The organism is Streptomyces tyrfis, from assembly GCF_037034285.1.
Lineage (GTDB): Bacteria > Actinomycetota > Actinomycetes > Streptomycetales > Streptomycetaceae > Streptomyces.
In genome coordinates this window covers 1-83,949 of sequence record NZ_JBAGJZ010000035.1, presented here as the reverse complement: position 1 = coordinate 83,949, position 83,949 = coordinate 1, and the positions used below count along the sequence as shown (strand labels likewise).

The window sequence follows — 83,949 nt, the reverse complement described above, 5'->3', positions numbered from 1 at the left end:
AGGTCCGAATTTCTGAATTCCGGCGGCCGCTGGAGGGCCTTTGCCTTTCGGCGCGATCCGACTTTATCAGAAGCACTCGGCCGTTCCGGACGACTGCTCGGTCTGAATAAGAGAATCAAAGATCCTGCGGAAATTTGGCTTCCCGCAGCGATGCGGCGTCGACACTAACCGCCAGGCCCAGACCTGTCCAGTCCGTGGCAACCGTTAGAATCTACCTCCCTGGTTGGGTCGTGTCAACAACCCTCTGGGGAGATGTGCAGACTAGCAGGTCAGCGGGGCCGTACGCACATCAGACGGCTACCGGCAGCTCGGCGCTGCGCTCCGTCGCGTCGAGGTCTCCGCGTTCTCCCGCGCGGGCCGCTCGGCCGCCCAGGACGTAGACGTAGGCGAGGAAGGCCGTCTCGGCCGCGATCCCGATCGCGATGCGGGCCCAGGTGGGCAGGCCGGACGGGGTGACGAAGCCTTCGATCACGCCCGAGACGAACAGGACCAGGGCGAGGCCGACGGCCATGCCGACCGCGGCTCGGCCGCGCCGGGCCAAGGCCGCGCGGCGGCTGTACGGGCCCGGGTCGATGACCGTCCAGCCGAGTCGGAGCCCCGTGCCCGCCGCGACGAAGACGGCGGTGAGTTCCAGCAGCCCGTGCGGGAGGATCAGCCCCAGGAAGGTGTCGAGGCGGCCGGCCGACGACATCAGCCCGATGCCGACCCCGAGGTTGAGCACGTTGACGAAGAGCACCCAGATCACCGGGATGCCGAGGAACGCGCCCAGAACCAGGCACATGGCCGCGGCCCTGGCGTTGTTCGTCCACACCTGGGCCGCGAAGGACGTGGCGGGATGGCTGGAGTAGTAGGTCTCGTACTCCCCGCCGGGGCTGGTCAGGCGGCGGAGCTCGTCGGGGGCGGCGATGGCGGACTGGACTTCCGGGTGGCCGCCGATCCACCAGCCGATGGCCGCGGCCAGCAGGGTCGACAGGACGGCCGTCGGTATCCACCAGTGCCTGGACCGGTAGACCGCGGCGGGGAAGCCCGCGGTCAGGAAGCGCGTGACGTCGCGCCACGAGGCCCGGCGGGTGCCCGTCACCGTGGACCGGGCGCGGGCCACGAGCTGGGTGAGGCGCGCGACGAGCGCGGCGTCCGGGGCGCTGGACTGGATGAGGGAGAGATGGGTGGCCGTGCGCTGGTAGAGCTCGACGAGTTCGTCGGCTTCCTCGCCGGTGAGCCGGCGTCCGCGACGCAGCAGACGGTCCAGGCGGTCCCACTCGGCTCGGTGGGCGTTGACGAAGACATCGAGGTCCATGGTCGGCTGCTGCTCCAGGCAAGGGGACGTATGAGTGCGTACCGCGGCGGCGCGTCGCGGGCCAGCTTGGCAGACTGAGGGCCCGAGGCGCAGGGCGTACCGGCGAGGGATGGGGCGGGCCGATGAATGAGCTGGTGACCGGGGACGCGGTTGTGCTGGGGCTGCGGCCGGCGAAGCTGCCGAGCCGGGCGCTGGCGTTCGCCATCGATGTGTTCGTGGTGGGCGCGGCGTTCGTGCTGGTGTCGATCGTGCTGGCCGTCTCGGCGGCGACGCTGGACGAGGCGGCGCTCGCGGCGATCTCCGTCGCGTCCTTCCTGTTGGTGCTGGTCGGCGGGCCGATCGCGGTGGAGACGCTGAGCCGCGGCAGGTCGCTGGGGAAGCTGGCGTGCGGGCTGCGGGTGGTGCGGGACGACGGAGGACCGATTCGGTTCCGGCACGCGCTGATGCGCGGGGCCATGGGCTTCGTCGAGCTCCTGCTGACGCTCGGGGTCGTGGCCTGCGTCGCCTCCCTGGTCTCGGAACGGGGGCGGCGTCTGGGCGACGTGTTCGCGGGGACGCTGGTGGTACGGGAACGGGTTCCGGCGGGTCATTCGGCCGCGGTGCCCCCTCCCCCGCCGTGGTTGGTCGGGCGGTTCGCGGGACTGGATCTGTCGGCGGTGCCGGACGGGCTGTGGCTGGCGATACGGCAGTACCTGACGCGGATGCACCAGCTCGACCCGCAGGTCGGCTGGGCGATGGCGGAGCGGCTCGCCGGGGAGCTGGTGGCGCGGACCGGGGTTCCGGTGCCCCCGGGGGTGCCCGCCGGGGCGTATCTGTCGGCGGTGGTGAACGAACGGCAGGCACGGGACGCGCGCCGGGTGGCCGTCGCCGCGCAGGGCGCGGCCGTGTCCGGGGCGGCCGGTCGGTCGGGGCAGCCGGTCGGCAAGGCGGGGCGGCCGATCGCTGCCGGGGATCAGCCGGCCGTTGCAGGGGGGCAGCCGGCGCCTGTGGAAGAGGCGGCGGCTGCGGGGCCGAAGGACGGGACCGCTCCGCCGGTGAGGGCTGGGGCGGTGCCGCCCGCGGCGGGGGCGGGCGCTTCCCAGGCCCCGGGGACGGAAGGGGTCGTCGCGACGCGCGCCGCGACGGGGTTCGCGCCGCCCGCGTAAAACCCTCTCGTGCGCGTCGCTCGCCTCGTGCGCGTCGCTCCCTCGCGTGCGCCGTTCCTTCGTGCGTCGCCCTCCTCGGTCGGTCAGTCCTGACGTGGTGAGGGCCGGGGCGAGGGCGGGGAGTCCAGGTCTTCGAGCTCGATGCCGGGGGCCCCGAGGACCACGTCACCGGCGATGTGAACGGTGTGCCGCTCGCCCGTGTCCAGGGCGCTGACCTGGTATTCGTCCACGATCAGGGGGCCGTTGTCAGTGGCGTGCGCTTCACTGTTCACCAGGGCCCAGGACTGGTCGACGGTACGGGGGGCGAGGACCGGGTCCGTGAACGCGACCAGGCGGACGCGGGCCGCGGGGGAATCGGGGGTGAGACGCAGCAGCCGTGAGGTGGCGACGAGGAAGGCCGGGGACGTGCCGGTGAAGGCGTGGGCGCCCACATTGCCTTCGGTGGCATGAACGCCGGTCGGGTCGGTACGGACCCAGGTGACGCCGTCCAGGGCGGCGCCTCGGACCCGCCAGCTCGCGGCGTGGAGTTCGAGACGGATCGGGCGGCCGAGGTCGTCCAGGGTGAGGTCGACGGAGCCGAGGTGGTCGCCGGAGGGGGCGGTGGTACGGGAGAGGTAGCGCCAGCCGGAGGGGCCGGGGGCGCACTGGAAGTTTTCTTCGCCGAGGAAGGTGTGATCGTGAGGATCATGGAGCGAATACCGACCGCGGGGCATGGGGTCCTTCGGGGTTCCTCGGGCTGAGCGGCCGCGGTACGGCGCGAGGCCCCCGCCACGGGGGTGCGGGGGCCTGCGCTCGTCACTGCCGCTGTGGCTGTTCCGTCCGTCGGCGGCCGGTCGTCACCGGCCGGTGGTCTCGCGAACCGTCATGGTGCGGTTGCCCATGGTGTCGCGAGTCATCGGTGGTGGGACGCGCGGTCGCCGACGGGCCGGATCGGTCGGATCAGTAGCGGTAGTGGTCGGGCTTGTACGGGCCCTCGACCTGGACGCCGATGTAGGCGGCCTGCTCGGGGCGGAGCGTCGTCAGCTTGACGCCGAGCGCGTCGAGGTGGAGACGGGCGACCTTCTCGTCCAGGTGCTTGGGCAGCACGTAGACGTCGGTCGGGTACTCCTCGGGCTTGGTGAACAGCTCGATCTGGGCCAGGGTCTGGTCCGCGAACGAGTTGGACATCACGAACGACGGGTGGCCGGTGGCGTTGCCCAGGTTGAGCAGACGGCCCTCGGACAGCACGATGAGGACCTTGCCGTCGGGGAACGTCCAGGTGTGGACCTGCGGCTTGACCTCGTCCTTGACGACGCCCGGGATCTTCGCGAGGCCGGCCATGTCGATCTCGTTGTCGAAGTGGCCGATGTTCCCGACGATGGCCTGGTGCTTCATCTTGGCCATGTCGGAGGCCATGATGATGTCCTTGTTGCCCGTGGTGGTGACGAAGATGTCGGCCTTGTCGACGACCTCGTCGAGCGTGGTGACCTGGTAGCCGTCCATCGCCGCCTGCAGCGCGCAGATCGGGTCGACCTCGGTGACGATCACGCGGGCGCCCTGGCCGCGCAGCGACTCCGCGCAGCCCTTGCCGACGTCGCCGTAGCCGCAGACGACCGCGGTCTTGCCGCCGATGAGGACGTCCGTGGCGCGGTTGATGCCGTCGACCAGGGAGTGGCGGCAGCCGTACTTGTTGTCGAACTTGGACTTGGTGACGGCGTCGTTGACGTTGATCGCCGGGAAGAGGAGGGTGCCGTCGCGGTGCATCTCGTAGAGCCGGTGCACACCGGTCGTGGTCTCCTCGGTGACGCCGCGGATCTCGGACGCCAGCTGGGTCCACTTCTGCGGGGACTCGCCGAGGGTGCGGGTCAGCAGGGCGAGGATGTAGCCGTACTCCTCGCTGTCCGCGGTCGACGGGTCCGGGACGGCGCCGGCCTTCTCGAACTCGACGCCCTTGTGGACGAGGAGGGTGGCGTCACCACCGTCGTCGAGGATCATGTTCGGGCCGCCGGTGGGGGTGTTCGGCCAGGTCAGGGCCTGCTCCGTGCACCACCAGTACTCCTCCAGCGTCTCGCCCTTCCAGGCGAAGACCGGGACGCCCTGGGGGTTGTCCGGGGTGCCGTTCGGGCCGACGGCGATCGCGGCGGCGGCGTGGTCCTGGGTGGAGAAGATGTTGCAGGAGGCCCAGCGGACCTCGGCGCCGAGGGCGACCAGGGTCTCGATCAGCACGGCGGTCTGCACGGTCATGTGCAGCGAGCCGGTGATGCGGGCGCCGGCCAGCGGCTGGGCGGCGGCGTACTCCTTGCGGATCGACATCAGGCCGGGCATCTCGTGCTCGGCGAGGGTGATCTCCTTGCGGCCGAACGCCGCGAGGGAGAGGTCGGCGACCTTGAAGTCCTGCTGGTTGGCGACCGTCGTCATAACGGGCTGCTCCTCGTGATGGGTGTCGAGGTGGGCGGCTGGCTCTGCGGCTGTGGGCATACGAATGCCCGGGCGCTCGCAGCGCAGTCCGTCGGAGGCCCTCTCTCCCTCGGCCGGTCCACGTGCGTGCGGACCGATCGACCGCCATCAGCAGCGACGTCTGACACTGCCGTCGAATCTACACCGATCGCCCCGGGCTCTCCCAGCCCGCCCGGGGCCGACGGGCGGCCGTCCCCGGGCGAACGTGGCCGGGCGTGGCCGGGCATGGCCGGGATTCGCCGGGGCCGGGCGGGCGGTGACCGGCGGCCCCGGAGCGGATCAGTGCCCGGAGTCCTTCGAGGCACCAGAGGCGCCGGAGGCGCCAGGAGCACCGGGGGCGTCCGGGGTGCCGGGGGCGTCCGGGGCGGCGCCGGGGCCGTGGGCCGGCGCTCCGCCCGGGGCCTTGGCCGGGTTGATGCCGGCCGCGGCGGCCGCCTCGCTGTAGATGTCCGGTTCCAGGTAGATGACGCGGGCGATCGGGACGGCCTCGCGGATCCGGGCCTCGGCGGCGTCGATGGCGCGGGCGACCTCGGTCGCGGTGTCGTCGTGCTGCACCGCGACCTTGGCGGCGACCAGCAGTTCCTCCGGGCCGAGGTGGAGCGTGCGCATGTGGATGACGCGGGTGACCGTGTCGCCGTCGACGGCCGCCGCCCTGATCTTCTCGACCTGGTCGGCTCCGGCGGCCTCGCCCAGCAGCAGAGACTTCGTCTCGGCGGCGAGCACGATCGCGATGCCGATCAGCAGGACGCCGATGCAGAGGGTGCCGATGCCGTCCCAGACGCCGTCGCCGGTCGCGAGGGCCAGACCGACACCGGCCAGGGCGAGCACCAGACCGATCAGCGCGCCGAAGTCCTCCAGCAGCACCACGGGGAGCTCGGGGGCCTTCGCCCGGCGGATGAACTCCCTCCAGGAGAGCGAGCCGCGGGTCTCGTTGGACTCCTTGACGGCCGTGCGGAAGGACAGGCCCTCGGCGACGACCGCGAAGACCAGCACGCCCACCGGCCAGTACCAGGACTCGACGGGGTGCGGGTGCTGGATCTTCTCGTAGCCCTCGTACACCGCGAACATGCCGCCGACGGAGAAGAGCACGATGGAGACGAGGAAGGCGTAGATGTAGCGCTCACGGCCGTAGCCGAAGGGGTGCTGGGGGGTGGCCTCGCGCTGGGCCTTCTTGCCGCCGAGCAGCAGCAGTCCCTGGTTCCCCGAGTCCGCGACCGAGTGGACGCTCTCCGCGAGCATCGACGACGAGCCGCTGAACAGGAACGCGACGAACTTGGCCACGGCGATCGCGAGGTTGGCGCCGAGCGCCGCCACGATCGCCTTGGTTCCGCCTGACGCACTCATGGGTGCCTGTGTCCCTTCTCCGGTTCTTCGGTGCCGCCGCTCCGGTGCCGCGGTACGGCGGGACATTCTCGCAGCCGTGGGCGGGGGCGGTTCGTCAGGCCACCACGGTGGCCCGGAACAGGGTTCCCGCACCGGACGCCTCGGTCCTCTCCCCGGCGGGCACGAAGACCGAGGCGCCGGGCGTGAGACCGAGGTCGCCCGCCCGGGGCGCGCCCTCGGTGCACAGCAGGATCTGCGGGGCGTCCCTGGTCAGGTCGACGGGGTCGGCGCCGGGCGACAGGACGAAGCGGGAGAGCCGGAACTCGTCCACGGGCGTCTCGTACAGCTCCTCGCCGGTCGGGGACGCCTCGGGGCGCAGGATGCCGGGTTCGGCCGCCTCGAAGCGGACGACGCCCAGGAGCTGGGCCACGTCGACGTGCTTGGGCGTGAGTCCGCAGCGCAGCACGTTGTCGGAGTTCGCCATGATCTCCACGCCGAGGCCGTCGAGGTAGGCGTGCGGGACGCCGGCGCCGAGGAACAGGGCCTCGCCGGGCTGGAGTTCCACGTAGTTGAGCAGCATCGCGGCGAGCACGCCGGGGTCGCCGGGGAAGTGGTGGGCGATCCGGGCGTACGGGGCGTGGGCGCCGCCGAGGCGTTCGGCGGCGGCGGCCGCCTGGTGCACGGTCGCGGCGGTCCTCGCCGGGTCGGCGCCGAGGATCGCGGTGAGGACCTCGCGGAGGGCCGCCTCCTCGGGGTGGGCGCCCAGGAGGTCGACGTACGGCTTGAGCGAGTCGACGTCGAGGGCGGCCATCGCGGCGGCGGCCTCGGCGGGCCTGCGGAAGCCGCATAGTCCGGCGAAGGGGGTGAGCGCGCAGATCAGTTCGGGCTTGTGGTTGGCGTCCTTGTAGGTGCGGTGGGGGGCGTCGATCGGGACGCCCCTGCGCTCCTCGTCCTCGTAGCCGCGCCGGGCCTGCGCGAGGTCGGGGTGGACCTGGAGGGAGAGCGGGGCGCCCGCGGCCAGGAGCTTGAGGAGGAACGGCAGGCGGGGGCCGAACTTCTCGACGGTGGCCCGGCCCAGTTCGCGTTCCGGGTCGGCGGCGATGACCTCGGTGAGGGTCCGCTCGGGGCCGGGCTCGCCGGTCGCGGTGGCACGGGTCAGACGGGAGGGGGCGCCGGGGTGGGCGCCCATCCACATCTCGGCCTGCGGTTCGCCGGTGGGAGCGACGCCGAGCAGCTCCGGGATGGCGGTCGTGGAGCCCCAGGCGTACGGGCAGACGGTGTTGGAGAGCCGGTCCATGGTTCGTCCTCGTGAGATGCGTGGATCGGGGTGTCCGGGGCAGTGTGGTGCGCGGTGCGGCTCGCGTGGTGTCGTCGTGGTGGCCGGGCGGTGGCCGGATGCCGTCCGGGGGGTGGTCAGGCTCGGGCGGACGACGCCAGCGCCAGGTAGACGGCGGCGAAGTCGGTGACCGCGAGGAGTTCGGCGAGGGCTTCGAGCCCGGTGCCCTCCTCCGGTTCGAGTTCGCTGATCGCCGTGTCGTGGCCCAGGGCCAGTTCGCGGGCGGCGGGGGCGGCGCTGAGGCCGTCGGCGGGCCGGTCGCGGAGCAGGACGACGCGGGTGTGCAGGGGCTCCGGCTCCTCGACCCGGTCGCGGAAGAAGTCGTCGGGGTCGGCCCCGGCGGCGAAGGCCCCGGCCAGCAGCGCGCCGTGGGCGGGGAGGGCCTCGGGGAGTTCGGCGGCCAGGGCGGGGCGGCCGGACAGTTCGGCGAGGACCGCGGCGAACCGGCGGCCGACCGGGCCCGCCGTCTCGCCCTCGGTCCAGACGAGCGGGAGGCTGCCGGCCAGTTCGGCGGCGAGGGTCTTCGCCGGGTTGCCGTAGGTGGCGATGGCCGGACCGCAGCGTTCCGCGGTGCGGTCGAGGCGGTCGGCGACGCCCTGCAGGTCCTCCGGGGGCGCGGTGACCAGGCCGACCCGGTCGAGCAGCGCGAGCAGCGGGGTGAACAGGGCCCAGAGGGTGCCGGGCCCGGCCGCCGACGTCTCCGCGTCGTACTCGCCGTACGGGGCGGTGGCCATCGGTACGACGAGGCCGTGCGCGCGGTCGACCGCCGCGCCCAGCGGCGACTGCCGGGGGGCGACGGCGACGACGCTGCACCCGCGCCGGTACGCCTGCTCGACGAGGAGCGAGAGGCCCGGCTCGGTACCGTCGGCGGTGACGACCAGCAGCAGGTCGACGGAGCCGGCCCAGCCGGGCAGCGTCCAGCGCAGGGCGCCCGCGGCGGCGGCGACCCCGGTGGGGTGGACGCGGGTGACGGGCGCGGAGGCGCCCGCCAGGGCGGCGATCAGGTCGGAGACGCCCGCGGCGGCGGTGCCGGCGCCCGCGACGAGCACGGAGCGGGGGCGGCCCTCCGGGTTCAGTCCGGCGATCCCGGCCTCGGCCGCGTGCCGGGCGGCGGTGCGGACCCGGGCCCCGGCCTCGGCGGCGCCGCGGAGCAGGCCGCGGCGGTCGGCCCGGGCCAGGGCGTCCGGGGCGTCGAGCAGCGACTCGTCGAGCATGGGGACGGTCCTCCGATCACCTGCTGATCAGCGTGTCACCGTGCGGTCTCGGGCACGGATGCCGTTACGCGGCCTCGGGCACGGGCGCCCGGGTCACTCGGGGCGGCGGGCCTCGTCGACGAGGAGGACGGGGATGCCGTCCCGCACCGGGTAGGCCAGGCCGCAGCTCTCACCGGTGCACACCAGCTCGGGCGTGTCGGCGGCCGTCCGGTCGTCGAGCGGGGAGTGACAGGCCGGGCAGGCGAGGATCTCCAGAAGGCCGGCTTCGAGCGGCATGGGCGGGGTCCCTTCAGGCATCTTCGGGCGTCGGGCGTCTTCGGGCATTCGGACAGACGGTCCGCCCGCACGCGGGTCAGGCGACGTCAGCCTACCGCCGGGGTGCGCGGCACGCGGTCCGGGCCACGAGGGGCTTCCCGCCCGGGGCCGCGCGCCGTACGGCCCGTCGGGCGGCGCGCCGTACGGCGGTGTCTCAGGCGCCGGCGGGGGCGGCGTCCCGGACGATGGCCAGCACCTCGTCCCGCACCTGGGCCATGGTCCGCTCGTCACGCGCCTCGACGTTCAGGCGCAGCAGCGGTTCGGTGTTGGAGGCGCGCAGGTTGAACCACCAGTCCGGGCCGGTGACCGTCAGGCCGTCCAGCTCGTCGGTGGTGACCCCGTCCCGGTGCGCGAAGGACGCGCGTACCGCGGCGGTGCGGCCCGGCTGGTCGGCCACCGTGGAGTTGATCTCGCCGGAGCCGGTGTAGCGGTCGTACTGGGCGACCAGTTCCGACAGCGGCCCCGGCCGGCTTCCCAGCGCGGCCAGGACGTGCAGCGCGGCGAGCATGCCGGTGTCGGCGTTCCAGAAGTCGCGGAAGTAGTAGTGCGCGGAGTGCTCGCCGCCGAAGATCGCGCCGTGCGCGGCCATCTCCGCCTTGATGAAGGAGTGGCCGACGCGGGTGCGGACGGGGGTCCCGCCGTGTTCGCGGATCACCTCGGGGACGGAGAGGGAGGTGATCAGGTTGTGGATGACGGCGCCCTCGCCGCCGTTGCGGTCGAGCTCCCGGGCCGCGACCAGGGCGGTGATGGCGGACGGGGAGACGCCGGCGCCGCGCTCGTCGACGACGAAGCAGCGGTCGGCGTCGCCGTCGAAGGCGAGGCCCAGGTCGGCGCCCTCGGCCACGACGCGGGCCTGGAGATCGACGAGGTTCTTCGGGTCGAGCGGGTTGGCCTCGTGGTTGGGGAACGTGCCGTCGAGCTCGAAGTACATCGGCACGAGGTCGACGGGAAGGCGTCCGAAGACGGTGGGGACGGTGTGGCCGCCCATGCCGTTGCCCGCGTCGACGACGACCTTCAGCGGGCGCATCGAAGCGAGGTCGACCAGGGACAGCAGATGGTCTGCGTAGTCGGTGAGCGTCTCGCGTTCGGTGACGGCGCCGGGGGCGGCGACCGGCTCCGGCGCGCCGGTCTCGGACCAGCGCTCGGCCAGGGCGCGGATCTCGGCGAGGCCGGTGTCCTGGCCCACGGGCGCGGCGCCGGCCCGGCAGAGCTTGATGCCGTTGTACCGGGCCGGGTTGTGCGAGGCGGTGAACATCGCACCGGGCAGGCCGAGGCTGCCGGAGGCGAAGTAGAGCTGGTCGGTCGAGCAGAGGCCGATCAGCGTGACGTCCGCGCCGCGTGCGGTCGCGCCCCGGGCGAAGGCCGCGGAGAGGCCGGGCGACGAGGGCCGCATGTCGTGGCCGATCACGATCGCCTCCGCGCCGGTGACCTCGACGAACGCCGCCCCGAAGTGTTCGGCCAGCGATGCGTCCCACTGGTCGGGCACCACTCCGCGCACGTCGTACGCCTTCACGATCTGCGACAGATCAGCAGCCACGGGCCGGTCCTCCTGAATTCTCCGCGGACCGCCCAAACTACCCGGCGGGTGGTCCCGGCGGACGCGGGGCCCGGGGCCGTCCGCCCTCCGGCGGTGACTCCGTACGGCGCAAGCGGTGTCCCCGTTTGGCGGGAAAAGGGGGTGTCGTGGGGCCGGGGAGGGCCGGGGCCGCGTGGTGCTGAGGCCGGGTCAGGAGTCCGGTGAGCGGAGGACCCTCAGATGGCCGCGGCGGGCAACCTCCATCGGATCGGCGGTCTGCGGGCCGCCGTTCCTGCCGTCGCCGCCGCGCTCCTGCGGCCGTGCCGCTTCGCGCACGGCGTTGGCGAGCGCTTCGAGGTCGTCACCGCTGGGGCGGGTGGGTGCGGAGGGATCGGAGAGCCGGACGACCTCCCAGCCCCGGGGGGCGGTCAGCCGCTCACTGTGCTCGGCGCAGAGGTCGTAGCAGTGGGGCTCGGCGTAGGTGGCGAGCGGGCCGAGGACCGCAGTCGAGTCGGCATAGACGTACGTCAGTGTCGCGACGGCAGGGCGGCCGCACGCGGTGCGCGAACAGCGACGTACAGGGCTCACGATGTTGGACGGTACCGCACTCTTGAGCGGGCTGCGACGACTCTCCCCCAGGTCACCCCACCGTGTCGCCCTGTGATCTCCGGCACAACCACCTTTCGGACAACCTCCTGACCTGCGAGGAAACAGAGACGCGCAGGTCACGGGGGCAAAGATTCCGGTCGACACTCGGCACAAAAGCTGTCATTCAGCAGGAGAACACTGGTCGGGAGCCGGGCTTGAAACGGCCTGCTGTTTGGCCGGATTGTTCATGATTGGACAGGCCGACGCTCCGTCAGACAGCGGCGGTCCACCCGCGCCCCCGGGGGATACGCTGCGTCGGGTGATGGAGAGTCCTGTGCCGCCCCACCCGCCCGAGCCCCGCCCGCGCCGGCGGGACCGTCATGGCCGCGGCATGCGCGGGCCGGTGGCCCCGCCGCAGGTGCCGCTGTCGGTGAGCAGGGCGGAGAGCTTCCGCGATCTGGTGGGTGACTCCGTGGAGCGGCTGGAGCGGCGCTGGCCGCAACTGGCCGATGTCGACTTCATGGTGCTGGACGTGCCCGTGGCCGACGCGCCGGAGACGCGGGAGGAGACCGTTCCGCTGGGGCGCGCGGTCTCCGCGGAGAAGAACCGGCCCGCCCAGATCGTCATCTACCGGCGGCCCGTCGAGATCCGGGCCAAGAACCGTGACGAGCGCGCCCTGTTGGTGCACGAGGTCGTGGTGGAACAGGTCGCGGACCTGCTGGGGCTCGCGCCGGAGTCGGTGGATCCGCGGTACGGCCAGGAGTAGCGCGTACGGTCCCGCCGAGCTCCGGCGCCGCCCTGCCTCGCTATGCCTCGCCTCGCCTTGCCTTGCTCTGCCTTGACCTGCCGTGCTCTGCCTTGCCTTGACCTGCCCTGAACCGACCTGCCCCGGTGAGCGTTTCGGACCGTTCCGGATCGCCCCTCGGCCGGCCCGGGACCCGGGCCGGCCGCCTCAGACGTCCGAGACGCCCCGGCCGCCCCGGTCGCCTCGGTCGCCCCGGCCGTCTCAGTCGTCCATGACGGACAGGTCCTGGACCGCCCTGGGCACCGCCACCGTTCCGCCGTCATCCGACAGCGTCTGCACGGTGAACATCTGGACGCCGTCCTGCGGGAGGCTGAGCGTGCGGGCGGCGTGGACGGGCCCGCCCGACTCCGTACGGACCGTCAGCGCGTAGCCGCCCTTGAGCCCCGAGGGCACGGGCGGGGTCACCGCGAGCGTGGTGCCGCCCTTGACCGTGTACGTCTTGACGACCTGTTCGCCGCCCTCGCTGCCCGCGGAGGCGATGACCTGCACGGTGGCGGTGGCGGTGGGCGCGGTGAGCGAGAGGGTCGAGCCCTTGGCCCGGTTGTCGGCCACGGTCGCCTGCGCCCCCACCGGCGCGGTCGCCGGGATGTAGCCGACCTCCTGGCCGTCGCCCTTGCCGCGGACCACGCGCAGTGCGGCCACCACGGGGGCGCCCTTGCCGCCCTTCGCCGGGGTCAGCAGCAGCGAACCGGCCTCGCCCTTGGTGATGTCCTTCAGGTCGACGCTCGCGGTCATCCTCGACTTGACATGCAGGTCCTCGTGTCCGACCGGTGCGAACGTGCCGGTCGGGCCGAGCAGCCGGACCTTCAGATCGGCGTCGCCGTCGCCGGGTGCGAAGGCGACCAGCCGGACCGAGGTGGCGTCCGCCGGGATGCCCGGGAGCACCAGGGTGCCGGCCGGGGAGACGGAGGCGGCCAGCCAGTCGCTGCCGGTGCTCTCGTCGGCGGTCCGGACGGCGGCGCCGACGCGTCCGGCGCGGGTGGTGACGTGGACGGTCACGTCCTCGACCGCCTCGCTGGTCAGCGTCGAGATCAGGACCCGGACGCCCGAGCGGGCGGGCACCGTGACGCCCTCGCCTCCGTCCGACTTGAGGACGCCGTCCGGGCCGTACAGCTCGATGTCGGCGACGACCGCGCCGTCGTCGGGGTTGGTGAGGTGGACGTAGTCCTCGCGGGACTTCGAGGTGCTCGCGGCCGGGAACCAGAAGTCGGTGCCGGGCGCGGAGCAGCTGACGCCGAGCAGGCCGCGGGCGCCCGCCTCGACCAGGGTGGTCTGCTGGGCGGCCCAGCCGGGCGCGAGTCGTCCGGTGGCGGTGCCGACCAGCGCGGGGGCGTCGGCCCCGGAGACCTCGGCGGTGGCCGGTTTGCCGGGTTCCCGCAGGGAGACGACGGGCTTCGAGGGGTCCGCCTTCTTCGCGTTCTTGTCGTTCTTCTTGTCGTCCTTGCCGTCCTTCTTGTCGTCCTTCTTGCTGTTCTCGTCCTTCCCGTCCGCGGTACCGGCGCCGGTGTCGTCGGCGGCCTTGCCCGTGGACGGCATCAGCTCGGCGGTGCCGGCCTCGCCGCCTCCACCGCCGTCCGCCGCCGGGGTGAAGGACGTGTACGTCGTCTCCGCCAGGTCCGAGCGGCCGGGCGACGGGCAGAGCAGGCTGGACCGTTCGACCGGCTGCCGGGGGGCCGCCTTCGGCTCGGCCGGGCCCGGGTCACCGGGCGCGGTGAGCGCGGCGAACCCGGTGACGGCGGCGAGGGCTACGGTGCCCGCGATCAGGGACAGGCTGCTGGACTTCACTCGGACTCGCCTCGCGATGCGTTACCGGCCGGCCACGGGTTCTGGCCCGGGACGGGGTTCTCGTCGGGATTCCGCGGCTCGTACCCGCCCTGCCCGCCGTAGCCGGCCTGGGGGTCGTACGCGGCCGCCTGCGCGTCGTACTGCGCGGCCTGCGGGTCGTACTGCTGGTGCTGCTGGGGCTGCTGCCCGTCCTGGTGCTGCTGGGGCTGCTGGGCGTAGCCGTACGGGTCGTAGGCGTTCGGGGCGTAGGAATTCGGGTCGTAGGCGGTCTGGCCGTAGGTGTTCGGGTCGTAGGCGTTCGGGTCGTAGGCGTTCTGCGGGTACGCGTCGGCGGGGTGCTGGTGCTCCTGCCGCGTGCCGTATCCGGCGTCCTGGTACGGGGCGTCCGGATACGGCTGGTGGCCCGCGTCCTGGTACTGCTGCGCGTCCCAGGCGCCGTACTGCTGCTGCGGCACCGCGTACGGGGCGCCGTCGGCGCCCGGCGCGAAGGCGTCCTGGCCCTCCGCGTGGGGCGCGAACGCGTCCTGGCCGTCCGGCTGCTGCGGGGCGAAGCCCTCCGGGCCTTCCGGGTGCGGGTCGAACGCGTCCTGGCCGTCGGACCGTTGGGGATCGTGCCCGGGCGCGGCCCCCGGCTCGGCGCTCTGCCGGGCCGGGATGTGCTCCCCGCTCGCGTCCGCGCCCTCCTCGGCCTCGTCCCGGGCCGCCGCGGCCTCCGCCTGGGCGGCGGCGCGGAGCCTGCGGGCCCGGCGGCCCTCGCCCTCGACGGGCTCCGCGGCGGCGGTCATGCCCTCCTCGGGCAGGTCGTCGTCGATCTCCCGGCGGCGGCCCGGCAGGGCCATGATCACCAGCACCACGGCCAGCGCGGCCTGGGTCCAGATCCAGGCGGTGTGGGCGAACGGGGTGTCGTAGGTCAGGTCCAGCGTGCCGCCCTCGGCGGGGAGCTCGAAGCCCTGGGCCCAGCCGTCGACGGTCTTCGGGGTCAGGGCGCGTCCGTCCAGCGTGGCGCGCCAGTTGGGGTCGGCGGCTTCGGCGATCCGCAGCACCCGGCCGGAGCCGCCCGCCGGGATCTTCGTGTGCGCCTCGACCGGGCGGGAGCCCACCGGCAGCGGCTCGGCGCCCGCGCCGGGCGGGACGATCATGATGCGCGCGACCTGCCGGTCGACCCGCCAGAGCGCGCTGCCGTCCAGCTGGCTCAGCCGGCTGAGGCCCGGAGTCGCGTCGAGGGTCCGGCTCATCTCCTTGGGCGCGCCGTCGCGCACCAGGACGTAACGGATCGCGAACCCGCTGAGCTGGCTGCCCTGGTCGGCGCCGGAGCCCGCGACGAGATTGGCGACGACCTTGTCGAGGTGGCTGTTGCCGCCGCCCGCCTCGGTCAGTTCGGCGTCGCCGAGCCGCGCGCCGGAGCCGCGTACCAGGGTGTACGAGACGGTGGCGGGCGAGGCGCCGCCGAGGACGAGGGTGCGCGGCTGGTCGCGGGTGGTGCTCTCCTCCGCGACGAACGCGGGCACCTGCACCGGGTCGCGGCGCTCCAGCGGGCCGGTGGCGCCGCCGATCATCCAGCCGATGGCGGCCAGCGCCGGGCCCAGGCCCGCGGCGAGCGCGATCAGCACGGCGACGGGCTGGCGCCAGCCGAAGCTGAGTTCGGCGACGCGCACCCGGGCCCCGTCCGCGCCGACCAGCGCGGCGGCGAGCAGCGCGATGCCGTAGACGAGGGTGGCCGGGCCGGCCCAGCCGGAGCCGTTGGCGAGCGCGGCGAAGAACAGCGCCACGAGCGCCGTGGTCCACGCGGCGCGCACCGCGAACTGCCGGTCCGCGCGCAGCAGCGCGGCCAGCGCGGCGCACACGATGCCGAGCAGCAGCACCCCGCCCGCCGCCTTGGGGCCGCCGGGGCTGACGCCGAGCAGGTCGAGCGCGGAGGCCGTGCCCGTGCCGAGGTCCAGGCCCGCCTCCTTCAGGAAGCCGGACGGGCTGGTGAGGAGCGAGAGCGACCACGGCGCGAGGACCAGCAGCGGTGTGCCGATCGCGGCGAGGAAGCGCAGGCCGTACGCGGCGATGTCGCGGCGGCGCAGCGCGAGCACCCCGAGGCCGAGGACCACGGCCATCGGCCACACGATGGGGGTGAACGCCATCGTGACGGTGAGGAGCAGGGTGTACGTCCAGGTGGCGCGCCAGCTGCCGCGGGCGTCGCCGTCCGCGCGCATGCCGTGCGCGGAGACCGCGGCGCGGGCGATCAGCGGCAGCAGGATCGCGAGCACGGCGGTGCCGAGGCGGCCGGTCGCGAGGGCGCCGGTCGCGGCGGGCAGGAACGCGTACGCGACGCTGGCCCAGGCCCGCAGCAGCCGTGATTCGAGCAGCGGGCGGGAGGCGAAGTACGCGGTGAGCCCGGCGAGCGGCACCGAGCAGACCAGCAGCAGGGTGAGCGCGAAGCCGGTCGAGCCGAGGAACAGCGCGGACAGGACGGAGAGCACGGCGAGGTAGGGCGGCGCGGTCTGGGTGCCGCCGGTGCCGATGGTGTGCCAGCCGTCCGCGTAACGCCCCCACAGGTCGGAGACGTCGGCGGGGGCGGGCAGCAGGGCCCCGCCCGCGAGCGCGCCGCCGCCGAGCAGGCCGCGGCAGGCGACGAGCGAGACGAGGAGGAGGACGGCGAAGAGCACCGGGCCGGGCTTGCGCCCGATCCGCTTCAGCCGCGCGAACTGCTCGATCTCCAGGAAGTCGGCGTCGTCGCCGCCGGGGCCGGATTCCACGGCGCCGTGCCGGGAGCCGCCCGTGTCGGCGTCGGACCGGTTGCCGAAGTTCCCGGCGACCTGTTCGGCGGTGGCCCGGATGGTGGCGCCGGGCGGCGGGAAGAGGCTGCGCAGTTCGGCCTGGTCGACGACGCCTCCGCCGCGCGCGCGGCGGGCGGCGAGGATCCGTCCGGGGCGCAGCAGGGTGCCGAAGAGTCCGGCGATCTCGTCGAGCGCCTGGCCGGGCGCCTTGCCGACGAGGTAGGCGACGGCACGCAGCAGGGAGCCGACGACGAGCCGCAGCAGCACCCAGGGCAGCGCCTTGGCGCGGGCGTTGGCGAGCATCGTGTAGACGGCGCCGGCCTTGTCGACGCGGTGCGGGGAGGCCCCGCGCGACGAGCGTCCCACGCAGTCGACGGGGCGTCGCTCGCGGGCGGACGCCTCGGCGTGCCGGAGGACGGCGTCGGGGGCGACCAGCACCCGGTGTCCGGCGACGTGCGCCCGCCAGCACAGGTCGACGTCGTCGCGCATCAGCGGGAGCGCGCGGTCGAACCCGCCGAGCTCCTCCCAGATGTCACGGCGGATCAGCATCCCGGCGGTGGAGACGGAGAGCACGGTACGGACCTGGTCGTGCTGGCCCTGGTCCTGTTCGCGCCGGTCGAGCCCGGTCCAGCGGCGGCCGCTGTTGGCGATGGAGACGCCGACCTCCAGCAGCTGCTTGCGGTCGTACCAGCCGCGGAGCTTGGGGCCGGCGATCGCGGCGTGCGGGTCGTTGTCGACGACCCGCAGCAGCTCGGTGAGCGCGTCGGGCGCGGGCGCGCAGTCGTCGTGGAGCAGCCAGAGCCACTGCACGGGTTCGCCGTGCGGCAGTTCGGGGAGCTCGTGGACGTCGTCGCGCCAGGTCTTGGTGACGGGGTCCCAGTTGCCGGGCCGCTTCAGGTACGGCAGGTCGTCGGGGGTGAGCACGCCGGCCGTGCGGACCGCCTCCTCGACGGCGGAGCCGAAGCTCGTGCGCCGCGCGAGATGCAGGACGCGATCGGCGCCGAGCGCCTCGGTGACCAGCCGCGCGGAGTCGTCGGCGCTGCCGGTGTCGGCGGCGACGGCGTTCTGTACGGGGCGTTCCTGCCCGAGCAGTCCGGCGAGCGCGTCGGGCAGCCAGCGCGCGCCGTCGTGGGAGACGAGCACGGCGGTGACGACATGCCGGGGGAACTCGGGGGCGACGGCAGCCGCGTACGGCGCCGTCGTTTGACTGTGCACGGACATCGAGGTACGGGCCCTCCGGCCGGGTCCGGGGGGCGTGACCCCCGGGGGCTGCATCGGTGTACGCGCGCGCTCCGTCGGGGCGTTGGCGCGTCTCGGACGGGCCCCCACACTAACGGTACGGAAAACCCCGGCGGCGCGGAGCGCTGGAACGGGAGCCTCGACGGGCGGCCCCGGACGGCGCGGGAGGGTGCGGTGCGGCGCGATGCGGCACGGCACGACGCCGGACACGGCGGCGGGGCGCCGGCGCGATGCGGCACGGCGGGGCGCCGGCGGGACGACGCGGGGACGGCGACCGTACGGGCGCGGGACGGCCACGGCGTACGGAGGCGAGACCGCGTCGGCCTACGGGGAGCGGGACGGCGACGGCCCGTCGTCCGCCGACGGCGGCGGACGACGGGCCGGGGATGCGGCGGCGGGCCGGGGGCCTCGCGGGTCCTACGGCTCAGGGCCTCACCGGTCCTGCGGCGCAGGGCCTCACGATTCTCCCGACTTCTCGCGGTTCACGGCTCTCGCGGCTCGCGGCTTCGCGGGGGCCCGTGCCGCGCGGCTCACGGCCCCGCGCCGCGCGGCCGACGACCTCGCGCCTTTCGCGGCCTCTCGCGATGCGTGGCCGTCGGCGGCCGGCCGGGACGACGTGCGGGCCTTGCGGTGCGCGGGCTGCGGGTCTCGCGGCGCGCGGGCCGCGGGTCTGACGGCGCGTGGGCCGCGGGCCTTGCGGCGCGCGGGCCGCGGGTCTGACGGCGCGTGACCGGCGATGAAGCGCCGGTCGTGCGCGGCGTGCGACCGGCGCGCGGTCGGGACGGCGCTCGGTTCCGCGCGGTTCGCGGTGCGCGGTGGGGTGCCGGCGGCGGCCGGAAGCCGTCGCTCCGCACCCCTCGGCCGATGGCCGACGCGCCGTCAGACGGCGGCCTTCTTCAGGCGACGCCGCTCGCGCTCCGAGAGACCGCCCCAGATGCCGAAGCGCTCGTCGTTGGAGAGTGCGTACTCAAGGCATTCGGACCGCACTTCACAGGCGAGACAGACCTTCTTGGCCTCGCGGGTGGATCCGCCCTTCTCGGGAAAGAAGGACTCGGGATCGGTCTGGGCGCACAGTGCGCGCTCCTGCCAGCCGAGTTCCTCGTCCGCGTCCTCGACCAGCAGTTGCTGGAACAGCTCGGTCATGTGCGCCCCTCGTCTGTCTCTTGCGTCCCCGTGATGCAGCCGTTGCTGATTACGGCCGAACGACACGAGTGAAATTACAAGTGTGTATCTCCAGGCCAGTCAAGCGAGGATCTGCTATTGGCCCCGGTATTCACTCTGCGGAACCAAGGGTATGCGGAAAGTGTTCAAATCACCAAAAATCTGACATAGATCGTTGATCACCTCACACCCGCTCATCAAGAGAGACGAGCGGGGCGACCTCCACGTTTCGGCCCGACCGTCGAAGCGATCAAGATCACAAGTGGGTCACGAGATCCCAACGAGGTTTACCGGCGTGATTTCTGGTGCGACTGATGCGGCACTTCTCCGCCATGATGGCTGAATAAACCTTTCTGCACCCCGGGTAACTCGGATGGAGTGAAACATCACCTACCAAATCCGCTCAAAATAGACATCAAGTTGACAGCGGCGGATCGAACCGGTCTCCTTGACCTCATGCCAGCGACCGCAGCGACGTACGCCACCCACGTCTGTGGGCTCCGCACGGCTGTCCAGGCCCGCTGCCGCTGTTCCAGCTGTCACAGCTGTTGATGCCGTAGGGCTCCGGCTCCGAATCCCGCTCCTCTTCTCCGCGGGGCTCCGCCGCAGAACGTCTTCCCAGAACGCCTCCGCAGAGCGCCTCTCCGGGACTCTCTTCCCCGTCCCGGCCGTCTCCCGGCTCTCTCTCCCCGGCCCTGGTACAGCCTTCTCCGGTCCCTCTCCGCGCCGCCCGCACTGCACTCCCTGCCGAGGAACCACCGCTTCCATGAACAGCGACAGCGACCTTCAGATCGCCGGCGACCTCCTTGAGGTCCAGCACCTCCTCCAGCCGGCCCGCGAGCACCCGGCCACCGTGGCCGAGTTCGCCGGACTCGCCCGCGGCATCGCCGCCGACCGCGCGCGGTGGGCGCCGCTGGTCCGGTACGACGCCACCACCCGCTGGTACCACCGGCTGCACACCGGCCCCGGTTACGAGGTCTGGCTGCTGAGCTGGCTGCCGGGCCAGGGCAGCGGACGCCACGACCACGGTCCGTCCTCCGGGCTGCTGACCGTCCTGGAGGGCCGGCTGACCGAGCACACCGCACGCGCCTCGCGCGCGCTGGACCCGGGGGCGCAGCGGGTCTTCGCGCCGGGCTATGTGCACGAAGTGCTCAACGACTCCCTCGAACCGGCCGTCAGCCTGCACGTCTACTACCCGGGCCTGACCGAGATGCCGATGCACACGGCGCGCTGCGCCGCGGCCGCCCCCGTGGACGTGGACGCGGACGCCATACCGGCCTGACGCCCGACAGTCCCACCCGTCACCCGCCACCACCCCACCAACGACAGGCTCCGCCCGACAGTCCCACCCGTCACCCGCCACCACCCCACCGCCGACAGGCTCCGCCTGACAGACTGTGGGCATGCGCATTGTGGTTCTGGCCGGCGGTATCGGTGGTGCTCGTTTTCTGCGTGGCCTCAAACGGGCCGCGCCCGACGCGGACATCACGGTGATCGGCAACACCGGTGACGACATCCATCTGTTCGGTCTGAAGGTCTGCCCCGACCTCGACACCGTGATGTACACCCTCGGCGCGGGCATCGACGAGGAGCAGGGCTGGGGCCGCGCCGACGAGAGTTTCCACGTCAAGGAGGAGCTCGCGGCGTACGGCGTGGGGCCCGAGTGGTTCGGCCTCGGCGACCGCGACTTCGCGACGCACATCGTCCGTACGCAGATGCTGGGCGCCGGCTACCCGCTGAGCGCCGTCACCGAGGCGCTCTGCGCCCGGTGGAAGCCGGGCGTCCGGCTGCTGCCGATGTCCGACGACCGCGTCGAGACGCATGTCGCCGTCGATCTGGACGGCGAGCGCCGGGCGATCCACTTCCAGGAGTACTGGGTCAGGCTGCGCGCCTCGGTCGAGGCACAGGCGATCGTGCCGGTCGGCGCCGAGCAGGCCAAGCCCGCCCCGGGGGTGCTGGAGGCCATCGCGGAGGCCGACGTCGTCCTCTTCCCGCCGTCCAACCCGGTGGTGTCGGTAGGGACGATCCTGGCCGTGCCCGGCATCCGGGAGGCGATCGCGGAGGCCGGGGTCCCGGTCGTGGGCCTCTCCCCCATCGTCGGGGACGCGCCGGTGCGCGGGATGGCGGACAAGGTGCTCGCCGCGGTGGGCGTCGAGTCGACGGCGGCCGCCGTGGCCACGCACTACGGTTCCGGGCTGCTCGACGGCTGGCTGGTCGACACGGTGGACGCCGGGGCGGTCGACGAGGTGGAGGCGGCGGGCATCCGCTGCCGCTCCGTGCCGCTGATGATGACGGACGTGGACGCCGCGGCGGAGATGGCCCGGCAGGCCCTGGCCCTGGCCGAGGAGGTACGGGCATGAGCGACGCCCGTGCCGAGGACGCCTCCCCGGCCCCCGCCTACCGGGTCTGGGCCCTGCCCGGCATGCCCGAGGTGCGGCCCGGCGACGACCTGGCGAAGCTGATCGCGTCCACCGGGCCGGGACTGGCCGACGGCGACGTCCTGCTGGTCACGTCGAAGATCGTGTCCAAGGCGGAGGGCCGGATCGTCGAGGCCGCCGACCGGGAGGCGGCGATCGACGCCGAGACGGTACGGGTGGTGGCGCGGCGCGGCCTGCTGCGGATCGTCGAGAACCGGCAGGGCCTCGTCATGGCCGCGGCCGGCGTCGACGCCTCGAACACCCCCGCCGGGACGGTGCTGTTGCTGCCCGAGGACCCGGACGCCTCGGCGCGCGCGATCAGGGACGGGCTGCGGGACACCCTGGGCGTCGAGGTCGGGGTCGTCGTCACGGACACCTTCGGGCGTCCCTGGCGCAGTGGACTCACTGATGTCGCGATCGGGGCGGCCGGCGTCCGGGTGCTGGACGATCTGCGGGGCGGGACGGACGCGTACGGCAATCCGCTCGGCGCGACCGTGGTCGCCACCGCCGACGAACTGGCCGCCGCCGGCGACCTGGTCAAGGGCAAGGCGTCGGGGCTGCCGGTCGCGGTGGTGCGGGGGCTCGGCCATGTCGTGGACCCGGCGGACTCGCCGGACTCGGCGGGCGGGGCCCGGGCGCTGGTGCGCGGCGCCGCCGACGACATGTTCCGGCTCGGCACCTCGGAGGCGGTGCGGGAGGCGGTCGCCCTGCGGCGCACGGTGCGCGAGTTCACCGACGAGCCGGTGGACCCGGGCGCGGTGCGGCGGGCCGTGGCGGCGGCGGTGACGGCGCCCGCGCCGCATCACACGACGCCGTGGCGGTTCGTCCTGCTGGAGTCGGAGGAGTCGCGGACCCGGCTGCTCGACGCGATGCGGGACGCGTGGATCGCGGACCTGCGCCGGGACGGGAAGAGCGAGGAGTCGATCGCGAAGCGGGTGCGGCGGGGCGATGTGCTGCGCCGGGCGCCGTATCTGGCGGTGCCGTGCCTGGTGATGGACGGCTCCCACACGTACGGGGACGAGCGGCGGGACACCGCGGAGCGCGAGATGTTCGTGGTCGCGGCGGGGGCCGGGATCCAGAACTTCCTGGTGGCGCTGGCGGGCGAACAGCTCGGCTCGGCGTGGGTGTCGTCGACGATGTTCTGCCGTGAGGTGGTGCGCGAGGTGCTGGAGCTGCCGGATTCCTGGGACCCGCTGGGCGCGATCGCGATGGGCCGGGCGGCGGCCGCGCCGGCGGCACGGGCCGCGCGCGACCCGGAGGAATTCCTGACGGTGCGCTGAGACGGGGTGCGCCGAGGCGGGCGTGCGGGCGCGGGCAGTGCGGGCGGGGGCCAGGGGCGTACGCGGGACGGACGCGGCGGGGCCGCGTGCGCCGGAGCGGCGCCGGGGCGTGGGCAGGTTCGCCGCACTCCAGAGCGTGCGCCGGGCCGCGTGCGCCGGGCCGGGGCCCGGGCGTGCGCAGGTTCGCCGCGCTCCGGGGCCTGTGCCGGGTCGCGCCCCCGCGTGCGCCGGAGCGGCGCGGGGTCACAGGCGGGCGATGTCGCCCGGGGTCATGCGCGGGGCCCGGCGGGGCGGGACGCGGCCGGAGAGCAGGATGAGCCGGGTGGCCCGGTGGCGCTGGCCCTCGTAGGGGGCGAGGAGGGCCAGCATCTCCTCGTCGTCGGCGTGCCGGTTGTCCGCCAGGGCGTGGCCGACGATGGCCGGGAGGTGGAAGTCGCCGACCGTGACCGCGTCCGCCGCGCCGTTCGATCGCTGGAGGGTCTCGGCGGCGGTCCAGGGCCCGATGCCCGGCACGAGTCGCAGCCGGGCCATGGCCTGCGGAAGGTCCATGCCGGCCGCCTCCTCCAGGCGGCGGGCCACCCGCACCGCGCGCAGGACGGTGGCCGAGCGCTTCGCGTCGACGCCCGCGCGGTGCCATTCCCAGGACGGGATCAGCGACCAGGTGCGGGCGTCCGGCATGACGTACAGGCCGAGGGCGGCGAACGCGGCGTCGTCCGCCGGGCCGGGCGCCGGGGTGCCGTGCGCGCGGACCAGTCGGCGCCAGGCCCGGTACGCCTCGTCCGTGGTGACCTTCTGTTCCAGCACCGACGGAATCAGCGACTCCATGACCAGGCCGGTACGCACCAGGCGCAGCCCGGGACGCCGGTGCCGGGTGATCGCGAGCAGCCGGTGGCGGGGACGGAAGGCGTCCGGGTCGTCCTCGGCGCCGAGCAGGGACGGGAGGCGGTCCAGCAGCCAGGACGCGCCGGTTCCCCAGGCCACCGCCTCGATCCGGCCGCCCCGGGCCGCGATGCGAAGGGTGCCGGGGCCCTCGGGGGTGCGGCTGGTCCGCCAGGCCGCGCCGTCCGGGGTGAACCGGAAGGTGGGGTCGGCGGGGCCCCGGCGCAGCGGGCCGAGGACCAGGCGCGGGTCGAGCGGGCCGGGCGGGGTCCAGTCGCGGGTCAGCGCGCTCTTCGCCGCGGATGTCGAGGCCGCCGTTCCCGTCGTTCCCGCCGGGGCCGTCGTTCGCACCGGAACCGCCGGGCCCGTCATTCCCGCCGGGCGCGGGACGGCCGCCCGCGCCGGTTCGGCGCGGTGGGGGGCGAAGCGTCCTGCCACGGGTGAGGTCCTCGTCGTCGGGGGTGCCTGACGAGGATAAGCACGAAAAGCGGCCCGGAAGGACAGCGGCCCCGCCCAAAGACCCTGGCGCCCCGCCCCGGGGACCCGGCGCCCGCCCGTCCCGGGATCCCGGCGTCGCGGCCGCGGGCCCCGGGCGCGTGGTCATTCGTCGGACGAGAAGCGCACCGCCGCGTCCGGCAGGACCGCCCCGCACCAGATCCGCACGCCGCCCAGCAGTTCGTTGTCGGCGCCGACCCGCGCCCCGTCCCCGATGACCGCGTCCTCGACCACCGTACGGCTGCCGATCCTGGCCCTGGCCCCGACCAGCGAGTCCGTGATCACGGCCCCGGGTTCGACCACCGCGCCGGCCAGCACCGCGGACCCCTCTATCCGGGCCCCCGCGCCGATCAGCGCACCCTCGCCGACGACCGTGCCGCCGGTGAGTTTGGCGTCGGCGGCGACGGTGGCGCCGGCCAGGACGAGCTGCTCGCCGCACCGCCCGGGGACGGCCGGCGACGGGGCGCGGCCGAGGACCAGGTCGGCGGAGCCGCGTACGAAGGCCCGCGGGGTGCCGAGGTCCAGCCAGTAGGTGGAGTCGACCATGCCCTGGAGATGGGCGCCGGAGGCGAGCAGTCCGGGGAAGGTCTCGCGTTCCACGGAGACCGGGCGGCCGGCCGGGATGGTGTCGATGACCGAGCGGCGGAAGATGTACGCCCCGGCGTTGATCTGGTCGGTGACGATCTGTTCGGGCGTCTCGGGCTTCTCCAGGAACGCGGTGACCCGGCCGGTGTCGTCCGTCGGCACGAGGCCGAAGGCGCGCGGGTCCTCGACGCGGCTGAGGTGGAGGGAGACGTCCGCCCCGGAGGCGGTGTGCGTGGTGACCAGGGCCCGGATGTCGAGCCCGGTCAGGATGTCGCCGTTGAAGACGAGCACGGGGTCGTCGGCCCCGGCGGTGAGCCGGGACGCGACGTTGCGTATCGCCCCGCCGGTTCCCAGCGGTTCGCGCTCGGTGACGTACTCGATGTGCAGACCGAGCTTCGAGCCGTCCCCGAAGTACGGTTCGAAGACCTCCGCAAGGTACGAGGTCGCGAGCACGATGTGCTCGACGCCGGCGGCGCGGGCGCGCGCCAGCTGGTGCGTCAGGAAGGGGACGCCTGCCGCCGGGACCATGGGCTTGGGCGTGTGCACGGTGAGCGGGCGCAGCCGGGTGCCCCTGCCGCCCACCAGGAGGATCGCTTCTCTTGCCTGTGTCACAGCGCTGACTCTGCTTCCTGGTGGGGCCCGGCCTCGTTCGGCTGGCCAGTGTATGCAGACCGGTTCGGCCGCATCCGCTTCGGTGTGTCCGGCGCCGGCCGCGACCGGTCCCGCCGGTCGTGCCGGGCCCGGCCGGTTCGCGGCGGTCCGGTGCGACCGGCGGCGGTACGCGACGCGCCGCCGCCGGTCCGAGCGGCTTCCCTCAGCGCCCCTGCAGTCGGGCGGAGCTGGTGCGGGCCGAGCCGAGCTTCTGGTAAAGACGCGCTCCGGGGCATTCGGTTGCGAAGCCGTCCCGATGGCCCGAGATGACGTTGAGTCTGACCTTGGACCCCTTCTTGAACTTGTTCCCACCGCCCGAGACGAGCGTGGTCCGCCCGCGCGGGTCGGCGCCGAACAGGCCGAGCTTCCACGCGGTGAGCCTGGCGACGGCGTCCACCGCGGCGGCGGAGGGGTTGGTGTCGCTGAAGGTGCCGAGCACCGCGATGCCCATGCTGTCGGTGTTGAAGCCGAGCGTGTGCGCTCCCAGAACAGGTTTCGTCACGCCTCCCGCCCGCCCTTCGTAGATGTTGCCGCACTTGTCGACGGCGAAGTTGTAGCCGAAGTCGCGCCAGCCGCTGCTCTTGACGTGATAGCGGTAGATGCTGCGGAGCACCGCGGGCGCTTCGGCGCAGGTGTAGTTGTTGCCGGTGGCGCTGTGGTGGATGAAGGCGGCCTTGACGGTCTTGGTGTAGACGAAGGCGCGCTCCCTGAGGCTCTCGTCGGCCCCCCAGCCCTTGCGGGTGATGATGCGCGGCCGGGGGCCGATGTACGGCTGGGCGCCGGGCGCGCGTCCGCTCTCCGCCTCGCTGCGCGCCTCGGTCTCCGCCTTACCGAGGGCGGGGAGCACCCCGGACACGTCCCACGGACCCCGGCCGACGAGGGCGTCCGCCATGGCCCCGACGGCTCCGACGGCGTTCATGACACCGCTCGGGGAGCCCGCGGCCCCCACGGCGTCGGCGAGATCCGGGACCCGCGGGGGCTGCGGGGCCTGCGGGGTCTGCGGGGGCTCCGGGACCCGCGGGGTCTGCGGAGTCTGCAGGGGCGCCGGGGCGGCCTCTCCGGGGGCCTTGCCCGGGTCGACGAGTTCAAGGCGCAGGCCGGTGGGAAGCGGTGCGGCGGGGGCCGTCCGGTCGTGCGGGTCGGTGGCCCCGGGGCGTACCCGTACCGCGACGCCGTCCGAGCCGCCGACCCAGAGCGGGGCGGTCGAGCCATGGACACCGGCCGACTCGCGCTCGGTGGTCCCGGGGTCGGCGGCGTGCTCGGCGTTGTGCGTCTCCAGGTCCTGCCAGTCGGACCAGCGGCCGGTGCCGAGGGCGCGGGTACGGACCTGCACGGTCCCGTGGAGTTCGGCGTCCGGGTCGTTCCATACGACGCCGACCAGGGAGAACGGCCGGACCGCGCGTTCGGTCAGCCCCTGTTCGGCCCCGCCCGCGGTCCTGGCCGGGTCGCCGGTGGCCGGGCCGGAGGGGTCCGCCAGCGGCCCCATCGGCAGGGACTGCGTCGAACCGGACACCCCGGCGGACCCGGCCGACGCATTGGACTTGGCGGCATCGGCGGCTCCGGAGGCCCCGTCCGCCCCGGAGGACTCGGAGGGCCCAGTGGAATCCGCCGTCTCAGCAGATCCAGCGGACCCGGCAGACTCGTCTGACTCGTCTGACTCATCAGACCCGGCGGACCCGGCGGACCCGGCAGGCCCGGCAGGCCCGGCAGGCCCGGCAGGCCCGGCAGGCCCGGCGGGCCCGGCAGGCCCGGCGGGCCCGGCGGGCCCGGCGGGCCCGGCCGTCACCGCCGAGTCATTGGCCGGATCGTCGGTCGGGCCCGTGGCGGCCCCGAAAGCAGGAGCGACCCGGGAAGAAGGAGCGGAAGCCGGAGCGGCCCCGGAAGCAGGAGCAGCCCCGGAAACAGAAGCGGCCCCGGAAACAGAAGCGGCCCCGGAAGCAGGAGCGGGAGCAGGCGTACGGGCGGCGGGGGCGGAGGACGCGGACGCGGACGCGGCACCCGCCGGCCCGGCCGACGGCAGCGCGAGCACCGCCGCGCAGGCGACGCCGATCGAGGAAGCAAGGAAGGCACGCATGCGAATAATCCTGGGCATAATCTGACAACTCCGGCTACCGGTGTCCCGCCGGACAACTGACGGCCCGTCTGCCGAACCGGTGTAAGCCGCCTCCGGCCCACCTCCCCGACACGCCGTCGCCGCGTACGCTTGCGCGGATGAACGCCACCGACCGCACCCCCGCCGACCTGCTGCGTTCCGCGCTCGCCGCGGACCCGGCCCGCCCCTTGATCACTTTCTACGACGACGCCACCGGAGAGCGCGTGGAACTGTCGGTGGCCACCTTCGCCAATTGGGTGGCCAAGACCGCCAATCTGCTCCAGGGCGACCTCGCCGCCCAGCCCGGCGACCGGCTCGCCCTGCTGCTGCCCGCGCACTGGCAGTCGGCGGTGTGGCTGCTCGCCTGCTCCTCGGTCGGCGTGCTCGCGGACGTCCAGGGTGACCCGGCCGACGCCGATCTCGTCGTCAGCGGCCCGGACACCCTGGACGCCGCCCGCGCCTGCACCGGCGAGCGGATCGCGCTGGCACTGCGCCCGCTGGGCGGCCGGTTCCCGCAGCCGCCCGAGGGCTTCGCGGACTACGCGGTCGAGGCGCCGGGCCAGGGCGACCGGTTCGCCCCGTTCGTCCCCGTGGACCCGGACGCGCCCGCGCTGGCGGTGGGCGGAGTCGAACTGACGGGGGCGCAGCTGGTGGCGCGGGCCCGCGAGGACGCGGACCGGCTCGGGCCGGCCGCCGCCGGGCCGCGGGTGCTGACCGGGTGCGGGTACGACAGCTGGGAGGGCCTGAGCGCGGGGCTGTTCGCACCGCTGGCCGCCGGCGGGTCCGTGGTCCTCTGCCGTCACCTGGAGCGCTTGGACGAGAGCGGGCTGGCGAAGCGCGTCGAAACCGAACGGGTCACCAACACCGTGGTATGACAAGAGCTCTGATAGTCACTCATCCGGCCCATACCGGGTCGAGTCCCCAGGACTGCTCGTCAACTCCGGTACATGATCGGCGGTACGGCCCACCCGGGACACAACCAAGCGTGAGGTTCAGCCGTCTACTTCTGCGACCGGCGGCCCAGCGCGCCGCCGAACGTGAAGGATGGACCAGACGTGAGCGAAAGCGCCGGCCCGCCGGGTGACTCCGACGACCCGGGCACGTCCCCGGGCGCGTCGGGCGCCGGGGACGCCTCCGGCCGCGGTCCCGGGAACGCCCCCGGGGCCGCGGCGGCGCCCGCCGGGCACCGGCGGCACTGGCTGCGCTGGACCGCGCTCGGCGCCTCGCTCGTCGTGCTGACCGCCGCCGGCGTCGGCTGCTGGCTGTACCGGAAGCTCGACGCCAACATCAGGACGGACACCTCGGCCGCCGCCGAGCTGCGGACGTACGAGCGGGAGCGGCCCCGCACGGTGGTGCACGACGCGGAGAACATCCTGCTCATCGGCTCCGACAGCCGGGCCGGGGACAACCGCGAGTACGGTCGCGACGACGGCGGCAGCCAGCGTTCGGACACCACGATCCTGCTGCACCTGGCCGCGAACCGGGAGAGCGTCACCGCCATGTCGCTGCCGCGCGACCTGATGGTGGAGATCCCGGTCTGCCACCGACCGGACGGCACGGCCACGAAGAAGCAGCTGGCCCAGTTCAACTGGGCCTACCAGTTCGGCGGCACCGCCTGCACGATCCGCACGGTCGAGAAGCTGACCGGCATCCGGATCGACCACCAGATGGTCGTCGACTTCCACGGGTTCAAGGACATGGTCGACGCCGTCGGCGGGGTCGAGGTCTGCCTCCGGAAACCGGTCGACGACCCCGACGCCAGGCTGAAGCTGCCCGCCGGACGCCAGAAGCTCGACGGCGAGCAGGCGCTGGGGTACGTACGGGCCCGCAAGTCCATCGGCGACGGCAGCGACACCGAGCGGATGGACCGCCAGCAGCAGTTCCTGGGCGCGCTGGTGAACAAGGTGCAGAGCAACGGGGTCCTGCTCAACCCGGCGCGCCTGTACCCGGTGCTGGACGCGGCCACCAAGTCGCTGACCACGGACCCGGGGCTGGACAACCTGGAGGACCTGTACGACCTGGTGCGCGGGCTGCGCGACGTGCCGACCGACCGGGTGCAGTTCCTGACCGTGCCCCGGAAGCCGTACGCCCTCGACCCCAACCGGGACGAACTGGTCCAGCCCGACGCCGCCCGGCTCTTCGGCCGGCTGCGGGCGGACACCCCGGTCGCGGTGGTGCCGGCGGACCGGCTCGGGAGTGAAGACGGGAAGAACAACGGGAAAAACAATGCCTCTGCCGATACACCGGGCGCCGCCGGACCGAACCCCACCCCCACCTATTCGGGCAACAACGCGGCGACGGATCCATGCCGGCAGTAAAGCAATTCTCAAGCAGAAGCCGGTGATCGGCGTGTAATGACCAGAATGACCAGGTGTAAGGACCGTGGAATTTGTCACGCGCGTCGCTCGACGCCGAACTGGGCCGATAGTGTGACGCGATCCGGTGCTCCCGGCCATCCGGCCGCGCACTTCCGGAGCGAAAGATCGGGCGCCTGACCGGGGCAGGCGCCCCGCGTGGCACCGACGGAGGACTCAAACAACCGTGGATGCGCAAAGCCGTGGGCGGGCGGAAGAATTCGACCCCGCAGACCAGTGGGTTCTCAACCCGGAAACCGGTGATTACGAACTGCGACTGAATCATTCCGGAGGGGATTCGTCGGCCACCGCTCCCCCGGTCTCGGATCCGCGCGTTCCCCGGAGCAGAGAGGCCTCGCACGGCGAGGACGGCGCCGGCCTCGAGGCGGGCGGCTCGCGCCGGGGGCCGTCCGGCGAGGGGCAGGGGCACGGTTCCGAACCGCGCCGCGAGGTGCCGGGGCAGCGCGGCCGCCGTTCCGCGGGCGGCCCGCGCGGCAGGGACGCCGCCTCCGCCGCCGAGGCGGGGGGCCGGCGCGGCCGCAAGGCGTCCAAGGCCTCCAACAAGGCGCGCCGCAAGAAGGTCCTGCTGTGGACGGGCGGCTCGATGGCCTTCGTGCTGGTCGGCCTGTCGATCGGCGGGTACGCGCTGTACCAGCACTTCAACGGCAACCTGAACACGATCGACGTGGGCTCGGCCGGCAACAAGAACGTCTTCGACAACGACGCCCCGGTCAATATCCTGATCATCGGGACCGACAAGCGCACCGGCAAGGGCAACGAGGGCTACGGCGACAAGGGCAGCGTGGGCCACGCCGACACCAACATCCTCTTCCACGTCTCCAAGGACCGCACCAACGCGACGGCGCTGAGCATCCCGCGCGACATGATCGTCGACATCCCGGAGTGCAGGACCAAGCAGCCGGACGGCTCGGAGAAGGCCATCCAGGGGACGTCGAACGTCCGCTTCAACGAGAGCCTCGGCCAGGAGGACCGCGACCCGGGCTGCACCATGGAGACGGTCAAGCAGATCACCGGCCTCCAGGTCGACCACTTCATGATGGTCGACTTCAACGCGGTCAAGGAGCTGTCCACCGCGGTCGGCGGCGTCCAGGTCTGTCTGGCCAAGCCGGTCAAGGACAAGGACTCGCACCTGGACCTGTCGGCGGGCGAGCACCGCATCCAGGGCGAGGACGCCCTGGCGTTCGTACGGACCCGGCACAGCTTCGGCAACGAGAGCGACCTGGACCGGATCAAGGTCCAGCAGCAGTTCATCGGTTCGATGATCCGTCAGATGCAGTCGGACGACACCCTGACCAGCCCGACCAAGCTGTACAAGCTGGCGGACGCGGCGACCAGGGCGCTCACCGTCGACTCCGGCATCGGCTCGGTGACGAAGCTGACGGCGCTGGCCCAGGAACTCGGCAAGGTCAACACCAAGAACATCACCTTCGTGACCGTGCCGGTGGTGGACAACCCGGCCGAGAAGGTCCGCGCCACGGTCGTGCCGGACTCGGCCAGGGCCGACGCGTTGTTCGCCATGATCCGCGACGACGTCTCCCTGACCGAGGTGAACGCGCAGAAGAAGAAGGCCAAGAGCGAGCAGGACGCGCTCCTCAAGGGCCCCAAGGCCGCCGCGGCCGACGTACGGGTCGACGTCTACAACGGCGGCGACATCCCCGGAGCCGCGCAGGCGACCGTCGCCTGGCTCCAGAACGACCACGGCGTGCTCAAGTCCACCAACAAGGCCAACGCTCCGGCGAAGCTCGCGAAGACGACGCTGGAGTTCGCGCCGAACCAGGCCGACCAGGCCCGTGCCCTGGCCGACATGATGGGCCTGCCCGCCGCCGCGCTCAAGCAGGGCACCGCGGACGCCGAAGGGCTCCAGGCGATGGTGCTGACGCTGGGCCGCGACTTCCGGGGAGCGGGCATTCCCGTCACGGCGCCGAGAAAGGCGCCGGACGGCATCCAGCAGGCGAACGCCGCCAAGGCAGAATGCGCCAAGTGACACCGGGTCACCGCGCCACACCACGACGTTGAGCAGCAGGGGGGTCCCGGTGGGACGGAGCAGCACACCTGGCGAGGGGACGCGACCGCAGGTCGGCGACGCCGGCCGACTCGGCTGGGACGAGAGCCTCTACGAGGACGGGCTGCCGAAGGGGCCGGACTCGGGCGCCGGGGCGACGAGGGCCGACGCCCCGGAGAGCGGCGCCCCGGGGTCCGGTTCCCCGAAGGCCGCCGCGCCGAGGGCGGCCGGTCGCCGGGGCGGCGGCAGGGCGAAGCGGCGCGGCGGCAAGCGCAAGCGCCGGGTGCTGCGCTGGAGCGCCACGGCGCTCGCGGTGTTCATACTCGGCGGCGCGGGGGCCGGATACCTCTACTACGAGAACCTCAACAGCAACCTCAAGAAGGAGGACCTGACCCTCGGCGACAAGAAGATGGCCGCTCACAAGGCCAACGCCGCCGGTCAGACCCCGCTGAACGTCCTGCTCATAGGCTCGGACGCGCGGGACTCCAAGGAGAACCAGAAGCTCGGCGGGGGCAGGGACACCTTCGGCGCGCCGCCTCTCGCGGACGTGCAGATGCTGGTCCACGTCTCCGCGGACCGCAGCAACATGTCGGTGATCAGCATGCCGCGCGACACGCTGCTGAAGATCCCGAAGTGCACCGACTCCAAGACGGGGCGCGTCCACCCTCCCTCCGCCGGACTGAAGATGACCAACGAGACGCTCGAGCGCGGCGGTCCCGGCTGCACCGTGGCCGCCTGGTACGAGCTCACCGGCATCACCATCGACCACTTCATGATGATCGACTTCTCCGGCGTGGTCTCGCTGGCCGACGCGATCGGCGGCGTCCCCGTCTGCGTCGAGGGAAACGTTTACTCCCATACGAGCGCAGGCAAGGGCTCCGGGCTGAAGCTGGCGAAGGGCACCACGAAGATCAAGGGGAAGCAGGCCCTCCAGTGGCTGCGGACCCGTTACGGCTTCGAGGACGGCACGGACCTCGGCCGTACCCATGCCCAGCACATGTACATGAACTCGATGGTCCGCGAGCTGCGCAAGGGCACCAAGCTCAGCGACCCGCTCAAGCTGGACAAGCTCGCCCGGGCGGCCACCGACGCGCTGACCGTCGACAAGGGCATCGAGAGGGTCGACCAGCTGTACGACCTGGCGGAGGAGTTCAAGAAGGTCCCCACCGACCGCATCACCATGACGACGATGCCGAACGTCTACGGGACCGGCATAAACAAGGAACGGGTGCTGCCGAAGCCGGGCGACGCCGACCAGCTGTTCCAGATGGTCCGCGACGACATCCCGCTCGACGGCAAGGCGTCCAAGCGCAAGGCGCCGGCCGCCAAGAAGCCCACCGCGCCCATCGCCGAGATACCGGTCACCGTCCGCAACGGCACCCGCACCGACGTCGCGTACCCGGTGAAGGGCCGCGCCTCGGACGTCAAGGAGCTGCTGGTCGGCAAGGGCTTCGCCGAGACCTCGGTCGACGCGCAGTACAGCGAGGCGGCCGCCCGGACCGGAATACTCTTCCCGAGCGTGGACATGGAGGGCAACGCCCAGGCCGTCGCCAAGGCCCTCGGCATCCCGCTGGCCTCGGTGAAGAGGTCGACCGACGTCACCGCCATCACGCTGACCGTGGGGGCCGACTGGCGCGAGGCCGGGGAGTATGCCGCGTCCGCCAAGAAGGAGAAGACCCCGGAGAGCGCCCGCGCCCTGAACGGCGACGACGAGGGCGCCTGCATGAAGATCCAGCCGGGCTTCGGCTGGTAGACCCGGCCGGGCTCCGGCTGAGGGAATCGGCCGGACGCCGGCTGAGGGAACCGGCCGGCTCCGTGGCCCGTCCCGGCGGCCGGCTCGGCCCGTCCCACGCCGGGCCGGGCGCGTCCCGCGTCGCGGGCCCTCCGGCGGACCGGAGGGCCGCAGGCCGTACCGGGGGCTACGCGGTGACGGCCGGGCGGCGGCTGGCGATGACCTTCTTCGCCAGCGCGCGCGGGCTGGTCAGGAAGCCGTACCCCCACGACATGTGCATGGTCGCCAGGGCCACCGGGATCTGCGCCCGCGCCTTCAGGGACAGGCCCTTGCCCGCGGGCAGGGACCCGGCGACGATCGCCGCGACGTATCCGGCGGGCACCACGAGGGCCCACGGGGTGACGGCCGCCCCGGCCACCAGGCCCGCGGCGATCGCGCAGACGGCGGTGGGCGGCGCCAGGTAGCGCAGGTTGATCGAGCCGGAGTGGTAGCGGGCGACGACGTGCCGCCAGCGGCCGTAGTCCTTGTACTGCTTGGCCAGCGCCCGGACGGAGGGCCGCGGCCGGTACTGCACCTTCAGCTCGGGCGAGAACCAGATCAGGCCGCCCGCCTCGCGGATGCGGTAGTTCAGCTCCCAGTCCTGGGCGCGGATGAACTCCACGTTGTAGCCGCCCGCCTTCTCCAGCGCCTCGCGGCGGAAGACGCCGAGGTACACGGTCTCCGCCGGGCCCGCCTGGCCCCCGGTGTGGAAGGCGGCGTTGCCGACGCCGATCCTCGACGTCATGGCCGCGGCCACGGCCTCCTCCCAGGCGTTCTCGCCCTCGGCGTGCATGATGCCGCCGACGTTCTGCGCCCCCGTCTCCTCCAGCAGGCGCACGGCCCTCGCGATGTAGTCGGCCGAGAGCATGCCGTGTCCGTCGACCCGTACGACCACGGGGTGGCTGGACGCCTCGATCGCGGCGTTGAGGGCGGCCGGGGTGCGGCCGGTCGGGTTCGGGACGGTGCGTACCCGGGGGTCCTCGCGCACCAGCTCCGCGGCGATCTCGTCCGTGCGGTCGGTGGAGGGGCCCAGCGCGATCACCACCTCCATCTCGCCCGCGTACTCCTGCTCCAGGATGTGCCGGACGGAGTTCCTGAGATGACGTTCCTCGTTGAGCACCGGCATGATCACGGAGACGGCGGGGTGCTGCGCGGCAGACATGGTGGTCCTCGGGTGGGCGGGGGTCCTCGGGGGCGCGAGGGGTTCGCACCCCGCCGGACAACGGTATTCGGCCGCCACGTTACCGCTAACGGGGGATGCGGAAGCGTGCCGCCGGGTCGCACCGCAGGCTGTTGATCATATGGGCCTACCGTACGAACGGTCCCCTCGCACCGCGGAGGTTCCCCGTGCCCACGCCGCACCCCTCCCCCCGTTCCCCGCGCCCCCGCCCCGCCCCGCCCCGCCGTGGGCGCGGGCCCGGCTCCGGCTCCGGCTCCGGCTCCGGCTCCGGCTCCGGCAGGCGGAACGCGCGGCCGCGCTGGGGCGCCCGGCTGGTGACCGGTCTCTCGGTCCTCGTCCTCGGCGCCGGGGGGATCGGTCACGCGGTGGTGACCGGCCTGGAGACCGGCATCGACCGGATCGACCCGTTCAAGGACATGAAGAACCGCCCACGGGGCGGAAACGGCACGAACCTGCTCCTGGTCGGCACCGACGGCCGCGACCGGATCACCCCGGACGAGAAGGAGAGGTACCGGCTGGGCGGCGCACCGTGCAACTGCACGGACACCGTGATGCTGGTCCATCTGTCGGCGGACAAGGAGCACGCGAGCGTCGTCTCACTGCCGCGCGACAGCTACGCCGAGGTCCCCGAGCACAGGGACCTGACCACCGGCCGCACGCACGCCCCGCACCCGATGAAACTCAACGCCGCCTACGCCGAGGGCGGCCCCGGGCTTACCGTGCGGACCGTCGAGCACCTCACGGGCGTCAAGATCGACCACTATCTGGAGGTCGACTTCACCGGCTTCATGAAGACCGTGGACACCCTGGGCGGGGTGGAGATCTGCACGGCCGCGCCGCTGAAGGACGCGTACACCGGACTCGACCTCGCCGCGGGCCGCCATGATCTCAACGGCGGGCAGGCGCTCCAGTACGTGCGCTCCCGGCATGTCGACGGGGCCTCCGACCTGGGGCGGATGCAGCGCCAGCAGAGGTTCCTGGCCGCGCTCATCAAGCAGGCGACCAGCAGCGGGGTGCTGCTGAACCCGGTGCGGTTCCGGGACGTGGCGTCGACGGTGCTGCGGTCGGTCCGGGCCGACAAGGGGTTCGGCACGGAGCAGATGCTGGAGCTCGGGCGCGCGATGCGCGGCTTCTCCCCCGCCTCGTCCGAATTCGCGTCCGTGCCGCTGGAGAACGTCTCCTACCCGGTCAAGGGCATCGGCTCCACGGTGAAGTGGGACGCCCCGAAGGCGGACCGGCTCTTCCAGGCGCTGCGCGACGACCGGCCGCTGGACCCGCACCGGACCGCGCGACCGGGGCCGACGGCCGTGCCGGTCGCCGTGGCCCCGGAGCGCATCCGCGTCCAGGTGTACAACGGGACCTCGAAGGACGGGCTGGGCCGGACCGTCGACGAGGCGCTGCGCGCCACCGGCTTCGACACCACCCGCACCCCGCTGAACGGGGATCGGGGCGAGCTCGCGCGCACCCTGATCAGCTACGACCCGCGCTGGGACCGGTCCGCGCGGGTGCTGGCCCAGGCGCTGCCCGGGGCGGAGCTGCGGGAGGTGACCGGGCAGGGCCCCCTGCTGAAGGTGACGGCGGGCGCGGACTTCGAGAAGGTGCGGCCGGTGCGGGCCGAGGAGACGAAGCGGGGCGAGTTCGACACGGTCACGGGCGACCAGGTCGCCTGTCCGTGACCGGTCCGCCTGTTCGTTCGTGACGGGATCCCTGTTCATGACCGGTCCGCCTGCTCGTGCCGAGACCCCTGTTCGTGACGGGTCAGCCCGCCCGTGACCGGTCCCGTCACGGCCGTCGTCCGAACGCTCCCCGCGGCGCGCGCTCAGTCCTCGATGCCCTCCGCGGCGCGCTTCTCGCGCAGTTCCCTGATCGCGCGGCGCCGGGCCAGCCGGTGGGTGCGCCGGATCTGCGCCTCCTGGTAGCGCCGCCTGTCCCGCTCGGTCTCCGGTATGACCGGCGGTACGGGGCGCGGTCTGCCGTCCGCGTCCACGGCGGTGAACACCAGGTACGCGCTGCCGACCTGCTGGGCGGGGGTCGACTCGTTCCACCGCTCGGCCATGACCCGGACGCCGACCTCCATCGAGGAGCGGCCGGTCCAGTTCACCTGGGCGCGGACGTGAACGAGGTCACCCACCCGCACCGGCTCCAGGAAGACCATCTCGTCCATCGACGCCGTGACCGCGGGCCCGCCGGAGTGCCGGCCTGCCACGGCGCCCGCCGCGTCGTCGACCAGTTTCATGATCACGCCGCCGTGCACCGTACCCAGCAGGTTCGTGTCGCTGCCGGTCATGATGTGGCTGAGGGTGGTCCGCGAAGCGGCGGTCGACTTGCCCGGAATGTCGCTCTCCGGGCGCGGGGACTGATCTGTCATACCACCCACCTTATGCGTGGCCTTCGGACCGGCCGCATTGCATCAGCTTGGCAACAGCCCCGATGCGATTTTCCGTACACCCTGTAAGAGGCGGGCGTTCGGCCTGCACACTGGACGGCATGAACGATTGGCCCGAGGGCTGGACCGACGACAACCGCAGCGGCAACCGCTACGGGCAGGGAAGCAGAGGCGACCAGCCCGAGGGCGCCCGTGTGATGGGACACATACAGCGGCGCCCGGCGCCGCCGCAGCAGCGCCCCGCACCGCCCCGTCCGCGCCAGGCCCCGCCCCCGTACGCCGGCGGCCAGTACGCCGACGGCGGCGGGGCGGGCTACGACAGCGGCTACAACACGGGCCAGGTCTACGGCGGCGGCCCGGGCGGCGGCGGCCGGGGCGACGGCGGGCGCGGCGCGGGACGCCCGGCGCCCGACTGGCCCCGCCGAATAAAGGTGGGCACGCTGTCCCTGGTGGTCGTGGTCCTCGTGGTCTCCATCGGCACGTACTTCTGGGCCGACTCCAAGCTCAAGCGCGAGGTGGACCTGTCCAAGGTCATCGAGCGGCCGAAGGAGGGCGACGGCACCAACTACCTGATCGTCGGCTCCGACAGCCGCGAGGGCATGTCCGACGACGACAAGAAGCGGCTGCACACCGGCTCCGCCGAGGGCAAGCGGACCGACTCGATGATGATCCTGCACGACGGCTCGAACGGGCCGACGCTGATCTCCCTGCCCCGCGACTCGAACGTGGAGATCCCCTCGTACAAGGGCTCCGAATCCGGCAAGCTCTACCCGGCCCGCGGCCGGTTCACCAAGCTGAACGCCGCGTACGCCGAGGACGGCCCCGAACTCCTCGTCCGCACGGTCGAGTTCAACACCGGGCTGCACATCGATCACTACGTCGAGATCGGCTTCGGCGGCTTCGCCAACATCGTGGACGCGATCGGCGGCGTGGAGCTGGACATCCCGAAGGCGTTCAAGGACAAGAAGTCCGGCGCCGACTTCAAGGCGGGCAAGCAGACGCTGAACGGCGAGCAGTCGCTGGCCTTCGTCCGCACCCGGTACGCGTTCGCCGAGTCGGACCTGGCCCGGACGAAGAACCAGCAGAAGTTCCTCGCGGCGCTGGCGAGCCAGACGGCGACGCCGTCCACGATCCTCAACCCGTTCAAGCTGTACCCGACGATGAGCGCCGGCCTGGACACCCTGATCGTGGACAAGGACATGTCGCTCTGGTCGCTGGGCCAGATGTTCTTCGCCATGAAGGGCGTCACGGGCGGCGACGGCACCTCGATGAACATGCCGATCTCCGGCTCCGTCGGCGGCAACCTGGTCTGGGACAAGGCCAAGGTCGAGCAGCTGGTGAACCAGCTCAACAAGGACGAGAAGGTCACCGTCTCCGGAAACTGAGCGGGCGACCCGGGCGGGGCGCCGGCGGTTCGCCGCCGGCGCCCCGCCGTTCCGTCGTCCGGGCCCGTCGTCGCGCCCGCCGGGCCTATCCGGCGGCGTAGTCGATGTTGCCCCACTCGTCCATCAGCGGGTGGATCTGCGTGGGCTCCTGGACATCGGTGTCCGAACGCCGGGGCCCCTCCGGGCCGTTGGGCCCGATCCGCATCATCCGCTCGACCCGGACGATCTGGTAGCAGCGCCCGCGCACGATCAGCTCGTTGGGCCGCCGCTGCCGCATGAACGCCTCCGCCGCCCGCGCGTACGCGGCGCTCTCCTGCTCGTCGGACTCCTCGATCCGCGGCCGGACCTCCTTGAAGTAGTGCGCGAGGGACCGCCGGGCGTCCTGCGGGGTGGGGTGCTGCTCCGAGGCCATCGACCAGGAATCCTTCTTGCGCTCCATCACCCGGAAGGCGACCGGCAGCAGCACCAGCCCCGGGTGGGTCCGGGTGGCCCGCTCGGAATCCGCCAGCACGTCGGGCGGGAAGCGGTCGGAGGTGTACTGGTACGGCAGCAGGCCCATCCGGTCCAGCCCCTCCGTCAGCCCGACCGCCGCCGCGTGGTCGATGACGAAGCCCTTGGTGGTGGAGGGGGCGCGCGTCTTGATGTCCCAGCCCTCGCAGTCGACGTCCGTGGGTCTGGGCGGCTCCAGCCGGCCCTCGCCGATCCGGGCGAACTCGTCGGCGCGCACGACGCGGTAGCGGGTGTCGCCGACGGTCAGCTCGTTCACCGGCTCGGTCTCCAGCCGGGCCACCGCGTCCAGCAGCAGCCGCCGCTCGCGCGGGTCGTCCGTCTCGTCCTTGGCCTTGAACCAGAGGTGGGAGTTCAGCTCGTCGCGGGCATCCTGCGGATAGCCGGTGTCCATGTCGGTCAGCAGCCGCCACCGCGGCCGCTCGCCGCGGCGCTGCTCGGCGACGCCGAAGAGCGGCCCGCGGACCACGATCTTCCCGTACGTCCGGGACGCGGCGAACGCGTCGGCCTCCGTGACCAGGGACACCGGATCGTCGCGGTGCTCCACGTTGATGACGAGGTGCTCCGGATGCTCCTGATAGTGATCAACCATGCACTCAGTGTGCCGAGTTCGTTGCCGGAAGATGAGGGAAACAACGGAATCCGCCCGCCCGGACGCCGACGGTTTCACCGGCCGACGGGCGAGCCGGCCCGGCACGACGCCGACAGGCCCCGTCCGGACGGACGGGGCCTGTCGGCGCGGCCGGAGCGGCGCGCGAGGAGGTCAGGGGCGGGGCCCCCGGCGGCCACTCCGGGACCTCCGGGCCGCCTGCGGCCGGCGCGGGCCCGCTACGGAAGGTTCCTCGCCATGACGATCCGCTGCACCTGGTTGGTGCCTTCATAGATCTGCGTGATCTTCGCGTCGCGCATCATGCGCTCCACCGGGTAGTCGCGCGTGTAGCCGTAGCCGCCGAGGAGCTGGACGGCGTCGGTGGTGACCTCCATGGCGACGTCGGAGGCGAAGCACTTGGCGGCGGCGCCCTGGTACGTGAGGTCGCTGTCGCCGCGCTCGGAGGCGGCGGCCGCCTGGTAGGTGAGGGCGCGGGCGGCGGAGATCTTCATCGCCATGTCGGCGAGCATGAACTGGATGCCCTGGAAGTCGGCGATCGGCTTGCCGAACTGCTTGCGCTCCCGCACATAGCCCTTGGCGTAGTCGAGCGCGCCCTGGGCGATGCCGAGGGCCTGGGCCGCGATGGTGATGCGGGTGTGGTCCAGGGTCTTCATCGCGGTGGCGAAGCCGGTGCCCTCCTCGCCGATGATGCGGTCGGCGGGGATGCGGACGTTGTCGAAGTAGACCTCGCGGGTCGGGGAGCCCTTGATGCCGAGCTTCTTCTCCGGGGCGCCGAAGGAGACGCCTTCGTCCGACTTCTCGACGACGAAGGCGGAGATGCCCCTGGAGCGCTTGGCGGGGTCGGTGACGGCCATGACCGTGTAGTAATCGGAGACGCCCGCGTTGGTGATCCAGCGCTTCACCCCGTTGAGCACCCAGGAGTCGCCGTCGCGCACGGCGCGGGTCTTCATGCCGGCCGCGTCGGAGCCCGCGTCGGGCTCGGAGAGGCAGTACGAGAACATGCCGTCGCCCTTGGCGAGCGGGCCCAGGTACTTCTTCTTCAGGTCCTCGGAGCCGGAGAGGAACACCGGGAGCGAGCCCAGCTTGTTCACCGCCGGGATGAGGGAGGAGGAGGCGCAGACCCGGGCCACCTCCTCGATCACGATGACCGTCGCCAGGGCGTCGGCGCCCGCGCCGCCGTACTCCTCCGGTACGTGCACGGCGTGCAGATCGGCCCCGGTCAGGGCGTCCAGCGCCTCCTGCGGGAAGCGCGCCTCCTCGTCGACCGCCGCCGCGTGCGGGGCGATCTTCGCCTCGGCGAGCGCACGCACCGTCTCGCGGAGCATCTCGTGCTCCTCGGCCGGACGGTACAGGTCGAAATCGGTCGAACCCGCCAAGACGCTCACTCCCCAAGAAGCTAACTACCGTTAAGTAACCCAATTTTAGAGCGCGCGCGCCGAATTGGCCCATGCAATGCGCGCGTGAGCTTGACGACAGGGGTTCCGGGGGCCGTCCGGGCGGCCGGAAACGGGGCTCGCGGGGGCGGGGATATGCTCGTTCACCGCATGTCCCACCGCACTTCTGTCCGCATCTTCCAGGAGCACCGCATGGCCCTCAGGATCACTGTGATCGGCACCGGATACCTCGGCGCCACCCACGCCGCGGCCATGGCGGAGCTGGGCTTCGAGGTGCTCGGCCTCGACGTCGTGCCCGAGAAGATCGAGATGCTGGGCGCCGGCCGGGTTCCGATGTACGAGCCGGGCCTGGAGGAGCTGCTCCGCCGGCATGTGGCCGGGATCGAGGGGTCGACGGAGCGGCTGAGGTTCACCACCTCCTGGCAGGAGGTGGCGGAGTTCGGCGATGTGCACTTCGTGTGCGTGAACACTCCTCAGAAGCACGGCGAGTACGCCTGCGACATGAGCTTCGTCGACAGCGCCTTCGAGTCGCTGGCCCCGCATCTGACCCGGCCCGCCCTGGTCGTCGGGAAGTCGACCGTGCCGGTGGGTTCGGCGGCCCGGCTCGCGGCCCGGCTCACGGAGCTGGCCCCGGCGGGCGCGGGCGCCGAGCTGGCCTGGAACCCGGAGTTCCTGCGGGAGGGCTTCGCCGTGCAGGACACCCTGCACCCGGACCGGATCGTGGTCGGCGTGGCGAGCGAGCGGGCCGAGAAGCTGCTGCGCGAGGTGTACGCGGTGCCGCTCGCGGAGGGGTCTCCGTTCGTGGTGACGGACTTCCCGACCGCCGAGCTGGTGAAGACCGCGGCCAACTCCTTCCTGGCCACGAAGATCTCGTTCATCAACGCCATGGCGGAGGTCTGCGAGGCCGCCGGCGGCGATGTGAAGAAGCTGGCGGAGGCGATCGGGTACGACGAGCGGATCGGGTCGAAGTTCCTGCGGGCCGGGATCGGTTTCGGCGGCGGCTGCCTGCCCAAGGACATCCGCGCCTTCATGGCGCGCGCCGGTGAGCTGGGCGCGGACCAGGCGCTGACGTTCCTGCGCGAGGTCGACTCGATCAACATGCGGCGTCGCGGCCACATGGTGGAGCTGGCCCGGGAGGCCGTGGGCGGCGACTCGTTCCTCGGCCGGCGGGTGGCGGTGCTGGGCGCCACGTTCAAGCCGGACTCGGACGACGTACGGGACTCGCCGGCGCTGAACGTGGCCGGGCAGATCCACCTCCAGGGCGGCCAGGTCACGGTCTTCGACCCGAAGGGGATGGAGAACGCGCGGCGGCTCTTCCCCACCCTCGGTTACGCGGAATCGGCGCTGGAGGCCGTGCGCGGCGCGGACGTGGTGCTGCACCTGACGGAGTGGCGCGAGTTCCGCGAGCTGGACCCGGCGGCGCTGGGCGAGGCCGTCTCCCGCCGGATACTGCTGGACGGCCGCAACGCGCTCGACGGCGAGCTGTGGCGGGCCGCCGGCTGGACGTACCGGGCGATGGGCCGCCCGACGGCCTGACCGGCCGCACGCGAGGACCCGTGCGCTCCGGTCGCCGGGGCCGTACGGGTCCTCGGCCGTACGGGTCCTCGGCCGTACGGGTCCTCGGCCGTGCGGCTGCGGCCCGTTCCCGTACGGCCTGATCGCCGGGCCGCACGGCGGCTCCTGTCCCGTCCGTCCGTCCGCTCCCCTTCCGTCCGCCCGCTTCCCCGTGTGGCCACGGCTTCTCCGCCGTGCGCCCCTCCCCCCGGCCCGCTCCGGCCGGCGGTCGGCCCTGTCTGGCGCGGTCAGCCCTGTCTGGCGCGGTAGGCGCGCATCTTGGCGCGGGCGCCGCACACCGACATGGAGCACCAGCGCCGCCGGGCCGCCGGGCTGCGGTCGTAGTACGCCCACCGGCAGTCCTCCGCCTCGCACGCCTTGAGCCGGCTCCAGGTGCCGTCGCCCGCTGCCTCCGCGACGGCCCGCGCGACCCGGGCGGTCAGCCCGGCCGGTTCCTCGACGGGCCGCAGCGCCGCCGCGCCCGCCGCGTCCACGGTCACGCGCAGGGGCGCGGCGGCGAGGAGCCGGTCGAGTTCGAGGACCCCCGCGTCCTCGGCCGGACGATGGCCCGCGTGGGCGAGGCAGGCGGCGCGGAGCGCCTCGCGCAGGGCGCGGGCGTCCGGGACGTCCGGCTCCGTGAGGCCGAACGCGGCGCGTCCGTCGGCCGTGTCGAGCGTGTCCGCACCGGTCTCGACATCCAGCGTGTTGACCAGGGCCTCGATCAGCGCGAGCCCGCCCGGCGCGGCGTTCTCCGCGCTCATGGGACCGCGTTCTCCGCGTTCACGGCGCGGTGTTCTTCGCGTTCATGGTTGCGACGTTACCTCCGTTGCGGCAGCATGCAGTAACCGTTACCGGTTGAAAGCCGGTGGCGGTAACGAACCCGTCTTCGAGGAGGAAATGTCATGGCTGTCGCCACACTGGGGACCGTCGTCCTGGACTGCCCCGACCCCGTCGCGCTCGCCGGTTTCTACGCCGGGCTGCTCGGCGGAGCGGTCGAGGACGACGGCGACGGCTGGGTGGAGCTGACCGGGACCGGGGGCGCCCTGCTCGCTTTCCAGGCGGCACCGGGCCACGTGCCGCCGCGATGGCCGGGTGAGGACGGCGCGCAGCAGTTCCACCTGGACCTGACCGTGCCGGATCTGGACGCGGCGGAACGGGAGGCGCTCGCACTGGGTGCGACCGTGCTGGAGGCGGAGGACCGGGACCGGAGCTTCCGCGTCTACGCGGATCCCGCGGGGCACCCGTTCTGTCTGTGCAGGGGCTGACCGCCCGCACGACGCACCGCCCGCGCGAGGGGCGGGGCCGACGGCCCCGCCCGGAACGACGCGAGCCCGGAACGACGAAGTGCGGGGCGCCCCGCCAGGGGGGCGCCCCGCACTCGGCGGTCCCGGTTCCGCTCAGCCGGCCTGGGCCGGCGCGTCCAGCTGCTCGATGGTGGCGTGCGACGGGCCCCGGCGGGCGCTCAGGTCACGGGCGACGGCCTCGGCGTCGCGCAGCACCCGTACCGCGTTGTGCCAGGTGAGCTTGGCGAGGTCGGCGGCGGACCAACCGCGGCCGAGCAGTTCCGCGATCAGGTTGGGGTAGCCGGAGACGTCCTGGAGGCCGTCCGGCAGGAAGGCGGTGCCGTCGAAGTCGCCGCCGATGCCGATGTGGTCGATCCCGGCGACCTCGCGCATGTGGTCGAGGTGGTCCGCGATGGTCGCCACCGTGGCCACCGGGCGCGGGCGCGCCGCCTCGAACGCGGCGTGCAGCTCCATGGCCCGCGCGCTGGTGTCGAGGTGGTGCAGACCGTGGGAGCGCAGGTTCTCGTCGGCGGCCTCGGTCCAGGCGACGGCCTCCGGCAGGACGAACTTCGGCACGAAGGTGGCCATGGCGATGCCGCCGTTGGCGGGGAGCCGTTCGAGCACGTCGTCGGGGACGTTGCGCGGGTGGTCGCAGACGGCGCGCGCGGAGGAGTGCGAGAACATCACCGGTGCCGCGGTGGTGTCGAGCGCGTCGCGCATCGTGGTGGCCGCCACGTGCGAGAGGTCGACGAGCATGCCGGTGCGGTTCATCTCCCGCACGACCTCGTGGCCGAAGGGCGAGAGACCGCCTACGCCCGGTGCGTCGGTGGCCGAGTCCGCCCACGCGATGTTGTCGTTGTGGGTGAGCGTCATGTACCGGACGCCGAGAGCGTGCAGGGCGCGCAGGGCGCCCAGCGAGGCGTTGATGGAGTGGCCGCCCTCGGCGCCCATCAGGGAGGCGATGCGGCCCTCGGTCCGGGCCGTCTCCATGTCGTCGGCGGTCAGGGCGCGCCGCAGGTCGCCGGGGTGGCGGGCCAGCAGCTCGGTGACGGCGTCGATCTGTTCCAGGGTGGCGCTGACGGCCGCGTCGCCCGCCATGTCGGACCGTACGTAGACCGACCAGAACTGGGCGCCGACGCCCCCGGCGCGCAGCCGGGGGATGTCGGTGTGCAGATGGGCGGACTGGTCGCCGGCGATGTCCCGGGCGTCCAGGTCGTAGCGGACCTGCTCGCGCAGCGCCCACGGCAGGTCGTTGTGGCCGTCGACGACGGGGTGCTCGGCGAGGAGCTCCCTCGCCCGTGCCAGCCGTTCCTCGCCGGTGTGCCGTTCGTCCGCGCCCTGCCGCTCCACGGTCCCCCGCTCCTTCGCGCTCCGTCGTGCGTCCACGTCCTGCCGCCGCTCCACGGCGCCTACTTGCCGAAGCCGAAGGACTCGGCGCCCCCGGCCCTGGCGCGCAGCCGCCTGCCCTTCTCCGTCGCCTGGTCGTTCAGCTCCTGCTGGAACTCGCGCATCCGGGCCAGCAGCTCGGTGTCGTGGGCGGCGAGGATGCGCGCGGCCAGCAGGCCCGCGTTGCGGGCGCCGCCGACCGAGACGGTCGCGACCGGGACCCCGGCGGGCATCTGCACGATGGAGAGCAGGCTGTCCATGCCGTCCAGGTACTTCAGCGGGACGGGCACGCCGATCACCGGCAGCGGGGTGACGGAGGCGAGCATGCCGGGCAGATGGGCGGCGCCGCCCGCGCCCGCGATGATCGCCTTGAGGCCCCGGTCGGCGGCCTGCTCGCCGTACGCGATCATCTCGTGCGGCATGCGGTGGGCGGAGACGACGTCGACCTCGTAGGGGATCTCGAACTCGCCGAGGGCCTTGGCGGCGGCCTCCATGACGGGCCAGTCGGAGTCCGAGCCCATGACGATGCCGACGACCGGCGCGGCGGTGGCGGAAGAGGTCATTCGGTGATCGTTCCTCGTAGGTAGTCGGCCGCGTGCCGGGCGCGCTCGCGCACGTCCGCCAGGTCGTCGCCGTAGGTGTTGACGTGTCCGACCTTGCGGCCGGGCTTCACGTCCTTGCCGTACATGTGGATCTTGAGCTGCGGGTCGCGGGCCATGCAGTGCAGGTACCCCTGGTACATGTCCGGGTAGTCGCCGCCGAGGACGTTGCACATCACGGTCCAGGGGGCGCGGGGGCGCGGGTCGCCCAGCGGCAGGTCGAGGACGGCCCGCACGTGGTTGGCGAACTGCGAGGTGATCGCGCCGTCCTGGGTCCAGTGCCCGGAGTTGTGCGGGCGCATGGCCAGCTCGTTGACGAGGATGCGGCCGTCCCGGGTCTCGAAGAGCTCGACGGCCAGGTGGCCGACGACGCCGAGTTCGGCGGCGATCCGGAGCGCGAGCCGCTGGGCCTCGACGGCCGCCCGCTCGTCCAGCTCGGGCGCGGGGGCGATGACCGTGTCGCAGACGCCGTCGACCTGGATCGACTCGACGACCGGGTAGGCGACGGCCTGGCCGTGCGGCGAGCGGACGATGTTGGCCGCCAGCTCCCGTACGAAGTCGACCTTCTCCTCGGCCAGGACCGGGACGCCGGCCCGGAAGGGCTCGGCCGCCTCGGCCTCGGAGCGGACCACCCAGACGCCCTTGCCGTCGTAGCCGCCGCGCACGGTCTTCAGGACGACGGGGAAGCCGCCCGTCTCCCGCCCGTCGGCGCCCTCGCCGGAGGGCCCTTCGTGCCCGCCGCTCCCGAGCTCGGCCGCGAACGCCGCGACGTCCGCCGGGTCCGTCACGATGCGGTGGCGGGGGCAGGGGACGCCGATCGCGTCCAGCTTCGCCCGCATCACGCCCTTGTCCTGGGCGTGGACCAGCGCGTCCGGGCCCGGGCGCACCGGGATGCCTTCCGCCTCCAGGGCCCGCAGGTGTTCGGTCGGCACGTGTTCGTGATCGAAGGTGATCACGTCGCAGCCGCGCGCGAAGTCACGCAGCGTGTCCAGGTCGCGATAGTCGCCGACGACGACTTCGTTCACCACCTGGGCCGCCGAGTCCTGGGGAGTGTCACTGAGGAGCTTGAACCTGATGCCGAGGGGGATGCCCGCCTCGTGGGTCATACGGGCGAGCTGACCGCCACCGACCATGCCGACTACCGGGAACGTCACCCGTCCAGGGTATCCGGCGCCCCGACGGGACCCCGACGTCGCCCGTGCCCGGAGCTGTCCGGGCGTCCCCGGGCGCCCGGGAGGACGGGTCGCTAGCATGACCGGGTTGACGTAACCGACAGACGGGCTGAGCGATCACCATGAGCGAACGGGGCGCACTGCGAGCCCGGCTGGATCGGCTGGCCCGGGAGATCGCCAAGTTCGGCACGGTCGGCGCGCTCGGCCTGGTGGTCAACATCGCGGTGTCCAACCTGCTGTGGCGCACCACGGACCTCCAGGTGGTGCGGGCCGGTCTGCTGGCCACAGTCGTCGCCATCCTGTTCAACTACGTCGGCTTCCGCCACTGGACGTACCGGGACCGCGACAAGTCCGGCCGGACCCGCGAGCTGACGCTGTTCCTGCTGTTCAGCGCGGTCGGCGCCGTCATCGAGACGGGTGTGCTGTACGTGGCGACGTACGGCTTCGGCTGGAACACCCCGGTCCAGAGCAACGTCTTCAAGATCCTCGGCATCGGGATCGCGACGCTGTTCCGTTTCTGGTCCTACCGGACGTGGGTGTTCAAGGCGCTGCCCGCCCCGGAGCCGGCGCGGGTCCCGGCGCAGGGCGCGGAGGAGCGCCTGGACGATCTGGAAGACGGGTTCCTCGGACAGGGGCGCGCGGAGCGGGCGCCCGTCGAGCGGGCGCCGCGCGCCGAGGCGGACCCGGTACGCCGCTGACGCGCGCCCGGGACACGCCCGCGCCGTACGCGCCGGGCCACGCGGCGCGCGTCGGGCCATGCCGTGCGCCGCCGGGCACGGGTCGCATGCCGTCGGCCGTGTGCCCGGCCTTCTCAGCGCACCGGGCGTTCCGGCTCCTGCCGGTCGAGGGCCACCCGGCTGAGGAACAGCGCGAAGACCGGCGGCTGCTGCTGGAGCAGTTCCAGCCGCCCGCCGTCCGCCTCCGCGAGGTCCCGGGCGACCGCCAGGCCGATGCCGGTGGAGTTGCGGCCGCTGATGGTCCGTTCGAAGATCCGGGAGCCCAGGTCGGGGGGCACGCCCGGGCCCTCGTCCGTGACCTCGATGACCACCTGGTTGCCGGTGACCCGGGTGCGCAGCGCGACCGTGCCGCCGCCGTGCATCAGCGAGTTCTCGATCAGCGTGGCCAGCACCTGGGCGACCGCGCCGGGGGTGCCGACGGCCCGCAGCCCCTGCTTCCCGGACCGGACGATGGCGCGGCCCTCGCCCCGGTAGGCCGGGCGCCACTCCTCGATCTGCTGCTTGACGACCTCGTCGAGGTCGAAGACGACGGCGGAACCGGTGCGCGGGTCGCGGGCGTTGGTCAGCAGCCGCTCCACCACGTCGGTGAGCCGCTCGACCTGGGTGAGGGCGATGTTCGCCTCCTCCTTCACCGTCTCCGGGTCGTCGGTGACGGAGATCTCCTCGATCCGCATGGAGAGCGCGGTCAGCGGCGTGCGGAGCTGGTGCGAGGCGTCCGCCGCCAGCCGGCGTTCCGCCGTCAGCATCCGGGCGATCCGTTCGGCGGAGGCGTCCAGGACGTCCGCGACCCGGTCCAGCTCCGGCACCCCGTACCGCTTGTGGCGCGGGCGCGGATCGCCGGAGCCCAGGCGCTCGGCGGTCTCGGCGAGGTCGGTCAGCGGCGAGGCCAGCCGGTTGGCCTGGCGCACGGCGAGGAGCACCGCCGACACGATGGCCAGCAGCGCCACCGCCGCAATGATCACCAGGGTGCGGCCGACCTCGCGGGTGACGGCGGAGCTGGACTCCTCGACGGTGACCTGCTCGCCGCGCGCCCCCTCGGCGGTGCTGCTGATCACACTGCCGGTGGGGCGGCTGCCGACCTCGATCGGGGCCCGGCCGGGGATCTTGACCAGTGCGTAGCGCTTGCCGGTGATCTGCTGGGCCAGCAGATCGGGGTTGATGCGCTCGGCCCCGAGCAGGCGGCTCTCGACGACGCTGATCAGCCGCAGCGCCTCGGAGTCGACGCTCTCCTGGGCGCTGTTGCTGATGGTGCGGCTCTCGACGATGACGAGGGAGACGCCGAAGACGGCGATCACCACGAGCACCACGGCGAGCGTGGAGTTGATCAGTCTGCGGCGCATGAGTGCTTCTGCGGGTCGGTTCCGGTCGGCGCCGGTCGTGCCCGGCGCCCGTTCCTGTCGACGTCAGCTCTTCTCGAAGCGGAAGCCGACGCCCCGTACGGTCGCGATGTAGCGGGGGTTGGCGGCGTCGTCGCCGAGCTTCTTGCGGAGCCAGGAGATGTGCATGTCGAGGGTCTTGGTCGACGACCACCAGGTGGTGTCCCAGACCTCGCGCATCAGCTGGTCCCGGGTGACGACCCGGCCGGCGTCCCGGACCAGGACCCGCAGCAGGTCGAACTCCTTGGCGGTGAGCTGGAGTTCCTCGTCCCCCATCCACGCCCGGTGCGACTCGACGTCGATCCGGACGCCGTGGGTTGCGGGCTGCGGCGCGGGCTCGGCGGCGCCGCGGCGCAGCAGGGCGCGGACGCGGGCGAGCAGTTCGGCCAGGCGGAAGGGCTTGGTCACGTAGTCGTCGGCGCCGGCGTCCAGACCGACGACGGTGTCCACCTCGTCGGCCCGGGCGGTCAACACCAGGATCGGCACGGTGTGGCCCTCGGCGCGGAGCCTGCGGGCGACTTCGAGGCCGTCCATCCCGGGCAGTCCCAGGTCGAGCACGACCAGGTCGATCCCGCCCTGGAGGCCGGCTTCGAATGCGGTCGGACCGTCCTCGCGGACCTCGACCTCGTAACCCTCCCGACGCAGGGCGCGGGCCAGCGGCTCCGAGATGGACGCGTCGTCCTCGGCGAGCAGTACACGGGTCATGGAGTGATGGTAGTCCGCGCGGGACGGCTGTCGTGAGGCGATCGGAAAGCCCTGCGGGTTCGTCAGGAAAGCCGACGCAAACCTTCGATTATGAGAGCGTAATCCCTCCCCCGCCTGTGATCCTTCTCTCAAGTCCATTCATTTCGGACTCTGTCGTGGCGTATGGTTGCTCGACGCCTGTTGCACGACTCAAGGACCCTTGGGCAGTTTTTAGCGCCGAGGGTCTCTTTTGTTCTGCCGGCTGGTACCCCGCCAGTCGTGACTTCAGTGAATGACCTGCGGCCGGGCCCGGAGCGCGTGAACGCGCGCCGGGCGTGGATCCCGTTCCGGTCGGTCCCCGTCTCCGTCAGTCGGCTCGTAGGCGAGTCCGGCGGTCGGGACGCATCCCTCTCAGGCGCGGGGTGGGACTCGCGGCCGGGCCGGTGCCGGCCTCCCCCCACCGGGCGCGTCACGCTCACGAGGCGACGCGTCCCGAGACACAAGGATCGACCATGGCGTCCAGCCTGACGAAGGAACCGGCCAGCACCCCTGGATCCGAGAAGACCTTCTTCGGCCACCCCCGCGGCCTGGCCACTCTCTTCATGACCGAGATGTGGGAGCGCTTCAGCTTCTACGGCATGCGGGCCCTGCTTCCGCTGTACCTGGTCTCCGGATCCGGCCTGCACATGAACGCGGCCACGGCCACCGCGATCTACTCCATCTACATGGCGATGGTGTATCTGCTGGCCATGCCGGGCGGCTGGTTCGGCGACCGGGTCTGGGGGCCGCGCAGGACGGTCACCGTGGCCGCCTCGATCATCATGGTGGGCCATCTCACGCTGGCCGTTCCGGGTTCCGGTCCGTTCTTCGCCGGTCTGGCGCTGGTCGCGCTCGGCTCCGGTCTGCTGAAGGCCAACATCTCGACGATGGTCGGCCACCTCTACGACGGTCCCGAGGACCCGCGCCGCGACGGCGGCTTCACCGTCTTCTACATGGGCATCAACCTCGGCGCCTTCGCCTCGCCGCTGATCATCGGCACGATCGGCGAGAAGGTGAACTGGCACCTCGGGTTCGCGCTCGCCGCGGCCGGCATGGCGCTGGGCCTGGTCCAGTTCCTCATCGGCACCCGCCACCTGAACCCGCGCAGCAGCGTCGTCCCGGAGCCGCTGTCGGCGGAGGAGCGGCGCACGACGCTGCGCAAGGGCCTGATGTGGCTGGCGGTCGCCGCCGTCTTCTACGGTGTGCTGCTCGCCACCGATGTGTACACGCTGAACTGGGCGCTCGTCCCGATCACCGTCGCCGGTCTGATCATCCCGGTCGCCGTGCTGGTGCGGATCAAGCGCGACCGGGATCTGACGAAGACCGAGCAGTCGAAGATGTCCGGGTACATCTGGTTCTTCGTCGCCGCGGCCGTGTTCTGGATGATCTACGACCAGGGCGGCTCCACGCTGTCGCTCTTCGGCGAGTCCTCCACCACGAACAGCGTGCTGGGGCTGAGCTTCCCGACCTCCTGGTACCAGACCATCAACCCGGTCTTCATCATGGCGCTGGCCCCGGTCGTCGCCTGGATATGGCTGGCGCTGAACCGGCGGGGCAAGGAGCCGGGCACGGTCGTCAAGTTCGGCTCGGGCCTCTTCCTGGTCGGCGTCTCCTTCCTCGTCTTCATGCTGCCGCTGACCATGGCCTCGGACGGCGACAAGGTCAGCCCGATGTGGCTGGTGTCGATCTACTTCCTGCAGACCGTCGGTGAGCTCTGCCTCTCCCCGGTCGGCCTGTCGGTCACCACGAAGATGGCCCCGGCGAAGTACGGCAGCCAGATGATGGGGGTCTGGTTCCTCGCCGTCACTGCAGGCGACTGCACCACCAGCCTGCTGTCGCTGGCCGGCGTCAACCTGGACAAGACCGGCATGGTGGGCCTGGAGGCGGCCCTCGCGCTGGTCGCGGCGGTCTCCATCTGGATGTACCGCAAGAAGGTCGCCCAGCTCATGGGCGACGTGCGCTGACGCACCCCGGCCGTCGCCCCCGGCCGTCGGGACGCCGGACGCCCGGCGCCCCGACGGCACGACGGCACGGCGTCGACGACGAGGGCCGCCGCACCGCTGATCACGGTGCGGCGGCCCTCGCGCCGTGCGGGCGGTCGCGCGCAGGGCTACGCCGGCGCGCGCCGGCTCATCGGGTGCCGCGCAGCCGCCGCCAGGGGGTGAAGGTGAACACGGCGCCGCCCAGCAGGATCGCCGTCCCCGCGACCAGCCCGAGCGCGCGCAGCGTGTCGTGGCCCTCGGCTCCGGTGGCCGCCAGCCCGCCGCCGGCGGCGCCCGCCGAGCCGGACACGGCGCCGGCGGAGCCCGCCGCGCCCTGCCCGCCCGAGGAGCCGGAGCCGGAGACCCCGCCCTCCTGCGCGGTGGTGTCGAGTTCCAGCGACGGGGCGACCGAGCCCTTGACCTTGCACGGGATGCTGATCTTCGAGCCGCCCAGGGTGACGTCGATGGTCAGGGCCCCGGGGCTGAGCGTGGACTTCCCGGAGGCGCCCGGCTTGTACGTGCCGGTCATGTCGGACAGGTCGACCGGCTTGCCCTGTTCCAGCGGTTCGGCGTTGGCGGGGCCGGTGACCTTCACCGAGCCCTTGTCCGCCCCGCCGACGGTGACGTCCATGGAGGGCTTGAGCGCGCCGGCGGGCAGCGCGGCCGGGCTGTTCATCACGCCCTTGGCGGTCTTGACCGTCAGCGCGTAGCTTCCGCCGCTCTTCCTGGCGTCGATCGTCACCTTGGTGGCGATGTCGGCGGGTCCGGGGGAGGTGCAGGCGAAGTCGACGGCGACCTGCTTGCCGGGAAAGTCGGTCTGTCCGCCGCCGCCCCCGGAGCCCGAGGTGGTGCCGCCGGCGGAGGTCGTGCCGCCCGCGGTGGTGGAGCCGGAGGACGTGCCGGTGGTGGAGCCGCCCGCCGTGGTGGAGCCGGAGGACGTCCCGGTGGTGGAGCCGCTCGTCGTGCCGCCCGAGGTGGTGCCCGGGCCGCCGTCCGTGACCTTGATCGTCGCGCCCGGCTGCACCGCCTCCTTGGGCGCGCACTTGGTGTCCGTGGAGAGCGGCTTGGAGACGTTGATGGCGTACGCGGCCGGGGTCAGCGTGATCTCGCCGGCCTTCTCCAGCTTCAGCGTGCCCTTCATGTCGGGCAGGATCATGGCGCCGTTCTTCGGGATCGGCGGGTTCTGGCGCGGCCCCTCCATGCTCACGGAGCCGGTGGCGGCGCCGCCCACCTCGACGGTGCCGGTCGGCTTGACCGTGTCCTTCTCCAGGTCGAGTATGTCGGGGTTCTTGGAGGCGGCCTGGACCGTCTTCCACACCACCTCGACGGTGTCCCCGACCTTGGCCTCGGCGGGCGCGGTCAGCTGCACCACGGTGGTGCCCTGCACCGGCGGCAGTCCGGAGATGGCCGGGGGGATGCACTCCGTCCGGTACGAGATGTCGGCGGCCCGGGCCGGGCCCGCGGCCATCAGCATGCCCACGCCGCCGAGCATCATCGCGACTCCCGCCGCGACCGTTCTGCGTTGCCTGCTCACGAATGTCCCTTCGTCGTCGGTCTGTTGTCTGACGGTGCGGAATCCGGTGTGAACCACGGCAGCGCGGCCGTGGTCGCGGGCGAGGATGTGGATGCGGACGATGCGGATGTGGGTGCGGACGGGGTCGTGGTGGCGGAGGCGGCCGGGGCGCCCGGTTCGGGTCGCCGGGCACGGCGGGGTCCCCGGCGGCCGGCGGCCGGTCCGGCGCTCCGCGCCGCGCGGCGGCGCCGGGCGCGGGCCGGGCCGGGCGAGGGGCGGGGCCGGACCCGGTCGACGACCGCCATGCCGATCCGGAACACGGCGGCCGGCACCACGACGCAGAGCAGGACCCAGAAGAGCGTGACGCCCCAGGGGCGGCCGACGCCCCAGGGCTGCTCCGCCAGCACCTTGCCGCCGTACTCCAGCGAGATCTGGTAGTCGCCGTGGGCGCCCGCCGCCAGTTCGACCGGCAGCTCGATCCGCGCCTTGCCGCCGGGCTCGACGGCGCCGCGCCACTGCCGTTCCTCCCACTGGGGGGCGAACACGCCGTGCGCGGTGCCGATCCGGAAGACCGGGTCCCGAACCGGGGCGGCGCCCAGGTTGCCGACGGTGAAGACCAGTCGCCGGGCGGGCGGCGCGCCGAACCAGGTGAGGACTCCGCTGTCGCCCTCCAACCGGGTGGCGGCCAGCACGGCGAGCCTGCCGCCGGTCTCCTTCGGCAGCGCGGCGACCGGGTGTCCGGCCACCACGAACACGGCGTCGGCGGCGGCCTGTTCGCCGGTCACGGTGGCGACGTGCACCACGCACGGGCAGGGCACGGGCGGCTCGGCCACCGGCAGTTTCCTGGCGAAGCCGCCGTCGGGTCCGGTGGTGACGGCCCGGCCCTCGGCGTTGGCGCAGGAGTTGGTGCCGCCGATCACGCCGCGGTCCGGGGTGGACCGGCCGCAGATCAGCATCATCAGCAGGGCGCCGGGACGCCATCCGCTGCCCTTGACGGTGATGTCGCCGCCCTTGCCCGCCTGCCGCTCGGAAAGGGTCACCCCGGGCTCCGCCCGCGCGGCCGCGGCGGACTTCGCGCCCGGCGCGGACGCCGGGGCGGCCACGGCGCGCACGGCACCGGCCGTGGCGGCGGGCGCGGGGAGCAGCAGCAGGGCGGGCAGCAGCACGAGGAGCGACGCGGCGGCCCACCGCCGTCCGCCCCGACGCCGCCGGCCGTCGCCCCCGTGGATGCCCGACCGGCGGCCGGCCCGCCCGCGGTCCCCCGGACCAGGTGCCGCCGCTCCGATCCGTCCCGTCACGATGCCCCTCCCGTCCTCGCCATGTGCTCCTTCTCCGCCCCCGCGCCGGCCGGGCGACCGCCGCCCTCCGGCCCCGGCGGCCGTGCGGGCGGCCCGTCCCCGCGCCCCGGCGGGGCCTCCGCGCCCGCCGCCCGGCCGCGTGCGCGCCGCCGCCGGTACGCGTACCCGGCCGCCGCCGCGGCCGTCAGCAGCAGTGCCCCGCCCAGCAGCGGCGCCCGGGGCACGAAGGCGGCGCGTGCCGTCGCCTCGCCGTGCGCGCCGCCGTCCGCCGTGACCCGCAGCCGTACCGTCGCCGCGTCGAGGGCCGGGGCGTCCCGCCAGGGTTCGGTGAGGGCGGCGCGCTCGCCGGGCGCCAGTTCCACCGGCAGCGGGCGCGCGCCGCGTCGCAGCAGCGCCCCGAACACCCCGTCGGCCTCCACCGCGAGCTTCGGGGCCAGCACGGTGTTGCCCCGGTTGACCAGCGTGTAGCGGATGGTCCGCCCGGACACGGCGACGTCCTCGACGGTGAGCGCCGCCAGCGCGGGTCCACCGACCCGCAGCCGTATCCGTACGTCCACCGAGCGGCCCCCGCTCTCCACGACGATCGCGCCGGGGTGGTCGCCGGGGACCGCGTCCGCCGGCACCGTCACGGAGAACGGCACCTCGGCGCGGGTGCGGGCGGGCACCGTCACCCGGGCCGCCGCGGTCCGCAGCCAGGCGCCGGCCCCGTTCCCGGGCGCCGCCGCCCCGCCGCGCTCCGGGCGGCCGTCGCCCTCCGCCCGGTCCGCGTCGCCGCCGCGCAGCCGTACGGTGACCGGCGCGGCGCCGGGGTTGGTGACGGCGAGCCGGTCCTGGAGGACGGCCCCGGGCGGCCCCTCCAGATAGAAGTACGGCCTGTCCCCGTCCTTCCCGGACCCGCTCGCCACGGGCCGCGCCGTCCAGGCGGCGGCGCCCGGGGACGGGGCCGGCGTCCGGGGTTCCGCACCGGCCGCCGGCGTCATGGCGAGGGTCAGCAGCAGGACGGCGAGGGCGAGTCGGACGGGGTGGCCGGTCGGCGGCGGCATGGCGGCTCCCTGATGCGTGAGGACGGCTGGTCACGTCGGAGCCCGCCGAGGACGAGGTCCGCGCCGGGGGACCGCCCGGTCCGGGGCGCGGTCCGGACCCGTACCCTCCGGCACAGGTCCGGTCCTGCACGGGCCCGGTCCGGTGCGGGCGGGCTCCGTCCTACCGGCCGGCGGCGACCTGCCCGCGCCGGGTCAGCCAGAGCACCCCGGCCGCGCCGGTCAGCAGCACGGTGCCGCCGAGCATGCCGAGCGCCATGGCCGAGTCGAGCGGCCCGGTCTTCGGCAACCGGCCGCCGTCGGCGGGGGTGTTGGGCGCCGTCCCGCCTGCGGCCGTCACATCGAGCCGGAGCGAGGGGCCGGGGTTGTTGGAGGGGGTGCAGGTGGTGGTCGTGCCCAGCGCCTTGATGGTGAGCACCCCGGCGGTGAACTCGGCCTTGCCGCTCTTCCCCGGGGTGTACGTGCCCGTCAGATCGCCGATCTTGATCGGGGAGTTGGCGGGTATGGCGGCGGCGTTCGGCGGCCCGGAGACCCGCACCTCCCCCTGGTCGGCGCCGCTCACCTTGATCACGGCACTGGGGCTCATCGCCCCCTTGCCGAGCTCGACCGGACTGGACGAGACGCCCTTCTGGAAGGACATCGTGAGCCGGTAACCGCCGCCGCTCCTCACGGCCTTGATGTCGATCGGGGACACCGCGCCCTTGTCGCCGATCGGGGTCTTGCACTGGTAGTCGACGTCCACGACCGCGGCGTGGGCGGCGGGCGCGGCCATCAGCACCACCGTGCCCGCCAGCGCGGACGCCAGCGCGAGAGCTGTTCGCTTCTGGTAGGACACCTTGATTCCCCCTCGTACCGGGAGTCGCCGCGCTCCGTCTCTCAGTGGACGCAAGTTACTGACGACACATCAGATGGGCGCTCAAGGTACGCCCGGGGCCCTGTGGAGGGAAGACAAAGAGCGCGCCGATCCGACGCGCTCCCGGTGTGCGATCGCGGGGCCCGCGCCCCGGACGGCCGAACGCCGTCCCGTATCCCTGATGGGCGCGGGCGACGGAACAACTCTCAGACGGGGGCCGCCAGTTCGGCCCAGACGGTCTTGCCCGGGCGGCCCGGCGCCCGCAGCACGCCCCAGTCCAGGCAGAGCCGCTGCACGATGAACATGCCGTGCCCGCCGGGCCGCCCGGCCCGGTGCGGGGTGCGCGGCGCGGGCTGACCGGCGCCCGCGTCGACGACCTCCACCCGCAGCACCTTCGCCGCGCGGGCGATGCGGATCTCCTCCGGGCCCTCGGCGTGCAGGCAGGCGTTGGTGACCAGTTCGGAGACGACCAGCAGGACGTCCTCGGCGGCGGCCCGGCCGTCCGCGCTCGACGCGGGGAGCCAGCCCCATTCGTGAAGCGCCTGACGGGCGAAGTCGCGGGCCGTCGGCACGACGCCGCCGACCCCCCGCAGCGGCAGCGTGCGCCACTGCCGCCCGGCCGGTTCGGCGGAGACCGCCCCGGCGCCCGTGTCCGCGTCCTCGTCCGCGCCGGCGTCCTCCGGCTCGCGGCCGAGGTCGCCCGGCGGCTGCTGCCGGGTGGTGCTCATCAGCGCTTCACCTCACCGATTCACCATGTCGCCATCGAACAGTTACAAGTACAGATCACGCGCGGACACCACGAGCACACCGGGACCGCGCGCGAGTGCCGCACGTAGGAATACCGCATGCGGGGCCGCGGCACCTGCCGCCGGCCGCCGCGCATGCGGACACCGCGCCCGCGGGCCCGCGGCACATGGGATCACACACCGCTCCGCCAGGTGTCTCCTGCCCGGCCGAATCGTGACAACACCCGCTTCGTCCGCGCGGGCCGCGTGACACCGGCAACACCTGAGCCCCCCGAGGTCACGGAACGCGCGCCGCCGGGCGCGCCCGCCCTCACGTGTCCAGGGCCGCGTCCAGGGAGTCGTGAACGGTGAAGACCGCCTCGGCCCCGGTGATTTCGAAGACCCGCGCCACCACCGGCCGCATCCCGGCCAGATGGACCCCGCCCCCGGCCGCCTCGGCCTTGAGCCGGGCGCCGAGCAGCACATTGAGCCCGGTGGAGTCGCAGAACTCGAGTCGCGAGCAGTCGATCACCAGGCGTGCCCGCCCCTGCTCGACCGCGCTCTCCAGGGGCTCCCGCAGCAGATCGGCCGTGTGGTGATCCAGCTCACCCACCGGCGTCACGACCTCGCTGCGCCCCTCGGTACGGGTCCCGACCTGAAGCCGGCCCCGGTTCGCACTGCCGACCGTCCCGCGGTCCATGCCAAGTCCCTCTTCGCCGTTCGTCGCCGTCAGTGGTCACTGTTCGCGTTCTCGCGTGCGCGGATTTCGTCGTAGTCGTCGACGACTACCCGGAAACAGTACGCGTTCCGTTCGCCACGTGGTAGCCAAAGACCTCAACAAATAGGACATATAGCATCAATTTGCGCTTGTAACTCTCCGTTCGAACCGGGTAAGGGTAGAGGGACACCCAAAAACACGAACGGCTTCGGAGGCGCCGCTTCACCGCAGGAACACGTATGGGCATCGGCAGCCATATGCCGAGAACGATGGAGGAGACCATGTCACCCCGGCTCGACGAACCGCGTACCCCCGACGCGACGTCAGCACCTTCTGTGGGACTGACCCACTCAGACTCCCCTGCCGCGACCGCCGCGGACGGCACGCGCGGCAGCGGCGCCGGCATCGTCACGGATGCCGGCGACACCGGAGCCGACCGCGTCGACCACCGGTCCGCCGCTCCCCACCACGTCGCCGACGGCCTCGAAGGACTACCCGAGATCCCGCCGTTCGACGAGGTGGAGCCGCTGGACGCCAGGGCACTGTCGAAAACGCTCTTCGAGCGGCTCGAATCCCTCGAAGAGGGCACCCACGAGTACTCGTACGTCCGCAACACCCTCGTCGAACTGAACCTGGCCCTGGTCAAGTTCGCCGCCGCCCGGTTCCGCTCCCGCAGCGAACCGATGGAGGACATCATCCAGGTCGGCACCATCGGCCTGATCAAGGCGATCGACCGTTTCGAGCTCAGTCGCGGCGTGGAGTTCCCGACGTTCGCGATGCCGACCATCGTCGGCGAGATCAAGCGCTTCTTCCGCGACACCAGTTGGTCCGTGCGCGTCCCGCGCCGCCTTCAGGAGCTGCGGCTCGACCTGGCCAAGGCGGGCGACGAGCTCGCCCAGCGGCTGGACCGCTCGCCCACTGTGGGCGAGCTCGCCGACCGCCTCGGCATCACCCACGACGAGGTCGTCGAGGGCATGGCCGCGAGCAACGCGTACACCGCGAGCTCGCTGGACGCCAAGCCCGAGGAGGACGAGCACGAGGGCGCGCTGGCGGACCGCATCGGCTACGAGGACCACGGGCTCGAAGGCATCGAGTACGTCGAGTCCCTGAAGCCGATGATCGCCTCGCTGCCCGGACGCGACCGCAGGATCCTCTCGCTCCGGTTCGTCGCCAACATGACGCAGTCGGAGATCGGCGAGGAACTGGGCATCTCCCAGATGCATGTGTCCCGGCTGCTCTCCCGGACGCTGACCAGACTCCGGAAGGGCCTGACCCTGGAGGAGTGACCGGGTGCGCCGCGAACCGGCGGCACACACCCGCGCGACCCCCGTCGCGACTCGTGCGGAAGGACCTGCCCCGGCGACGGGCGGGTCCTTCCGCATGTCCGGGGCCGGTCGCGCGGCGGGATCCCGGGGGGTGCCCGGGGCCGGTCGCGCGGCGGGGTCCGCTCAGACGACGCGTTCGCCGCGGCGCCAGACCGCGTGGGTGAGCGGCACTCCCGGCCGGTAGGCGAGATGGACATGGCTGGGGGCGTCGAGGAGGACCAGGTCGGCGCGGGCCCCGGGGACGATGCGGCCGATGTCCGTACGGCGCAGCGCCGCCGCACCGCCCGCGGTGGCGGACCAGACCGCCTCGTCCGGGGTCATGCCCATGTCGCGCACGGCGAGGGCGATGCAGAAGGGCAGCGACGACGTGAACGACGAGCCCGGGTTGCAGTCGGTGGAGAGCGCGACGGTGACACCCGCGTCGAGGATGCGGCGGGCGTCCGGCCAGACGGCGCGGGTGGAGAACTCGGCGCCGGGGAGCAGGGTGGCGACGGTGCCGCTCTGGGCCAGGGCGTCGATGTCCGTGTCCGTGAGGTAGGTGCAGTGGTCGGCCGAGGCGGCGTCGAGTTCGACGGCGAGCTGGACGCCGAGGCCGTGGCCGAGCTGGTTGGCGTGGACGCGGGGCTGCAGGCCCTTGGCGCGGCCGGCGGTGAGGACGGCCCTGGCCTGGTCGACGTCGAAGGCGCCCCGCTCGCAGAAGACGTCGATCCAGCGGGCGTGCGGGGCACAGGCGTCGAGCATCGGCCCGGTGACCAGGTCGACGTAGCCGGCCGGGTCGTCGGCGTAGTCGGCGGGGACGACGTGGGCGCCGAGGAAGGTGACCTCCTCGGTGTGCCGGGCGGCGATGCGCAGGGCACGGGCCTCGTGCTCGACGGTGAGGCCGTAGCCGGACTTGGTCTCGAAGGTGGTGGTGCCCTGGCGCAGCGCCTCGGCCAGGTAGCGGGCGACGTTGGCGGAGAGCTGCTCGTCGGTGGCGGCGCGGGTGGCGGCGACGGTGGTCCTGATGCCGCCCGCGCTGTAGGCGCGGCCGGACATCCGGGCGTTGAACTCCTCGGTGCGGTCGCCCGCGAAGACGAGGTGGGAGTGGGAGTCGACGAAGCCGGGGATCATGGCCCGGCCGCCCGCGTCGACGGCGTTGTCAGTGGCGGGTGCTTTGCTGGTCCCACCGGTCCAGACGACGCGGTCGTCCTCGATGACGACGGCCGCGTCCTGGACCAGGCCCAGGGGGGAGTCCGCGCGGAGGGAGGGGTCGTTGGTGACCAGGGCGGCGATGTTGGTGATGACGGTCGTCGTCATGGGGCGGCTGCTCTCCTTCTGGGTGGGTGTGCGGGGCGGCCCGTCGGCGGACGCGCGGGGAATCGCGCGGGGGGACCGGCCGACGGGCACGGGGGGGTGTCCCGCGCCCCGGTTCCGGGAGCGGCGGCATGGGGGGTGTCCCGCGCCCCGGTTCCGGGAGCGGCGGCGCAGGGGGCGCCGTCGGCCCCGGTCCCGGGGGTCCGGGGTTCGCGGGCGGCCGCCGGGCCGGGGGTCCCGGGAGTGACGGCCCGGGGACCGTCGGTGTTCCGGGGGCCGCGGGGCCGGGGAGGGCCGCGGGGCCGGGGGCGGTCGCCGGTCCCCGGGCCGGGGGCTCCGGCGCCCGGCCCGGCCCCGTTCCCGTCGGCCCGGTTCCCATCGGCCCCGTTCCCGTCGCCACGGCTTCCGCTTCCGGTGCCGGTCCCGGTGGCGGCGGGCTCAGCGGTGCAGGGCGGAGATCGCGGAGGCGAGCGCTCCGGGCACGTCGTCGATCAGCGTGTGACGCCCGTCGCGGACGAGGTGGCGTCCCGCCACGACGGTGTGCCGCACGTCGGCCGCGGTCGCGGCGAATACGACCGTCTCGGCGGCCAGCCGCGGCTCCGGTCCCGCCGTTCTGACGGAGTCCAGGGCGACGGTGGTCAGGTCGGCGGGGGCGCCGGGTTCGATGACGCCCGCCTCCGGACGGCCGAGCGCGGCATGCCCGTCGGCGGTCGCCGCGCGCAGCAGGGCCGCCGCCGTCCAGTGGCCGCGGGTCCGGGTGCGCAGGCGTTCGTCCAGCTCCATCGCCCGGGCCTCCTCGAAGAGGTCGATCACGGCGTGGCTGTCGCTGCCGAGGGAGAGCGGCGAGCCGGCCCGCTGCAGGGCGACGGCCGGGCCGATCCCGTCGGCGAGGTCGCGTTCCGTGGTGGGGCACATGCAGGTGCCGGTCCCCGAGGAGCCGAGGAGCGTGATGTCCTCGGCGGTGAGGTGGGTGTTGTGGACGCCGGTGGTGCGGGGGCCGAGCACCCCGTGGTCGGCGAGCAGCCGGGTGGGGGTGCGCCCGTGGGCGGCGAGGCACGCCTCGTTCTCCGCGGGCTGTTCGGAGAGGTGGACGTGGAGCGGCGCCCGCCGTTCCCCGGCCCAGGCGGCCACGGTGGCCAGCTGCGCCGCCGGGACGGCGCGTACGGAGTGGACGGCGGCGCCGATCAGGGCGTGGTCGGTGTCCTTGAGGAGGGAGACGCGTTCGGCCCAGGCGTCCGCGGTGGTGTCGGAGAACCGCAGCTGATGCGGGTCGGGCCCCCGGTAGTGCCCGGGCCCGTCGCCGAACCCGGCGGCGAGGTACGCGGTGTCCAGCAGCGTGATCCGGATGCCGGCCTCGCCCGCCGCGGCGATCAGCGCCTCGCCCATCGCGTTGGGGTCGGCGTAGGGCGTGCCGCCCGGCGCGTGGTGCAGATAGTGGAACTCGCCGACGGCGGTGATGCCGGCCAGGGCCATTTCGGCGTACACCGCGCGGGCCAGCTCGTAGTACGAGTCGGGGGTGAGCCGGGCGGCGACCTGGTACATGGTCTCGCGCCAGGTCCAGAAGGTGCCGGAGCCGACCTGGACGGTGGAGCGCAGGGCCCGGTGGAAGGCGTGCGAGTGGGTGTTGGCGAGACCGGGCAGCGTCAGCCCGCGCAGCACGGTGGCGCCCGGCGGCGGGACGGTGACGCCGGTGCGGACGCCCGCGACGACCCCGCCGGACACGTCCACCGCGACACCCGGCTCGACATGGGCGCCGAGCCAGGCGTGGGACAGCCAGTACGTCTCGGTGACGGGCCTGCCCGTCGGCTGCGGCGGCGGTGTCGTCAGCGGCACGCGAGACCCTCCAGTACGTCGGCGAGTGCGGTCACTCCGGCCGCGCAGTCGTCCTCGGCGGCGTGCTCGGCCGGTGAGTGCGAGACCCCGGTGGGGTTCCGTACGAACAGCATGGCGGTCGGCGCCGAGGCGGACAAAATACCCGCGTCGTGTCCGGCGCCGGTCCCGAGGACGGGCACGGGACGCCCGGCGGCGCGCCCGCGGCCGCCCCGCTCCGTGAGGATCTTGCCGATCTCGTCGCGCAGGGCGTGCTCGAACTCCACGACGGGTGTGAAGGACTCGCGCACGACGTCGAGGTCGATGCCGGCCCGCTCGGCGTGTTCCCGGGCGGCCCGTTCGATGCCGTCGACGACGGCGTCGAGCCGGTCCTGGTCGGCGGCGCGGGAGTCGAGCCAGCCGCGGACGAGGGAGGGGATGGCGTTGACGCCGTTCGGTTCGACCGCCACCTTGCCGAAAGTGGCTACGGCACCGACGAGTTCGGCCTCGCGGCGGGCGGCCAGCACGGTCTCGGCATAGGTGAGCATCGGGTCGCGCCGGTCGGCCAGCCGGGTGGTGCCGGCGTGGTTGGCCTCGCCCCGGAAGTCGAACCGCCAGCGCCCGTGCGGCCAGATCGCGGAGGCGATGCCGACCGGGTCGCCGGTGAGGTCGAGGGCGCGCCCCTGCTCGACGTGGAGTTCGACGAACGCGCCGATGCGGGCGAGCCGTTCGGGGTCGGGGCCGATGGCGCCGGGGTCGTACCCGGCCGCCTCCATGGCCTGCGGCAGGGTGACGCCGTCGCCGTCGCGGAGCCGGTGCGCGGCGTCGACGGTCAGCTGCCCGGCGGCGAGCCGGGAGCCCACACAGGCCAGCCCGAAGCGGGCCCCTTCCTCGTCGCCGAAGTTGGCGACGGCCAGCGGCCGGGTGAACTCGGCTCCCCTGCACCGGAGTTCGTCGAGCGCGGCGAAGGAGGAGATGACGCCGAGCGGCCCGTCGAAGGCGCCGCCGTCCGGCACGGAGTCGAGGTGCGACCCGGTGACGACCGCGTCCCCGGCCAGCGGGTCGCCGAGCCAGGCCCACTGGTTGCCGTTCCGGTCGACCTCGTAGGTCAGCCCGCGCGCCTCGGCCTGGGCCCGGAACCAGGCGCGGCACTCGGCGTCGGCGCCGGTCCAGGCGTAGCGGCGGTAGCCGCCGCTGTCCGGGTGCCGGCCGATCGGCAGCAGCTCCCGCCACATGGCCTGGAACGACGGAGCCCCGCCGTCCCCGGCCTCGCCGGGCCCCCCGGGACCGGGACCGGTCTGGCCGGTGCCGGTCTGGCCGGGACCGGTCTGGCCGGTGCCGGGACCGCCGCCCGTGTCCGGGGCGGGGCCGCGGCCCGGGGCTCCGGGGCCCGTCGTGGGCGGCCGGTTCACTGTTCGCCCTCCGTCATCGGGACGCGCACGCCCTTGTCGGCGGCGACCGTCTCCGCGATGTCGTACCCGGCGTCGACGTGCCGGATGACGCCCATGCCCGGGTCGTTGGTGAGCACCCGGCGGATCTTCTCGCCCGCCAGCGGGGTGCCGTCGGCGACGGTCACCTGCCCGGCGTGGATGGAGCGGCCCATGCCGACCCCGCCGCCGTGGTGGAGGGAGACCCAGGACGCCCCGGACGCCACGTTCACCATGGCGTTCAGCAGCGGCCAGTCGGCGATCGCGTCGGAGCCGTCGAGCATGGCCTCGGTCTCGCGGTACGGGGAGGCCACCGAGCCGCAGTCGAGGTGGTCGCGGCCGATCGCCAGCGGGGCGGCCAGTTCGCCGGAGGCGACCATGTCGTTGAAGCGTTCGCCGGCCCGGTCGCGCTCTCCGTAGCCGAGCCAGCAGATCCGGGCGGGCAGCCCCTGGAAGTGGACGCGTTCACCGGCCATCGTGATCCAGCGGCGCAGCGACTCGTTCTCCGGGAAGAGATCGAGGATCGCCTTGTCGGTCTTGTGGATGTCGGACGCCTCGCCGGACAGCGCGGCCCAGCGGAACGGGCCCTTGCCCTCGCAGAACAGCGGCCGGATGTACGCGGGCACGAAGCCGGGGAACGCGAAGGCCCGCTCGTAGCCCGCGAGTTTCGCCTCGCCGCGGATCGAGTTGCCGTAGTCGAAGACCTCCGCCCCGGCGTCCATGAAGCCGACCATCGCCTCGACGTGCCGTGCCATCGACTCCCGGGCCCGGGTGGTGAAGCCCGCCGGGTCCTTGGCCGCGTACGAGGCCATGTCGTCGAAGTCGACGCCGGACGGCAGGTACGCGAGCGGGTCGTGGGCGCTGGTCTGGTCGGTGACGATGTCGATCGGGGCGCCCTCGGCGAGCATGCGCGGCAGCAGGTCGGCCGCGTTGCCCAGCAGGCCGATGGAGAGCGGCCGGCGGGCGTCCCGGGCCTCGACGGCCAGCTGGAGCGCGTGTTCGAGGGAGTCGGCGCGCACGTCCAGATAGCGGTGCTCGATGCGGCGCTCGATGGCGCGCGGGTCGCAGTCGACGCAGATCGCGACGCCGTCGTTCATGGTCACCGCGAGCGGCTGCGCGCCGCCCATGCCGCCGAGCCCGGCGGTCAGCGTGATGGTGCCGGCGAGCGTCCCGCCGAACTTCTTCGCGGCGACGGCGGCGAAGGTCTCGTAGGTGCCCTGGAGGATGCCCTGGGTGCCGATGTAGATCCACGATCCGGCGGTCATCTGGCCGTACATGGTGAGGCCGAGCGCCTCCAGGCGGCGGAACTCCTCCCAGTTCGCCCAGTCGCCCACCAGGTTGGAGTTGGCGATCAGCACGCGCGGCGCCCACTCGTGCGTCTGCATGACGCCGACCGGCCGCCCGGACTGGACCAGCATCGTCTCGTCCTGCTTGAGCGTCCGCAGGGTGCGCAGCATGGCGTCGAAGGAGCGCCAGTCGCGGGCCGCCTTGCCGGTGCCGCCGTAGACGACGAGCTTGTCGGGGTGCTCGGCGACCTCGGGGTCCAGGTTGTTCTGGAGCATCCGGAGGGCGGCCTCCTGCTGCCATCCCAGGGCGCTCAGCTCCGTACCGCGCGGTGCCCGTACCGGGCGGGGTCCTGACATGGCGACGCCTCCTCGCGACGTGTAAGTCTCCTATTCACATCCTGGGGTTCTGAATAGACGTAGTCAACAGGGCCCGCGCCGACGCCCCGGCGGGCCACCATGAGACGACGGGACGGCGGGGCGGGCCGCCATGAACCGACGGGACATGAGGCGACGGGACGGCGAAGCAGGCCGCCCATGAGACGACGGGACATGAGCCGACGGGCGGCCGTCGAGGTCGGATGGCCCGGCAGATGGCCCGGCAGATGGCCCGGCGGGCGGCCCGGCGGCCGCCTCAGCGGTGGCGCCGCGCCCCGCCGGGTGCGGCGTCGCCCGCCATCGGCCCGGTCGTCCGGTACGCGTCCACCTGCTTGCCCGCGGGCCGCCCGCGCCGCACCCGGTCGGCCGGCACCCAGTACAGGACGTCGTCCCGGCGTTCGCGCTGCCCGATCCGGAGCGCCTTGATCCAGAGCCCGGCCCCGGCTCCAGCGAGCGCCAGCCCGCCCGTGCCGGGCAGCAGGAACGCGCTCACCACCGCCGCCAGGAACGCCCCGAGCAGCCACCACCGGCGCCCGCGCCGCCAGTCGCGCACGGTCACGGCCCGGTCCTGGAGGAAGTCGGTCCGGGCGGCCCGGGCTGCGTTCCCGGCGAGTTCGGCGTAGCGACGGCCGCGTACGAGCGCCACGGCGGCGGCCGTGATCAGGAACAGCGCCGCCCCGGCCAGCAGCCCGATCCGCCGCCCGGTGAGTCCGGGCACCGCGGCGCCGACCACCGCGGCCAGCAGCCCCGACCACCACAGCGGCGCGGCCCCGGCTCGTACGACCACCGCCACCCTCGCCAGCGACTGTGCTCCGCGCCCCACGTCCGTGCCCCTCTCTTCTCTCCTGCGCTTCTCTCGCGCCCGGAGGTTAACGGGCACGGATGAGGGGCGTCTGAGAATCGCGCGGGCGGGTCGGGAGACGCCTCGGCAATCAGGCACCTCGGCACGCCTCGGCAGTCGGGCGCCTCGGCGATCAGGACGCGCCTCGTCGGGCCCCGCCCCGAACCGCAGCGTCCCGGCCCCGCCCGGCAGCGCCACGCCCGTTCCGGGCAGCAGTTCCAGCACCCCGTGACCGCCGTCCGGCACCCCGTCACCGCCGTCCGGCACCATGTCACCGCCGCCGTCCGAAACCGCGTCACCGCCGTCCGGCACCGGGCGCGCGCCGGTCCCGGCCCCCGCCCGACGACCGGCCCCGGACTCCGCTCGACGACCGGCCCCAGGTGCCATTCGACGGCCGGTCCCGTACCTCGTCGCTCGACGGCCGGTCCCGCGCGTCATTCGACGAAGAGCCCCCGCGCCGCCGCCCGCGCGTCGAACTCCTCCAGCCGCGCCTGCGCGTCGGGCAGGTCGTCGCACATGGCCTCCAGCAGCACCCGCCCCAGCAGCATGGGCGCGCACGCGGTGTCGAAGGCGAGCCCCGTGCCGACCGCCGCCGGGATCAGCAGATCGCTGTGCTTCGCGACGGGCGCGAAGGCGGAGTCCGCGACCGAGACGACGGCCAGCCCCTGGTCCCGCGCGTACGCGAGGGCGTCGACGACCTCCTTGGGGTGCCGGGGCAGCGCGAAGCAGATCAGGGCCGTGGCGCCCGCCCGGCGCGCCGCGTCGATCCGGTCGTGCAGCATGCTGCCGCCCTCGTCGAGCACCCGGACGTCGGGGTGGACCTTGGCCGCGAAGTACCCGAAGCCCCGGGCCTGCGAGGAGGCGGCCCGCAGCCCGAGCACCGGCAGCGGCCGGGAGGCCGCCAGCATCCTGCCCGCGCGTTCGACGGGCCCGGGGTCCGCGAGCAGATCGGCCAGATGCCGGAGGTTCTCGATCTCTCCGAGGACGGCCTGCTGGTACTCGTTGCACGCGTCTCCGTCGCCGCTCCCCGGCTCGGCCCCGGCCGGGGCCACCTCCCGCAGATGTCTGCGGAGCGCCGGGTAGCCGTCGAAGCCCAGCGCCACGGCGAACCGGGTGACGGACGGCTGGCTGACCCCGGCGAGCTCGGCCAGCTCCACGCTCGACAGGAACGGCACGTCCCCGGCCCGGCGCACCATCCAGTGCGCGATGCGCCGCTGCGTCGGCGTGAGCCGACGCCCCTCGAAGAGCTGCTGCAACCGCGCGGCCGGGTTGCTCCCGCTCATGCTGTCCCCTTGGTAGATCCGTCGCACCACGGTCCGGCGCCGACGAATCCATTCAGCCAGCAAGCCGCCTGCATGTCCATATACAGCCCGGCCCGCCCCGCCGTCCCGACGGCGGCCCGGTTGTCCCGGTCGCTGCCGGTGCGGACCGGTCGCTGCCGGTACGGCCCCGTCGCTGCCGGTACCGAGAAGGTCCGCGGTGAAGGCGGAGGCCGGGTCCGGTACGCGCGCAGCGGACCGTACGGCAGGGCCCAGGGAAAGACGGGGGGTAGCCCCACTGCCCGCGGGTCCGGCGGTTCGTACCGTGAGAGGCATGAAAGCCCGAGACCCGGAGCTCAAGAACGAGCTCGACGCCACCCTGCACGCCCGTAGTGAGCTGGGTTCGGATTACGAGTCCGCGCTCGTCGAATCGTTTCTGGAGAAGGTCGAGCAGCGGCTCGACACCACGCTCGACCGCCGTGTCCGCCGGCACCTCGCCGAGCAGCAGGTGAGCGTCGCCCGAGGAGCGCGGCAGCCGCAGCCCCTCGGGGGGTTCGGCGAGCGCTTCGGCTTCGGGATCATCTCGCTGGTCCTGGCCATCCCGCTGTCCGCGATCGCCGCGGCGGCCGCCCACACCCAGGGCCTGGTCATCGCCTGGCTCGGCATCCTCGGCGTCAACGCCGTGTACGCGGCCCGCGACTGGCCCTGGTTCCGCCGCCGTTCCGGAAGCTCCACGTCCGACTGGGACGACTGAGAACCGGACGGCTGAGAACCGGACGGCTGAGAACCGCGAGAGAAGTGTCGCGGGGACCGCCGCACCCCCGGTGTCCGAGGGGCGGGACGACGGCGGTCCCCGCGAGGGGCACGGGCCGGGTCAGGGCCCCGGGCCGCGTCCGGGCGACGAGGGAGGTCCGGGAGCCGCTCCGTAGTCCGTGTCGCCGTAACGGGTGCCGGCCGGTTTCCCCGCCGACACCCCTCACTGTGCCGGTCCCGTGTTAAGCGGGTGCTGCGCGCATGTGTCGCGCGCGTACCGTTTTCGCGAAGGCCCGCAGGCGGGCCCCCGCGCCCGCCCTACGGCTTGCCGCCCGCGTCCTTCGCCAGGTACGCCAGCAGGTCCTGGCGGCTGACCACGCCCTTGGGCTTGCCCTCGACCAGCACGATCGCCGCGTCCGCCGCGTCCGGGCCGCCGAGCACCGCCATCAGGTCCTCGACCGGTTCGCCGGAGCCGACCTGCGGCAGCGGCGGCGACATGTGCTTCTCCAGCGGGTCGGTGAGCGAGGCGCGCTGCGCGAACAGCGCGTTCAGCAGCTCACGCTCGACCACCGAGCCGACGACCTCGGCGGCCATCACGTCCGGGTGCCCGGCGCCCGGCTTCACGATCGGCATCTGCGAGACGCCGTACTCGCGCAGCACGTCGATCGCCTCGCCGACGGTCTCCTCGGGGTGCATGTGGACGAGCGTAGGGATCGGCCCCTCCTTGTGGTCGAGGACATCCCCGACCCGGGCCGACGGCCCCGTGTCCTCCAGGAAGCCGTAGTCCGCCATCCATTCGTCGTTGAAGATCTTGCTGAGGTATCCGCGTCCGCTGTCCGGCAGCAGGACGACGACCACGTCGTCCGGGCCCAGTCGCTTCGCGACCTCCAGCGCGGCGACGACCGCCATCCCGCAGGAGCCGCCGACCAGCAGGCCCTCCTCCTTGGCGAGGCGGCGGGTCATCTGGAAGGAGTCCTTGTCGGACACCGGGACGATCTCGTCCGTGACCGTCTGGTCGTAGGCGGTCGGCCAGAAGTCCTCACCGACGCCCTCGACGAGATACGGGCGCCCGGAGCCGCCGGAGTAGACCGAGCCCTCCGGGTCCGCGCCGACGACCTTGACCGCGCCGCCGCTGATCTCCTTCAGATAGCGGCCGGTGCCGCTGATCGTGCCGCCGGTGCCGATGCCCGCGACGAAATGGGTGATCTTCCCGTCGGTCTGCTCCCACAGCTCGGGACTGGTGGTCTCGTAGTGCGAGCGCGGGTTGTTCGGGTTGGAGTACTGGTCGGGCTTCCAGGCGCCGGGCGTCTCGCGGACCAGCCGGTCGGAGACGTTGTAGTACGAGTCCGGGTGCTCGGGGTCGACGGCCGTCGGGCAGACGACCACCTCGGCGCCGTAGGCGCGCAGCACGTTGATCTTGTCCGTGGACACCTTGTCCGGGCAGACGAAAATGCACTTGTAGCCCTTTTGCTGGGCGACGATCGCCAGGCCGACGCCCGTGTTGCCGCTGGTCGGCTCGACGATCGTGCCGCCCGGCTGCAGTTCGCCGCTCTCCTCGGCCGCCTCGATCATGCGCAGGGCGATGCGGTCCTTGACCGAGCCGCCGGGGTTGAAGTACTCGACCTTGGCCAGGACCGTCGCCTGGATGCCGGCCGTGACACTGCGCAGCCTCACCAGCGGGGTGTTGCCTACAAGACTGATCATCGAATCGTGGAATTGCACCGTGTACTCCGGGGTCTCCTGATGGGTGCGGCCAGCGTATGCGCACCGGCGGGAGAACGGGCGGTGCAGACGGGAGGAGTGATTGAGCGGCGGCCGCCGCGGGGCAAGGAGATGGCGTACGGCTGCACGGCGACGAGAGGTGGACCGGACTGTGTCGAGGGCGAGAGTGGCACGGCGGATCGCGGCGGGCGCGGCCTACGGCGGCGGCGGCATCGGGCTGCTCGGCGCGGCGGCGGTGGGCGTCCTGCTGGCGGAGGTCCAGCTGGCGAAACGGCATGTGGGCGGCGGCACCGCGCCGGTCCCGCCGAGTGCGGACGGGCGGTACGGGGTGGCGTTCGCCGGCCCCGCGGAGCCGCTGCGGCTGGGGCTGCTGGGCGACTCGACGGCGGCCGGGCAGGGCGTGCGCCGGACGGGACAGACGCCGGGGGCGCTGCTGGCCTCGGGGCTCGCGGCGGTGTCCGAGCGGCCGGTGGATCTGCGGAACGTGGCGCAGCCGGGCGCCCGCTCGGACGATCTGGAACGGCAGGTCTCGTTGCTGCTGGCCGATCCGTGCGCGGTGCCCGACGTCTGCGTGATCATGATCGGGGCGAACGACGTGACGCACCGCATCCCGGCCACCCAGTCGGTGCGCTGCCTGACCACCGCGGTGCGCAGGCTGCGGACGGCGGGCGCGGAGGTGGTGGTCGGCACCTGCCCCGACCTCGGCACGATCGAGCCGGTCTACCAGCCGCTGCGCTGGCTGGCCCGCCGGGCGAGCCGGCAGCTGGCGGCGGCCCAGACGATCGGCGCGGTGGAGCAGGGCGGGCGCACGGTGTCGCTGGGCGACCTGCTGGGGCCGGAGTTCGAGGCGAACCCGCGCGAACTGTTCGGGCCGGACAACTACCACCCCTCGGCGGAGGGGTACGCCACGGCGGCGATGGCGGTGCTGCCGACCCTCTGCGCGGCACTGGGCCTGTGGCCGGAGACCGACCGGCTGGACGGCGCCCGGCGCGAGGACATTCTGCCGGTGGCCAAGGCGGCCTCCCAGGCGGCCATGGAGGCCGGTACCGAGGTCACCGGGGCCCGGGCGCCGTGGGCGCTGCTCAAGCACCGCAGGCGGCGGCGCCTGCCCGCGGCCACGGAGCCCGACCCGCACCCGCGGCCGGAGCCGGACGGCGGGACGGCGACCGGATCCACCGGGGTGCCCGGAGTCGCCGGGGAAGGGGCCCCCTAGGGGTGTCTGATAAATGAGTGCGGGAGAAGGAGCTGGGTCCGGTGCGTGCGATCGCAAGACTCCGGAGCGTCTGCGTGGCGGAGCCACGTGGGCGGTTCGGCGACGCCGCGAGCGTGCGTGCCGGACCCCGCGACGCCGCAGGTATGTGTCAGACACCCCCGAGGCCGCCGGAACGCGCGGGCCGGACGGGCCGGACGGCCTGCCCCCGGGCCGATCCGGGGACGGACCTGCCGACCGGCCCGCGGACCGTCCCGCCGACCGGCCCGAGGGGTCGCTGGGCCGACGGCGGAGATCGACCCGGACGACCGACCGAGCGGGACAATCAACTGAGCGGGGCAACGGACCGAGCGCGGCGATCGATCTGAACGAGGCAACGGATCCGAACGAGGCAACCGACTGAGCGAGCGCTTAGAAAAGAGGTCGGCGTCACATGCGCTGCCCGGTGACCCATCTGCTACGTACAGGTAACTTCCAAGTCAGCACCTGCCCGAACCCGCCTTCCAGCCCTCATGGAGCCGCGTGATGCCCGAAGCCGTGATCGTCTCTGCCGCCCGTTCTCCCATCGGCCGGGCAGTCAAGGGCTCGCTGAAGGACCTGCGCGCGGACGACCTGACCGCGACGATCATCCAGGCCGCGCTGGCGAAGGTCCCCGAGCTGGACCCGCGGGACATCGACGACCTGATGCTCGGCTGCGGCCTCCCCGGCGGCGAGCAGGGCAACAACCTGGGGCGCATCGTCGCCGTGCGGATGGGCATGGACCACCTTCCCGGCTGCACGATCACCCGTTACTGCTCGTCCTCCCTCCAGACCAGCCGGATGGCGCTGCACGCCATCAAGGCGGGCGAGGGCGACGTCTTCATCTCGGCGGGCGTCGAGATGGTGTCGCGCTTCGCCAAGGGCAACTCGGACAGCTGGCCGGACACGCACAACCCGCTGTTCGCCGACGCCGAGGCCCGTACCGCGGCCCGCGCCGAGCAGGGCGGCGAGGGCTGGCACGACCCGCGCGAGGACGGGCTGGTGCCGGACGCGTACATCGCGATGGGGCAGACGGCGGAGAACCTGGCCCGGCTCAAGGGCATCACCCGTCAGGACATGGACGAGTTCGGCGTCCGCTCGCAGAATCTCGCCGAGGAGGCCATCGGGAAGGGCTTCTGGGAGCGCGAGATCACCCCGGTCACCACCCCGGACGGCACGGTCGTCGCCAAGGACGACGGTCCGCGCGCGGGCGTCACCCTGGAGGGCGTGCAGGGCCTGAAGCCGGTGTTCCGCCCCGACGGGCTGGTCACGGCAGGCAACTGCTGCCCGCTGAACGACGGGGCCGCCGCCCTGGTGATCATGTCCGACACCAAGGCCCGCGAGCTGGGCCTGACGCCGCTGGCCCGGATCGTCTCGACCGGCGTCTCGGCCCTCTCCCCCGAGATCATGGGATACGGGCCGGTGGAGGCGAGCAGGCAGGCGCTGAAGCGCGCCGGGCTGACGATCGACGACATCGACCTGGCCGAGATCAACGAGGCGTTCGCCGCCCAGGTGATCCCGTCCTACCGCGATCTCGGCCTGCCGCTGGAGAAGGTCAACGTCAACGGCGGCGCCATCGCCGTCGGCCACCCCTTCGGCATGACCGGCGCCCGGATCACCACCACGCTGATCAACAGCCTCCAGTTCCACGACAAGCAGTTCGGCCTGGAGACCATGTGCGTGGGCGGCGGCCAGGGCATGGCCATGGTCATCGAGCGGCTGAGCTGAGCTGGAGCGGAGGGTAGGGGCCGCCCGAGGCACGAGGGCGGCACCTGCCCGCAGCGCAAGCGAAGCGGAACGCGACCCACGACACGAGCGGCTGAGCTGAGCTGGAGCGGAGGGTAGGGGCCGCCCGAGGCACGAGGGCGGCACCTGCCCGCAGCGCAAGCGAAGCGGAACGCGACCCACGACGCGAGCGGCTGAGCTGAGCGGCTGAGCTCGGCTGACCGAGCCGGAGCGCGGTGGCCCTCTCCGTTCGCGGAGGGCAACGCGTACCCGCTCGGGCACGCACAGTTTCATTGGAGAATGGCCGGTTTCCGAGCCCCGGCCGTGACCGAATCTCCCCCAGGATGTGACCTACGTCCTGGGGGAGAACCATTCCCCCAGGTCATACCGGCACCGGCACTAAACCCTGGGCCGAAAGACCTGTCCAATTCGTGACGTAATGCACTGACACGAGGAGCGGCCGGAGGACAAGCTGAGGTAGGAAGTCGGGGAATCCATTGAAACCGGGAGTATGTCAGTGAGCGCCATGTCTCTTGCCCTGTTGCTGACCACCGCCGCCGCCACGGCCGTGGGCGCCGCTGCTCTGCACGCTGCTCACGGGCTGCGCAAGCAGATGGCCGCCCTCCGCACGGAGCTGGCCGCGGCCCGCGCCCAGAGCGCCGCCGTGCCCCCGCAGAGCCGCTACGACACCCCGGCCGCCGAGATACGCGCGGCGGTCGCCGAGGCGCTCGCCGAGGAGCGGGAGCGCGAACTGGCCGAGGCCCGCGCCTTCTGGGCCTCCCAGGAGGCGCGTGACGCGGCCGACGCCCCGTCCCTGCTGGGCGGCCTGTCCGGAACGGGCGAGGAGGCCCCGCTCTTCATGCCCCGTCAGGCGGACTTCGTGGGCCTGGAGGCGATGGACCTCGACGCCGCCGAGGCGCTGGAGGAGCTGACGGAACTGACCGAGTTCGCGGATGTGGCCGAACTCGCCGACGTGGCCGAGATGCCGGAGACCGCGGGGCTCGCCGAGGACTCCCCCGAGCTGGCCGCGGCCCGTCGCCGCCATCCCTCGCACCCCGACTTCGTGCCCGTGCGGACCCCCGTGGCCACCGACCACGAGCGCACCGTGAACCGCCTCGAGGAGCTCGCCGACAACCGCACCGAGCTCGCGGACGTGCGCCCCGGTCCGCTCGGCACCCTTGACGTGTACGTCTTCGCCGACGGCACCACGCTCTGTATGACGCCCGGTCACCGGGAGACGGCCGAGCGCCTGGCCGAGTCGCTGCTCGCCGGTGAGCGCCCGGTGCTGCTGGGCGGTTCCGGCGTCTCCGGCGCGTACGCCCTGACCTTCTCGTGCGGCGAGGAGAACGTCTACATACTCGCGGACCGCATCATCGCCTCGTTCTGACTCCAGGCCCCGGACCCAGGCCCAGGCCCCGGACCCCGACTCCCGGCCTCCGCCCCCGGCCTCCGTCTCCGGCCTCCGACTCCCGCGCCCCAGAAGCTTCTCCCCCGGCCCCGGATCCCGGCCGCCGGCCCCTGGCCCTCGACTCCCCGCCCCGGGCCCCCGGCCGCTTCCCGGCCCTCGGCCGGCCGCGCGTCAGGCGAACGCCCGCCCGGCCGCCTCCTCCACGTATCGCACGGCCTCGTCCAGTTCCGCCGACGAGGCCGTTTCCAGTGCCGCCGCCAGGTCGCGCCCCGCCACGGCGAGTTGGTCGCCGATCGCGAAGAGCCCGGCGTCCGGCATGGTGCGCGGTTCCCGGTCGGGCGACTCTACGCGCTGGGCCCGCCGCGCGAGTTCCCGGGCCGTGGCGAGCCCCTCGGCGGCCGCGCCACGCTGCAACCGGCTCTGCGGGGCGGCGCGCAGCCGGTCGGCGAATCGGTCCACGGCGTTGATCAGCGGGGTCGTATCGAGCACCCGCCGACCCTACGCGTCTCCCCCGCGCCATCGCCAGAAGGGCCGCCGCTGCCCGCCCCGCCCCACCCACCGGGCACGGCCCCACCCACCGGGCGCGGAACGGGAGCCCCGCCCGGAGGGAGGACCCGCCGAGCGCAGAACGGGAGCGGCCCGCAGGCGTTCTGCCTGCGGGCCGCTCCCGGTATCCGTCGACGCTCCGGTCGACAGGGGTCCGTGCGTCAGTCGTCGCCGCTGAGGATCGAGAGCAGACGCAGCAGCTCCAGGTAGATCCACACCAGGGTCATGGTGAGGCCGAAGGCCGCCAGCCAGGACTCCTCGCGGGGGGCGCCGTAGGCGATGCCGTCCTCGACCTGCTTGAAGTCCAGGGCGAGGAAGCACGCACCGAGGACGACCCCGATGATGCCGAACAGGATGCCGAGGCCACCGCTGCGGAAGCCCAGGCCGTCGCCGCCGCCGAAGACGGCGAACAGCAGGTTGACCGCCATCAGCAGCATGAAGCCGACGGCCGCGGCCATCACGAAGCCGTAGAAGCGGCGGGTGACGCGGATCCAGCGCATCTTGTACGCCAGCAGCACACCGGCGAAGACGCACATGGTGCCCAGCACCGCCTGCATCACGACGCCCGGGCCGATGTAGGTGCTGACCGCGCTGGAGATCACGCCGAGGAAGACGCCCTCGAACGCCGCGTACGAGACGATCAGCGCCGGAACCGGGCGGCTCTTGAAGGACTGGATGAGCGACAGGACGAACGCCACCAGCGCGGCGCCGACGGCGATCCCGTACGACTTGCCGATGTTGGCCGGGTCGACCGGCAGCACGGCCCAGGCGAACGCGGCGCCGAGCACCACGGTGCCCAGCGTGATCGCCGTGCGCGTGACGACGTCGTCGATCGTCATGGCGCCCGTGCGCGCCGGGGCCTGCGGGACGCCGTACTGGACGTCCTGCTGGGCATAGGGGTTGGTGGCGTACGGGTTGGCGGCGGTGCCCTGCGCGTACGGGTTGCCACCCGCGACAGGGGCCCCGGCCTGCGGCGCCGCGTTGAAGCCCGCGTATCCGTTGTCGCGGCTGAAGCCCCGTCGCGAGAAGACCGGGTTGCTGCTCCTCATCTCACTCCTCCATGGCCACCCTGCGTGGCCTTCCCACAAGAGTAATGGGTAGGCAAAGGATTCAGACTAGTGCCTGAGGAGGATCTTTATCGAACCGAAGGCGAAAAGCACCCGTCTTTTCCAAGACGACACCCGGCCGGTCCCCCATCCCTGCTCACGCCCCGCGCCCCGGGTCCCGTGCCCCGCGCCCACCGGGCGTCACGGGACGACGCTCAGCGCCGTCCCGGCTCGGCGGCGCGCAGGTCGGCCAGCAGTTCGGCCTGACCGGCCAGGACCCCGGACAGGATGGTGCGGGCGACCCGCAGGAGCTCCGCCACCTGGACGTTGGCGAGGGAGTAGTAGACGCCCGAGCCCTCGCGGCGCGCGACGACGAGGTTCGCCCGCCGCAACACGGCGAGCTGCTGCGACAGATGGGCGGGCTCGACGCCGATCTCGGTCAGCATCTCGGACACCGCGTACTCGCGTTCGCTGAGCAGTTCGAGCACCCGGATGCGGACGGGGTGCCCGAGGGTTTTGAAGAACTCGGCCTTCAGCTGGTAGAGGGGCGCGCTCATCGAACCGGCCCCGCGGCCTCGGTCCCGGCCGTCCGGACGGACCGCCTCTGCCGTGCGTGTGCCGTGTATCGCGTGCACTCAGAACTCTTCGCCATGGGGCCATCCTCGCGCGTCCGCCCGTGCGCGCTGACCTCGGCGGCCGCCGGAATTCGAAATCCGCGGGGCGGAAGGGTCCGCCGCCCGTCGCACCGGCCGTCCCCGTCCCGTCATCGCCCCGCGCCCCCGGCTCCCACACCCCGCAGGGGCACGGTGACCCAGACGCACTTGCCTCCGCCGTCCGCGTCCTCGCGCACGACCGCGGTGCCCGCCAGGCCGTGGGTGAGCTCGGTGACCATGGCCAGCCCGCCGTCGGTCCCGGCGGCCGGGCCGTGCAGCGTGGGCCGGTAGGGGTGGCGGTCGTGGACGCCGAAGGCGAACGTGTCCGGGCCGGCCGCGTAGAACACGGTCACCGTCGGGGACACCACGGCGGCGTGCCGGACGCTGTTGGTGACCAGTTCGCTGAGGATCAGCAGCACCGGGTCGACGCCGGGGTGGCGCGGTCCGACGCCCCACTCGGCCAGAACCTGCTCGGTCGTCTCGCGTGCCGTGCGCACGGCGGCGCCCATGGTGGGCAGGGTCAGCACATGACGCAGCGGCAGGGCGTCGGGCCGGACCGTCATCGGGACGCCTCCTCGGACGCGGCGGGGGTGACGGGGGCGGTGGTCGCGTCCGCCGGGCCGGCCGGCAGCGCGGGCACGAGGCCGGCGGTCTGGAGCCGGGCCCTGGCCGCCGCGATGGCCTCCGGGGTGGTGGCGTAGTCCCGGCCGTCGGGCCGCAGCAGCTCCAGGGCGCCCACGGCGTCGAGGGCGCGCCGCTGGCCCGTGCGTATCCCGGAGGCCAGCACGGTGACGCCGCGCCGGTTCAGCTTCTGCACGGCGTCCTTGAGGACCAGCGCGCCGGTGGCGTCCATGGTGGTGATCCGCGACATGCGGAGGATGACCATCCGGACGTCGGCCACCTCGGAGAGCTCCAGGAGGAAGCGGTGCGCCCCGGCGAAGAACAGCGGTCCGTCGATCCGGTAGGCGACGATGTGCTCGGCCAGCAGCGCGTGTTCCTCGTCACTGTGCTCGCCGGGCAGGTCGGGACGGAAGTCGACCTGGTCCATCCGCGCCTGGCGGGCGACCGCCCGCAGGGCCAGCGCCCCGGCCACCACCAGGCCGATGATCACCGCGTAGACGAGGTCGAGGACGAGCGTGGCGGCGGCCGTCAGGCACAGGACCACGGCGTCGGAGCGGGTGGCGCGGGCCATCGCGCGCAGCGAGCCGACCTCGACCATGCGGATCGCGGTGGCCAGCAGCACGCCCGCCAGCGCGGCCAGCGGGATCTTCGAGACGAGCGGGGCGGCCGCGAACACGATGACGGCCAGCACGGCGGCGTGGGTGAGCGCGGCCAGCCGGGAGCCCGCTCCCGTACGGACGTTGACCGCGGTGCGGGCTATGGCGGCCGTCGCGGGGACGCCGCCGAACAGCGGGGCGGCCAGGTTCGCCACACCCTGCCCGAAGAGTTCCCGGTCCGGGTCGTGCCGCTGACCGACCGTCATGCCGTCCGCGACCGTGGCCGACAGCAGCGACTCCAGCGCCGCGAGGGCGGCCACGGCCACGGCGGGCGCGAGCAGCGAGCCCAGCGACGACAGGTCCAGGAAGCCGAGCGAGGGGGCGGGCAGCCCGGACGGCAGGTCGCCGATCGGCGTCGCCGAGTCCAGGTGGCAGAGCTGGGCGACCAGCGTCGCGGCGATCACCGCGACGACGGAGAACGGGATGCCGGGCCGCAGCCGCGCGCCCAGCAGCATCACGGCCGCCACGCCGACGGAGAGGGCGACGGCGGTCCAGTTCGGCGTCCGCACGAACGCCTCGACCGCCCGCCAGGCCACCACCAGGACCTTCTCGCCCTCGGGCTTGTCCACGCCGAGCGCGGCGGGCACCTGCTGGAGCCCGATGACGCAGGCGATGCCCAGGGTGAATCCCTCGACGACCGGCGCGGGGACGTACCGCATGTACTGACCGGCCCTGAGCAGGGCCAGGGCTATCAGCAGCACCCCGGCCAGGAGCCCGACGGTCAGCACCCCGCCGGGCCCGTACTGGGCGACGATCGGCACGAGGACGACCGTCATGGCCCCGGTCGGGCCGGACACCTGGAGGTTCGAGCCGCCGAACAGCGCGGCCAGCGCCCCGGCCACCACCGCCGTCGCGAGCCCCGCCTCGGCGCCGAGCCCGGAGGAGACCCCGAAGCCGAGCGCGAGCGGCAGCGCCACGATGGCGACGGTGAGGCCGGCGAGCAGATCGCGGCGCGGGTCGCGGGCCATGGCCACGAAGTCGGCGCGGCCGGGCAGCAGCGAACGGACCCGGTCCAGCGCCTGTCGGGAGACCGTACTCACGACGCGGCGACCTCGGCTTCCCGCAGCTCGGCCAGCAGCTCGTTCCGCCCCGCCAGCATCTCGGTCAGGATCCGGCGCGCGGCCCGCATCAGCTCCGCCACGTCCCCACCCGCGAGTTCGTAGACCACGGTCGAGCCCTCCCGGGTGGACGTCACGATCCCCGACCGGCGCAGGACCGCCAGCTGCTGCGACAGCGCCGAGGGCTCCACCTCGATCGCCGCGAGCAGCGCGCGGACCGGCTTCGGGCCGCCCTGCAGCATTTCCAGCACTCGGATGCGCACCGGATGCCCCAGCATCCGGAAGAACTCGGCTTTCGCCCGGTACAGCGGAACCGGCACGTCCCCGGACCTCCTGTCGGCCTCTCGGCCACTTGCATATACAACGAACACAGCATGTAGTGAATTGCATAAATTTGCAATTCACTACATCGACTTGACCGTCCGTGCCGATCGGCGACCACCGGGGGCCTCCGCCCGACAGCGGAACACGGGAAGACGGACCAAACGGGGCCGAACAGAACCGGACGGTGCCGAATGGAACTGAACCAGATCGAACGAGACCGGACTGGACTGAACGGGACCGAACGGGAGCAGAGGAGTGAACGGGCAAGAAGGAGCGGCAGGGGCCGAGGGATGAGAGCCGCGAACAGCGGGCCGGGAACAACGGGCTGGGAACAGCGGCCGAAGGCGGCACCGGGTGCCCTGCCCGGAGGCGGTGGCCGACGCCGCGGGAAACGCGCCCGCCGGGCGGTCCGCCTCTCGGCGTGCCCTGCGCGAAGTGGTGCCCGGAACCGGACTCGAACCGGTACGCCCCCGAGGGGCAGCGAGGTTTAAGCTCGCCGTGTCTGCCTTCCACCACCCGGGCCCTGGCGCGCGACTCCGCGTTGGCACATGACCCTATCTGGGGGCTTCCTCCGATCAGCGGATGAGTGGCGCGATGTTGTCTTATTTTATTGACCGTTTGAGGGTGCGTCAGCACTTGTGAACACGCATCCCCACATGCCTGGGCGGGGTATGGGGTGCGACGCCCGGCAATCCGGATTGACGTAAAGTCGCCGCATTCGGGCGGCTCATTGGTCAGGCGCATGTCAGAGGCCGTCCCCGCCGCCCCGCCGGGCGGCCCGAACAGGTCTCGTACGCCGACGTCGCGACGCCCGCGCGCCCGCCCGCCCCGGCCCCCGCGCGGCTCCGGCACGGACGAGCGGGCGGGCGTCGACGCCGTGCGCCTCGGGGTGGAGGAGCGGCCCCCGAGACCCCCGCCCGACCGCTCCCCGACCGCCCCGGCGCCCGGCCCCCCGCCGGGGCCGGCCCACCCATTCGTGGCACGGAATGCCACCTTCCCGGGGTCGCGGATTGACGCGCGCGCCACCCGGCCGAGTGGATCACCTCGGGGTCGATGTCATACCGAAGGAGGACACCGGAGCCGGCCGGTGCGACTCAAGACGACCCCGGGAACGGGTACGGGGGCTGACGAATCACGACGATCCGGCGGTGAGGATGGAGGAGTCCGAACAGCGTCGGACACCTCGAACGCACATCTGACTCACCACACGACCCCGGACGAAGCCCTCGGCCGGGCCCGGATCAGGAGATTCCCGTGACCACCACTCCCACCGCACACCGCGTCGCCACGGTGGCTGCCCGCGCCACGGACCTGTCGAAGGTCTACGGCGAGGGCGAGACCAGGGTGACGGCCCTGGACCGGGTCACCGTGGACTTCCCCCAGGGCCAGTTCACCGCGATCATGGGCCCGTCCGGCTCCGGCAAGTCCACGCTGATGCACTGCGTGGCCGGTCTCGACAGCTTCAGCAGCGGTTCGGTGCGGATCGGCGACACGGAACTGGGCTCGCTCAAGGACAAGCAGCTCACCCAGCTCCGCCGCGACAAGATCGGCTTCATCTTCCAGGCGTTCAACCTGCTCCCGACCCTGACGGCGCTGGAGAACATCACGCTCCCCATGGACATCGCGGGCCGCAAGCCCGACGAGGCGTGGCTGCGTCAGGTCATCGACATGGTCGGGCTCTCCGACCGGCTGTCCCACCGGCCGACCCAGCTCTCCGGCGGCCAGCAGCAGCGCGTGGCGGTGGCCCGCGCCCTGGCCTCGCGGCCGGAGATCATCTTCGGTGACGAGCCGACCGGGAACCTGGACTCGCGCTCCGGCGCCGAGGTCCTCGGCTTCCTGCGCAACTCGGTGCGCGAGATGGGCCAGACCGTGGTGATGGTGACCCACGACCCGGCGGCCGCCTCCTACGCGGACCGGGTGATCTTCCTCGCGGACGGCCAGATCGTCGACCAGATGATGCACCCCACCGCAGACGGGGTCCTCGACCGGATGAAGGCGTTCGACGCCAAGGGCCGCACCAGCTGAATCCCTTCCGCGCACCCGGAGCCCGCTCTTCCGCACGCCCCCGCCGGGGCCTCGCGCCCCCGCCGGTTCCCGCGCCCACGCCGGGCCCGGACCCCGCGCCCTTGCCGGACCTCTCCCCTTCCCAGGACTGACAGACATGTTCCGTACCGCCCTGCGCAATGTGCTCGCGCACAAGGCCAGGCTGCTGATGACCGTGCTCGCCGTGATGCTCGGCGTGGCCTTCGTATCCGGCACCCTGGTCTTCACCGACACCCTCGGCAACGCCTTCCGCAAGCAGTCGGCCAAGAGCTACGACGACATCGCCGTCGCCGTCACCACCGGCGCCGACCAGCGCGACCCGAACGCGCCCCGCGGCATCACCGCCGCCGCCCTGACGAAGATCCAGGGCCTGGACGGCGTCGACACCGCCACCGGCCGGGTCCACGGCTTCGCCGGCGTCGCCGACCCCGACGGCAAGCTGATCGGCAACGGCTGGTCCAACACCGGCGCCAACTTCTTCCCCGGCAAGGACGGCAAGGACGCCGCGTACACCTTCGTCGACGGCAAGGGCCCCGACGCGGCGGACCGGATCGCGCTCGACGAGCAGACCGCGAAGAAGGGCGAGTACAAGGTCGGCGACCGGGTCCGGGTCGCCACCAACGGCCCGGTGAAGGAGTACACCCTCTCCGGTGTCTTCACCACCGAGGACGGCGCCGTCAACGCGGGCGGCAGCCTGGTCCTCTTCGAGACCCCGGTCGCCCAGGAGCTCTATCTGCGGCCCGGTGAGTTCATGGACGCCAACGTCTCCGCCGCGTCCGGCGCCTCGGCCGACAAGCTGCTGACCGAGGTCAAGCCGCTGCTGCCGAAGGGCGCCGACGCCCAGACCGGCAAGGAGCTCGCCGACCAGCAGGCCAAGGACATCGAGTCCGGGCTGAGCAGCCTCAACACGATGCTGCTCGCCTTCGCCGCGATCGCGCTCTTCGTCGGGATCTTCCTGATCGCCAACACCTTCACCATGCTGGTCGCCCAGCGCACCAAGGAACTGGCCCTGATGCGCGCCGTCGGCGCCTCCCGCCGCCAGGTCAAGCGCTCCGTGCTGCTGGAGGCCGCCGTGGTCGGCGCCCTCGCGTCGGTCATCGGTTTCGCGCTCGGCCTCGGGCTCGCCGTCGGCCTGCGCGCCGCGATGAGCCTGACCGGCGGGAAGATCCCGGCCGGGCCCCTGATCGTCTCGCCCACCTCGGTCATCGCGGCGCTCGCCGTCGGCGTGCTGATCACCGTGCTGGCCGCCTGGCTGCCCGCCCGCCGGGCCGCCAAGATCCCGCCGGTGGCGGCGATGAACAGCGTGCACGCGACCTCGACGGCCAAGTCCCTGGTGCTGCGCAACTCGATCGGCGGCGTCCTCGCCGCGCTCGGCGGCGCGGGCATCGTGGCCGGCGCTGCCGCGGGCTCGGACGGCCGGACGCTCATCGGAGCCGGCGCGTTCTTCGCGCTGATCGGTGTCATCGTGCTGATCCCGCTGCTGTCGCGGCCGGTCGTCGCGCTGGTCCGCCCGCTGCTGAAGAAGCTGTTCGGGGTCTCCGGCAAGCTGGCCGCGCAGAACGCGGTCCGCAACCCGCGGCGCACCGGCGCCACCGCCTCCGCCCTGGCGATCGGACTCACCCTGGTCACCGGCATCTCGGTGCTCGGCGTCACCCTCGGCCAGGCGGTCGACCGGATGACGACGGACAACATCAAGGCCGACTACATGGTGTCGATGGCGAACGGGAACTCCCTCGACCCGTCGGCGCTCACCGCCCTGGAGAAGGTCGACGGAGTCAAGGCCGTCTCGCCCCGCCTGGACTCCTGGCCGAAGGTCGGCAAGGACCACCTGTCGGTCTCCGGAGTCACCCCCGGCGACGTGAACGACCTCTTCGCCATCAAGACGGTCTCCGGCTCGGTCGACTCCCTGCGCGACGGCGAGATCGCCGTCAGCGAGAAGACCGCCGAGAAGGAGGGCTGGAAGACCGGGGACACGATCCCGGTCGTGTACGACGACGAGAAGAAGGAGAACCTGAAGCTCGGCGCGATCTACGAGGACAACGAGTTCCTCAGCCGCGTCCTGATGCCGAGGGAGCTCCTGGAGCGGCACACCGCCCATGCCGACATCCGCGAGGTCTGGGTGAAGATGGACGGCGGCGAGACCGCCGCCAACGAGAAGGCCCTGGTCAAGGCGCTGGGCGACAACCCGGCGATGAGCATCATCGACCGTCAGGGCATCCGGGACATGTTCGGCGGCTTCGTCAACACCGCCCTGAACATCATGTACGGCCTGCTGGCGATGGCCCTGATCATCGCGGTGCTGGGCGTCGTCAACACGCTGGCCATGTCGGTCTTCGAGCGCCAGCAGGAGATCGGCATGCTGCGGGCGATCGGCCTGGACCGGCGCCGGGTGAAGCGCATGATCCGCCTGGAGGCCGTGGTCATCTCGCTCTTCGGCGCGGTGATCGGCGTGGTGCTCGGCACGTTCCTCGCCTGGGCGATCGGGCAGACCCTGAAGTCCTCCGTCCCGGGCTACGCCCTGGTCATCCCGTGGGACCGGATCGGCGTCTTCCTGGTGCTCGCCGGCCTGGTGGGCGTGCTGGCCTCGCTCTGGCCGGCCCGCAGCGCCGCGAAGCTGAACATGCTGACGGCGATCAAGACCGAGTAGGACGCGCCCGG

The 83,949-nt window shown here is 73.1% G+C and carries 66 protein-coding genes and 1 tRNA gene; 22 read left to right on the top strand and 45 right to left on the bottom strand.

Annotation, left to right across the window (positions count from 1 at the left end):
• Positions 1-289: 289 nt before the first annotated feature.
• A complete protein-coding gene (locus tag WA762_RS24735; protein ID WP_335938466.1) occupies positions 290-1,297 on the bottom strand; it encodes a stage II sporulation protein M in 1,008 nt (335 codons plus the stop codon).
• Positions 1,298-1,419: 122 nt separating this feature from the next.
• On the opposite strand from WA762_RS24735, the gene WA762_RS24730 reads away from it, so the two are divergent.
• On the top strand, positions 1,420-2,442 hold the full coding sequence (locus WA762_RS24730) for an RDD family protein (RefSeq protein WP_335938465.1): 1,023 nt from the start codon (positions 1,420-1,422) through the stop codon (positions 2,440-2,442).
• Positions 2,443-2,525: 83 nt separating this feature from the next.
• Here WA762_RS24730 and WA762_RS24725 read toward each other — a convergent pair whose 3' ends face one another.
• The 8 genes from WA762_RS24725 to WA762_RS24690 all read right to left on the bottom strand — a co-directional run bounded on the left by WA762_RS24725 (position 2,526) and on the right by WA762_RS24690 (position 11,170).
• Positions 2,526-3,155 carry a hypothetical protein gene (locus WA762_RS24725; RefSeq protein ID WP_335938464.1) on the bottom strand — a complete coding sequence of 210 codons (630 nt, stop codon included), beginning with the start codon at positions 3,153-3,155 and terminating at the stop codon, positions 2,526-2,528.
• A gap of 226 nt (positions 3,156-3,381) precedes the next feature.
• Positions 3,382-4,839 (bottom strand): adenosylhomocysteinase, encoded by a 1,458-nt coding sequence (ahcY, locus tag WA762_RS24720; RefSeq protein WP_335938463.1) that lies wholly within the window; start codon positions 4,837-4,839, stop codon positions 3,382-3,384.
• Between the two features lie 318 nt (positions 4,840-5,157).
• The gene (locus tag WA762_RS24715) at positions 5,158-6,222 is read right to left on the bottom strand and encodes a cation diffusion facilitator family transporter (RefSeq protein ID WP_335938462.1); all 1,065 of its coding nucleotides are present in this window, start codon (positions 6,220-6,222) and stop codon (positions 5,158-5,160) included.
• 94 nt (positions 6,223-6,316) lie between these two features.
• Positions 6,317-7,498 carry a mannose-6-phosphate isomerase, class I gene (gene manA, locus WA762_RS24710; protein ID WP_335938461.1) on the bottom strand — a complete coding sequence of 394 codons (1,182 nt, stop codon included), beginning with the start codon at positions 7,496-7,498 and terminating at the stop codon, positions 6,317-6,319.
• 116 nt (positions 7,499-7,614) lie between these two features.
• Positions 7,615-8,751: an SIS domain-containing protein gene (locus WA762_RS24705; protein WP_335938460.1), complete on the bottom strand. Its 1,137-nt coding sequence runs from the start codon at positions 8,749-8,751 to the stop codon at positions 7,615-7,617.
• A 93-nt stretch (positions 8,752-8,844) separates the two neighbouring features.
• The gene (locus WA762_RS24700; RefSeq protein ID WP_335938459.1) at positions 8,845-9,027 is read right to left on the bottom strand and encodes a Trm112 family protein; all 183 of its coding nucleotides are present in this window, start codon (positions 9,025-9,027) and stop codon (positions 8,845-8,847) included.
• 193 nt (positions 9,028-9,220) lie between these two features.
• On the bottom strand, positions 9,221-10,603 hold the full coding sequence (locus tag WA762_RS24695; RefSeq protein ID WP_335938458.1) for a phosphomannomutase/phosphoglucomutase: 1,383 nt from the start codon (positions 10,601-10,603) through the stop codon (positions 9,221-9,223).
• Positions 10,604-10,792: 189 nt separating this feature from the next.
• Positions 10,793-11,170, bottom strand: a complete 378-nt coding sequence (locus WA762_RS24690) for a DUF3499 domain-containing protein (RefSeq protein WP_335938457.1) — start codon at positions 11,168-11,170, stop codon at positions 10,793-10,795.
• 322 nt (positions 11,171-11,492) lie between these two features.
• Here WA762_RS24690 and WA762_RS24685 point away from each other — a divergent pair, with 322 nt between their 5' ends.
• Positions 11,493-11,936 (top strand): metallopeptidase family protein, encoded by a 444-nt coding sequence (locus WA762_RS24685; protein WP_335938480.1) that lies wholly within the window; start codon positions 11,493-11,495, stop codon positions 11,934-11,936.
• 240 nt (positions 11,937-12,176) lie between these two features.
• On the opposite strand, the gene WA762_RS24680 is transcribed toward WA762_RS24685, so the two are convergent.
• The 3 genes from WA762_RS24680 to WA762_RS24670 all read right to left on the bottom strand — a co-directional run bounded on the left by WA762_RS24680 (position 12,177) and on the right by WA762_RS24670 (position 18,907).
• The gene (locus WA762_RS24680) at positions 12,177-13,760 is read right to left on the bottom strand and encodes a DUF5719 family protein (RefSeq protein WP_335938456.1); all 1,584 of its coding nucleotides are present in this window, start codon (positions 13,758-13,760) and stop codon (positions 12,177-12,179) included.
• Positions 13,757-17,746: a glycosyltransferase gene (locus WA762_RS24675; RefSeq protein WP_335938455.1), complete on the bottom strand. Its 3,990-nt coding sequence runs from the start codon at positions 17,744-17,746 to the stop codon at positions 13,757-13,759. The genes WA762_RS24680 and WA762_RS24675 overlap by 4 nt, the downstream gene beginning before the upstream one ends.
• A gap of 897 nt (positions 17,747-18,643) precedes the next feature.
• Entirely contained in the window at positions 18,644-18,907 is a 264-nt protein-coding gene (locus tag WA762_RS24670) for a WhiB family transcriptional regulator (protein WP_030927001.1), read from the bottom strand.
• 784 nt (positions 18,908-19,691) lie between these two features.
• Between WA762_RS24670 and WA762_RS24665 the strand changes: the two genes are divergently transcribed.
• The 3 genes from WA762_RS24665 (at position 19,692) to WA762_RS24655 (ending at position 22,622) form a co-directional block, all read left to right on the top strand.
• Positions 19,692-20,207: a cysteine dioxygenase gene (locus WA762_RS24665; protein ID WP_335938444.1), complete on the top strand. Its 516-nt coding sequence runs from the start codon at positions 19,692-19,694 to the stop codon at positions 20,205-20,207.
• Between the two features lie 121 nt (positions 20,208-20,328).
• A complete protein-coding gene (gene cofD / locus WA762_RS24660; RefSeq protein ID WP_335938443.1) occupies positions 20,329-21,285 on the top strand; it encodes a 2-phospho-L-lactate transferase in 957 nt (318 codons plus the stop codon).
• Positions 21,282-22,622 carry a coenzyme F420-0:L-glutamate ligase gene (locus WA762_RS24655; RefSeq protein ID WP_335938441.1) on the top strand — a complete coding sequence of 447 codons (1,341 nt, stop codon included), beginning with the start codon at positions 21,282-21,284 and terminating at the stop codon, positions 22,620-22,622. The genes cofD and WA762_RS24655 overlap by 4 nt, the downstream gene beginning before the upstream one ends.
• A 243-nt stretch (positions 22,623-22,865) precedes the next feature.
• Here WA762_RS24655 and WA762_RS24650 read toward each other — a convergent pair whose 3' ends face one another.
• From WA762_RS24650 to WA762_RS24640, 3 genes are all read right to left on the bottom strand, one after another.
• Positions 22,866-23,939 (bottom strand): DNA-3-methyladenine glycosylase family protein, encoded by a 1,074-nt coding sequence (locus WA762_RS24650; RefSeq protein WP_335938439.1) that lies wholly within the window; start codon positions 23,937-23,939, stop codon positions 22,866-22,868.
• Between the two features lie 162 nt (positions 23,940-24,101).
• Positions 24,102-25,193 carry a mannose-1-phosphate guanylyltransferase gene (gene manB, locus WA762_RS24645; protein ID WP_335938437.1) on the bottom strand — a complete coding sequence of 364 codons (1,092 nt, stop codon included), beginning with the start codon at positions 25,191-25,193 and terminating at the stop codon, positions 24,102-24,104.
• 202 nt (positions 25,194-25,395) lie between these two features.
• Positions 25,396-26,718 carry a peptidoglycan recognition protein family protein gene (locus WA762_RS24640; RefSeq protein WP_335938479.1) on the bottom strand — a complete coding sequence of 441 codons (1,323 nt, stop codon included), beginning with the start codon at positions 26,716-26,718 and terminating at the stop codon, positions 25,396-25,398.
• Positions 26,719-27,443: 725 nt separating this feature from the next.
• Here WA762_RS24640 and WA762_RS24635 point away from each other — a divergent pair.
• The 4 genes from WA762_RS24635 (at position 27,444) to WA762_RS24620 (ending at position 33,454) form a co-directional block, all read left to right on the top strand.
• Entirely contained in the window at positions 27,444-28,199 is a 756-nt protein-coding gene (locus WA762_RS24635; protein WP_335938435.1) for a TIGR03089 family protein, read from the top strand.
• A gap of 180 nt (positions 28,200-28,379) precedes the next feature.
• On the top strand, positions 28,380-29,642 hold the full coding sequence (locus tag WA762_RS24630) for an LCP family protein (RefSeq protein WP_335938434.1): 1,263 nt from the start codon (positions 28,380-28,382) through the stop codon (positions 29,640-29,642).
• A gap of 223 nt (positions 29,643-29,865) precedes the next feature.
• Positions 29,866-31,683 carry an LCP family protein gene (locus tag WA762_RS24625; RefSeq protein WP_335938432.1) on the top strand — a complete coding sequence of 606 codons (1,818 nt, stop codon included), beginning with the start codon at positions 29,866-29,868 and terminating at the stop codon, positions 31,681-31,683.
• 49 nt (positions 31,684-31,732) lie between these two features.
• A complete protein-coding gene (locus WA762_RS24620; RefSeq protein ID WP_335938478.1) occupies positions 31,733-33,454 on the top strand; it encodes an LCP family protein in 1,722 nt (573 codons plus the stop codon).
• A gap of 166 nt (positions 33,455-33,620) precedes the next feature.
• Here the strand turns inward: WA762_RS24620 and WA762_RS24615 are convergent, their stop codons facing one another.
• A complete protein-coding gene (locus WA762_RS24615) occupies positions 33,621-34,634 on the bottom strand; it encodes a glycosyltransferase family 2 protein (protein WP_335938430.1) in 1,014 nt (337 codons plus the stop codon).
• 185 nt (positions 34,635-34,819) lie between these two features.
• Between WA762_RS24615 and WA762_RS24610 the strand changes: the two genes are divergently transcribed.
• The gene (locus tag WA762_RS24610) at positions 34,820-36,328 is read left to right on the top strand and encodes an LCP family protein (RefSeq protein WP_443080663.1); all 1,509 of its coding nucleotides are present in this window, start codon (positions 34,820-34,822) and stop codon (positions 36,326-36,328) included.
• Positions 36,329-36,471: 143 nt separating this feature from the next.
• On the opposite strand, the gene WA762_RS24605 is transcribed toward WA762_RS24610, so the two are convergent.
• The gene (locus tag WA762_RS24605; protein ID WP_335938428.1) at positions 36,472-37,020 is read right to left on the bottom strand and encodes an acyl-CoA thioesterase; all 549 of its coding nucleotides are present in this window, start codon (positions 37,018-37,020) and stop codon (positions 36,472-36,474) included.
• Positions 37,021-37,139: 119 nt separating this feature from the next.
• On the opposite strand from WA762_RS24605, the gene WA762_RS24600 reads away from it, so the two are divergent.
• Positions 37,140-38,423: an LCP family protein gene (locus WA762_RS24600; RefSeq protein WP_335938427.1), complete on the top strand. Its 1,284-nt coding sequence runs from the start codon at positions 37,140-37,142 to the stop codon at positions 38,421-38,423.
• Between the two features lie 85 nt (positions 38,424-38,508).
• Here the strand turns inward: WA762_RS24600 and WA762_RS24595 are convergent, their stop codons facing one another.
• The gene (locus WA762_RS24595; protein WP_335938425.1) at positions 38,509-39,522 is read right to left on the bottom strand and encodes a DUF5954 family protein; all 1,014 of its coding nucleotides are present in this window, start codon (positions 39,520-39,522) and stop codon (positions 38,509-38,511) included.
• Positions 39,523-39,758: 236 nt separating this feature from the next.
• The gene (locus WA762_RS24590; protein ID WP_335938476.1) at positions 39,759-40,916 is read right to left on the bottom strand and encodes an acyl-CoA dehydrogenase; all 1,158 of its coding nucleotides are present in this window, start codon (positions 40,914-40,916) and stop codon (positions 39,759-39,761) included.
• Between the two features lie 210 nt (positions 40,917-41,126).
• On the opposite strand from WA762_RS24590, the gene WA762_RS24585 reads away from it, so the two are divergent.
• Positions 41,127-42,470 (top strand): UDP-glucose dehydrogenase family protein, encoded by a 1,344-nt coding sequence (locus WA762_RS24585; protein WP_335938475.1) that lies wholly within the window; start codon positions 41,127-41,129, stop codon positions 42,468-42,470.
• A gap of 266 nt (positions 42,471-42,736) precedes the next feature.
• Here WA762_RS24585 and WA762_RS24580 read toward each other — a convergent pair whose 3' ends face one another.
• On the bottom strand, positions 42,737-43,249 hold the full coding sequence (locus tag WA762_RS24580; protein WP_335938424.1) for a CGNR zinc finger domain-containing protein: 513 nt from the start codon (positions 43,247-43,249) through the stop codon (positions 42,737-42,739).
• 141 nt (positions 43,250-43,390) lie between these two features.
• On the opposite strand from WA762_RS24580, the gene WA762_RS24575 reads away from it, so the two are divergent.
• Positions 43,391-43,753, top strand: coding sequence for a VOC family protein (locus tag WA762_RS24575; RefSeq protein ID WP_335938422.1), 363 nt, complete (start codon positions 43,391-43,393; stop codon positions 43,751-43,753).
• Positions 43,754-43,885: 132 nt separating this feature from the next.
• Here WA762_RS24575 and WA762_RS24570 read toward each other — a convergent pair whose 3' ends face one another.
• The 3 genes from WA762_RS24570 to WA762_RS24560 are packed head-to-tail and all read right to left on the bottom strand — an operon-like array spanning position 43,886 to position 46,910.
• Positions 43,886-45,121 (bottom strand): dipeptidase, encoded by a 1,236-nt coding sequence (locus tag WA762_RS24570; RefSeq protein ID WP_443080662.1) that lies wholly within the window; start codon positions 45,119-45,121, stop codon positions 43,886-43,888.
• A gap of 59 nt (positions 45,122-45,180) precedes the next feature.
• Entirely contained in the window at positions 45,181-45,720 is a 540-nt protein-coding gene (gene purE / locus WA762_RS24565) for a 5-(carboxyamino)imidazole ribonucleotide mutase (protein WP_335938420.1), read from the bottom strand.
• The gene (locus WA762_RS24560) at positions 45,717-46,910 is read right to left on the bottom strand and encodes a 5-(carboxyamino)imidazole ribonucleotide synthase (RefSeq protein WP_335938418.1); all 1,194 of its coding nucleotides are present in this window, start codon (positions 46,908-46,910) and stop codon (positions 45,717-45,719) included. The genes purE and WA762_RS24560 overlap by 4 nt, the downstream gene beginning before the upstream one ends.
• Positions 46,911-47,050: 140 nt before the next feature.
• Between WA762_RS24560 and WA762_RS24555 the strand changes: the two genes are divergently transcribed.
• The gene (locus WA762_RS24555; protein WP_335938416.1) at positions 47,051-47,626 is read left to right on the top strand and encodes a GtrA family protein; all 576 of its coding nucleotides are present in this window, start codon (positions 47,051-47,053) and stop codon (positions 47,624-47,626) included.
• Between the two features lie 113 nt (positions 47,627-47,739).
• On the opposite strand, the gene WA762_RS24550 is transcribed toward WA762_RS24555, so the two are convergent.
• Together WA762_RS24550 and WA762_RS24545 are read right to left on the bottom strand one after the other, a co-directional pair.
• Complete coding sequence (locus WA762_RS24550; protein ID WP_335938414.1) at positions 47,740-49,005, bottom strand: ATP-binding protein; 1,266 nt, start codon at positions 49,003-49,005, stop codon at positions 47,740-47,742.
• A gap of 63 nt (positions 49,006-49,068) precedes the next feature.
• Complete coding sequence (locus WA762_RS24545; RefSeq protein ID WP_335938412.1) at positions 49,069-49,746, bottom strand: response regulator transcription factor; 678 nt, start codon at positions 49,744-49,746, stop codon at positions 49,069-49,071.
• Between the two features lie 491 nt (positions 49,747-50,237).
• Between WA762_RS24545 and WA762_RS24540 the strand changes: the two genes are divergently transcribed.
• Positions 50,238-51,728, top strand: coding sequence for a peptide MFS transporter (locus WA762_RS24540; RefSeq protein WP_335938409.1), 1,491 nt, complete (start codon positions 50,238-50,240; stop codon positions 51,726-51,728).
• A gap of 166 nt (positions 51,729-51,894) precedes the next feature.
• On the opposite strand, the gene WA762_RS24535 is transcribed toward WA762_RS24540, so the two are convergent.
• The 6 genes from WA762_RS24535 to WA762_RS24510 form a co-directional block, all read right to left on the bottom strand.
• A complete protein-coding gene (locus WA762_RS24535; RefSeq protein WP_335938473.1) occupies positions 51,895-53,241 on the bottom strand; it encodes a hypothetical protein in 1,347 nt (448 codons plus the stop codon).
• Positions 53,242-53,276: 35 nt separating this feature from the next.
• A complete protein-coding gene (locus tag WA762_RS24530) occupies positions 53,277-54,425 on the bottom strand; it encodes a hypothetical protein (protein WP_443080665.1) in 1,149 nt (382 codons plus the stop codon).
• Positions 54,426-54,553: 128 nt separating this feature from the next.
• Positions 54,554-55,600, bottom strand: a complete 1,047-nt coding sequence (locus WA762_RS24525) for a COG1470 family protein (RefSeq protein WP_335938407.1) — start codon at positions 55,598-55,600, stop codon at positions 54,554-54,556.
• A 160-nt stretch (positions 55,601-55,760) separates the two neighbouring features.
• Positions 55,761-56,432: a peptidase gene (locus WA762_RS24520; protein ID WP_335938405.1), complete on the bottom strand. Its 672-nt coding sequence runs from the start codon at positions 56,430-56,432 to the stop codon at positions 55,761-55,763.
• A gap of 224 nt (positions 56,433-56,656) precedes the next feature.
• Positions 56,657-57,178, bottom strand: coding sequence for an ATP-binding protein (locus WA762_RS24515; RefSeq protein ID WP_335938402.1), 522 nt, complete (start codon positions 57,176-57,178; stop codon positions 56,657-56,659).
• A 328-nt stretch (positions 57,179-57,506) separates the two neighbouring features.
• Positions 57,507-57,875: an STAS domain-containing protein gene (locus WA762_RS24510; protein ID WP_335938400.1), complete on the bottom strand. Its 369-nt coding sequence runs from the start codon at positions 57,873-57,875 to the stop codon at positions 57,507-57,509.
• Between the two features lie 299 nt (positions 57,876-58,174).
• Here WA762_RS24510 and WA762_RS24505 point away from each other — a divergent pair, with 299 nt between their 5' ends.
• Complete coding sequence (locus tag WA762_RS24505; protein WP_335938471.1) at positions 58,175-59,179, top strand: RNA polymerase sigma factor SigF; 1,005 nt, start codon at positions 58,175-58,177, stop codon at positions 59,177-59,179.
• Between the two features lie 162 nt (positions 59,180-59,341).
• Here the strand turns inward: WA762_RS24505 and hutI are convergent, their stop codons facing one another.
• The 6 genes from hutI to WA762_RS24475 form a co-directional block, all read right to left on the bottom strand.
• On the bottom strand, positions 59,342-60,514 hold the full coding sequence (gene hutI / locus WA762_RS24500) for an imidazolonepropionase (RefSeq protein ID WP_335938398.1): 1,173 nt from the start codon (positions 60,512-60,514) through the stop codon (positions 59,342-59,344).
• Between the two features lie 435 nt (positions 60,515-60,949).
• Positions 60,950-62,344, bottom strand: a complete 1,395-nt coding sequence (locus WA762_RS24495) for a formimidoylglutamate deiminase (protein ID WP_335938396.1) — start codon at positions 62,342-62,344, stop codon at positions 60,950-60,952.
• Entirely contained in the window at positions 62,335-63,555 is a 1,221-nt protein-coding gene (locus WA762_RS24490; RefSeq protein ID WP_335938470.1) for an allantoate amidohydrolase, read from the bottom strand. The genes WA762_RS24495 and WA762_RS24490 overlap by 10 nt, the downstream gene beginning before the upstream one ends.
• A gap of 173 nt (positions 63,556-63,728) precedes the next feature.
• Positions 63,729-65,390, bottom strand: a complete 1,662-nt coding sequence (gene hutU, locus WA762_RS24485; protein WP_335938394.1) for a urocanate hydratase — start codon at positions 65,388-65,390, stop codon at positions 63,729-63,731.
• A gap of 274 nt (positions 65,391-65,664) precedes the next feature.
• The gene (locus tag WA762_RS24480; protein WP_335938392.1) at positions 65,665-66,231 is read right to left on the bottom strand and encodes a hypothetical protein; all 567 of its coding nucleotides are present in this window, start codon (positions 66,229-66,231) and stop codon (positions 65,665-65,667) included.
• A 452-nt stretch (positions 66,232-66,683) separates the two neighbouring features.
• Entirely contained in the window at positions 66,684-67,532 is an 849-nt protein-coding gene (locus WA762_RS24475; RefSeq protein ID WP_335938390.1) for a MurR/RpiR family transcriptional regulator, read from the bottom strand.
• 310 nt (positions 67,533-67,842) lie between these two features.
• On the opposite strand from WA762_RS24475, the gene WA762_RS24470 reads away from it, so the two are divergent.
• On the top strand, positions 67,843-68,262 hold the full coding sequence (locus tag WA762_RS24470) for a hypothetical protein (protein ID WP_335938388.1): 420 nt from the start codon (positions 67,843-67,845) through the stop codon (positions 68,260-68,262).
• 317 nt (positions 68,263-68,579) lie between these two features.
• Here the strand turns inward: WA762_RS24470 and WA762_RS24465 are convergent, their stop codons facing one another.
• A complete protein-coding gene (locus WA762_RS24465) occupies positions 68,580-69,983 on the bottom strand; it encodes a cystathionine beta-synthase (protein ID WP_335938386.1) in 1,404 nt (467 codons plus the stop codon).
• Positions 69,984-70,149: 166 nt separating this feature from the next.
• On the opposite strand from WA762_RS24465, the gene WA762_RS24460 reads away from it, so the two are divergent.
• From WA762_RS24460 to WA762_RS24450, 3 genes are all read left to right on the top strand, one after another.
• Entirely contained in the window at positions 70,150-71,196 is a 1,047-nt protein-coding gene (locus tag WA762_RS24460; protein WP_335938469.1) for an SGNH/GDSL hydrolase family protein, read from the top strand.
• Positions 71,197-71,718: 522 nt separating this feature from the next.
• On the top strand, positions 71,719-72,939 hold the full coding sequence (locus WA762_RS24455) for an acetyl-CoA C-acetyltransferase (protein WP_335938385.1): 1,221 nt from the start codon (positions 71,719-71,721) through the stop codon (positions 72,937-72,939).
• 538 nt (positions 72,940-73,477) lie between these two features.
• Positions 73,478-74,323 (top strand): hypothetical protein, encoded by an 846-nt coding sequence (locus WA762_RS24450; RefSeq protein ID WP_335938468.1) that lies wholly within the window; start codon positions 73,478-73,480, stop codon positions 74,321-74,323.
• A 192-nt stretch (positions 74,324-74,515) separates the two neighbouring features.
• Here the strand turns inward: WA762_RS24450 and WA762_RS24445 are convergent, their stop codons facing one another.
• The 7 genes from WA762_RS24445 to WA762_RS24415 all read right to left on the bottom strand — a co-directional run bounded on the left by WA762_RS24445 (position 74,516) and on the right by WA762_RS24415 (position 79,770).
• A complete protein-coding gene (locus WA762_RS24445) occupies positions 74,516-74,833 on the bottom strand; it encodes a hypothetical protein (protein ID WP_335938384.1) in 318 nt (105 codons plus the stop codon).
• A gap of 218 nt (positions 74,834-75,051) precedes the next feature.
• A complete protein-coding gene (locus tag WA762_RS24440; RefSeq protein WP_335938383.1) occupies positions 75,052-75,939 on the bottom strand; it encodes a Bax inhibitor-1/YccA family protein in 888 nt (295 codons plus the stop codon).
• Between the two features lie 212 nt (positions 75,940-76,151).
• Positions 76,152-76,493 (bottom strand): ArsR/SmtB family transcription factor, encoded by a 342-nt coding sequence (locus WA762_RS24435; protein ID WP_335938381.1) that lies wholly within the window; start codon positions 76,491-76,493, stop codon positions 76,152-76,154.
• A 206-nt stretch (positions 76,494-76,699) separates the two neighbouring features.
• A complete protein-coding gene (locus WA762_RS24430; RefSeq protein WP_335938380.1) occupies positions 76,700-77,152 on the bottom strand; it encodes an ATP-binding protein in 453 nt (150 codons plus the stop codon).
• Complete coding sequence (locus WA762_RS24425) at positions 77,149-78,834, bottom strand: SulP family inorganic anion transporter (RefSeq protein WP_443080664.1); 1,686 nt, start codon at positions 78,832-78,834, stop codon at positions 77,149-77,151. Before WA762_RS24425 ends, WA762_RS24430 begins: the two co-directional genes overlap by 4 nt.
• Positions 78,835-78,902: 68 nt before the next feature.
• Positions 78,903-79,244 (bottom strand): ArsR/SmtB family transcription factor, encoded by a 342-nt coding sequence (locus tag WA762_RS24420; RefSeq protein ID WP_335938378.1) that lies wholly within the window; start codon positions 79,242-79,244, stop codon positions 78,903-78,905.
• A gap of 440 nt (positions 79,245-79,684) precedes the next feature.
• Positions 79,685-79,770 (bottom strand) — tRNA-Leu (locus WA762_RS24415).
• Positions 79,771-80,502: 732 nt separating this feature from the next.
• Here WA762_RS24415 and WA762_RS24410 point away from each other — a divergent pair.
• On the top strand, positions 80,503-81,273 hold the full coding sequence (locus WA762_RS24410; protein ID WP_335938377.1) for an ABC transporter ATP-binding protein: 771 nt from the start codon (positions 80,503-80,505) through the stop codon (positions 81,271-81,273).
• 136 nt (positions 81,274-81,409) lie between these two features.
• Positions 81,410-83,938 (top strand): ABC transporter permease, encoded by a 2,529-nt coding sequence (locus WA762_RS24405; RefSeq protein ID WP_335938376.1) that lies wholly within the window; start codon positions 81,410-81,412, stop codon positions 83,936-83,938.
• Positions 83,939-83,949: the final 11 nt, after the last annotated feature.

What these genes read in the sequence shown, in the direction of transcription:
- WA762_RS24735 (WP_335938466.1), bottom strand. Translation starts at nt 1,297, where the DNA reads ATGGACCTCGATGTCTTCGTCAACGCCCACCGAGCCGAGTGGGACCGC.
- WA762_RS24730 (WP_335938465.1), top strand. Translation starts at nt 1,420, where the DNA reads ATGAATGAGCTGGTGACCGGGGACGCGGTTGTGCTGGGGCTGCGGCCG.
- WA762_RS24725 (WP_335938464.1), bottom strand. Translation starts at nt 3,155, where the DNA reads ATGCCCCGCGGTCGGTATTCGCTCCATGATCCTCACGATCACACCTTC.
- ahcY (WP_335938463.1), bottom strand. Translation starts at nt 4,839, where the DNA reads ATGACGACGGTCGCCAACCAGCAGGACTTCAAGGTCGCCGACCTCTCC.
- WA762_RS24715 (WP_335938462.1), bottom strand. Translation starts at nt 6,222, where the DNA reads ATGAGTGCGTCAGGCGGAACCAAGGCGATCGTGGCGGCGCTCGGCGCC.
- manA (WP_335938461.1), bottom strand. Translation starts at nt 7,498, where the DNA reads ATGGACCGGCTCTCCAACACCGTCTGCCCGTACGCCTGGGGCTCCACG.
- WA762_RS24705 (WP_335938460.1), bottom strand. Translation starts at nt 8,751, where the DNA reads ATGCTCGACGAGTCGCTGCTCGACGCCCCGGACGCCCTGGCCCGGGCC.
- WA762_RS24700 (WP_335938459.1), bottom strand. Translation starts at nt 9,027, where the DNA reads ATGCCGCTCGAAGCCGGCCTTCTGGAGATCCTCGCCTGCCCGGCCTGT.
- WA762_RS24685 (WP_335938480.1), top strand. Translation starts at nt 11,493, where the DNA reads ATGGAGAGTCCTGTGCCGCCCCACCCGCCCGAGCCCCGCCCGCGCCGG.
- WA762_RS24675 (WP_335938455.1), bottom strand. Translation starts at nt 17,746, where the DNA reads ATGTCCGTGCACAGTCAAACGACGGCGCCGTACGCGGCTGCCGTCGCC.
- WA762_RS24670 (WP_030927001.1), bottom strand. Translation starts at nt 18,907, where the DNA reads ATGACCGAGCTGTTCCAGCAACTGCTGGTCGAGGACGCGGACGAGGAA.
- WA762_RS24665 (WP_335938444.1), top strand. Translation starts at nt 19,692, where the DNA reads ATGAACAGCGACAGCGACCTTCAGATCGCCGGCGACCTCCTTGAGGTC.
- cofD (WP_335938443.1), top strand. Translation starts at nt 20,329, where the DNA reads ATGCGCATTGTGGTTCTGGCCGGCGGTATCGGTGGTGCTCGTTTTCTG.
- WA762_RS24655 (WP_335938441.1), top strand. Translation starts at nt 21,282, where the DNA reads ATGAGCGACGCCCGTGCCGAGGACGCCTCCCCGGCCCCCGCCTACCGG.
- WA762_RS24640 (WP_335938479.1), bottom strand. Translation starts at nt 26,718, where the DNA reads ATGGGGCCGCTGGCGGACCCCTCCGGCCCGGCCACCGGCGACCCGGCC.
- WA762_RS24635 (WP_335938435.1), top strand. Translation starts at nt 27,444, where the DNA reads ATGAACGCCACCGACCGCACCCCCGCCGACCTGCTGCGTTCCGCGCTC.
- WA762_RS24615 (WP_335938430.1), bottom strand. Translation starts at nt 34,634, where the DNA reads ATGTCTGCCGCGCAGCACCCCGCCGTCTCCGTGATCATGCCGGTGCTC.
- WA762_RS24605 (WP_335938428.1), bottom strand. Translation starts at nt 37,020, where the DNA reads ATGACAGATCAGTCCCCGCGCCCGGAGAGCGACATTCCGGGCAAGTCG.
- WA762_RS24600 (WP_335938427.1), top strand. Translation starts at nt 37,140, where the DNA reads ATGAACGATTGGCCCGAGGGCTGGACCGACGACAACCGCAGCGGCAAC.
- WA762_RS24595 (WP_335938425.1), bottom strand. Translation starts at nt 39,522, where the DNA reads ATGGTTGATCACTATCAGGAGCATCCGGAGCACCTCGTCATCAACGTG.
- WA762_RS24585 (WP_335938475.1), top strand. Translation starts at nt 41,127, where the DNA reads ATGGCCCTCAGGATCACTGTGATCGGCACCGGATACCTCGGCGCCACC.
- WA762_RS24580 (WP_335938424.1), bottom strand. Translation starts at nt 43,249, where the DNA reads ATGAGCGCGGAGAACGCCGCGCCGGGCGGGCTCGCGCTGATCGAGGCC.
- WA762_RS24575 (WP_335938422.1), top strand. Translation starts at nt 43,391, where the DNA reads ATGGCTGTCGCCACACTGGGGACCGTCGTCCTGGACTGCCCCGACCCC.
- purE (WP_335938420.1), bottom strand. Translation starts at nt 45,720, where the DNA reads ATGACCTCTTCCGCCACCGCCGCGCCGGTCGTCGGCATCGTCATGGGC.
- WA762_RS24555 (WP_335938416.1), top strand. Translation starts at nt 47,051, where the DNA reads ATGAGCGAACGGGGCGCACTGCGAGCCCGGCTGGATCGGCTGGCCCGG.
- WA762_RS24550 (WP_335938414.1), bottom strand. Translation starts at nt 49,005, where the DNA reads ATGCGCCGCAGACTGATCAACTCCACGCTCGCCGTGGTGCTCGTGGTG.
- WA762_RS24545 (WP_335938412.1), bottom strand. Translation starts at nt 49,746, where the DNA reads ATGACCCGTGTACTGCTCGCCGAGGACGACGCGTCCATCTCGGAGCCG.
- WA762_RS24540 (WP_335938409.1), top strand. Translation starts at nt 50,238, where the DNA reads ATGGCGTCCAGCCTGACGAAGGAACCGGCCAGCACCCCTGGATCCGAG.
- WA762_RS24535 (WP_335938473.1), bottom strand. Translation starts at nt 53,241, where the DNA reads ATGATGCTCGGCGGCGTGGGCATGCTGATGGCCGCGGGCCCGGCCCGG.
- WA762_RS24525 (WP_335938407.1), bottom strand. Translation starts at nt 55,600, where the DNA reads ATGCCGCCGCCGACCGGCCACCCCGTCCGACTCGCCCTCGCCGTCCTG.
- WA762_RS24515 (WP_335938402.1), bottom strand. Translation starts at nt 57,178, where the DNA reads ATGAGCACCACCCGGCAGCAGCCGCCGGGCGACCTCGGCCGCGAGCCG.
- WA762_RS24510 (WP_335938400.1), bottom strand. Translation starts at nt 57,875, where the DNA reads ATGGACCGCGGGACGGTCGGCAGTGCGAACCGGGGCCGGCTTCAGGTC.
- WA762_RS24505 (WP_335938471.1), top strand. Translation starts at nt 58,175, where the DNA reads ATGTCACCCCGGCTCGACGAACCGCGTACCCCCGACGCGACGTCAGCA.
- hutI (WP_335938398.1), bottom strand. Translation starts at nt 60,514, where the DNA reads ATGACGACGACCGTCATCACCAACATCGCCGCCCTGGTCACCAACGAC.
- WA762_RS24490 (WP_335938470.1), bottom strand. Translation starts at nt 63,555, where the DNA reads ATGTGGCGGGAGCTGCTGCCGATCGGCCGGCACCCGGACAGCGGCGGC.
- hutU (WP_335938394.1), bottom strand. Translation starts at nt 65,390, where the DNA reads ATGTCAGGACCCCGCCCGGTACGGGCACCGCGCGGTACGGAGCTGAGC.
- WA762_RS24475 (WP_335938390.1), bottom strand. Translation starts at nt 67,532, where the DNA reads ATGAGCGGGAGCAACCCGGCCGCGCGGTTGCAGCAGCTCTTCGAGGGG.
- WA762_RS24470 (WP_335938388.1), top strand. Translation starts at nt 67,843, where the DNA reads ATGAAAGCCCGAGACCCGGAGCTCAAGAACGAGCTCGACGCCACCCTG.
- WA762_RS24455 (WP_335938385.1), top strand. Translation starts at nt 71,719, where the DNA reads ATGCCCGAAGCCGTGATCGTCTCTGCCGCCCGTTCTCCCATCGGCCGG.
- WA762_RS24440 (WP_335938383.1), bottom strand. Translation starts at nt 75,939, where the DNA reads ATGAGGAGCAGCAACCCGGTCTTCTCGCGACGGGGCTTCAGCCGCGAC.
- WA762_RS24435 (WP_335938381.1), bottom strand. Translation starts at nt 76,493, where the DNA reads ATGAGCGCGCCCCTCTACCAGCTGAAGGCCGAGTTCTTCAAAACCCTC.
- WA762_RS24430 (WP_335938380.1), bottom strand. Translation starts at nt 77,152, where the DNA reads ATGACGGTCCGGCCCGACGCCCTGCCGCTGCGTCATGTGCTGACCCTG.
- WA762_RS24425 (WP_443080664.1), bottom strand. Translation starts at nt 78,834, where the DNA reads ATGGCCCGCGACCCGCGCCGCGATCTGCTCGCCGGCCTCACCGTCGCC.
- WA762_RS24405 (WP_335938376.1), top strand. Translation starts at nt 81,410, where the DNA reads ATGTTCCGTACCGCCCTGCGCAATGTGCTCGCGCACAAGGCCAGGCTG.